This is a genomic window from Abyssibacter sp., assembly GCF_964229365.1.
GTDB lineage: Bacteria > Pseudomonadota > Gammaproteobacteria > Nevskiales > OUC007 > Abyssibacter.
On record NZ_CAXRDQ010000031.1, the window covers coordinates 57672 to 173014 of the forward strand.

The 115343-nt window shown below is 63.5% G+C and carries 95 protein-coding genes and 1 tRNA gene (2 of these 96 cut by a window edge); 41 read left to right on the forward strand and 55 right to left on the reverse strand.

The window, feature by feature from the left end:
* The 3 genes in view from ACE1EY_RS04675 to sucC are tightly spaced (at most 33 nt apart) and all read right to left on the reverse strand, a layout consistent with a single transcriptional unit that may run on beyond the window.
* Positions 1-52, reverse strand: the start of a protein-coding gene (locus tag ACE1EY_RS04675; RefSeq protein WP_291513928.1) for an NAD+ synthase. 1586 nt of this gene lie to the left of the window's left edge; 52 of the gene's 1638 nt are visible here — the first part of the coding sequence; it begins with the start codon at positions 50-52; its stop codon lies beyond the left edge, outside the window.
* Between the two features lie 33 nt (positions 53-85).
* The gene (gene sucD / locus ACE1EY_RS04680) at positions 86-955 is read right to left on the reverse strand and encodes a succinate--CoA ligase subunit alpha (protein WP_291513927.1); all 870 of its coding nucleotides are present in this window, start codon (positions 953-955) and stop codon (positions 86-88) included.
* Between the two features lie 25 nt (positions 956-980).
* On the reverse strand, positions 981-2141 hold the full coding sequence (gene sucC, locus ACE1EY_RS04685; RefSeq protein ID WP_291513926.1) for an ADP-forming succinate--CoA ligase subunit beta: 1161 nt from the start codon (positions 2139-2141) through the stop codon (positions 981-983).
* Positions 2142-2269: 128 nt separating this feature from the next.
* On the opposite strand from sucC, the gene ACE1EY_RS04690 reads away from it, so the two are divergent.
* The 4 genes from ACE1EY_RS04690 (at position 2270) to ACE1EY_RS04705 (ending at position 7122) form a co-directional block, all read left to right on the forward strand.
* The gene (locus tag ACE1EY_RS04690) at positions 2270-3886 is read left to right on the forward strand and encodes an ATP-binding protein (RefSeq protein WP_291513925.1); all 1617 of its coding nucleotides are present in this window, start codon (positions 2270-2272) and stop codon (positions 3884-3886) included.
* Positions 3883-5223: a sigma-54 dependent transcriptional regulator gene (locus ACE1EY_RS04695; RefSeq protein WP_291513924.1), complete on the forward strand. Its 1341-nt coding sequence runs from the start codon at positions 3883-3885 to the stop codon at positions 5221-5223. The genes ACE1EY_RS04690 and ACE1EY_RS04695 overlap by 4 nt, the downstream gene beginning before the upstream one ends.
* Positions 5224-5309: 86 nt before the next feature.
* Positions 5310-6881 (forward strand): HD domain-containing phosphohydrolase, encoded by a 1572-nt coding sequence (locus ACE1EY_RS04700; RefSeq protein ID WP_370299589.1) that lies wholly within the window; start codon positions 5310-5312, stop codon positions 6879-6881.
* A gap of 37 nt (positions 6882-6918) precedes the next feature.
* The gene (locus tag ACE1EY_RS04705) at positions 6919-7122 is read left to right on the forward strand and encodes a SlyX family protein (protein WP_291513922.1); all 204 of its coding nucleotides are present in this window, start codon (positions 6919-6921) and stop codon (positions 7120-7122) included.
* Positions 7123-7132: 10 nt separating this feature from the next.
* On the opposite strand, the gene ACE1EY_RS04710 is transcribed toward ACE1EY_RS04705, so the two are convergent.
* The 6 genes from ACE1EY_RS04710 to cysQ form a co-directional block, all read right to left on the reverse strand.
* A complete protein-coding gene (locus tag ACE1EY_RS04710; protein ID WP_291513921.1) occupies positions 7133-7477 on the reverse strand; it encodes a histidine triad nucleotide-binding protein in 345 nt (114 codons plus the stop codon).
* Between the two features lie 4 nt (positions 7478-7481).
* The gene (locus tag ACE1EY_RS04715) at positions 7482-8579 is read right to left on the reverse strand and encodes an SMP-30/gluconolactonase/LRE family protein (RefSeq protein WP_370299590.1); all 1098 of its coding nucleotides are present in this window, start codon (positions 8577-8579) and stop codon (positions 7482-7484) included.
* Between the two features lie 74 nt (positions 8580-8653).
* Positions 8654-9763, reverse strand: a complete 1110-nt coding sequence (locus ACE1EY_RS04720; protein ID WP_291513919.1) for a hypothetical protein — start codon at positions 9761-9763, stop codon at positions 8654-8656.
* Between the two features lie 15 nt (positions 9764-9778).
* On the reverse strand, positions 9779-10264 hold the full coding sequence (locus tag ACE1EY_RS04725) for a hypothetical protein (RefSeq protein ID WP_370299591.1): 486 nt from the start codon (positions 10262-10264) through the stop codon (positions 9779-9781).
* Positions 10265-10283: 19 nt separating this feature from the next.
* The gene (locus ACE1EY_RS04730) at positions 10284-10763 is read right to left on the reverse strand and encodes a hypothetical protein (protein WP_370299592.1); all 480 of its coding nucleotides are present in this window, start codon (positions 10761-10763) and stop codon (positions 10284-10286) included.
* Positions 10764-10810: 47 nt separating this feature from the next.
* Complete coding sequence (gene cysQ / locus ACE1EY_RS04735; RefSeq protein ID WP_291513916.1) at positions 10811-11608, reverse strand: 3'(2'),5'-bisphosphate nucleotidase CysQ; 798 nt, start codon at positions 11606-11608, stop codon at positions 10811-10813.
* 15 nt (positions 11609-11623) lie between these two features.
* On the opposite strand from cysQ, the gene yrfG reads away from it, so the two are divergent.
* The gene (yrfG, locus tag ACE1EY_RS04740; protein WP_291513915.1) at positions 11624-12301 is read left to right on the forward strand and encodes a GMP/IMP nucleotidase; all 678 of its coding nucleotides are present in this window, start codon (positions 11624-11626) and stop codon (positions 12299-12301) included.
* 31 nt (positions 12302-12332) lie between these two features.
* On the opposite strand, the gene ACE1EY_RS04745 is transcribed toward yrfG, so the two are convergent.
* The gene (locus tag ACE1EY_RS04745; protein WP_370299593.1) at positions 12333-13619 is read right to left on the reverse strand and encodes a DEAD/DEAH box helicase; all 1287 of its coding nucleotides are present in this window, start codon (positions 13617-13619) and stop codon (positions 12333-12335) included.
* A 291-nt stretch (positions 13620-13910) separates the two neighbouring features.
* Here ACE1EY_RS04745 and trxA point away from each other — a divergent pair, with 291 nt between their 5' ends.
* The 3 genes from trxA to ACE1EY_RS04760 all read left to right on the forward strand — a co-directional run bounded on the left by trxA (position 13911) and on the right by ACE1EY_RS04760 (position 17145).
* Positions 13911-14240: a thioredoxin TrxA gene (trxA, locus tag ACE1EY_RS04750; protein ID WP_291513913.1), complete on the forward strand. Its 330-nt coding sequence runs from the start codon at positions 13911-13913 to the stop codon at positions 14238-14240.
* 477 nt (positions 14241-14717) lie between these two features.
* A complete protein-coding gene (gene rho / locus ACE1EY_RS04755) occupies positions 14718-15977 on the forward strand; it encodes a transcription termination factor Rho (protein ID WP_291513953.1) in 1260 nt (419 codons plus the stop codon).
* 364 nt (positions 15978-16341) lie between these two features.
* Positions 16342-17145 carry an N-acetyltransferase gene (locus ACE1EY_RS04760; RefSeq protein WP_291513912.1) on the forward strand — a complete coding sequence of 268 codons (804 nt, stop codon included), beginning with the start codon at positions 16342-16344 and terminating at the stop codon, positions 17143-17145.
* Positions 17146-17197: 52 nt separating this feature from the next.
* Here the strand turns inward: ACE1EY_RS04760 and ACE1EY_RS04765 are convergent, their stop codons facing one another.
* From ACE1EY_RS04765 to ACE1EY_RS04775, 3 genes are all read right to left on the reverse strand, one after another.
* Positions 17198-17914: a hypothetical protein gene (locus ACE1EY_RS04765; protein ID WP_370299594.1), complete on the reverse strand. Its 717-nt coding sequence runs from the start codon at positions 17912-17914 to the stop codon at positions 17198-17200.
* A 93-nt stretch (positions 17915-18007) separates the two neighbouring features.
* Positions 18008-18463 carry a host attachment protein gene (locus ACE1EY_RS04770; RefSeq protein WP_291513910.1) on the reverse strand — a complete coding sequence of 152 codons (456 nt, stop codon included), beginning with the start codon at positions 18461-18463 and terminating at the stop codon, positions 18008-18010.
* 98 nt (positions 18464-18561) lie between these two features.
* Entirely contained in the window at positions 18562-19080 is a 519-nt protein-coding gene (locus tag ACE1EY_RS04775) for a DUF1499 domain-containing protein (RefSeq protein WP_291513909.1), read from the reverse strand.
* 108 nt (positions 19081-19188) lie between these two features.
* Between ACE1EY_RS04775 and ACE1EY_RS04780 the strand changes: the two genes are divergently transcribed.
* Positions 19189-21126 carry a choice-of-anchor I family protein gene (locus ACE1EY_RS04780; protein WP_291513908.1) on the forward strand — a complete coding sequence of 646 codons (1938 nt, stop codon included), beginning with the start codon at positions 19189-19191 and terminating at the stop codon, positions 21124-21126.
* Positions 21127-21199: 73 nt separating this feature from the next.
* On the opposite strand, the gene ACE1EY_RS04785 is transcribed toward ACE1EY_RS04780, so the two are convergent.
* From ACE1EY_RS04785 to ACE1EY_RS04800, 4 genes are all read right to left on the reverse strand, one after another.
* Positions 21200-22318, reverse strand: a complete 1119-nt coding sequence (locus ACE1EY_RS04785) for a hemolysin family protein (protein WP_291513907.1) — start codon at positions 22316-22318, stop codon at positions 21200-21202.
* A gap of 27 nt (positions 22319-22345) precedes the next feature.
* Positions 22346-22978, reverse strand: coding sequence for a DUF938 domain-containing protein (locus tag ACE1EY_RS04790; RefSeq protein WP_291513906.1), 633 nt, complete (start codon positions 22976-22978; stop codon positions 22346-22348).
* A 5-nt stretch (positions 22979-22983) separates the two neighbouring features.
* Positions 22984-23196: a dodecin gene (locus ACE1EY_RS04795; protein WP_291513905.1), complete on the reverse strand. Its 213-nt coding sequence runs from the start codon at positions 23194-23196 to the stop codon at positions 22984-22986.
* A gap of 160 nt (positions 23197-23356) precedes the next feature.
* Positions 23357-25177, reverse strand: coding sequence for an alkaline phosphatase (locus ACE1EY_RS04800; protein WP_370299595.1), 1821 nt, complete (start codon positions 25175-25177; stop codon positions 23357-23359).
* A gap of 172 nt (positions 25178-25349) precedes the next feature.
* On the opposite strand from ACE1EY_RS04800, the gene ACE1EY_RS04805 reads away from it, so the two are divergent.
* A complete protein-coding gene (locus ACE1EY_RS04805; protein WP_291513903.1) occupies positions 25350-26039 on the forward strand; it encodes a Bax inhibitor-1/YccA family protein in 690 nt (229 codons plus the stop codon).
* Positions 26040-26093: 54 nt separating this feature from the next.
* On the opposite strand, the gene ACE1EY_RS04810 is transcribed toward ACE1EY_RS04805, so the two are convergent.
* Entirely contained in the window at positions 26094-27455 is a 1362-nt protein-coding gene (locus ACE1EY_RS04810) for an MATE family efflux transporter (RefSeq protein WP_370299596.1), read from the reverse strand.
* 306 nt (positions 27456-27761) lie between these two features.
* On the opposite strand from ACE1EY_RS04810, the gene ACE1EY_RS04815 reads away from it, so the two are divergent.
* Positions 27762-29006: an iron-containing alcohol dehydrogenase gene (locus ACE1EY_RS04815; RefSeq protein WP_370299597.1), complete on the forward strand. Its 1245-nt coding sequence runs from the start codon at positions 27762-27764 to the stop codon at positions 29004-29006.
* Positions 29007-29131: 125 nt separating this feature from the next.
* Here ACE1EY_RS04815 and ACE1EY_RS04820 read toward each other — a convergent pair whose 3' ends face one another.
* Positions 29132-30178 (reverse strand): PHB depolymerase family esterase, encoded by a 1047-nt coding sequence (locus tag ACE1EY_RS04820; RefSeq protein WP_370299598.1) that lies wholly within the window; start codon positions 30176-30178, stop codon positions 29132-29134.
* A gap of 36 nt (positions 30179-30214) precedes the next feature.
* Between ACE1EY_RS04820 and ACE1EY_RS04825 the strand changes: the two genes are divergently transcribed.
* From ACE1EY_RS04825 to ACE1EY_RS04835, 3 genes are all read left to right on the forward strand, one after another.
* The gene (locus tag ACE1EY_RS04825) at positions 30215-31666 is read left to right on the forward strand and encodes an amidase (RefSeq protein ID WP_370299599.1); all 1452 of its coding nucleotides are present in this window, start codon (positions 30215-30217) and stop codon (positions 31664-31666) included.
* A 119-nt stretch (positions 31667-31785) separates the two neighbouring features.
* The gene (locus tag ACE1EY_RS04830) at positions 31786-33741 is read left to right on the forward strand and encodes an alpha/beta hydrolase family protein (protein ID WP_370299600.1); all 1956 of its coding nucleotides are present in this window, start codon (positions 31786-31788) and stop codon (positions 33739-33741) included.
* 162 nt (positions 33742-33903) lie between these two features.
* Positions 33904-35883, forward strand: coding sequence for an alpha/beta hydrolase family protein (locus ACE1EY_RS04835; RefSeq protein WP_370299601.1), 1980 nt, complete (start codon positions 33904-33906; stop codon positions 35881-35883).
* A 19-nt stretch (positions 35884-35902) separates the two neighbouring features.
* Here the strand turns inward: ACE1EY_RS04835 and ACE1EY_RS04840 are convergent, their stop codons facing one another.
* A complete protein-coding gene (locus tag ACE1EY_RS04840; protein WP_291513896.1) occupies positions 35903-37540 on the reverse strand; it encodes an alkaline phosphatase D family protein in 1638 nt (545 codons plus the stop codon).
* A gap of 114 nt (positions 37541-37654) precedes the next feature.
* Between ACE1EY_RS04840 and ACE1EY_RS04845 the strand changes: the two genes are divergently transcribed.
* The 8 genes from ACE1EY_RS04845 to ACE1EY_RS04880 all read left to right on the forward strand — a co-directional run bounded on the left by ACE1EY_RS04845 (position 37655) and on the right by ACE1EY_RS04880 (position 49368).
* The gene (locus ACE1EY_RS04845) at positions 37655-38692 is read left to right on the forward strand and encodes a mechanosensitive ion channel domain-containing protein (RefSeq protein WP_291513895.1); all 1038 of its coding nucleotides are present in this window, start codon (positions 37655-37657) and stop codon (positions 38690-38692) included.
* A 40-nt stretch (positions 38693-38732) separates the two neighbouring features.
* Positions 38733-40166 (forward strand): efflux transporter outer membrane subunit, encoded by a 1434-nt coding sequence (locus tag ACE1EY_RS04850; RefSeq protein ID WP_370299602.1) that lies wholly within the window; start codon positions 38733-38735, stop codon positions 40164-40166.
* Positions 40163-41347, forward strand: coding sequence for an efflux RND transporter periplasmic adaptor subunit (locus ACE1EY_RS04855; protein ID WP_370299603.1), 1185 nt, complete (start codon positions 40163-40165; stop codon positions 41345-41347). Before ACE1EY_RS04850 ends, ACE1EY_RS04855 begins: the two co-directional genes overlap by 4 nt.
* Entirely contained in the window at positions 41344-44550 is a 3207-nt protein-coding gene (locus tag ACE1EY_RS04860) for an efflux RND transporter permease subunit (RefSeq protein ID WP_291513892.1), read from the forward strand. The genes ACE1EY_RS04855 and ACE1EY_RS04860 overlap by 4 nt, the downstream gene beginning before the upstream one ends.
* Positions 44551-44662: 112 nt before the next feature.
* Positions 44663-45985, forward strand: coding sequence for an acyl-CoA dehydrogenase family protein (locus ACE1EY_RS04865; RefSeq protein WP_291513891.1), 1323 nt, complete (start codon positions 44663-44665; stop codon positions 45983-45985).
* A 20-nt stretch (positions 45986-46005) separates the two neighbouring features.
* Positions 46006-47211, forward strand: a complete 1206-nt coding sequence (locus tag ACE1EY_RS04870; protein WP_291513890.1) for an acyl-CoA dehydrogenase family protein — start codon at positions 46006-46008, stop codon at positions 47209-47211.
* 95 nt (positions 47212-47306) lie between these two features.
* Entirely contained in the window at positions 47307-48440 is a 1134-nt protein-coding gene (locus ACE1EY_RS04875) for a serine hydrolase domain-containing protein (RefSeq protein WP_291513889.1), read from the forward strand.
* A gap of 91 nt (positions 48441-48531) precedes the next feature.
* Positions 48532-49368, forward strand: coding sequence for an HDOD domain-containing protein (locus ACE1EY_RS04880; protein WP_291513888.1), 837 nt, complete (start codon positions 48532-48534; stop codon positions 49366-49368).
* Between the two features lie 16 nt (positions 49369-49384).
* On the opposite strand, the gene ACE1EY_RS04885 is transcribed toward ACE1EY_RS04880, so the two are convergent.
* The 6 genes from ACE1EY_RS04885 to ACE1EY_RS04910 all read right to left on the reverse strand — a co-directional run bounded on the left by ACE1EY_RS04885 (position 49385) and on the right by ACE1EY_RS04910 (position 53958).
* Positions 49385-49879, reverse strand: coding sequence for a DUF4396 domain-containing protein (locus ACE1EY_RS04885; RefSeq protein WP_291513887.1), 495 nt, complete (start codon positions 49877-49879; stop codon positions 49385-49387).
* A 6-nt stretch (positions 49880-49885) separates the two neighbouring features.
* Entirely contained in the window at positions 49886-50323 is a 438-nt protein-coding gene (locus ACE1EY_RS04890) for a MerR family transcriptional regulator (RefSeq protein ID WP_291513886.1), read from the reverse strand.
* Between the two features lie 34 nt (positions 50324-50357).
* Positions 50358-51548 (reverse strand): YbfB/YjiJ family MFS transporter, encoded by a 1191-nt coding sequence (locus ACE1EY_RS04895; protein WP_291513885.1) that lies wholly within the window; start codon positions 51546-51548, stop codon positions 50358-50360.
* 81 nt (positions 51549-51629) lie between these two features.
* Entirely contained in the window at positions 51630-52541 is a 912-nt protein-coding gene (locus ACE1EY_RS04900; RefSeq protein WP_291513884.1) for a flagellar motor protein MotB, read from the reverse strand.
* An 18-nt stretch (positions 52542-52559) separates the two neighbouring features.
* Complete coding sequence (locus ACE1EY_RS04905) at positions 52560-53351, reverse strand: MotA/TolQ/ExbB proton channel family protein (RefSeq protein WP_291513883.1); 792 nt, start codon at positions 53349-53351, stop codon at positions 52560-52562.
* A 103-nt stretch (positions 53352-53454) separates the two neighbouring features.
* On the reverse strand, positions 53455-53958 hold the full coding sequence (locus ACE1EY_RS04910; protein ID WP_291513882.1) for a GNAT family N-acetyltransferase: 504 nt from the start codon (positions 53956-53958) through the stop codon (positions 53455-53457).
* A 125-nt stretch (positions 53959-54083) separates the two neighbouring features.
* On the opposite strand from ACE1EY_RS04910, the gene ACE1EY_RS04915 reads away from it, so the two are divergent.
* The gene (locus ACE1EY_RS04915; protein WP_291513881.1) at positions 54084-55064 is read left to right on the forward strand and encodes a glutathione S-transferase family protein; all 981 of its coding nucleotides are present in this window, start codon (positions 54084-54086) and stop codon (positions 55062-55064) included.
* Positions 55065-55080: 16 nt separating this feature from the next.
* On the opposite strand, the gene ACE1EY_RS04920 is transcribed toward ACE1EY_RS04915, so the two are convergent.
* The 16 genes from ACE1EY_RS04920 to ACE1EY_RS04995 form a co-directional block, all read right to left on the reverse strand.
* A complete protein-coding gene (locus ACE1EY_RS04920; RefSeq protein WP_291513880.1) occupies positions 55081-55674 on the reverse strand; it encodes a GGDEF domain-containing protein in 594 nt (197 codons plus the stop codon).
* 63 nt (positions 55675-55737) lie between these two features.
* On the reverse strand, positions 55738-56775 hold the full coding sequence (locus ACE1EY_RS04925) for a GGDEF domain-containing protein (RefSeq protein ID WP_291513879.1): 1038 nt from the start codon (positions 56773-56775) through the stop codon (positions 55738-55740).
* A gap of 170 nt (positions 56776-56945) precedes the next feature.
* A complete protein-coding gene (locus tag ACE1EY_RS04930; protein WP_291513878.1) occupies positions 56946-58379 on the reverse strand; it encodes an MFS transporter in 1434 nt (477 codons plus the stop codon).
* 63 nt (positions 58380-58442) lie between these two features.
* Positions 58443-59780 (reverse strand): nucleotide 5'-monophosphate nucleosidase PpnN, encoded by a 1338-nt coding sequence (gene ppnN, locus ACE1EY_RS04935; RefSeq protein ID WP_291513877.1) that lies wholly within the window; start codon positions 59778-59780, stop codon positions 58443-58445.
* Between the two features lie 89 nt (positions 59781-59869).
* Positions 59870-60337: a zinc-binding dehydrogenase gene (locus tag ACE1EY_RS04940; RefSeq protein WP_370299630.1), complete on the reverse strand. Its 468-nt coding sequence runs from the start codon at positions 60335-60337 to the stop codon at positions 59870-59872.
* 12 nt (positions 60338-60349) lie between these two features.
* On the reverse strand, positions 60350-61000 hold the full coding sequence (locus ACE1EY_RS04945) for an alcohol dehydrogenase catalytic domain-containing protein (RefSeq protein ID WP_370299604.1): 651 nt from the start codon (positions 60998-61000) through the stop codon (positions 60350-60352).
* A complete protein-coding gene (locus ACE1EY_RS04950) occupies positions 60997-61422 on the reverse strand; it encodes a thioesterase family protein (RefSeq protein ID WP_291513875.1) in 426 nt (141 codons plus the stop codon). The genes ACE1EY_RS04945 and ACE1EY_RS04950 overlap by 4 nt, the downstream gene beginning before the upstream one ends.
* A gap of 18 nt (positions 61423-61440) precedes the next feature.
* Entirely contained in the window at positions 61441-62172 is a 732-nt protein-coding gene (locus ACE1EY_RS04955; protein WP_291513874.1) for a DNA-3-methyladenine glycosylase I, read from the reverse strand.
* Positions 62173-62176: 4 nt separating this feature from the next.
* The gene (locus ACE1EY_RS04960) at positions 62177-62557 is read right to left on the reverse strand and encodes a DUF1304 domain-containing protein (protein ID WP_291513873.1); all 381 of its coding nucleotides are present in this window, start codon (positions 62555-62557) and stop codon (positions 62177-62179) included.
* Between the two features lie 165 nt (positions 62558-62722).
* Positions 62723-66331, reverse strand: coding sequence for a choice-of-anchor Q domain-containing protein (locus ACE1EY_RS04965; protein WP_291513872.1), 3609 nt, complete (start codon positions 66329-66331; stop codon positions 62723-62725).
* A gap of 163 nt (positions 66332-66494) precedes the next feature.
* Positions 66495-66571: transfer RNA gene (locus ACE1EY_RS04970), tRNA-Thr, on the reverse strand.
* A 45-nt stretch (positions 66572-66616) separates the two neighbouring features.
* Complete coding sequence (locus ACE1EY_RS04975; protein WP_291513871.1) at positions 66617-67366, reverse strand: type III pantothenate kinase; 750 nt, start codon at positions 67364-67366, stop codon at positions 66617-66619.
* Positions 67363-68271 (reverse strand): biotin--[acetyl-CoA-carboxylase] ligase, encoded by a 909-nt coding sequence (locus ACE1EY_RS04980; protein WP_291513870.1) that lies wholly within the window; start codon positions 68269-68271, stop codon positions 67363-67365. Before ACE1EY_RS04980 ends, ACE1EY_RS04975 begins: the two co-directional genes overlap by 4 nt.
* Positions 68272-68285: 14 nt before the next feature.
* Positions 68286-68945 carry a glycerol-3-phosphate 1-O-acyltransferase PlsY gene (plsY, locus tag ACE1EY_RS04985; RefSeq protein ID WP_370299605.1) on the reverse strand — a complete coding sequence of 220 codons (660 nt, stop codon included), beginning with the start codon at positions 68943-68945 and terminating at the stop codon, positions 68286-68288.
* Positions 68942-70771, reverse strand: coding sequence for a M61 family metallopeptidase (locus tag ACE1EY_RS04990; protein WP_370299606.1), 1830 nt, complete (start codon positions 70769-70771; stop codon positions 68942-68944). The genes plsY and ACE1EY_RS04990 overlap by 4 nt, the downstream gene beginning before the upstream one ends.
* A gap of 32 nt (positions 70772-70803) precedes the next feature.
* Positions 70804-72129, reverse strand: a complete 1326-nt coding sequence (locus ACE1EY_RS04995; RefSeq protein WP_291513867.1) for a hypothetical protein — start codon at positions 72127-72129, stop codon at positions 70804-70806.
* On the opposite strand from ACE1EY_RS04995, the gene ACE1EY_RS05000 reads away from it, so the two are divergent.
* Together ACE1EY_RS05000 and ACE1EY_RS05005 are read left to right on the forward strand one after the other, a co-directional pair.
* A complete protein-coding gene (locus ACE1EY_RS05000; RefSeq protein ID WP_370299607.1) occupies positions 72110-72808 on the forward strand; it encodes a 4'-phosphopantetheinyl transferase in 699 nt (232 codons plus the stop codon). The two genes, ACE1EY_RS04995 and ACE1EY_RS05000, sit on opposite strands and share 20 nt — an antisense overlap.
* A 28-nt stretch (positions 72809-72836) precedes the next feature.
* Positions 72837-73751 carry a class I SAM-dependent methyltransferase gene (locus tag ACE1EY_RS05005; protein WP_370299608.1) on the forward strand — a complete coding sequence of 305 codons (915 nt, stop codon included), beginning with the start codon at positions 72837-72839 and terminating at the stop codon, positions 73749-73751.
* Here ACE1EY_RS05005 and ACE1EY_RS05010 read toward each other — a convergent pair.
* From ACE1EY_RS05010 to ACE1EY_RS05035, 6 genes are all read right to left on the reverse strand, one after another.
* Positions 73714-74562, reverse strand: a complete 849-nt coding sequence (locus ACE1EY_RS05010; protein WP_291513864.1) for a hypothetical protein — start codon at positions 74560-74562, stop codon at positions 73714-73716. The genes ACE1EY_RS05005 and ACE1EY_RS05010 overlap by 38 nt on opposite strands.
* Positions 74559-75353: a serine aminopeptidase domain-containing protein gene (locus tag ACE1EY_RS05015; protein WP_291513863.1), complete on the reverse strand. Its 795-nt coding sequence runs from the start codon at positions 75351-75353 to the stop codon at positions 74559-74561. Before ACE1EY_RS05015 ends, ACE1EY_RS05010 begins: the two co-directional genes overlap by 4 nt.
* On the reverse strand, positions 75353-83212 hold the full coding sequence (locus ACE1EY_RS05020) for a non-ribosomal peptide synthetase/type I polyketide synthase (protein WP_291513862.1): 7860 nt from the start codon (positions 83210-83212) through the stop codon (positions 75353-75355). The genes ACE1EY_RS05015 and ACE1EY_RS05020 overlap by 1 nt, the downstream gene beginning before the upstream one ends.
* On the reverse strand, positions 83209-86253 hold the full coding sequence (locus tag ACE1EY_RS05025) for an amino acid adenylation domain-containing protein (protein ID WP_373928045.1): 3045 nt from the start codon (positions 86251-86253) through the stop codon (positions 83209-83211). Before ACE1EY_RS05025 ends, ACE1EY_RS05020 begins: the two co-directional genes overlap by 4 nt.
* A gap of 67 nt (positions 86254-86320) precedes the next feature.
* Entirely contained in the window at positions 86321-87553 is a 1233-nt protein-coding gene (locus tag ACE1EY_RS05030; RefSeq protein ID WP_291513860.1) for a magnesium transporter, read from the reverse strand.
* A 105-nt stretch (positions 87554-87658) separates the two neighbouring features.
* Complete coding sequence (locus tag ACE1EY_RS05035; RefSeq protein ID WP_291513859.1) at positions 87659-89344, reverse strand: CehA/McbA family metallohydrolase; 1686 nt, start codon at positions 89342-89344, stop codon at positions 87659-87661.
* Positions 89345-89441: 97 nt separating this feature from the next.
* On the opposite strand from ACE1EY_RS05035, the gene ACE1EY_RS05040 reads away from it, so the two are divergent.
* The 7 genes from ACE1EY_RS05040 (at position 89442) to ACE1EY_RS05070 (ending at position 97474) form a co-directional block, all read left to right on the forward strand.
* A complete protein-coding gene (locus ACE1EY_RS05040) occupies positions 89442-89909 on the forward strand; it encodes a nuclear transport factor 2 family protein (protein WP_291513858.1) in 468 nt (155 codons plus the stop codon).
* A gap of 165 nt (positions 89910-90074) precedes the next feature.
* Positions 90075-91898: an ABC transporter substrate-binding protein gene (locus ACE1EY_RS05045; RefSeq protein WP_291513857.1), complete on the forward strand. Its 1824-nt coding sequence runs from the start codon at positions 90075-90077 to the stop codon at positions 91896-91898.
* A gap of 100 nt (positions 91899-91998) precedes the next feature.
* Positions 91999-92952, forward strand: a complete 954-nt coding sequence (locus ACE1EY_RS05050; RefSeq protein WP_291513856.1) for an ABC transporter permease — start codon at positions 91999-92001, stop codon at positions 92950-92952.
* A complete protein-coding gene (locus tag ACE1EY_RS05055; RefSeq protein WP_291513855.1) occupies positions 92949-93836 on the forward strand; it encodes an ABC transporter permease in 888 nt (295 codons plus the stop codon). Before ACE1EY_RS05050 ends, ACE1EY_RS05055 begins: the two co-directional genes overlap by 4 nt.
* Positions 93836-94819 carry an ABC transporter ATP-binding protein gene (locus tag ACE1EY_RS05060; RefSeq protein ID WP_291513854.1) on the forward strand — a complete coding sequence of 328 codons (984 nt, stop codon included), beginning with the start codon at positions 93836-93838 and terminating at the stop codon, positions 94817-94819. Before ACE1EY_RS05055 ends, ACE1EY_RS05060 begins: the two co-directional genes overlap by 1 nt.
* Entirely contained in the window at positions 94816-95808 is a 993-nt protein-coding gene (locus ACE1EY_RS05065; RefSeq protein ID WP_370299610.1) for an ABC transporter ATP-binding protein, read from the forward strand. The genes ACE1EY_RS05060 and ACE1EY_RS05065 overlap by 4 nt, the downstream gene beginning before the upstream one ends.
* Positions 95809-95869: 61 nt before the next feature.
* Positions 95870-97474, forward strand: coding sequence for a hypothetical protein (locus ACE1EY_RS05070; RefSeq protein WP_291513852.1), 1605 nt, complete (start codon positions 95870-95872; stop codon positions 97472-97474).
* On the opposite strand, the gene ACE1EY_RS05075 is transcribed toward ACE1EY_RS05070, so the two are convergent.
* Together ACE1EY_RS05075 and ACE1EY_RS05080 are read right to left on the reverse strand one after the other, a co-directional pair.
* Positions 97475-98500, reverse strand: coding sequence for an ABC transporter permease (locus tag ACE1EY_RS05075; RefSeq protein WP_291513851.1), 1026 nt, complete (start codon positions 98498-98500; stop codon positions 97475-97477).
* On the reverse strand, positions 98497-99387 hold the full coding sequence (locus ACE1EY_RS05080; protein WP_291513850.1) for an ABC transporter ATP-binding protein: 891 nt from the start codon (positions 99385-99387) through the stop codon (positions 98497-98499). The genes ACE1EY_RS05075 and ACE1EY_RS05080 overlap by 4 nt, the downstream gene beginning before the upstream one ends.
* Before the next feature lie 129 nt (positions 99388-99516).
* On the opposite strand from ACE1EY_RS05080, the gene ACE1EY_RS05085 reads away from it, so the two are divergent.
* The 6 genes from ACE1EY_RS05085 to ACE1EY_RS05110 all read left to right on the forward strand — a co-directional run bounded on the left by ACE1EY_RS05085 (position 99517) and on the right by ACE1EY_RS05110 (position 107889).
* On the forward strand, positions 99517-100983 hold the full coding sequence (locus ACE1EY_RS05085; RefSeq protein ID WP_291513849.1) for an OmpA family protein: 1467 nt from the start codon (positions 99517-99519) through the stop codon (positions 100981-100983).
* A gap of 260 nt (positions 100984-101243) precedes the next feature.
* Complete coding sequence (locus ACE1EY_RS05090; protein ID WP_291513848.1) at positions 101244-103220, forward strand: EAL domain-containing protein; 1977 nt, start codon at positions 101244-101246, stop codon at positions 103218-103220.
* Between the two features lie 260 nt (positions 103221-103480).
* Complete coding sequence (locus ACE1EY_RS05095) at positions 103481-105673, forward strand: Ig-like domain-containing protein (protein ID WP_291513847.1); 2193 nt, start codon at positions 103481-103483, stop codon at positions 105671-105673.
* 4 nt (positions 105674-105677) lie between these two features.
* Positions 105678-106379, forward strand: coding sequence for an SIMPL domain-containing protein (locus ACE1EY_RS05100; protein ID WP_291513846.1), 702 nt, complete (start codon positions 105678-105680; stop codon positions 106377-106379).
* On the forward strand, positions 106372-107076 hold the full coding sequence (locus ACE1EY_RS05105) for an HAD-IA family hydrolase (protein ID WP_291513845.1): 705 nt from the start codon (positions 106372-106374) through the stop codon (positions 107074-107076). Before ACE1EY_RS05100 ends, ACE1EY_RS05105 begins: the two co-directional genes overlap by 8 nt.
* Positions 107077-107889, forward strand: coding sequence for a glutaminyl-peptide cyclotransferase (locus ACE1EY_RS05110; RefSeq protein ID WP_291513844.1), 813 nt, complete (start codon positions 107077-107079; stop codon positions 107887-107889).
* Here the strand turns inward: ACE1EY_RS05110 and ACE1EY_RS05115 are convergent.
* Both ACE1EY_RS05115 and ACE1EY_RS05120 read right to left on the reverse strand, forming a co-directional pair.
* Positions 107886-109079, reverse strand: a complete 1194-nt coding sequence (locus ACE1EY_RS05115) for a PLP-dependent aspartate aminotransferase family protein (protein WP_291513843.1) — start codon at positions 109077-109079, stop codon at positions 107886-107888. The genes ACE1EY_RS05110 and ACE1EY_RS05115 overlap by 4 nt on opposite strands.
* Positions 109080-109101: 22 nt before the next feature.
* Positions 109102-110469 carry a pyridoxal-phosphate dependent enzyme gene (locus ACE1EY_RS05120; protein WP_370299611.1) on the reverse strand — a complete coding sequence of 456 codons (1368 nt, stop codon included), beginning with the start codon at positions 110467-110469 and terminating at the stop codon, positions 109102-109104.
* A gap of 131 nt (positions 110470-110600) precedes the next feature.
* On the opposite strand from ACE1EY_RS05120, the gene ACE1EY_RS05125 reads away from it, so the two are divergent.
* The gene (locus ACE1EY_RS05125; protein WP_291513841.1) at positions 110601-111266 is read left to right on the forward strand and encodes a rhomboid family intramembrane serine protease; all 666 of its coding nucleotides are present in this window, start codon (positions 110601-110603) and stop codon (positions 111264-111266) included.
* Positions 111267-111318: 52 nt separating this feature from the next.
* A complete protein-coding gene (locus tag ACE1EY_RS05130) occupies positions 111319-112608 on the forward strand; it encodes an MFS transporter (protein ID WP_370299612.1) in 1290 nt (429 codons plus the stop codon).
* A gap of 5 nt (positions 112609-112613) precedes the next feature.
* Here ACE1EY_RS05130 and ACE1EY_RS05135 read toward each other — a convergent pair whose 3' ends face one another.
* From ACE1EY_RS05135 to ACE1EY_RS05145, 3 genes are read right to left on the reverse strand one after another with little or no spacing between them, the layout of a single operon-like run.
* Positions 112614-113228, reverse strand: a complete 615-nt coding sequence (locus tag ACE1EY_RS05135; protein ID WP_291513839.1) for a class I SAM-dependent methyltransferase — start codon at positions 113226-113228, stop codon at positions 112614-112616.
* Positions 113229-113267: 39 nt separating this feature from the next.
* Complete coding sequence (locus ACE1EY_RS05140; protein WP_291513838.1) at positions 113268-113972, reverse strand: DUF3379 family protein; 705 nt, start codon at positions 113970-113972, stop codon at positions 113268-113270.
* Positions 113969-114472, reverse strand: coding sequence for a sigma-70 family RNA polymerase sigma factor (locus ACE1EY_RS05145; protein ID WP_291513837.1), 504 nt, complete (start codon positions 114470-114472; stop codon positions 113969-113971). Before ACE1EY_RS05145 ends, ACE1EY_RS05140 begins: the two co-directional genes overlap by 4 nt.
* Before the next feature lie 243 nt (positions 114473-114715).
* On the opposite strand from ACE1EY_RS05145, the gene ACE1EY_RS05150 reads away from it, so the two are divergent.
* Positions 114716-115343 carry the 5' portion of an acyl-CoA dehydrogenase family protein gene (locus tag ACE1EY_RS05150; protein ID WP_291513836.1) on the forward strand. 560 nt of this gene lie beyond the right edge of the window, so only the first 628 of its 1188 coding nucleotides appear in the window; it begins with the start codon at positions 114716-114718; its stop codon lies off the right edge, out of view.

Consider the following 115343-nt stretch of genomic DNA (forward strand, 5'->3'; position numbering starts at 1 on the left):
CGCCGACCCACAGATTGAGCTGGGCCATGCAGACCCGTAGCGAGCGTGCCATAAGCGCGTTGGGATCGGACTTGGCGCGGCGCGCCTAGCCCAGTGCCTTGGCAATCGCCTCGCCGAGATCCGCCGGCGAACTGACTGTGGTCACACCGGCGGCTTCCAATGCCGCGAACTTGTCCGCAGCGGTGCCCTTGCCGCCGGAAATGATCGCACCGGCGTGCCCCATGCGTTTGCCGGGAGGCGCCGTCACGCCGGCGATATACGCCACGACAGGCTTGGTGACATTCGCCTTGATGTACTCGGCGGCCTCTTCTTCCTTCGATCCACCGATCTCGCCAACCATGATGATGCCTTCGGTCTTCGGATCGTCCTGGAAGCGAGAAATGACGTCGATGAAGCCCATGCCATGGACGGGGTCGCCGCCAATGCCCACACAGGTGGACTGTCCGAGACCGTTGTTCGTGGTCTGGAAAACCGCCTCGTAGGTCAAGGTGCCAGAGCGCGACACAATGCCGATCTTGCCCGGCTTGTGAATATGGCCCGGCATGATGCCGATCTTGCATTCACCCGGCGTGATGACGCCAGGGCAATTCGGGCCGATCAGCACCGAATCGGTTTCGCCCAGCGCCGCCTTGACGCGCACCATGTCCAGCACCGGAATATGTTCGGTGATGCAGACGATCACCTTGATGCCCGCATCAATGGCTTCCAGCACGGCGTCAGCGGCAAACGGCGCCGGCACATAGATCATGCTGGCATCGGCGCCGGTTTCTGCAACGGCTTCCGCCACGGTATTGAACACGGGCCGGTCGAGATGACTTTCACCGCCGCGGCCCGGCGTGACACCACCAACCAGCTGAGTGCCGTAGGCAATGGCCTGTTCCGAATGGAAGGTGCCCTGGCGCCCGGTGAAGCCCTGGACGACGACCTTCGTGTCCTTGTTGATCAAGATACTCATGAGATGTCCTTTGTGGTCCGGGGGCTTACTTGGCGGCCTCGACGACCTTTTTGGCGGCGTCGGTCAGGTCCACAGCGGGAATGATGTCGAAATCGGATTCTTCGAGCAGTTTGCGGCCCTGCTCGACGTTCGTGCCTTCCAGTCGGGCGATAACCGGAATGGTCAGCCCAACCTGCTTGACGGCCTCGATAATCCCTTCGGCGATGAGATCGCAGCGCACGATGCCACCGAAGATATTCACCAGAATGGCCTTTACGTCGGAGCCCGACGTGATCAGCTTGAAGGCCTCGGTCACGCGCTCGGCGGTCGCACCACCACCGACATCCAGGAAGTTTGCCGGCTGACCGCCATGCAACTTGATGATATCCATGGTCGCCATCGCCAGGCCCGCGCCATTGACCATGCAACCGATGTCGCCTTCCAGCGTGACGTAGTTGAGGTCGTGCTTGGCGGCCGCCAACTCCTTCTCATCTTCTTGCGTCGGATCGGCCATCGCGGCGATGTCCTGATTACGATACAGGGCGTTGTCGTCGAAATTCAGCTTGGCATCCAGGGCGGCCAGACTGCCGTCTTCCTTGATGATCAGCGGGTTGATCTCGACCAGGCTGGCATCGCGCTCGTGGAACAGGCGGATAAAGCCATTGACGATCTTGCCGAACTGGCCGATCTGATCCTTGTTAAGCCCCAGGAAGAAGCCCAGACGCCGCGCCTGATAGCCGGAAAAGCCGGCGCCAGGAGGTACGCCCACGGCCAGGATTTTCTCCGGCGTGTTCTCCGCGACTTCCTCGATGTCCATGCCGCCTTCCGGCGAGGCCATGACCACGATGCGGTCGGTGCCGCGATCGACAAGTACCGACAGGTAAAGCTCGGTGACGATGGCCGAGGGTTCCTCGACCAGCACCAGGTTGATCGGCAGGCCTTTGGCGTCGGTCTGCTTGGTGACCAGCCGCTGACCGAGCATGCCGGCTGCGGCTGACTTCACCTCATCCAGCGTGTCGACCAGCTTCACGCCACCGACCTTGCCGCGGCCACCGGTGTGGACCTGCGCTTTGACGACCCAGCGCTCGCCGCCAAGTTTCTTCGCGGCTTCGACAGCCTCGTCGGGGGAACTGGCCACGTGGCCGGTCGGAACGGGGATGCCGTACTCGGCAAACAGGCCCTTGGCCTGATACTCATGCAGGTTCATTGCACACCGGACTCGGGAGTTGGGCTGCGGATTCTCGCCCATCGCCGTGCGGTGCGCAAAACGGCGCCGTATGCTTGGGTCAATCTGCAAGCAATCGGTTTCGTCGAAGTGCCCCGACAACGCGCAACATGAGCGGTCGTTTTCTCGCGCGCGAGATCGCCGATCACCCTACAGCCTCTGACTGGCGCGTCCTGCGGGCCTTGACGGCTTATCGCTGGATTGTCTCCGTCATTGCGCTGGCATTGATTTATCTGGACCTCGCCGGCCAGGCACTCGGCGTGATTCGGTCCGATGTCTTTCTGATCGTTGCCTTGGCCACCGCGCTGCATGCGATGGGCGCCACCGTCACGCTGGAAATGCGGCGGCCGGCTCTGGACGCGCAGACATTATTCCAATCCATCGCCGACATGACGGGTGTCGGCCTCTGGATGTGGGCAACCAACGGCGTCGCCAGCGGCCTTGGCGTGCTGCTGGTTTTCCCGATGATCGCCGCCAGCCTGCTGCTCAACCGCCGCATGGTGCTGCTGGTGGCCGCCGTAACCAGCATCGGCCTGCTGGCGCTGGAGTCGCTACGCACACTTAGCAGTCCGAATGCGCAAGCACTCACCGAAGCCGGCCTGCTCGGGCTGCTGATGTTCGCGATGGGGCTGGTCAGCCATGCCATGGCCGGTCGCGCACGACGCAGCGAGGCGTTGGCGCGCCAGGTCGGCGGAGACCTGGTGAGCCTGTCGCGGCTCAATGAAAGTATCGTCGCTCGCATCCGTGCCGGCGTCGTCGCGGTCACCGGCAACGGCACCGTGCAACTGGTGAATCCCGCGGCGCGCCGCCTGATCGAGCTCGACACTTCGATCCATGGTCAGCCGCTAGATGCCGTAACCCCCGCGCTGGGTGCGGCACTCGCTCGCTGGCGCGCCGACCCCAACATCCACATGGACCCGATCCCACTGCCCGGTGGCCGGGCGCTGTCGGCCCAGTTCGTCCGCCTGGGCTGGGGTGACTATGCGCCCGTGCTGATCATGCTCGAAGACGCCGATGCGCTGGCCCAGCAGGCGCAGCAGATCAAACTCGCGGCCCTGGGCCGCTTGTCGGCCTCCATCGCGCACGAGATCCGCAATCCGCTGGCGGCGATTAGCAACGCCGCTCAGCTTCTGGAGGAATCGCCAGAGCTGTCCGAGGATGACCGCGCGCTGAATGCGATCGTCCGCCGCAACAGTTCGCGCATCGAAAGCATCGTGCGCGATGTGCTGTCGCTATCTCGTCCGGCACCGGGGGCCCCGATTCCTATTCCATTGCATGCCGAGTGCAGCGCCCATTTCGAACAATTTCGCGAGTCTGGCCAGCACGAGCACTGTCAGCTGGACCTGCATCAAATCGACAAATCGGTGCATATCGTCGCCGACCCGGACCACCTGCGCCGGATTCTGACCAACCTGTGGGAAAACAGCTGCGAACATGCGGCATCGCGCCCGGTCCGGCTGCGTATCGCCGCCCGGTCCGATGGCGAGCAAGTGACCATCGAACTTAGCGACAACGGACCCGGCATCCCGACTGACGTCGTGGAGCATGTGTTCGAGCCGTTTTTCACCACCCGTTCCTCCGGCACCGGGCTGGGGCTTTATCTCGCCCGCGAACTGGCTCGCAACAACGGCGGCCACCTAGATCTGGTGTCAGCACGGCCTGGCGCTCGATTCCAGCTTCAGCTGCCGGCAGGAAACTCTGTCCATCATGAGACACTGACGGCATGAACAACCCGCGCGTCCTGGTCGTCGACGACGAAGTCGACATCCGCAAGCTCATCGAAATCACGCTGGCCCGAATGGGTGTGGACACCGACGCCGCAGAGAATGTCGGACAGGCGCGCGAACGGCTGGCCGAACGCCGTTTCGACCTGTGCCTCACGGACATGCGCATGCCTGATGGCACGGGCAAGGACCTGGTCCGTCACATCCAACAAGCCCACCCCGACGTCCCTGTTGCCGTCATCACCGCCTACGGCAATACGGAAGACGCCGTTGAGTGCATGAAACTCGGCGCCTTCGATTTCGTCAGCAAGCCCGTGGACATTCACGTGCTACGCAAGCTGGTCGAATCCGCACTGTCGGTGCAGCCGTCTGCGCTCCCGCCCCAGGCGGATGCGCACGAGACCGCGCTGATCGGCGAGACCGCGAGTATTCGGCAACTGCGCAAGACGATCCTGAAACTGGGCCGTAGCCAGGCGCCCGTGTACATCACCGGCGAATCGGGAACCGGCAAGGAACTCGTGGCGCGTCTCATCCACGAGCAGGGCGCCAGACGCAGCGGACCGTTCGTTCCGGTCAACTGCGGTGCCATCCCGGGCGAACTGATGGAATCAGAACTCTTCGGCCACCTGCGCGGCAGCTTTACCGGCGCCAACGAGACCAAGGAGGGGCTGTTCCAAGCGGCCGACGGTGGCACGCTATTCCTCGATGAGGTGGCGGACCTGCCGCTGCTCATGCAGGTCAAGTTGCTACGCGCGATCCAGGAACGCTCTATTCGCCCCGTCGGCGCCAAACGTGAGGTGCCGGTCGATGTCCGAATTGTCTCGGCCACCCACCACGATCTGGCCACACGGGTGCAGGAAGGCGAATTTCGCCAGGATCTGTTCTATCGCCTCAATGTCATTCAGGTTTCGGTGCCGCCGCTGCGCGACCGCGCAGATGACATCCCGCTTCTCGCCACGCAGCTATTGGCAACGATTGCCGAACGCTACGGCCTGCCCGCCGCGCCGCGGCTGACCACAAATGCTCTGTCGCACCTGTCCACACACGCGTTTCCTGGCAACGTGCGCGAACTGGATAACGTACTAGAGCGCGCAGTCGCCTTGGCCGATGGCGATGTCATCGATGTCGATGACCTGCAGCTCACCCCAGCACCACCGACGATGGCGCCAACATCCACCGACGATGCGGATGGTCTACGCGGCGAGTTGGAGGAACTGGAACGCCAACGGATTCTCGAAGCGCTGCAGGCCACCAGGTTCAACAAGACCAAGGCCGCCGAACGCCTGGGAATGAGTTTTCGTCAGCTGCGCTATCGCACGAAAAAGCTTGGCATTGATTGACGCCAGCGCCCGCTGCGCGTGTGCAAACGAGAAGCTACTATAAAAGCCATAGTAACTTCGGATGCAACCCAAGGCAGTAGGACCGGATGCCATCGGATCAATTCGAATTCGCAGCAGAAGAGACGCCGCTCATCCCGGCGTCGGACGGACATTCTGCGACTTGGAAAGTCCTGCTAGTCGATGACGATCCGGATATTCACAATGTCACCCGCTTGGCCCTGGCGGGGCTGGCGCACGCTGACCGCCCCTTGGAGCTGCACTCGGCCGAGAGCGCCGAGCAGGCCAGTGAGATGCTGCGACAGACGCTGTACGCCGTAGCCTTGATCGATGTGGTCATGGAAAGCGACGAAGCCGGCCTCGACCTCGTGCGCTACATCCGAGAAACCCTGAATGAGGGCCGGACACGCCTGATCATCCGCACCGGCCAAGCGGGGCTGGCGCCGGCCTGGGACACGGTGCGTGATTTCGACATCAACGGCTACGAGGAAAAGTCCTTCCAGACCGCAACCCGGCTGAAAACCGCCGTGCTCACGGCGCTGCGTTCGTTCGAGCAGATCTGCGCATTGGAAAAAGCCCAGCGGCGCATCGCCGCTCATACCGCAGGTCTGCGTGACATCCTCGACGCGCTGTCCGACATGGCGGGAGATAACGACCTGCCCGCCGCCGAACAGCGGATGCTCTCCGAATTATCGAGGCTGGTGACCGGCGGTCAGGCCTCGGTCTTGGTCCAAGGCGGATCAGCGGTCATCGTCGATCACGGGCGCGAGCCCGAACCGCTCAAGGTCATCGCCGCCAGCGGCGCCTTCGACCTCGCGAATCGAGTGGGTATTTCAGCGCTGCCGCCTTCCGCCACCGAGTTGATCACCCGCTGCCTGCGCGATGGTGCCGACAGCAGTCACGCAAATTATTACTGCACCTACTCGGAATCGGCCACGGGCAACCCTCGCGTGTTTCTCGTCCATGCGGATGCCGCGCAACACGAGCTGGACCGTGAACTCGTCCAACTGTTCTGCCGCAACGCCTCGCTGGCCAGGGACGCCATCGCGCTCAATGTCGATTTGGAGCGTAGCCAGGAGGACATCGTGCTATTGATCAGCGAAGCTGTGGAAGCACGGTCAATGGAAACCGGCCATCACGTGCAGCGGGTCGGCGCCTATTCGCAGGTAATCGCCCAGCGGCTTGGGGTATCGGAGGAGGACGCAAAGATTCTCAGGATGGCCTCACCGCTGCACGATCTCGGCAAGATCGCCATCGCCGACGCGATTCTGAAAAAACCTGGCAAGCTGACGGCGGAAGAGCGGACAGAGATGGAAAAACATCCGGAGATCGGCGCCGCGATACTCTCCGGCCAAGATCGCCCGGTGTTGCAAGCGGCCAAGATCATTTCACTGCAGCACCAGGAAAAATGGGACGGTACCGGCTATCCGTATGGACTGGCGGGGGACGACATCCATATCTTCGCGCAAATCACCGCAATCGCAGATGTGTTCGACGCCATCAGCTCGGAACGTTGCTATAAGGCCGCATGGCCGTTAGAGCGCTGCTTCGAGTTTCTGAAGGAGCAGCGTGGGCGGCATTTCGGCCCGGCGGTGGTCGATGCCTTCTTTGACTCGATGGATGACATCATCGCCATACGCGATGCCCTGCAAGACCACTGATTCCCTCACGCCACCACGACCAAGCCTCATCATCGCCATGACAGACGACCGCATCATGCATCTGGAAGCCTTGCTGGCCCACCAGGACGACGCGCTGCGGCAGCTCAGCGACGCGCTCTACGGCCAACAGCGCCAAATCCAGGCATTGGAACGAGAACTTGAGCGGCTGACGCAACGGCTCGAAGCCGCCGAGCACCCCGCCGGGGACCAACCCGGCCATGAGATCCCGCCGCACTACTGAGTCGCTCACCTCAGCCCGGTGGCCACTTCAGAGGACGTCCGGCAATGATGTGCAGATGCAGATGGAACACGCTTTGGCCCGCGTCCGCGCCGTTGTTGACGACGACCCGAAAGGCGTCACCGAACCCTTCGGCTGCGGCGATCTTGGGCGCGATAACCATCAGATGGCCGAGCAGGCCGACATCCTCCTCGCCGGCGTCGGCCAGACGCGGAATCGGCTTACGGGGCACCAACAGAATATGTGTCGGCGCTGCCGGGTTGATATCCCGGAACGCGGCGCATTGCGCATCCTCGTAGACCAGTTCACCAGGAATCTCGCCGGCCAGAATCTTCTCGAACAGGGTGGCTTGCGCCATGGATTCACCGTGTGGTTGAGGCGTCGGCGGAGAGTGCGGCATCGATGGGAAGCCTCGCAAGTGACGCGGCCTTGAGGCTACCGAGGTAGAGGTAGTCGCCGGCCCGCTCGGCCGAGGTCACCGGGCCGTAGGCCGAGTCATCGTGGTCCTGCAGATTCGCCACAATCCGGCCCTCGGTATCCAGACCGAGCACGAAACCGAGATGCGCCGGTTGCGGATGTAGCGATTCCGGCAAGCGGTAGATCATCTTGCGCAAATACGGCTTGTCCGCCGTCGCATCCAGTGCGGCGTCACGTGGGCCATACAGCGCGAGCCAGAACACGCCGCTTTGCTCGTCGTAACTGATGTTGTCGGGAAAGCCCGGCAAATTATCGATGAAGATGTCGCGCTCCCCGGCTTTCGGCCCCTTGAGCCATAGCCGCGATACCCGGTAGGCGCCGGTTTCGTTAATCAGCACGTACTGCTCGTCCGGCCCCAGTGCCACACCATTGGCAAAGTAGAGTCCTTGCAGCAACTCGTCGACCGCCCCATCCGGCGTGTACCGCAACAGCCGCCCGGTTCCGTCGTGTTCTAGAAAGTCGGCGAGCATGTGCTCCATGCCGTACTTCCACGACGCATCAGAAAAGTAGATCGTGCCATCGCGCGCCACATCGAGGTCATCGGCAAAACGAAAGGCCAGACCATTCGCCTGCGCAGCCAAAACCTCGAGCCGACCATCCCTGCTGATACGCAGCAAACCCCGGTAGGCGTCGGCGACGGCCAAAGCGCCATCCGGCAGCAACGCGATGCCCAACGGGCGCCCGCCCGTTTCCGCCAATGTCGTCACCTCGCCAGAGACACCGTCCACACGCACGACACGTCCATCGAGATAGCCCGTGTAAACGTCACCGTTCTCGGAGATGGCGACATCTTCCGGCCCAACACCCGCGCCGACGGCCAACCGCTCGACCGTGCTCAGTCGGCTGTTGAGCGCATAGTCCTGCTCCAAGGGCGGCGCGGGAGGCGCCTGCCACTTCACCGGATCGATTTCGACCGGATAGAACAACAAATAGCCGCCAATGATCGCGACAATCAGGAACAGCCAGGTACCGGCGCGTTTCATCCTTGAATCTCCTCACTCGTGTGCAGGCGTGGCCGTGAATTTCTGCCGATTCGTCGAGGCAACGCAGGGAGATCCTAACGCGGCCGGTCACCTGGCCACAGGTTCGATGGCCAATCCACACCGCGCAGCTTGCCGTTTTCCCGCCACGCCATCGCGGCGAGGTCGAAGGGACGAATCCAGGGAGCTCCGGCCTGCGCGTTCGCCGCACCGATATCCATCATGTCGCGCCAGATTCCGAAAAAGCTGCGCAGCCCCTCCAACAACGGCGTTCCCGGGTGGTAGACATGCGCCGGTTCGGAGCTGGCGCCGTTGACCTCGATCACCTGAAAGCCCTCTCCGCGAACCAGTGCATCAGCGCTTTGCGCTCGCACGTCGAAACGGCCGAAGTGAAAACCTGGGATCGCGTCGGCAAGCGCGCGAACGCGCGCGGTCAACGCCTCGCTATCCAAGGCCTTGGCATCGAGAAACAATGCACCCCGGCAGTGGCTCCCAACATCTGCCATGGGGATGGTTTCATCCGCACCGGGGACGCGATCCAGTGAATCGGAAAAACGTTCGAACAACAGCGGAGAGATCAGGCGGCCTCGCGCATCATCGAGTATCAACGCGCCGAGCGTTCTCCGCCCGTCACCCCGAAGCTTGGGGAACCGCTTTTCGGTGATGGACACCAAGCCCCCCGGCTCGCCCGGCCGGCGGACAAAAAACAACCCGTACTCCTGCCCCGGCGCGTAGGCCTGCACGATGGCCGGCAGGTGCATGCGGTTGAAGTAGTCACGAACCGCGCCCTCACTATGCGCGATCCGCACGCCACGGCCACGCTCGCCCCGGTTGGGCTTGATAACCAGCGGCCAGGGCCTGCCCAGGCGTTGAGCGAAGGCCAGTGCCCGAGCCGTGCGCTCGGCAGGCGCAAGATCAGCCTCGACCAGTTCAAACGGCGCGACAAAATCCGCGGCACGGGCGGCCAACGGCACCAGGGTTTCATCCTTGCCTTCGCCGATGAGGCCGCCGGCATGAGAAATCCCAGGATTCACTGCGGTGAAACGCGTTAGTTGCCCGGTCAGCAAGGTCCGGGCGCTGATGTAGGCGACAACCGGCACGTAGAAGAGCGGCCCCGGCCAGAATTCCCAACGCCGCCATCGCGCCCAGCGAATGGACCAGCGTGTTCGCCAGCCAACACCCTGCATGGTTGGACTCCGAGCTCAGGCGCTGGCGCGTTCGTGGCGCAACGTCGCCGGCGCCTTGCCGAAGCTGTCCGGCAGCTGCGACCCCAGCGCGGTCAGCGTGCTACGTATCAGCGCGAAGTGATGGACGGCATGTCCCTGCACGAACTGCAGTTCACGCGCCAACGACGACTGCGATACCGAGGAAGTCTCCCCGGCATCGGTGGCCAGACGCACGGGAAGCGGCCGATCGCCATCAGCTTCGATGTCACGCAACTCGTCCTGCAACTGAGAGATCACGCGGCGCGCCTTGGCGACCGACAACTCGGTTTCGCGGCAGCGTTCACGGGCGTCGTAGTCAACCTGACCGCAGGTTAGACCCGTGAGCAGGCAACGATAGTGGTCGACGATATGCCGAAGGTGCGGCCCTACCGCGCCATAGTGATGGGCGGACAAGAATCCGAGCAGTGCATCGGCCTCACGCAGGGTGGCGATGTTGTCGTTGATCAAGGCATTGATGGACACGCAATTATTCCTGTTCCCGTTACTCCAGCCCTTTCTTCGCCCAATCCGCCGCAGGTGGATTCGGGCCAGCGACATCGAGTCGCACGAGGCTGAGCGTAAATACCAAGCAAAATCCGATGGTGATGGGCAGACCCGGCGCCAAGGTCAGGAGAATCTCGGGGGTTCCGAGCCACCAATGCACGCCAACGATCAACCCGTAAATCATACCGAGCGCGCCGAACACCGCGCGTGCGCTACGCCACCAAACGGCTCCGGCGCCGGCATAGAGGCGATGCATCAATGTCGTGCCCGTCAGCGTCACCACAAAGCTCATCGCGCCCTGCGCGGCGCCGGAACGAAGCGCGATCTCAACTCCATGCGCTGAATTCGCAAACACACCCCAGCTGCCATAGAACAACGCGCCGAGGCAGGCCCCGGTGAGGCCGTCCATTAAGCGCAATGCCCAGCGGGCCAGCGACTGGCTGGCCGGTTTGGTCCGAACGGCAGTTGAAACGGTCATCGGTGCATCAGACCCGGCTGCGGCGGTGTTGTTCTCAGATGACCGATTCAAGGCAGTGTGTCCTGCCAGGCGAAGCACGGCGGCGCCGCGACGGAAAAATCCGGGTTCAGCAGCGACGGCGTCTGGTTGTAGCGCAGGCGCTGCCCCCCGGCGGCGAGCACCCTGCCACCGGCCTCGGCCACCACGCAGTGACCCGCCGCGGTGTCCCATTCTGAAGTCGGCCCGACGCGGGGATAGAACTCGCCCTCCCCTGCGGCGAGGCGACCGAACTTCAACGCGCTACCGACGCGCACTGCCTCGTGAGCAGGCAAGCCATTCAACAGTGCCGTCAACGCCTCCGTTGCATGCGAGCGCGTGACCAGCACACGCGGCGTCGCGACCTTGGCGGCTGCCAGCAACATGGGCGCGGGAGATCCGCGCCGGGTGGCCATCCAGGCGCCCTGTCCGCGGGCTGCGTAGTAGGTCTCGTCAAGGTCCGGCGCATGCACCACGCCCATGACCGGCTCACCATGCTCGATCAATGCAATGTTGACCGTGAACTCGCCGTTGCGCGCGATGAACTCGCGCGTTCCATCCAGCGGGTCGATCAGCCAGTACCGTGTCCAGGCTTGGCGTTGCGCCCAAGGCACTGCGGCGGCTTCCTCGGACAACCGAGGCACACCGGGCGTGAGCGCGATCAGCTCATCGAGAATGGATTGATGCGCGGCCAGATCCGCCGCGGTGACCGGGGATTCATCCGCCTTGTAGCGCACGGCGACCTCATCGCCGTAGTGCTTCATAATGCATTCACCAGCCCGACGCGCCACCGCAACCAGGGCCTGGAGAGTCACCGGATAGTCAGACATCACATCACTCGCCGCATGGACGCCATTATGCCGACCTCATCGCTGAACTGGGACGAGATCGACACGGTGATGCTGGACATGGACGGCACCATCCTCGATCTCGCTTACGACAACTGGTTCTGGCAGGAACACATCCCGCTGGAAGTCGCGCGATCACGGAACGTGGAACCCGACAGCATCCGTGGCGACCTGGAACGCCAGTTCGAAGCTGCCTTCGGCACCCTGAACTGGTATTGCCTGGAGCATTGGAGCCGCGAACTCGCACTCGATATCGTCGCCCATAAACGGGCTAGCCAGCATCGCGTCACACCGTTGCAAGGCGCAGTCGATGCCATCGAACAGCGCCGCCTGCAGGGGCAAGCCATCTGGCTGGTCACCAACGCCCATCCGCTAACGCTGGAGATCAAGCTGGAGCAGACCGGCATCGCGCCATTGTTCGATCACCTGCTCAGCTCACATGATTTCGATGCACCGAAGGAGCACCCGGACTTCTGGCAGCGATTGGGCGAGCGTGTGCCGCACGACCCAGCCCGCAGCCTGTTCGTCGATGACAGCCTGCGGGTGCGACACGCGGCACGTAGCGCCGGCTACCGCCATGTTTGGGGAATCGCCAAGCCGGATTCACGGCAACCAGCCGCCGCATTGAACGATGGCCCAGCGGCCGAATCGCTTGCCGCAATCCTGTTGAGCTGAACGCGGCGCGTTCAGGAACCGCCGAAATCGGCTAGCCGCCGCTGCGACCGCGACGCCGTCCGCCTCCGCCGCCGCCGCTCCGCCGACGACCGTCGTTGCGCGGCTTGCGCTCACGCGGTTTCGGCCGCACCAGTTCGGTGGCCATGTCATCCGGCCCCGGAATGGTCGTCTCGATCTTGAAGCCAACATAGCGTTCGATATCAGGCAACGAGTAGACGTATTCCTCGCAGCAGAAGCTGATGGCATCGCCTTCCGCGCCTGCGCGCGCCGTCCGGCCGATGCGATGCACGTAGTCCTCGGCATCCTGCGGCAGATCGTAGTTGATCACGTGCGTGACATCCGGAATGTGGAGTCCGCGCGCAGCCACATCCGTGGCGACCAGAATCGCCAGATCACCGCTCTGGAAGCGCTCCAACAGCTTCATGCGCTTGGGCTGAGGCACGTCGCCGGAAATGATCGCGGTAGAGAAACCATTGGCATTGAGCCAGTCGGCAACGCGTTCGCCGACCCGCTTGGTGTTGATGAACACCATGGTTCGGTGAGGGTCGTGCTGGCGTAGCCATCCGATCAGCAACGCGATCTTGTCGTCCTTGGACACATGCACCATGGTCTGGCGCACGCGGTCGGCGGTGACGGTTTCGGCCTCCACCCGCACGAGCTCCGGATCATTCATGTGCTCGTAGGCCAGTTCCAGCACACGGTGCGACAGCGTGGCGGAGAACAGCATGTTCAAGCGCTTCTGCGGTTCTGGCAGCTTGCGCAGCAGATAACGAATGTCCTTGAGGAAACCGAGGTCGAACATCCGGTCGGCCTCATCCAACACCACCGCCTCCGCCCGGTCGAGGGTGTAGGCCTTTTGCTTGAAGTAGTCGATCAGGCGGCCAGGCGTGCCGACCAGAATGTCGACACCGGCCCGCAATTCCTCGCGCTGCGACTCATAACCGGTTCCGCCGAACACGACCATCAGACTTAGATCCACCTGCTTGAGCAGCGTCGCGGCATCCTTTTCGATCTGGATGGCCAACTCGCGTGTCGGGGCCACAATCAAAGCCCGTGGGGCACACGTGAACCCTTCGCGAATGGGCTCCGGCTCGTGGGAGAGCAGACGATTGATCGTGGCCAGCAGGAAGGCGGCCGGCTTGCCGGTGCCCGTCTGGGCCTGTCCGGCGATATCCCGACCGGCGATGAGCTTGGGAAGCGTCTGCGCCTGAATGGGTGTGCAGTGGGTGAACCCGATTTCGGCGAGTGCGGCTTGCAACGGTTGTGCAAGAGGGAGGTCGGAGAACGGGGTCTCCGATAGATGTGCGGCGTCGGCCATGCGCAGGAGGAACCTGAAGAGTGCAAATGAGGGCGAGACAGAAGCGTCACCCGAAACGACTTGCAATGGTAGCAAAAGTGGGCTCCAATACGGTTCATCCCGTGCGCGCCATCACGCCAGCGCACAACGTTATTCAAATTCCCCACAAAACCTTGCGTTGCCGCCCTGCGAGCGCCATGTTCGCGGCGGGACGGATGACACCCTTCCGACGAGGGGTCGTCACTTCCACTTTTCAGGCACTGCTGACCTCCGGTCGCAGTCCCACCCATGTTTGCTAATTTAGGAGTTGTTATGAGCGAGAACATCGCTGTCGTGACAGACGCCAGCTTCGACACAGACGTGAAACAGGCACCCGTGCCCGTGCTTGTGGACTACTGGGCCGAATGGTGCGGACCCTGCAAGATGATCGCGCCGGTCCTCGAAGAAGTTGCCAATGACTACGCTGGCCGGCTGAAGGTCGCCAAGCTCAACGTCGACGAGAACCCAGGCACGCCGCCGAAGTTCGGCATTCGTGGCATTCCCACGTTGATGCTGTTCAAGGACGGCGAAGTGGCCGCCACCAAGGTCGGTGCATTGTCCAAGGCTCAGCTGTCTGATTTTCTTGATCAGCACCTGGCGTAAATCTCACATCGGGGCCGGCGCCGCCGGCCCCGCCATTTCCCGATTGATATTGATCCCTCGCACGGTAGAAACCCGGTGACCAAAGAAGAGACCGCCGTAGACGAAGTCGCAGAACGCCCGGAGAACAACACCGAGGCAGAGCGCAAGCCCCGCAAGAAGGTCAAGCTGGCTGTTGAACCCGCCGGCTCGCCGGATGCCCCCAGCGCCGAAAAGCCGGTCGAAAAGGCCAGCGAACCAAAACCAACGGCCAAAGGCCGGGGTGACAGCGCACCAGGCAACTCGGACGGCGAATCCGATGATGCCGGCAACCAGGACGATGACGGCGACGACGATGGCAACAGCCAGGGTGGTCGAAACCGAAACAATCGCGGGGGGCAGAACAACAACAGTAACAACCAGAGCGGCGGACGCCGCCGCCGTGGTCGTCGCAACCGAGACCAGCAGCCCGAACCGATTCCAGAGTTCGATGGCCCGCCACTGAACATCAGTGAGCTGAAGTCCAAAACCGCTTCCGAGGTGATCGAAGAAGCGGAAGCGATGGGGATCGAGAACGTCTCACGCACGAAGAAGCAGGATGTGATCTTCCAGATCATCCGCACCCGCGCGAAGATGGGTCAGCAGATCTTTGGCGACGGGGTGCTGGAAATCCTGTCCGATGGTTTCGGTTTCCTCCGCGCCCCTGAAGCGTCGTATCAGGCCGGGCCGGATGATATCTACGTTTCGCCCTCCCAGATTCGACGGTTCGGCCTGCGCACCGGTGACAGCATCACCGGCCAAATCCGCACACCCAAGGACAACGAGCGCTACTTCGCGCTGCTCAAGGTCGACACGATCAATGGCGAAACGCCGGAGCAGTCCAAGCGCAAGGTGCCATTCGAAAACCTGACGCCGCTGTTCCCCGAGAAACAGCTGGTCATGGAACTCGGAAACGGCAGCACCGAAGACATCACCGCCCGCATCATCGATATCGTCTCCCCGTTCGGCAGAGGTCAGCGTGGCCTGATCGTGTCACCGCCGAAGGCCGGCAAGACGATGTTGATGCAGAACGTGGCGCAAAGCATCGCCGCCAACTATCCCGACGCCTATCTGATCGTGCTGTTGATCGACGAACGTCCGGAAGAAGTGACCGACATGCAGCGCTCGGTGCGTGGTGAGGTGGTCTCCTCCACCTTCGACGAACCCGCGGTCCGGCACGTCCAGGTGGCCGAGATGGTCATCGAGAAAGCCAAGCGCCTCGTCGAGCACAAGATGGATGTGGTGATCCTGCTGGATTCCATCACCCGCCTGGCCCGCGCCTACAACACCGTAGCCCCCAGCTCCGGCAAGGTGCTCACCGGTGGCGTCGACGCCAACGCCCTGCAGAAGCCCAAGCGTTTCTTCGGCGCCGCTCGCAATGTCGAAGAAGGCGGCTCGCTGACCATCATCGCCACCGCGCTGGTCGAAACCGGCTCGAAGATGGACGACGTGATCTACGAGGAATTCAAGGGCACCGGCAACATGGAAATCCAGATGGAACGCCGCATCGCCGAAAAGCGCGTGTTCCCGGCCATCAACATCAACCGCTCCGGCACGCGTCGCGAAGAGTTGATGATGGATGCCGTCACGCTGCAAAAGGTCTGGGTGCTGCGCAAACTGCTGCACGCCATGGACGAAATCGCGGCCGTAGAACTGCTGATCGACCGAATGAAGCAGACCAAGACCAATGCGGAGTTCTTCGACTCCATGAAGCGGCAGTAACACAGCCGCCAGGTCCTGAAAAGGCCCCAATCGGGGCCTTTTTTGTTGCACCGCAATAGGGCTTCATTTCGTCGCAACAGAGTCTTGAGATGCTGCGGCGGTTCTCGCGCACCTCTCAGCCCTGATAACCGGCTGTATCGAGGTATCCGTCACAAATTGCATACCACGGACCGAAATATGATCATGCGGACCATAACGAGCTGGAACGTCACGGTCTCATGTCCGGTTTCGGCGCGTTTTTCCGTAAGGGGGAAGTAGTCATTCAATTCATCACAGCGACGCCATCACGCGTTGCCAAACCGTATTAGTCACTAACTGGTCCGCTGCTTGCGAGTTCCCACAGGGAACCGCGGAACGACTTGGAGTGACCGAAGGCGCTAGTCGCCATTTCGCTGCTCATGGAAGTGCAGCAATCACTTGTTGCTTTAGCAAGTTTGAAGAGACATTGGAAAGGCTCATGTCAATGAACATCAGAAACGCAACGCCCGCTGACGCCCCCACCATCGCCGAGATGGTTGATCTGGCCGGCGAGGGCATTCCCCGGTACTTGTGGCGTACGCGTGCCCGCCCCGGCGAAAGTGTTGTCGAGGCAGGGTTACGGCATACCTCCGCCATCGAGGGTGAATTCAGCTTCACACATGGGCGCGTCCACACGCACAACGGACAAGTCGTGGGTGTTTGCCAAGCATTTGATCTGGATAGCGTTCGAGATCGGGATGAGATCAACAATTGCTGCGGCGTGATCCGCGGCTTGGTCGAGCTTGAAGCAATGGCAACCGGCACCTGGTATGTCAACGCCCTGGCCACGGCCAAAAACGTACGCCGGCGTGGGGTTGCCCGCGCGCTGCTAGCGGATTCGGTCCGACGAGCCGAAGCATTGGGGTTGCGTCAGGTCAGCCTGATTGTCTCGTCCGACAACCGCCCCGCCAAAGCGATGTACGACAGTCTTGGGTTCCGCTTTGAAGCACAGCGCGTCGCCGAGCGCTTCCCGGAACAAGGCCATGGCGGCGAATGGATTCTGATGCTCGCAAACACTAGCGAGTTAGTAGACGTGTTGCCGGCGCAGTTCGCCCCATCACTGCCCGCTAGCGAGACGCCCGTACTGGCAGCAGCACAAGCGAAGCGTCGTGCGGCCGTGGGGCGAGAAGCTTTGGCCGTCGGAACCTAGCGCCCAACAGACCTCGCCGGGGGGCGCCTCTCCCCGAGTGATCCATCCCTGATCAGAACCCGAGGTCCTGCATCAGCCGTTTCGCCAGCGTTCGATGCTGTGAAGCGATCACGGGCTGCATGACCTCCAACTGCGCTTCGGACAGTTGCAGCACGCGCAACCAATCGGCGTCTTCGCGGACCGCGCCCTCGAACCCGAGCGCGTGGCCCAACTCATCGGCTGACGCGTCGAACATCGTGATCTGCAATGCGGAAAAGTTGACGCTGCGCAGACCGGATGGCGCCGAGTACTGGTAAACCCCGAAACCGGTCACGCTTTCTCCGGTGCCGAAGAACACATCACCCACTTCGCCCGCGGTCGCGATGACCAGTACATCAGCGCTCATACGAGAGGCCAGGCGACTCAAACGGTCTTGCTGTGACTCGGTCTGGGCTGCATTGAGGCGTTGGTAGGAGTCAATGAATCGGAGCTCCTGGCGCAGTCCGAGGCTGTTCTGAACCCGCACCTCGGAAAATCCGCGCGCCCGCAGAATCGCCGCCACTTCGTTGGCCACGATGTCGTGAAGCCCCCACCGATCCACCCGCATGGTGTCGCGGCCCAAGGCGGCCTCCTGCACGCCACGGCTTTGCAGATAAAGAATGGCGTCCACGGCACCGATGACGACTACCCGTTGCCCCGTTCCGGCCTCCGACAGCGATTTGTACGGAGTGGACGCACAGGCGCTCAAAAGCAGCGCGACAGCGGATACCAGTAGGAGACGGCGTGTCATTTTCGGGTCCAATCCCGCATCCGTGCGGAAGGGCAAGTGATCCGCATATCCTGCCCGATGCCACAGCGCCTGGGTAGCGCCGGCTTGCGCGGGCTAGTGAACGACGTCCATATCCAGCGCGCGCTCGATGGAGTCGGTGGGATGCGTGACGAGGTCCTTATTGATCGACCGGGTGACGCAACGTGATGTGGGTGTATCCATGCGCTCACGCAGGCGGCCGAGGAAACGGGGCGCCGAGACCAGCACCAGATCGTCTACACCCTGCCGCGTGCGGGCGTCCCGCAGCCAATCGGCCAGCTCGGCCGCGAAGCGATCGGCCTCGTGCTCATGCGCCTGACGACTGCCGTCCGTCTGATCCTCACCATGGCCGGCACTGGCATGCGTCGCGCCACGGCCACCGGTCACGAGTTCGCGATTCTTCATGCGAGACTCATCGTGCTGCAGCACCTCGACCGGCTCCAGCGGAAGACGGTTCGCGCGAAAGCGAAAAATCTTGGCCTGCGCGGCATCTGCCACGACAACCAGTCGGTGCTGAAAATCTTCGTGCATGCGGCGACTCCTTGCTCAAGTGAATCACCGGGTCGCTCGCGGGTACGCCAACGAACCCGGCCGTTCAGCATAGCGCGAAGCCTCGGTCGGATGACAAGTCAGTCATCCACCGCCGAACCCCGCAACGGACGAACGACGCCCTCGGATACCAGTTGCGCGCGCAGCCGCTCAACACGATCGCGGTTGACCTGGAAGTCGTAGTAGCCCAAGCGGGCCGTTGAGCGCAGGTCGATCAACCCCTGCTCAGGTCGGAAGACCAGTTCGACGTCGTCGGTATACACGCCCCAGGGGCTGACGACTTCTGCCCGCACATAGCGATCTTCGCGTTCCACGACCGCCGTCCGGTCCATCGCTTCCAAGGCCACGACCGCCTCGCTCCAAGCGAGCTCGGGCGACCCTACCAACACCAGCGGCGGCACCGAGTGGCGACTCACCGTGGCCTGTGAACTGACACAACGCGGCGCAGGCGGACAGGGCGCGAGCGCGTCGTCGCCCGCGAGCCCCACGCGATGCTCAGCCAGGGCCGCGCAGCCGGACAACCCACTGACCATCAGCACCAGAAAACCCCCAGCCACGTATTGCCTGCGTCGCGACATCGCGGACTTGCATCCAACCATCGGTGACTCCTTGTCAGTGTTGGAACGCCAACGCGGCGGGATGCCACGAAAACGTCAACTTCGCTGGCTAGCGTGTGCGGTTAGTCCAACGATAAGGGAGAGTTCGAAGTGGGCGTACAAAATGGATTTAAGTTTGTCGCGGTCGCAGCGCTTTGCGCCGGCATGGCCGCCTGTGAGGGTGACAATGGAGCAGCGGGGCCAGTCGGTCCGGCCGGGCCGACTGGTGGGCAGGGGCCAACAGGTCCCGCAGGCCCTGCCGGCCCGCAAGGACCAGCAGGACCTGGCGGTGACAGCGCTGCCGATTCTTCCATCACTCTGAACAAGATCGGAACGTTCCGAAACCCCGCGGCCGGGTTCGACGAGGCCGCCGCTGAGATCGTCGCTTTCGATGCTCCGACGGCCCAGTTGTACGTCGTCAACGCGCAGTCGGAGACCGTCGATATTGTCGACCTGTCGTCGCCGGCGAATCCGGTGCTGAGTTCGACATTGGATGTGTCGGCAGATGTGGCGGCCGCGCGTACGGACGTGGCGAGCGCAGATGCGCTGGGGCCGGCCAATAGCGTGTCCATCAACGCCGGGATCGTGGCCGTAGCCATTGAGGCGAACCCGAAGACGGACCTCGGTTACGTCGCGTTCTACCAGGCCTCTGACGGCAGCTTCCTGTCCGCCGTCCAGGTCGGTTCCCTCCCCGACATGGTGACCTTCTCGCCCAACGGAAATTTCGTCATCACCGCCAACGAAGGCGAGCCTAACGACGACTACACCGTTGATCCGGACGGCACGATCAGCGTCATCGACGTGAGCGGCGGCGTCGCCACCGTGCTGGACGCCGATGTCGCCACGCTGGACTTCTCGGGCTTTGCGGCCAGCGATCTGCGTGACATGGGTGTTCGCCTGTCCATGCCCTTCGGCGCCACGGTGGCGCAGGACATGGAACCCGAGTACATCGCCGTGTCGGCAGACTCCGCGACGGCCTGGGCCTCGCTGCAGGAAAACAGCGCGTTCGCCGAGATCGATCTCGCCACGGCGACGATCACCTCGGTCTGGGGCACGGGCACGAAAGACTTCAGCCTGCCCGGCAATGAGCTGGACGCCAGCAACAGCGATGACACCATCTACATCGCCAACTGGCCGGTGCAGGGCCTGCTGATGCCCGACACCATTGCCAGCTTCAGCCACGCCGGCAAAACCTATCTGCTAAGTGCCAACGAAGGCGACGGCCGCGAGTACATCAGCGAAGTGCCGGATGCCGCCAGTTGTACGCGGGGCCTGGCCGATTTCGACGATGGCGAGTGCCTGGTCTATCTGGACGAGATCCGCATCCGCGACATCGTTGATCCGGATGAAATCGGTGCAGAGATTGATTCTCCCGCCGTGGACCGCTACCCGAGCTCCGAGACGGATGGCGACGGTGACACGATTGCTGACCTGTTCGAGAACGCCAATCTCGGCCGCCTCAAGGTCATCGCCACCGAAGGTCTGGATGACCCCAGCTGCCTCAATGCCGGCGGCCAGCCTACCGCCGCCTGCGAGTACAACGCCCTGATCGCCTACGGTGGCCGCTCGTTCTCGATTTTCGACGCCGCGACACAGTCACGCGTATACGACAGCGGCAGCGACTTCGAAGTCATCACCGCACAGCGCCTCGGCTACGACGGCGGCTTTAACGCTAGCAACGACGACAACGAAGGCGACGACCGCAGCGACGACAAGGGGCCGGAACCGGAAGCCCTGACCGTAGGCACGCTGGAAGGCCGCACCTACGCCTTCATCGGCCTGGAGCGCGTTGGCGGCATCATGGTCTACGACATCTCCTCGCCGGAGAGCCCACGCTTCGTGCAGTACATCAACCCGCGTGACTTTTCCGAAGATCCCGAGAATCCCGACGACAGCTACAACCCGGCTGCCGGCGACCTCGGTCCCGAGGGCATGGTCTTCGTACCGGCGGCAGACAGCCCGAACGGCGAACCGCTACTGCTGGTTGGGAACGAAATCTCCGGCACGACGGCGATCTATCAGATCACCGTGTCGGAATTTGCACAGTAGATCGAAGTAGATCCAGGCGAGCTCGGCAAGAGTTTGCCTGCGAAGACCCGGCAGGGGCGCGTCAGCGCCCCTGTCATTTTTCGACCGGTGTTTCCTGCCCGGCAGGAAATTCGGCGGTCGGCTCTGCCGGAAGCTCCGGCAGCTGCATGCGCTTGGCGCGCTTCTTCCACATCTCGCGCGCTAATACCTGCATGTCCTGTGACTCGTCGCGCTCGTCGACGATCTCCAGGCCCAGCAATGTTTCGATCACGTCCTCGCTGGTAACAATGCCTGCCGTGCCACCAAACGCGTCCACCACCAGTGCGATGTGCTCGCGCTCGGTCAGAAACCGATCGAACAGGCTGGGAATCGGGTAGTCCTCCGGGATCACCGGCATCGACCGCTTGAAGCTGCCCAGCCGGCGTTCCGATTCGCCCGCCAGCAACGCCTCCAGAATGTCGTCCTTGAGCACATACCCGGTCATCTGGTCCGTGGAGCCATCGACGTAGCAGGGGATACGGGAAAACCGCAACGAATCCACGGAGGCGTGAAAGCCTTCCACGGTCATTTCCTCCGCCGCGGCGACAATCACCACCCGCGGCGTCATGACATCGCGGGCGGTGATATCACGGAATCGCAGCAGGTTCTTGATGATGCTGGACTCGGAGGCCAGCAAGGCCCCCTGCTCCTGAACGATATCGGTCATCGCCAGAAAATCGCTGCGCGAAAACACGCTCGTGTGCTCATCGCTCTTGAGCCGGCGCGTGATGATCTGACTAAGCCAGACCAACGGCGTCATGACGCCGCCGACAAACTGCAGCGAGCGCACGGTGAACGGCGCCAGCCGCCGCCAATGCGTCGCCCCGATGGTCTTGGGGATGATCTCGGAGAGCACCAGAATACCCAGCGTCATCCCACCCGGCACGATCAGCACGGTAATCAGCGGGCTGGCATCGGCCCAGAGCTTGGCCGCCTGATTGCCCACACCGATGGCACCGGCGGTGTGGGCAATGGTGTTGAGCGTGAGTATGGCCGCCAGCGGCTTGTCGATATTGTCTTTGAAGACCCTCAGCTGCCGGCCAATCGCAGTGCCCTTGTCTTCCTGCACGCGGCTATAAGCCGGCGTGACGCTGAGTAGCACGGCCTCCCACAGCGAACACAGAAACGAGAACACGATGGACACCAGAAAGAACAGAATCAGCAGGGACATCATGTAGGGGCACCGCGAAGTGGACGCGCGTTATTGATGGTGGGCATTTCCGTCGGCCGCTGCCATGGTCCAGACCAGGCAATGGTTGTTTGCCGGCATGGCGACATGCTCGAGCAACTGTAACCCCACCCGCTCCGCCAAATCGGCGACTTGTTCCAGATCACGCAAGCCCATCGCGGGATCTCGTGCCTGCAGGCTGGCATCAAATTGGGCGTCGGAGGGCGACACGAACTCGCCCCCGACCCGGAATGGTCCGTAGACGATCAGTCGACCGCCCTGGACGAGCAGGGCCGGCAGCGCAGCAAACACAGCGAGCACACCGCCCCAAGGCATGATGTGGAAACTGTTCGCCGTGTACACGGCATCGTACGTCTGCTGTGGCCACTCACCGGCCAGCGCGTCAAGCGGACGCGGAGACGGCAATCGATGCGGATCACCATCGGATAACCACTGATCGATCCCCGCCAGACGATCGGGCAGATCCGTGCACTGCCACCGAAGACGCGGTAGCGCCGCAGTGAAATGCAGGGCGTGTTGTCCGGTGCCGCTGGCGATCTCCAGCACCCGCTCATCGCCCTGCAGGTGCCGTTGCAGAACCTGCAGAATCGGCCCCTGATTGCGTTCGCAGGCCGGCGCGAACGGCCGTTCCGTCATCGCCGGCATGCGCATCAGTCCTTGAGCGTGAAGCCGAGTTTCATCTTCACTTGCCAGTGACCAACATCGCCATTGTCGATCCAGCCACGCAGTTCACTGACTTCAAACCACTTGAGCGCATCGACATTCTTGGATGCGCGCTTAATGCCCGTGCGCACCGCATCCTCAATGCCGTCATGCGAAGAACCGACGATTTCTATGATCTTGTAGGTGTGGTCACCTTCCATAGCGAACGTCCTGCTACAAATGGATGACCACCCTAACGCGTGATTCTCGCAGACCCAAGAACAGGGGCGGCGCCACGAAGGCGCCGTCTGCTTCCCATACCCTGCGGCGGAATCAACTGGGGACGTCCGGCCGCCGGCAGTAGATCCTGCCGACGTACGCCTACGAGGCCGGCGCCTTCGCGGGCCGCGATGCCAGGTAGTCTTCACCCGGATCGGTCTGATGCGCGGTGTTGGTGACATCGGTCAGATCCAGCTCGATGCCGTTGCTACCCGGCGTTGACGGCGTACGGTAGGCGCGCGCCAGGGTGCTTGGCGCCGGCCGGTCCGGCGAATCGACCACTGCGTCGGTACCAATGTGATACCACTCGCCGGTCGCGTAGTCGGGCGCCAAGTCCAAAAGAATCCAGCCCTTCTGATCGAGGTTGACCCACTGCAGATGCCGGTTGGAGGCGCGCAAAACATTGGGCAGGTCTCCGGGAATGGGCAACCCCGGAGAGGTCACCGATGGCCCGACGAACTCCACGGCGATGGGCGTGGGCGCCGGCAGCGCGTCCGGGTTGGGCGTTACATCGAAGGCCCAAGAAGTGTGGATGTCGCCGGTGATGACGACCACGTTGTCCACCGCCGAGGCATCGGGGTTGTCCGAACCATCCGGATTGTTGCCCTGCAGGACTTCGTAGAGGCGCTCCTGGCTGGTCGGGTACCCGTCCCAGGCGTCGGTATTGAGATACGTTGGCGGCACTGCCACGGCATTCGGCGTCACCCGCAACTGCGAGACGATGAGCTGGTTGCCCAGAATCTTCCATTTCGCCGTCGACGTGCGCAGTTGCTCGTGAAGCCAGGCTTCCTGATCGGGGCCGAGAATGTCGCGATGGGCCGTGGTATCGCCACAAAGGGGGTCGGCGCTCATGTAGTCGCGCACGGCTTCCCGTTGAAACGGTGCGCCTGCGTCGGATTCGTCATCACGCCCCCACAGGCGCGTGTCGATCATGATGATGTCGGCGAAATTGCCGGCCGAGTACTTGCGCCAGGTCTTGCCGAGCGCCGGCGCAAACAACTGCCCGGCGGCGACGACGTCGTCCGACACCGGGCGGATCGGCATCCACTCGAAGTAGGCCTGGATCCCGAAGCTCTTGCGCTCGTACCAGTTGCCCTCACCCCCTTCGTCGATCGCGCCTTCGCTGTGATTGTTGGCCGTACACTTGCGGGAGTTGTCGGTGGTCTCGTGATCGTCCCAGACGGTGATCCAGGTGAACTGGCGATGCAGTTCCGCCAGATCGGTTTCCGCCTTGTGCAAGGCATGCCGGCGGCGGTAGTCGTCCAGCGTCAGCATCTCGTTCGGCGGATCGACATCGCGAGTATCACCGTACTCGCCGTTGCCGTACTCGTAGATGTAGTCGCCCAGATGAATGATCAGGTCGATGTCGTTGCGATCGGCAATTTCCTTGTAAACGTGGAAGTAGCCATGCGGGTAGTTGGAGCACGACACGACGGCAATGCGTAGCCGGTTCTCGGTCTCCGCATCCCAGTCCGGCAGGGTTTGCGCGCGCCCGATCACCGAGTCGTGCCCCAGCGCGCTGAAGCGGTAGTAGTACGCGGTGTATGGCGACAGACCGATCGCGTCGACCTTGACGCAGTAATCGTTGGCTTCGCGCGCGATCGTGGTGCCGCCGGTCACCAGTTCGGTGAGCTCCGGGTCGCGATAGGCGGACCAGCTAACGGTGACATCGCCGGGAATGAAGTTGCCGTCCAGATCAGTCGGTGTCACCCGGGTCCACAGCAGAACGCTGCTGCTCGTCGGGTCGCCGCTGGCCAGGCCGTGCTTGAACGGGTCCTGGACCTCGACGCCCGGCAGGGTGACGCGGTTCGCCGGCGCCGATGACTGACCACAGCCGGCCACACCCAAAACGGTGCCCGCGGCACCCACTGCTGCCGTCGAACGCAAGAAATCTCGACGGTTGAAACCCCGATCAGATGGCATGACGCCCTCCCCATAGTCCAGCCGACTAGTATGCCGGCGCTTGTTGTCATTTCTGTGTCATGCTCTGCCGAGCGGTGCTGGCCCGCTTCCGGAACTTGCCTTTCCCGGCAAGTGTCTCCATAAAAGCGACGTCGGCGGTGCCGATACCATTTCCAATGAGGGACGTGTGCTGATGCATTCTTCTTATGACATTGCGGCCTCCAGGCCCCAATCTGCGCTGCAAACCAACAAGGTGCTGCGCAACACCTACATGCTGCTGTCGATGACGCTGCTGTTCAGCGCCGTGATGGCCGGTCTATCCATGGCTCTGAACGTACCCTACGGCGCCGCGTTGCTGTGCTCGCTGGGCGCGCTGGGCATCATCTGGTTCGTGATTCCGCGCACCGCAGAATCCTCCAACGGGCTGCTGGCCGTATTCGCCTTCACCGGTCTGCTCGGCTTCGGACTGGGCCCGATACTGAACATGTACCTGACCGGTTTCTCCAATGGCGGTCAGATCGTGATGATGGCGATGGGCCTGACCGGGTTCACCTTTGTCGGCCTGTCGGCCTACGCCGTGACCACGAAGAAGGACTTCAGCTTCATGGGCCACATGCTCATGGCCGGCATCATGGTGGCCTTCGTTGCCAGCATCGGCGTGCTGGTGGCCTCGCTGTTCGGTTTCTACTGGCAGCCGCTGGGCCTGGCGATCTCTGCCCTGTTCACCATCCTGATGTGCGGGCTGATCCTTTATCAGACCGGCGAGATCGTGAACGGCGGCGAGACCAACTACATCCTCGCGACGACCACCCTTTATCTGTCGATCTACAACCTGTTCACCAGCCTGCTGCACATTCTTGGCGTGAGCATGGGCGAGGATTAGTCCTCAAGCCCACGGAAACCCAACGGCCGCCTTCGGGCGGCCGTTGTCGTTTATTCAGCCCACTCGTTCGGAACCCACCACCCTGGCGCGCAGGCCTGGGTAGTAAAGCAGCAACGCCGCTGCGCGGAACACGACGTAGCAGACGAACGCGGCCCACAGGCCCGTGTTGCCGGCCGCTCGGCTCCACCAGATCGCGACTGCGAGAAACCCGGTCGCGGACAGGACTGACGCATTGCGCATCTGCGGCGTGGCGGTGACACCGATGAACACGCCATCCAGCTGAAACGCCGCGAACGAGAGAGCTACATAGGCGGCGGCCCAGGGGAGATAGGTGCCGGCCACGCTGCGGACGGGCGCGAGGTCCGTCAGGCCCGCGATGAGTGCATCGCCGCATAACCAGAGCACGGCCGCCAGCGCCACGGCGGTACCCAGCGCCCAAACCGTCGAGCGCCGCACCGCCAGATCGAAACGCTGTCGATCACGGCCTCCATAGGCGGCGCCGACCTGGGATTCCGCCGCGAATGCAAAACCATCGAGAAAGTAGGCACTGAAGGTCACGAACTGCAGCAGCACGTGATTCGCGGCCAGCACCTGATCACCGAACCGAGCACCTGCATTGGTGAACCAGGCGAAACAGACCAACATCAACAAGGTGCGAATCATGATGTCGCGATTCGCGCGCAAAGCGCCCGCCAGCGCGGCCGTCTGACGAATGCGCGCCCAGGGCCAAAAAGCCTCGGCATCAGCTTGGCTGGCTCGCAGCCTGCGCACGAGCAACCAGCCGCCGAGACCGAACGCCAGCCACTCGGAAATTGCCGTGCCGAGCGCGACACCTTCCACGCCCCAGTGCAGAACGCCGGCGAACAGCAAGTCGAGTAGGATGTTCAGGCCGTTCATGACCAGTTGGATCAACATCAACGTGCGGCTGAGCCCCTGGCCGATCAACGATCCGCAGATGACGAACAGGCCCAAGGCGGCCGGCATGCCCCAGATTCGAATCTGCAGATATGCCGCGGCACCGGACTCCACCGGGCCGCTGGCCTCGAAAATCGACATGACGATTCGAATCAGTGGCCATTGCAATGCAAGCACGATCATCGCCAGCAGCAGGCCCAGCACCAGATTGCGGGCAAGGCAGGCGCGCACCTCGGCGGAATCGTCGGCGCCGACAGCCTGGGCGGTGAAACCGGTGGTTCCCATCCGCAGGAAACCGAATCCCCAGTAGATCAAGCTGAAGATCAACGACCCCAGCGCAATGGCGCCCAGATCGGCCACCTGCCCGAGGTTGCCGATCACCGCGGTATCGATCAGGCCCAGCAAGGGTGCAGCAATGTTGGCGAGCACGATGGGCCACGCGATCGCGAACAGGCGACCGTAACTGGGGACCGCACCCGCGTTTGCAGCTTGAGCAGACATGAGAGACCAGGCCACCACGGCAATGCGAAGCCGCGCAGCCTACCGGCTCGCGTCTCAATCGTCTTGTCCGCCGCTCAGCCGAATCCGCGGCTGGCCGGTTTGCGCATCGACGCCGCCGATGAAGAGCACCGCCCCTGCGATCTGTTCGACGCGCACTAGCCAACAATCACCGGCATAATTGTTGGTTAGCGCGCCGCGGCTCACGCATCGCGGCGCGGGGCATGCGTGAGGGCTGGACCGGGCGGTCCGTCAGGCATGCGCGACGAACAACGACAAGACGCCTGGCCAGACTATAGAGAGACGACGATGTTGTTCAGCCTTCAAGTCCTGTTCTACCGCTTCTACATGTTCCTGTTGAAGACCTCGATTCGTGTGCTGCCGTTTCGCGAACCTCGGTTGTTCACCGGTGCGGATTCCGCCTTGGCCCTGTGTGATGCGCTGTCCACAGACGGCACCCGACGTCTGATGATCGTGACCGATGCAGTGCTGGTGAAGATCGGGCTCGTCGAACCCTTGCGTCAGCGCCTGGAAGCCGCCGGAATCACGGTGACCGTCTTCGATGGCGTGGAGCCGGATCCCAGCGTTGCGCTGATCGAGCAGGGCCTGCAGCAACTCAAGCGCGACCAGGCCGACGCGATCCTCGCCATCGGCGGCGGTTCCAGCATTGATGCCGCAAAGGTCATCGCTGCGCGCGCAACCAACAACAAGGCGATCCGCAAGATGGAGGGCCTGTTCCGGGTCTTCCGTCGCCCGCTGCCGCTGCACGTGATTCCGACCACCGCTGGCACGGGTTCCGAGGTCACCATCGCAGCGGTTGTGTCCGACCCCGAACGTCAGAAAAAGATGTCGATCATCGATCTGAAACTCGCGCCGGTAACGGCCTGCCTGGACGGCAAACTGATGGCCGGCCTACCTCCTGGCGTCACCGCGGCAACGGGCATGGATGCGCTCACCCACGCCGTCGAGGCCTATATTTCGCGGAATGCCATGAAGCGGACGGATGTCTACGCCGTCGAGGCGACCCGCCTGATCATGGAGCATCTGCCCCAGGTCATGGACAACGGCAATAACATCGAATCCCGCCAGCAGATGGCGTTGGCCTCGTACAAGGCCGGCATCGCCTTTACGCAGGCCGGCGTCGGTTACGTCCATGCGATTTCCCATAACTTTGGTGCGCGGTACCACACGCCGCATGGCCTGGGGAACGCCATCGTGCTACCGCATGTGCTGGAATTCTCCAAGACTGCCTGTGCGGATCGCCTGGCGGATCTCGCCCGCGTCAGCGGCCTGGACAGCGCCGGCGCCAGTGACATGGAACTGGCCGAACGCTTCATTCATCGCATTCGCGAAATGAACGCGCAGTTCGGCATTCCGACCGGTCTGGAGGCGCTGGAGGACAAGGACATCCCGGCTATCGCCAAGGCGGCCATGGCGGAAGCGCACCTCACCTACGCCGTGCCTCGCTACATGGATCGCCCCACCTGCGAAGCCTTCATCCGCACCATCAAGCTACCGCCACAGCCCTCCGAGGATGCTGCCCGCGCTGCCTGAACGTTTTATGACCATCGCGGACAAAGCCCGCCTGTGGCGGCGGCCGCCGCCACTGCTCCACATACTTATCCACAGATTCTGTGGAAAAGCGGAACCGCTCACGGCGGTGTTCTGCGGCAGGCGCTCTACTCGGTGCTCTGCCGCGGGTTGTCCCGAAGTAAGCTGAAGATTTCCTGGTTCGCGGAGAGCAGCATCGTGGTGCTGCCCTCGCAGATCGGCTGCGACGCGTACTGCGGCGAACCAAACCAGACGTGGCCAGCGGAATCGACGGTGTTGAGTTGAACCACGCGATCGGCCGCACAGCCCGCGAGCGTGCGGCGTTCCAGTTCACCGGTACCCGTCACAACATCGCTACTCGCATCGGCGCACTGGTTGGCGGCCCGCATCTGCGCGATTGTGTCGGACACCGGAGGGCGCTCATCGTTGATCACGCCCGCTCCCTCGCCGCCCTCGAACGGCGCGCAGGCATCTTGCAGGCCGTGAAAGTGGATGACGCTCACTGGTGGACTGGGCGCGCATGCGAACAGCGTCGTTGGCGGGTCGGTAGAGAGATCTTCATTGACCAGATAGGCCGCCGATGCCGCCACGTGGGTAATGCGGTCCGACAATTGGCAACCCAGCCGGTACGCCATCATGCCGCCGTTGGAGTGTCCCGCCGCTGCCACACGCGAGGCATCGATTGAGGCCCGCGACTCGACACGGTCGATGATCGCCCCGATCGCCCCGACGTGATCGACGTTATCGCGCTGCGCGGCGCCACAGCAGTAACCGGCATTCCATGTCAGCAGATCGTTATCGGTCGCATAGCCGTTCACTCGGATCACCGCGATCCCTTCGGCTTCGGCGTCGGCCTGAACCTGTGCCGATTGCTCGAAATCATCAGCGCTGCCGCCCCCGCCGTGCAGACTGACGATCAGCGGCACCGGGTTATTTGGCTCCGCCGCGGCCGGCACGAACACGGAAAACGTATGCGTCACGCCATTCAGCGTGATCGAATCCGCGCTCTGCCCCACCGGATACGGGCCGACACCGCCGCCGCTGGTTTCGTCACCGCATGCTCCGAGCAGCAGGGTCACCAGGATGACGCAATGGGCAAGAACACCACGGCACCGGCGGACAGCCGGCCGAGACATTCGATGCGGGTCAATGGCAAATGCGAGAATCTGGGTCATCGTATTCAAACAATCCATGTAGTGAAGGGAGACGACATGCAGCCGGCTGATTACTGCGACAGCAACCTGACAACCACTCTGACCGCACTGGAAGCCGGAACGCTCACCAGCGAAGCGCTGACACAGGCCCTGCTCGACCGAATCGCCGAGCGCAACCCGGCTATCAACGCAGTCGTCACGATGCAGGCCGAGTCCGCGCTGGCACGGGCGCGGCAGGCTGATCACGACCGCGCCGCCGGCCAAGTCTGGGGACCGCTCCATGGCATCCCCATGACCATCAAGGACGGATTCGAAGTCCTTGGCATGGTCACGGCTAGCGGCTCTCCCAGTCTGAAGCAGTATCAACCCAAAGAGAATGCCGTCGCTGTCCAGCGTCTGATAGATGCCGGCGCAATCATTGTGGGCAAGACCAACGTGCCGCTTTATTGCGGCGACTTCCAGTCTTACAACGCTGTTTACGGCACCACCAATAATCCCTGGGACACCAGCCGCTCACCGGGCGGCTCCAGCGGAGGGGCGGCAGCCGCGCTGGCGTCCGGCATGACGCTCGCCGAACTCGGGAGCGATATTGGCGGGTCGATTCGCAATCCAGCACATTTTTGCGGCGTCTACGGTCACAAGCCATCGCAGGGCATCGTACCGACCCGCGGCCACATCCCCGGCCCGCCCGGGACCAAGGGTCAGACCGACATGGTCGTCGCAGGCCCCATGGCACGCAGCGCGGCGGATCTGCGCCTGCTGCTGGACGTGCTGGCCGGCCCCGACGCGCTCGACGACGAAGGCTGGCAACTCGACCTGCCTGACTGCCGCTGGGAAGCGGACGAGTTTCGGGTGCTCTGCTGGTTCGATGATCCGACCTGCCCGATCGACACCGGCTACCGTACGCAGCTGCGCAACGCCGCCTCCGCACTTCGGGGCATGGGTGCAACAGTCACCGATACACCACCGGATGAGCTGCAGCTTAGCCAGTACTACCCGCTGTATATGCGGTTGCTTGCCGGCGTCATGGGCGGCGGCCTGCCGGCCAATCTGTTCAAACAGATGCAATGGGCTGCCCGGATAGGGAAGCTCACCGGCAAGACCCGCCCCGACACCGTGCCAGGCTACGCCGCTGCCGCCACACAAAGCCACCGGGAATGGTTACGCGACAACGAACTGCGACACCGATTGCGACACCAGTGGCAAACCCTGTTCGAGTCCTATGATGTCGTGTTGATGCCCGTCACTCCGACGGCCGCCATGCCTCATCAGCAAGCAGGCAACCTGTTCAAACGGCGCATACAAGTTGATGGCGTCTCCCGCCCCTATGCCGACAATATGGCGTGGGTCGCCCCCGCGACCTTGCTGCATCTGCCGGCCACCGTGGCGCCAATCGGCGTCGCCGATAACCTGCCTGTCGGCGTGCAGATTGTGGGACCGTATCTCCACGACAAGCGGACGATTCGAGCAGCGGAGTTACTGCAGCAGACCATCGACCAAGTCGCTTGACGTCGTGGGCAATTAGTCACACAACGAAGATTTCACGTTTTGGACGCTAGCCTATCCGTGCTTGAACACGCATCACGGACATGGTTCGCCGCCTGTCCAGCTACTTTGGATCGCCCTGAATGAAATCCCTTCTGCTGCTCTCTCTGTCCGCGTTGCTGTGGACCTCTCCCCTCCTCGCCGCCGATACAGCGCCCGTATCGATCGAGAACTTCGCGAAATTACCCGACGTTCGGGCCCTGGCCCTTTCCCCGACGGGTGAATACCTGGCCGCCAGCGTTCCGCGCGGAAACCGCACCGGGATCATCGTGCTGCGAATCGACAAGATGGACGTCGTCTCTGCTCGCGATTTCGGTCCCGATACGCATGTGCTGGGCCTGCAATGGGTGAGCGACACACGCCTCATGGGAGAGATTGGGGAAAACTTCGGTTCGCTGGAGCAACCATCGAGTGCCGGAGAATTGTTTGCCATTGATGCGGACGGAACGACGTTCACGTATTTGATCGGTTTCCGGACACGCCGTCGTGATCCGTTCCGCGGTGCGGCGGGGCTCCTGGACTCACTGATCCAAGACAAAGACTCAGCGGTCATCGTCACGCGCCCGTTTGACGTGTCCGATCGAACCTACCGACCCGGCTACGACAAACGCGCCTCGGCCGAAACCATCAACGTGGTGTCCGGTCGACGCGATAAAATCGTTGATGCTCCCGAGAAGGGGCCCGGCAGCTTTGTCACCGATTCCGACGGTTTCGTCCGCTTTTTCTCGGGCCTCGGCGATTCATCACTATCCGCCCAAACCTACCAGCGCTTGCCGGCTGAGCCGGGCCGCTGGAGCCCTGTCAGTCTGGCCGGGGTGGACAACATCGAGCCGATCTCCGCGACATCAGGCGCCGCCTTTGTGCGTGGCCAGGGCGAACACAGTACGACCTGCCTCTACGAAACCGACGCAGCTGTCTCCAACGCCAGCGTCCTCGCCTGTCGTGAAGATGTCGACCTGGGCTTCGTCGCCATGTCATCGGACGGCTCCCGCCCGATTCGCGCCTATTTTCAACCAGGACGGTTTGTCTCGGTCAACGTCGCGCCTGACTCATCCGAAGGCCGCTTGTTAGAGGCGTTGCAGAAACGCTTTGAACCGAATGTTCTGCTACCGCAGGGCTGGTCCAAGGATGGCAACCGGCTGCTCTTCACCGTTGCTGGCGACAAGGTTCCGGGAGAGGTCTTCCTGTTCGATCGCAAGGAAAAGCGGGCCCGCTTCTTGTTGTCGAGCCGTCGCTGGATCGATCACACGAAGATGGCCGAACGAAAGCCCATCGAATACGCGGCACGGGATGGCCTCACGATTCGCGGCTACCTGACGCTGCCGCCATCCTCAACCAAGCAGAAACGATTGCCGCTGGTGGTGTTGCCGCATGGGGGACCTATCGGGGTTCGCGACAGCTGGTTGTGGGAGCCCGACGCCCAATTGCTGGCAAGTCGCGGTTACGCCGTACTCCAGGTCAACTTCCGGGGGTCCGGCGGCTACGGCGGCGAATTCATCGAAGCCGGGAGGAAGCAGTGGGGCCAGGCGATGATCGACGACATCGTTGATGGCACTCGCTGGGCGATCGAACAAGGCTATGCCGATGCCAAACGCATGTGCATATACGGCGCCAGCTATGGTGGCTATGCCTCGCTGATGAGCGCCGTTCGTCAACCGGACCTCTTTCGGTGCGTGGTCGGTTATGTCGGCGTTTATGACCTGGAAACAATGGCCAAGAACACGGACATCACGCAGTCGAGCTACGGTCGCGAGTTTTTTGACGACTACATTGGCAAGAGCGCGGAGGAACTGCGCAGCCAGTCCCCCATGATGCGCCTGGCCGAGCTGAAGGCTCCAATGCTCATCGTCCACGGTGAAGAAGACAAACGAGCACCATTCTCCGAAGCCGAAGCTCTACGAGCCGCATTGGACCAGAAAAACCACCCGTACGAATGGATGACCCGCGAGAAGGAAGGACACGGGTTCTATGCGCTGGACAATCGCGTCGCCTTCTACGAGACCCTGCTCGCATTCCTGGGAAAACACATCGGTAATTGACGGTTCTTGAATCGGATGTCCGGATTGATTGACGTTTTACGTTTCTTATTCTGAAGCGTCCCACTTCACCGAGTCGGGCCGCTGCCAGCGTACTGTCTCGCCGCCACAGCGAAGCTGCTGCATTAGCGGGCCGGCACTCACAAACACGACTCCGATTGCACCATGAATAATTTCAAAGCTCGCTTCGCAGGCATCTCCCTTGGCACGGTCGCCCTGCTCTCCACATTGCCGATTCACGCCGCCGAGGTTCTCCCGACGGAATTCTTTTCGAAATTCTCAGAATTTCACAGTGTTCAGCTATCACCCAACGGCGAGCACATCGCGGTCACGATGCCTAGGGGCGATACGACCGGCATGGCAGTGCTCCGCACGGACACCCTGGAGTTGGTGACCGCTAGCCAGCTCGACAAGGACATGCACATCTTTGATGTCGAGTGGGTCGGAGACGACAAGCTCGTATCCGGAGTGGGATATCAGGAGTACCAGTCCGAGCAGCCGATCAATTACGGTGAAATCGTATCTTTCGGCGCCTCGGGCGGTGATTTGCGCTACCTGATGGGATACAAGGGTCGACCCGATACCAGCAAAATCCCTGGCACCGTCTACCTGGGCTGGAGCTACCTGAACAATGCGCTGGAGGATGATCCGAACAAGGTCTTGGTGTCGGCCTGCGCCTGGGCGTCGGGCGAACTCTGTCACTGGTCCTTGTACGAACTGGATACCGACAGTGGCCGCAGGAAACGCATTATTCGCGCACCGCAACTCGGGAGCGGATCGTTTGTCACCGACGCACAGGGTGGGATTCGCTACTTTGTCGGTGAAACGGAAAACCTCGTGGGCGTTCGCTTTTACACCTACGAGTCGAACGAACGAAGCTGGAGTCAGGTCGAGTTCAACGGAATTCAGGACGCATCCCCCGTGTCGTATGATCCGGACTCCAATCGGGTCTACCTGACCGCGGTCGGCGAAAACGGTCTACGCTGCCTTTACCGCACCACGTTCGCGTCTGATGAGGTAGATGAGGTCATCTGCCACGACACCGTGGATATCCATTCGCTCGACTTCAACGCAAAACGCACGCGCCCAATCCGGGCTCATTTCCAGAACGGGCGATTCGAATCTGTCAACCTCGCCCCGGACCTGGAAGAAGGCAGTCTCCTCGAGGCGATTGCGCAACGGTTCGATAACGCACTGGTGCGGGCCACGTCATGGTCGGACGATGGCAATCTGTTCATCCTCTACGTGTCCAGCGATCGGAATCCTGGCGCGTACTACCTGTTCAACCGAAGCGAGAAACAGGCGCGTTACTTGTTCTCCCGCCGCCAGTGGATCGATCCACAGCAAATGGCAGAACGCCGGCCGATCCAGTACGAGGCGCGTGATGGAACGCCGATTCACGGCTATCTGACGGTCCCGCCCGGCGCGGAACAGCCCTGGCCCCTGGTGGTTCTCCCGCATGGCGGACCATTCGGAATTCGCGATGGATGGCGCTGGGATCCCGATGCCCAATTCCTGGCCAGTCGCGGCTACGCGGTCCTGCAGGTGAACTTTCGAGGCTCCGGCGGTTACGGGCAATCGTTCCGTGACCTGGGCATCCGCAAGTGGGGCACGGAGATGATTAACGACATTACCGACGGCGCTCAGTGGGCGATCGAATCGGGCGTGACCCGCAAGGACAACCTCTGCATTTTCGGCGCCAGCTACGGAGGCTACTCATCGTTGATGAGTGCCGTACGCGAGCCAGACCTGTACCAGTGCGTGGTCGCATACGCTGGCATCTACGACCTTCGGACGCTCAACAGAAAGTCTGACACCGGGCAATTCAGCCGTGGTCGGAACTATATCGACGACTATGTGGGCGACTCTGACGATGAACTGCTGAAACACTCACCGATGACCTACATCGACGCGCTAAAAGCACCTGTGTTCATCGTGCATGGCATCAACGACGCCCGCACGCCCTACAAAGATGCAAAAACGCTACGTAAGGCATTGAAGAAAAGAGACATTCCGTACGAATGGTTTGTCCGTGACCGAGAAGGCCATGGGTTCCGCGACGTGACGAACCGGACGGACTTCTACAACGCACTCGCCGCATTTCTCGACAAGCACCTGGCGACCGGCGACTCAGCCACGAATTGACGCATCTGCGTCATGCGGCTCAGGCCTGCGTCACCCTGGGGTCTCCCGACGCCACCACAAAGGTGGCGTCGAGGGACTGTTCGTCGGTCAGGGCAGTCACCGTCGGAACCGTCCAGTACTCGACCTGCGTGCGGGTGCGGTCGACATCCACCACCAGATACCCGTTGCGCGTACCTTCGAAGTAGCGGCCGTGAATGTTGACCGCGAGCAATGCGCCACCCCCTCGGGTCAGCAGTATGTCCTCGAGGTCCCCGGTGCTGGTATCCGGCCCCAACGCCTGCGGGTCACCGGCGGAACTGATGGACGGCGCAACGAATTCGGCGGCGACCACCCCGCGGCCGGTTAACGGGTCGTAGACCAGCGGATTATTGGGGTCTCGCGTGACCTCGAAAACGATCGACGCATGCACGTCGCCGGTGAGCACGACGATGTTGTCCACGCCGCCCTGCTCGATCGCATCGAACAGGCGGTCACGGGCAGGCGCGTAGCCATCCCACTGGTCCGGATTGGCGAAGATGCTGGCACCCGCCGCTGCCGGCGCTCCGAGCAGTTTCAGCGGCGACATCACGACCTGGTTCCCCAGCAGCCGCCAGTGCGCGGCCGAACCTTGCAGGCCGTCGATCAGCCATTGCTCCTGCTCGGCTCCCAGCATCTGCCGGCCTGGATCAGCAAAGTCACCGCTCTGGGTGAAAAAGTCACCCAGGCCCAGGTTGCCAGGCAACACTTCGTCACGACCGATGCGCCGGGTATCGAGCATGAACAGGTCGATCAGATCCCCGAAGGCGAAGTTCCGATAGATGCGCTCCGGCGTGGCCGGGTCCGGGGACCGGATGGGCAGCCACTCCAGCGCCGCCTGCAAGGCATTCGCTTGGCGGACCTCGATCGGCCCATGAATCTGGGGATCATGGTCGTTGGGGTCGGCGCCGCCGCTCCAGGTGCCGTCCACCGTCTCGTGATCATCCCAGACCCAGATCATCGGATGCGCGGCATGCAGGGCCTGAAGTTCCGGTTCACGCCGATAGCTGGCGTAGCGGGCGCGGTAGTCATCCACGGTCACGACATCAATGGGTGGCACATGCGCGCGCACCGCGTCCCGGTCGGTCTCGTAGATGTAGTCCCCCAGATGCAGGAACAGGTCGATATCGTCGCGCTCGGCCAGACGCGCGTAGGCATTCCAGAGGCCACGCGAATAGTCACCGCAGGTCGCCACGCCCAGGCGCACGCGCTCGGGCGAACCAGCCGGCAGGGTCTTGCCACGGCCAACCGGTGACAGGGCGTCACCCACCGCGAACTGATACCAGTAGGCCTGACCGGGCTGCAGGCCATCGACGTCGACCTTGACGGTGAAATCCCGCTCGCCATCGGTCACCACGTCGCCGCCGGTCACGGGACGGGTTAGGCCTGCGTCCTCGTACACGGCCCAGGCCACGGTCACGAGGTCCGTTGCGGACTCTGTTGTCACGCGCGTCCACAGCATCAGGCGATCGGCGAGCGGATCACCCGATGCAACGCCGTGCAGAAAGCCTGACATCGTCGGTGGACCATCCCCCGGCTCGCCAGCCCGGGGGACATCAGACTGTCCGCAGCCCGGCAGCAGACTGGCGGCGGCGAGGGCGGCGCCAGCCTGCAGTACATCACGTCGATTCGGGGGTGCCATCGTTCCAGTCGTCCAGGTGTGATCATTCAAGGATAATGAGCTTGAATGAAACGCGGATGATGCCCAGCCATACTCGGCCTGCCACATCGTCCGTCGCTCAAAAAGGGGAACTCCTTGGCTTGGCTGACAGAACTGTTGGGCGGTTTCGTGCCGGCGCTGATCGTGATCGCGATGATTGTCGTGACGCTGACCTGCCTGCATTGGTGGTTGCTGGCCAGGCGTAAGGAACTAGGCAACGAGGCCAGGCTGCCCCGGCAGTTAATCCTCGCCGGTGTCACCCTGGTGGGGCTGCTGGTGTTGATTCTGGCGCTGCCCATCTCCGACACGTTGCGCGGTCAGGTGCTGAGCTTTCTCGGCGTGCTGCTCACCGGCGTGATCGGCCTGTCTTCAACGACCTTCGTAGCCAACGCCATGGCTGGCGTGATGCTGCGAGTTGTGGGCCAGTTTCGGCCAGGCGATTTCATCCGCCTGCAGGATCAGTTCGGGCGGGTGACCGAACGTGGCCTGTTTCATGTGGAGATTCAGACCGAGGACCGGGACCTCACCACCTTCCCCAACCTGCTGCTGATCACCCACCCGCTGACCGTCGTGCATCGGGCCGGCACCCTGGTGTCGGCACAGGTATCACTCGGCTATGACATTCACCGGGCCGATGTCGAGGCCGCATTATCCGAGGCTGCGGAACAAGTCGGACTGAAAGACCCGTTCGTCCAGGTCGTTTCGCTGCAGGACTTTTCCGTGCTGTACCGTCTTGCCGGTTCGCTGGAGGAGGTGAAGCACTTGCTCACCGTGCGTTCGAATCTTCGCAAGGCGATGATGGATGCGCTGCATGGACGCGGCTTCGAGATCGCTTCGCCAACCCTGATGCTGCAACGCCAGCTGCAGCCGGATGCCGCCATCATCCCGAACACGCGGCACCTGCTGGATGACAGCGGCGCGGCCTTGCCCGATGCCGATGCCCCGGAGGCCAAGGTGTTCGACAAGGCGGATGACGCCGAAGCGCTGGAACAGGCCCGTCAACGCCTGACCAGCCTGGATGCTGCAGCGGACAACCCGGAACGGGCCGCATTGGAACAGCAAATCGCCGACCTCGAAGCGCGCCTGAAGGCTCCCACCGAAGCGCCGGATCAGGCGGCCAACCCACCGGGTTAACACCCCCCAAACACGAAGACAAAGTGAGATACTAGGCGGTATGCCCAGATCTCGACATGCCCGCGGATTCGGCCGTTCCGCAGCGATACTGTTGTGCGCGTCCGCGTTACCCGCCTGCGTGCATCAGGTCGAACGCGGACCGACCGACAGCATCACGCTGCCGGCGCAGTGGACGACGCCGACCGACGCCGCTGAGACCTCCGGCGATCCGCGCTGGTGGATGCGATTCCAGCAGGCCGGTCTGAACGCGCTGATGGCCGACGCCCTGGTCCGCAACCGGCAACTGCAGGCGGCACTGGCGCGACTGGATCAGTCCACCGCCATACTCCGCCAGCAAACGGCCGCGCTTTATCCGTCGTTGGAACTCTCCGGGCGTGCCAGCCGCGGCAAGAACGTGATCTTCATCGGCGATCAGCGGGTGCAGACCATCAACAACCAGTACAGCCTGTCGGCGAGCGCGGCCTACGAGGTCGACCTATGGGGCCGGGTCCGCCACGGCCGCACGGCGGCCCGCCTGGATGCGCAGGCCGCGGCGCTGGATGCCACGGCTGCGGCACACAGCATCGCCGCACAGGTCACCGAAACCTGGTTGAGCCTGATCGAAACGGAAGCGCGATTGACCCTGACGCAGTCCCAGGCCGAGCTGAACACGCGCTACCTGGAGCTGACCCGCCTGCGCTTCGAATACGGATCGGGTTCCATCGTCGGCATTCGGCAGCAGGAGCAGCAAGTGGCCGGCGTACAAAGCCAGGCCCCGCTGCTGACGGCGCAGGCTGGCGTGCTGCGCAACCAGTTGGCGGTGTTGGCAGGGCATCCCCCCGGCAAGCTGCAGATCACGATTCCAGGCAGCCTGCCGCAACTCCCACCGCCACCCGCTGCCGGCCTGCCGGCCGATCTGCTGCTGCATCGCCCGGATGTGATGGCAGCCTATCGCCGGGTGTTGTCTGCAGATCACCGGGTGGGGATTGCCGTTGCGGACCGCTTGCCTGGCCTGCGCCTGACTGCCGACGGCGGCTATCAGTCGCAATCCACCGAATCATTGTTTGATGATCTGGTCTGGAGTGTGGCGGCCGGCATCGTCGGACCGATCTTCGACGCCGGGCGCCGCGCCGCCGAGGTGCGCCGCTCCGATGCCGTGCTACGCGAGGCGCTCGCACAATACGAGCAAAGCTTGCTGGAGGCGATGGCGGAGGTGGAAAACGCCTTGCTGCAGGAGCGTGCGCAACGTCGGCATGTCGACGCGCTGGAGCGCCGTGTCGCCGCAAGCCGCTCGCTGCTGGAGGCCTCGCGCGATCGGTACCAGAACGGCTTGTCGGACTATCTGCCCGTGCTCACCGCTCTGACCGCGCTGCAAGCTGACGAGCAGTCCTATCTGACGGCCAAGCGCCAATTGTTGTCCTACCGCGTCCAGCTGCATCGTGCTCTGGGCGGCGACTGGTCGGTTGTAGATACCGGCGACGGGGAATCTAGATGAAACCACGGACCAAGGTCTTAGCGTTCTTCGGCATCGTGATCCTGGGGGTCGTGATCCTGATGCTGTTGGTCAAGACCAAGCCGAAGCCGGCCCGCAGCGATGCCGGCCCGATGCAGCCGGTGGTCGAGGTCACACGACTCACTGCCGGCACCGTCCAGGTGCTGATCGATGCCACCGGCACCGTGCAGCCCGCCCGCGACGTGCAAATCACCTCGGAAGTCGGCGGGCGGGTTGAATCCGTCGCCGGCGACTTCATTCCCGGCGGTCGGGTCAAGGCTGGCGATCCATTGATCGAGCTGGAGCCCGAGCGCTTTGAGCTGGCCGTGGCGCAGGCGCGCGCCAATCTCGCACGGGTCCGCAGCGACCTGTCGCTGGAGGAAGGCCGCGTCCAGGTCGCTAAACGCGAGTGGGGCTTGTTTGATCAGGCCGACAGCGACGGTGCGCTGGCCCAGCGCGAGCCGCAGCTAGCCGCCGCGCGCGCCAATGTGCAATCGGCCGAAGCCCAGCTACGCGATGCCCAGCTCAATCTGGAGCGCAGCGCCATTACCGCGCCGTTTGACGGCGTCGTGCAGTCTGAATCCGTGGAGGCCGGGCAGGTCATCGGTTCCGGACAGCAACTCGGTCGCCTGTTGGGCGCCGATGTGTTCCACGTACTGGCCAGCGTGCCGGTGGGTCGGCTGCAATGGTTGCAGCTGCCCGGAGACGATGGCACGCCGGGTGCGCAGGCTGAGATTCGCCAGCCCAATACGTCCGGCACCCGCGAGGGCCGGGTGATCCGGGTGCTGGGCGAACTGGATCCCGAAGGGCGCATGGCCCTCTTGTTGATCGAAGTACCTGACCCGCTGAGCGGAGCGACGCCTTTGCTGGTCGGCGCCTTTGTCGATGTCAAACTGGTCGGCCGCGAGCTGCGCGACACCATCGCGGTGCCGCGCGCTGCGCTGGTCGAATCCAATGCCGTGTGGCGCGTGCGCGACGACAAGACGCTGGAACAGGCGTCGCTAACCATTACCTGGCGCGGCAACGATGCCGTGTACGTACGCAACGGCTCGGGCGGGCTGCATGACGGCGACCAGATTCTCACAACCCGCATTCCGCTAGCGGTCGAGGGCATGCATGTACGCATCGCCGGCGAAGATGCCTCGCCGCAACAAACGCCATCCGGCGAACCAGGCGGACCATGAACACGTCCTCAACGCCATCGCGCAAGCCGGAATGGCTGCGCGGACCACTGGCCTGGCTCGCCGCCAACCCAGTGGCTGCCAACCTGCTGATGCTGGTGTTGCTCATTGGCGGCTGGATCATCGGCAGCGGAGTCAAGCAGGAGGTCTTCCCGGAATTCGATGCCGATATTGTCACGATCGATATCGCCTATCCCGGCGCCAGCCCTGAAGAAGTCGAGCAAGGCGTCATTCTCGCCAGTGAGGACGCGGTGCGTGGCATCGACGGTGTGAAGACCGTCGAGTCCAGTAGTTATGAGGGCGCCGGTGTCGTCGTCGCCGAGGTCGTGAGCGGCTACGACCCCGACAAGGTGGCAACCGACATCAAGAATGCAGTGGACCGGGTCACGAGCTTTCCGGAAGACGCCGAACGTCCGATCACCAGCTTGGTGGCGATTAGAACCAAGGTCATCACGCTGGTCCTGCATGGCAACACCAACCACGCCACGCTGCGCGACCTGGCGGAGCGCGCGCGAACAGATCTGCTCAACCGTCCCGACATCACCGAAGTCAACCTGACCAACGCCCCGCCTCGGGAAATCTCCATCGAAATCCCGTCCAGCGCCCTGCATGCCTACGGGCTGTCGTTGCCGCAAGTCGCCGACCGTATCCAGGCCTATGCCGTGGAGCTGCCGGGGGGCGCCATTCGCACCGAAGGTGGCGAGGTGCTGGTGCGGATGGATGAACGTCGCAACTTCGCGCGCGAGTTCAGCGACATTCCGTTGCGGACCAACGCCGAAGGCACGGTGCTAACGCTCGGTGATATCGCCACGATCAGCGACGGCTTCTCCGACAACTCCTATCTGGAAACCCGATTCAACGACGATCCGGCGGTGATGCTGGAGATCTTCCGCGTCGGCGACCAGACGCCGATCAGCGTGTCCGAGGCCGTGCGCGCATACGCGGGCGAACTCAACGCTCAGCTTCCGGAGGGGCTGCGCGCCGACACCGTCTACGACGACTCGGAGTTCTACGAAGACCGCATCAACCTTCTGTTGCGCAACGGCTTTCTTGGCTTCGTGCTCGTCATCGTATTGCTCACCCTGTTCCTGGAACCACGGCTGGCGTTCTGGGTCACGCTGGGGATTCCGATTTCGTTCCTGGGCGCCATGCTGCTGATGCCAGCAATGGACGTCAGCTTCAACATGATCTCGCTGTTCGGTTTTATCGTGACGCTGGGAATCGTTGTCGATGACGCCATCATCGTCGGCGAAAACATCTACCACCAACGGGAACTCGGCCACGGCCGACTCAAAGCGGCGGTTCTCGGCGTACGCGGCGTCGGCGCGCCGGTCATCTTTGCCGTGCTGACAACCATCGTCGCGTTTTCACCGTTGCTGTTCGTCCCTGGTCCCGCCGGGAACTTTTTCCGCGTGCTGCCCGCCATTGTCATCTGCGTGCTGCTGATGTCGCTGGTCGAATCGCTGGCGATTCTGCCCAGCCACTTGGCGCATTCGCGACACCCCCGCACCGACGGCATCGAAGGATTTCTGGTCCGCGTTCAACACCGTGTAGCGGCCTGGATGGAGCGAATAATCGAGGAGCGTTACACGCCAGCGGTGCGCTGGGCGACCATGCACCGGACGATCTCGATCGCCACTGGAATCGCCGTCTTCGTCTCGACGATCGGCCTGGTGGCAGGTGGCCGAGTGAAGGCCGAGTTCTTCCCGAATATCGACGCCGATTTCATCTTCGCCAACGTGCAGGTGCCGTACGGCTCAAACATCGAGTTGACCCGCAGCACCCTGACGCAGACCGTCGCCGCGTTAAACGAAACGCTGGCCGAGTATCCGGACGACGCACGCATCGTCGATTCGGTGATCACCGTGCTCGGCGATCAGCCCAACCTGTCACAGGCTTACCGGCCGGGCGACGGGCTCGGATCGAGTCATCTGCTCAGTGTGCAGGCGACTCTGGCGCCGGCTAGCGAACGCGATGTGCAAACCCAGGCATTCGCCGACCACTGGCGCGAGAAAGTGCAGATGATTCCCGGCGTGGAACGCACCCAGTTCGTGAACACCACCGGACCCGGCGCCGGCGCGGACCTGACCGTGCAACTCAAGCACCACGACGTCGACACGCTCGAGTCCGCAGCCGATGCGCTGGCCGAAGAACTGCGCGGATTCGCCGGCATCTCCGACATCAACAACGGCTACTCGGGCGGCAAGGAACAACTGAACGTCACGCTCACGCCCGCAGGCAAAACGTTGGGCCTGACGTCCAGCGAGGTCGGCCGCCAGATCCGCGGTGCATTTTTCGGTGCCGAAGCCCTGCGGCAGCAGCGGGGCCGCGATGAGGTTCGGGTGATGGTGCGCCTGCCCACGCAGGAACGCGCGGAGGAGGCGACACTGGAGGACCTGTTGATCCGAACACCGAATGGCGGGTTGGCACCCCTGTCTGACGTCGCCAACGTGGAGCGCGGTCGAGCCTACACGACCATCCGGCGGGATCAGGGCCGACGCGTACTGAATGTCACCGCCGAGGTCGACGCCAATGTCACGCAGACCAACGCCGTCATTGCCGAACTCACGCGGACCGCGTTGCCCGACCTGCAGTCGCACTTCCACGGTCTGGAATACAGCTTTGAGGGCGCCAACCGCGATGAAGCCGAGTCGCAATCAGCGATCTTCACCGGTTTCCAACTCGCGCTGATCGGCATCTTCGTACTTCTGGCGATGGCGTTTCGCAGCTACCTGCAACCGCTGATTGTGATGTCGGCGATCCCCTTCGGGGTCGTCGGTGCCATTTGGGGCCATCTGCTGCTGGGCTACAAGCTGAGCTTCATCTCGCTGTTCGGCATCGTCGCGCTATCTGGCGTGGTAGTGAACGACTCGCTGGTGCTAATCGACGCGGCCAACAAGTATCGCGAGCAGGGCATGAGCAAGCGCGATGCCATCATCCGCGCCGGCCAGCGTCGATTCCGGCCAATCGTGCTGACCTCGCTGACGACCTTCCTGGGTCTGGCCCCGATGATTCTGGAAACCTCCGTGCAGGCCCGATTCATCATCCCGATGGCAATCAGCCTCGGCTTCGGCATTTTGTTCGCGACCATCATCATCCTGGTTCTCGTGCCTGCGGTTTATCTGGTCATCGAGGATTTTCGAGACTTCCTGGCTCGTCTGTTCGGCGGTGCCGAACACCCGGAAAGCGAGGACGAGCTCGCCTGACGCAGTGCAGCATTGGCTGGGCTGCCCGCGGCGCCAAGGCACGGCGGGCAAGGACACAAACGCGCGCGCCCGTTAGTGTCCCGGCCTCACGCATCGGCTGACAACGACACAGATGAGCATTGCAGATCAGAGCATGGCGCGCGGGTTGCGCGTGTTGAATCGCCTGGCCGGAGGCACCCTGCTTGACCGCCTGGGTGTCCGCAAGCAAAGCGAGCGGGCGATCTACCACGCCTCGCGCACCGGATTCGGCGTTGCCGCGGCGGCCGCCCGCAGCTTCAAAGGCAGCAAACCCAACGGGGCCAAGCGCCTGCCCAATGTCGGTGATCCGGGCCTGTTTGATCTGACCCCCAGCGAAGATCAAGCCATGCTGCAGGACGCCGCCCAGCGCTTTGCGGACGAAGCCCTGCGCCCGGCTGCGGCGGATGCCAACGAGGCCAGCACCGCCGACCAGGCATTGCTGGACATGGCGAACGAGTTGGGTATCGCCATACTCGGCATTCCTGAAGAACTGGGCGGTGCCGGCACCGAGCGCAGCACCGTGACCAACGTGCTGGTCGCCGAGGCGCTGGCGCATGGCGACATGGGTCTGGCCTTCGCCTGCCTCGCCCCCTCGGCCGTGAGCAACGCGCTGGTGCTTTGGGGCAATGCGGAGCAGCAGGGCACCTACCTGCCCGCCTTCACCGAGGAATCCTCCCCCGTCGCGGCCCTGGCCCTGGCCGAGCCCACGCCGTTGTTCGATCCGATGACGCCCGCCACGACCGCCACGCCGGTGGATGGTGGCTGGACACTCAGTGGCATCAAGTCCCTGGTGCCGAATGCCGCGAGCTGCGAGCTGCTAATCGTCGGCGCCATGATCGAAGGCGAGGGCCCGGCACTGTTCGTGGTCGAGTCCGATCCGGCCAGGATGAAGATCGCGGCCGACCCGGCGATGGGCTTGCGCGCCGCGGCCACCGGCCAGATCCGCTTCGATGAGGTCGTCGTGCCCGCCAGCGCGCGGCTGGGCGCCTCGGCTGAGGCAGCCACGGCGGCCTATCGCGAATGCGTCAGGTTGTCTCGCCTGGCCTGGTGCGCGATGGCGGCCGGCACCGGCAAGGCCGTGCTCGATTACGTCATTCCCTACGTGAATGACCGGCAGGCCTTTGGCGAACCGATCAGCCACCGCCAGTCGGTCGCCTTCATGGTCGCGAACATCGCCATCGAGTTGGAAAGCATGCGTCTGACGACGTTGCGCGCGGCCAGCCTCGCCGAACAGGGCAAGCCCTACGCCCGCGAGGCGGCCATTGCCCGCCGGCTGTGCGTGGACAAGGGCATGCAGATCGGCTCCGACGGCGTGCAACTGCTGGGCGGCCACGGCTTTACCAAGGAATACCCCGTCGAACGGTGGTACCGCGACCTGCGGGCCATCGGCGTCATGGAGGGCGGCCTGCTCGTCTGAGCGGCCGTTAGGAGCACATCATGATCAATCTCGAAGTCCCCAAGAAATTCACCGGCCTGGTCCGTCAGGCACATCAGGTGTCCAAGGAAGTGCTGCGCGCCAATTCGCGCAAGTACGACCTCGCCGAACATGCCTATCCCAAGGAACTGGACATGCTCGCGGCGCTGGTCGATGGCATGAACGATGGTGGCGGCCAAGGCGCCGGCGCGGCCGGGGTGCGGCGCGACAAGTCCGACGACACCAGCAACAAGAACGGCAGCAACCTGTCCACCGCCCTGGGCGTCATCGAAATGTGCTGGGGCGATGTCGGGCTGCTGCTATCGATGCCCCGCCAGGGCTTGGGCAACTCCGCTATCGCCTCGGTGGCCGACGACGAGCAGCTCGAGCGCTTCGGCGGACGCTGGGCCGCCATGGCGATCACCGAGCCCGGCTGCGGGTCGGACTCCGCCGCGATCCGCACGACAGCGGTCAAGGACGGCGATCACTACATTCTCAACGGCGAAAAGATCTATGTGACCGCCGGTGACCGCGCCGATCTGGTCGTGGTCTGGGCCACGCTGGACAAATCGGTCGGTCGCGCCGCGATCAAGTCCTTTGTTGTCGAAAAAGGCACACCCGGCTTCGAACTGGTGCGGCTGGAGAAAAAGCTGGGCATCAAGTCCTCGGACACCGCCGCGTTCGTGCTCAAGGACTGTCGGGTGCCGGCGGAAAACCTGCTGGGCGATGCGACCGTCAATGTGGAGAAGGGTTTTGCCGGGGTCATGCAGACCTTCGACAACACCCGCCCCCTGGTCGCCGCGATGGCCATCGGACTGGCGCGGGCGGCGATCGAGCAAACGCGCTCCCTGCTCGAAGAGGCCGGCGTTGAAATCGACTACGACCAGCTCGCGACCAAGCAAACCGCGGCCGCCGCCGAGTTCATCCGCATGGAGGCCGACTACGAAGCCGCGCGGCTGCTCATGATGGAAGCCGCTTGGATGGCGGACAATCGCAAGCCAAACTCCTTGCAGGCATCCATGGCCAAGGCCAAGGCAGGGCGCGCCTGCGTGGACATCACGCTCAAATGCGTGGAGCTGTGCGGCAACCTCGGCTACACCGAGAACAGCCTGCTGGAGAAATGGGCACGCGACAGCAAGATTCTGGACATCTTCGAAGGCACCCAGCAGATCCAGCAACTGATCGTCGCGCGACGCCTGCTCGGCAAGTCCTCGGCGGAACTCAAGTAGGCCGCTCGATACTGCCGCTACACTGGGGTCATCGTGCCTGCAGGAATGAACGCCATTCCTCAGTGCACGGTGCCTCATTCAAACGCCCGTCTCCCATGATCGCTGCCGTCACCCGCGCCGCCGTCTTCCTCATCGGAATCTGCCTCTGCACTATCTCGACGGCAGAGACGCTCATCGGCTTGTCGCAGTCTGTCGATCTCGCGGTCGACGCCCGCATCAATGCATACATGCAAGACAGCCAGATCCCTGGCGTCGCGCTGGCGGTGCTTGAACGCGGCGCCTTGCGCAAGGCCGCTACCTACGGGTTAGCCAACGTGGAACTCGGCGCCGCCGTCACGCGCCAATCTGTATTCGAGCTCGCGTCCGTGACCAAGCAATTCACCGGCGCGGCCGTGCTTCGTCTGGTGGGCGAGGATAGGATCGCGCTGGACGCACCGCTGACGCGCTACTTGGAGAACACGCCGGAGGCCTGGTCTGCCATCACGATTCGACAGTTGCTCGTCCATCGCGCTGGTCTGGCCCACCGCTTCGAGGAGAAGCACCACGACAGCTTTCTGATGGACTACTCCACCGAAAACATGCTCGCCTCCGCCATGCACACGCCCATGCAAAGCGAGTCAGGCACCGACTGGTCATACAGCGACCAGGGCTATTTTCTGCTTGGCCTGGTCATCGAAAAGGTCACGGGCCAGACCTACGCCCAATATCTGACCGATCAATTCTTCACACCGCTGGGCATGACGGCTACTCGGCGCCTTGAGCAGGCCGCGGTCATCCCCCGCCGGGTAGCGGGGTATACCTTGCAAGATGGCAGGTTGGAGAACGACCGCCGCGACTGGCAATTCGGTCAGATGGCGCATTTCGGCATCCTGTCGACCCTCGATGATCTGATCCGCTGGGATCAGGGGTTGGCGGACGGTACGGCGCTGCCCGAGATGGCCCTGCAGACATTCTTCGATCCCCTCTATCTGTTTCAGGAAGACCCAGCCACCGAGTCGCTGATCGGCTATGGATACGGCTGGTGGATCGAGCAGGCGAACGGTGTGCGTGTTGCCCACCACAGTGGTTACACGGGCACGGTGCTGCTCCGGGTGCTGGATCGCGGTCTGACGGTGATCATCCTCACCAATCTCGATCAGCCCTCTGGGCCGGGCACTATCAACATTGCCTGGGATGTTGCTCAACTCGTCGACCCAGACCTGGCACGTCCGCAATGGTCTGAGGACTAAGGGGACCATTCAATTCGATCGAGGCGGTACAGCCCCTCAAGCTACGGGGAGCACCGCCGATAAGGACAGGGCCACTCAGAGGTTTCACGCCATGTCCGCCGAACAACTGCTCACCCACGTCAACAAATTGCCTACGGTGCCCAAGGTCGTGCACGAACTCATGTCCTCCTTCCAGCAGGAAGACGTCGAGACCGCGCGCATCGCCGGGTTAATTGAAACCGATCCGGTGATCAGCGCCAAGGTGCTGCGTCTGGCGAACTCGGCTTATTTTCACCGTAGCCGCAGCATCGGCTGTATTGGCGATGCCGTCCTGCACCTGGGGTTTGAACGCGTTCGTAACCTGGTGGTGGGCTGTGGGCTTGTTGGTTCGATGCAAACGCCCCCCGGCATGGACAAGCCGACGTTCTGGCGCCACGCCATTTTTACCGCAGTCGCGTCACGCGAATTGGCGCGTCTGGGTCAGGCGAGTACTTCCGGCGAGGCCGTGGAACCCGAGATGGCGTTCGCAGCAGGCATCATCTATCCGGTGGGCGAGCTGCTGATGCGCTGGGCGCAACCACTGGACCTGTTCCAGCTCGACACCGGCGAGCCATTCTGCACCCCGGCTCGCGCGGCAGCTGAGCGGGAGGCGATGGGCTTTGATTTTGCGTCGACCAGCGCCCTATTGGCCGAACATTGGCAATTCCCCACGGAACTGGTCGACGGACTGCGCGCAGCCGGTGATCCCGACCATACCGAGCCGTTTTCCGCCCTGGGGGCGATCGTCGCCGTTGGGTCGGTGCTGGCAGCGGCGTCCGTGATCCGCATGGACCCACCGGTGAACGGCCACACGCTCGATCGCGTTGGTATTCGCATCGATCAGGTCTGGAACCTGCCGCCAATCAACGAACTCTCCAACGGTCTGGAAACCATGTTGCTGGAATCGTAAGCGGCTGCCTGAGAGATCAGTGGCAGGCCTTGAGATTCCGCGACAGCAGCCACCAGTTGACAGGCCAGGCCGCAAGAAAGCCGGCCGGCACGGCCACCGCGAGCCCGAACCAGAACGTCGGGTGAAAGACGCTCGGAGACGCCATGCCACCGGCAGCAAAATCGGCTGCGTTCATGGCGACCTCCATGACCGCAATCGATATGGCCTCACCAATCCAGATGGTCCGTAACGCCTGTCGCCAGGTCTGCCCCTGGCGCACCAGCGGCCACAGGCCGAGGGAAAATCCCGAGACATAGGCCAGAAACGTCGCCAGCGCGATGGTCCCCCAGGCCGGGAACCCCAGCGACACGCCGATCGCAAGCCCCGCAACTTCACCAATCACACAGCCACTCAGGCAATGCAACGTCGCGTGTATCGAGGTCCTGAGCGGCCCATGGCCTGCACCGGAATCGTGATGGGCGCCGGCGGCTGCGTGACCGCAGTGCGCGTTCTGTGAATGCGGTTGATTCATGACGTCTCAAACTCCGTCGGTATGATCGGTAGAGGCCGGTCTGGTCTGTATCGCGTCGATAATCGGACAACCATCAACAGCGCCATGGCCGTCGCAGTCGGCCACAGCGGTTGCCAATACCGCCCGCATGGCCAGCAGATCCTGAATCCGCGCCTCGATGTCCTGCAGATGTGCCTGAGCCAATGCACGCACGGCGCCCCGATCCCCGCCGGCCTGCAGCGCGAGCAGGTTACGAATCTCTGCCAGGGAGAACCCCAGTGTCTTGGCGCGCAGCACAAAACGCAGCCGGGCAACTGCGGCAGGCGAATACATCCGGTAGTTGGCTGCGGTGCGCTCGGCCGGCGGCAGGATCCCTTCGCGCTCGTAATAGCGAATGGTCTCGACCCCCACGCCGGCTGCTTGCGCGAGTTTTCCGATCGTCAGTGATGTATGGAGCGATGGCATGCGCGCAGTCTAAACCCCGTACCCAACTAGAGAGTCAAGCGTAGCGTCGGTGACTCCATTGGCCGATTAGCGCCAGTACCCAAGCCAGCACGGCCGCCACACCACCGGCGACGAACAACGGCACGTAAGCCTCGATGCGCCCATACCAGCTCGCCATTGCCGCTGCGCCACTGGCCTGACCGATGGCGAAGGCCAGTGTCGCCCCCGCCCACCAGCGGGCATGCGCGGCAGCACCGGCGATTTCGGCCAGTGCCGCCGATGTCATCGACACCGCACCCGGCACTAGGGCACCGATGACCAGGCTCGACACCGTGAGCAACGCCGGTTGCGAGCTGATGACCGGAATCGCCACTGCCAGGGCGGTCAGGGCATAGCAGGCCTGCAGCATGAAGGGGATGCCGGTGCGGCCCGCGATCTTCACGATCACGGTCGGGCCGACCAGGGAGCCAATACCCACCACCCACCATTGCAGCGCTGCAAAGCCCTGGCTCAGGTGGCGCTCACGCACGAGGAAATCCACCCAGAACACGCCATGCGGAACAATGCCGATCGCTTCGACGGCATACGCCACGATGATGAGCAGTGGCGCCAGCAACCAGCCGCGATGACGCCGAGCGCTGACGCCAACCTCGATGCTGTCGGGCGACGCGGGCCGCATCACCAGCCACGCCCGAATGCCCACGCCTGTCGCGGCCCCGGCAAGCACCGCCATCAACAACCAGGCGGTGGTCGGACCAATCCACGGCAGCAAGGTGGCGACACCGGCCGTCAGCAGCGTGCCCAGGCCAATGCCGGTGAACGTGACGCCGCTGACACGCGGCCGCTCCCGCGCGGTCACGGCGGTCAGGGCCGTACTCACGCCACGCACCATCAACCAGGCCCCGGCGATGCCGGCGACGAAGCGCCAAGCACTAATCCAGGTCACTCCCCAGGGCATCGCACAGGCAATGAAGCTCAGCACGGTCACGCCCATTGCGGAAACGACCAGCGGCCTGCGCGATGATCTCGGCGCCACCAGCGCAAGAATTGCGCCCAGGCAATAGCCCACCAGGTTCGCGGCGCCGGCATGCGCGGCCTCGGCCGGCGTCAGCCAGCCGGCCTCGATCATCTCCGGGATGAGCGGCGGATAAGCGAACCGGCCCAGGGCAATGCCCACCAGCGTTGCGCAAAGGCCCAGCGTCTGTGCGGCATAGCGTTGCCGTCGGCTTGTCGGGCGCAGCGTCATGAGCGTAACCGGGGGAACAGGGCGGCGGGATTGTCGCCGATTCGCGTACCCAATGCTTTGGCATCAAAGACATCGGACGCGTTAGCTGGCCGCTTCCTCGCGCGCGAGCTTGTCCCACAGCGTGCCCGAGCGCGGCACCTGTGGATGCTCCACCGCTGGGGCTTCGACGGACTCCGGTGATGCACCCGTCGGCGGAGCTCGTGCCGCATCATCCGTGCTCGCACCCGCTGTGGGCTCAGCGTCCTGACGGTAGGCGACGAGGATCTCGACACGGCGGTTGCGGGCGCGGTGTTCCACGCTGTCATTGGTCACCAGCGGGCGTGAGGCTCCATAACCGCTGACGACCAGCTGCGATTCGGCCACCGACCCAACCTGCAACACTTGCTCCGCCACCGACACGGCCCGCGCCGCCGACAAATCCCAGTTCGAGGAAAAGATGCCACCGCGCAACGGGACGTTGTCCGTGTGCCCCGCCACCGTCACCTGCTGCGATTCGCCATCAATCAGGCTCACGACGCGATGGATCAACTCGGTCGCACCGCTCACCAGCCGGGCGCTGCCCGATGGAAACGACACATGCTCGGGGAACCGCACCACGACCTGATCGCGATTGCGCTCCAGCATGACGCGGCCGGCGGCGATGTCCTCCCGCAGACCTTCCTTGAGCTTCTTGTACAGCGCATCGCCTGCCGTGGTCGACACCACCTTCTCGACGGTGCGAACCTGTTGCGTCGGCACGCTGTTATGTCCGGTACCGGAGATGATGCCGGCCTCCAGGCCCTGCTGCGCATCCTCGCGCTTGCTGATGTACTGCACGCCGCCAAAGGCGTCGCGCAGCGAACCGACCACCGATTCGAATTTGGCGACATCCATCTTCGCCTGGGCGAACAACAGCACGAAAAAGCACATCATCAGCGACATCATGTCGGCGAAGGTGGCCATCCATAGCGGCACGTCGGCGCCCTTCTTGTGCTGCTTTGGTCGGTCGAACATGAGGGGCAGCGCCGCGACTCAGGCCGCAGCCGGCTGGCCGGCGCCGTCGTCATTGGCGGCCTTGCTGCCCTTGCCTTCCGGCAGGCAGGCCTTCAGGCATTGCTCGAGCAGACGCGGACTCGTGCCCTCACGAATCCCGACCACGCTCTCCACAATCAGCGTGCGCGCGTCCATCTCTTGCTCCGCCCGCATCGCGAGCTTGTCGGCGATGGGCAGGAAGAACATGTTCGACAGCATCGCGCCATATAGCGTGGTCAGCAGCGCCACGGCCATCGCCGGCCCGATGCCGGAGGGATCATCCAGCGTCGCCATCATCTGCACCAGACCGACCAGCGTGCCGATCATGCCGAAAGCAGGTGCGGCGTCACCCATGGCACGAAACACCTTTTCACCCATCTCCGCGCGCTTGATTGATGTGGTGATTTCCTTGCCCAGCAAATCCTTGATGAAGTCGGCGTCGTGACCGTCAACGCACATCTGAATACCCTTGCCCAACAACGGGTCGGGCACCTCGGCGTCTTCCAGGGCCAGCATGCCTTTCTTGCGGGCGGTGTCGGCCATCACCTTGACGGTCTCGATCAGTTCATAGGGGTCAACGGCGCTGTACTTGAACGCCGTCTTGGTCGCGGTACCGAAGGCCCTGAAGCACTCGCCGATAGGAAAGCGGACCAATGTGCCGCAGAACGCGCCGCCGACCACAATGATGAGACCAGGGGGATTGATGAACGGGCCGATGCCCGTGCCCATCGCCATCGACCCCACGATGAGGACGAGTCCGACGATCAGACCGATGAGGGTCGCGAGATCCATGAGTGCCGCCTTGGGTGCCGTGTGTCCGAGCTGTCCGGGATGCTCCTGTCTATCGGCGGCATCCGGAGACTCTTGAACCGGCCGCGCTACAACGGCGACAGCGCTAGCGCGTCAGGTCAAGCTGCCAGTAGCCCACATCGATCCAGCGGTCGAACTTGTATCCCACCTGCGGGAAAACGCCCTGGCGCTCGAAACCGAGCCGCTCGTGAAAGGCCACGCTGGCCGGATGCGGCAAGGCAATCACGCCCATCACCATGCGCATGCCGCGCGCGCGCAACTGTTCGAACAAGTCCTGGTATAGCGTTGTGCCCAACCCTTGCCCACGCGCCGCTTCGCTCAGGTAAATCGCACTTTCGGCAACGAAGCGATAGGCCGCCCGCGCCCGCCAGAGGCCGGCATAAGCGTAGCCGAGTACACGGCCGTCACGCTCGATTACGCGCCAGGGCAGACCCTGCTCCTGCAGCCGGGTCAGGCGTTCTTCCATTTGGTCGGCGGAGACCGTTTGCTCCTCGAAGGTGACGACGGTATCGGTGATAAACGGGTTGTAGATCGCCGCAATGCTGGGCGCATCCCGCGATGTGGCGTCGCGAAGCTGGCATTCGGACATGTGGCGGCGGCTCCCTTCAGGCAGGCGTTCGGATTCGTGCTCAGTATGCCCGCCCTGTACAGCCCCGTGCGTCGGCCCGGCATCTCCGTTAGCGTCTGCTCTCCACATGCAGCAGGACGCAGCCCATGGGCTTACTCATCGACGGCGAATGGCATGACCGGTGGTACGACACCAACGAGCATGGCGGTCGATTCAAGCGGCAGGAACAGGCCTTTCGCCACTGGATCACGCCGGATGGCGCGCCGGGCCCCAGCGGCGACGGCGGTTTTCCGGCCGAAGCCGGGCGCTACCACCTCTATGTGTCCTACGCCTGCCCCTGGGCGCATCGCACACTGATCTTCCGAGCCCTGAAAGGACTGCAGTCCATGATCGATGTGTCCGTCGTGCACTGGCACATGGCGGAGCACGGCTGGACCTTTCAGCCTGGCGAAGGCGTCACCGGCGACAAACTCATGGGCCACGCGCTGCTACGGGATGTCTACCTCGCCGCCGAGCCCGGCATGACCGGCCGTGTCACCGTGCCGATTCTGTGGGATACGCAGCGAAAGACCATCGTCAGCAACGAGTCATCCGAAATCATTCGGATGTTCAACAGCGCCTTTGACGCAGCCGGAGCCAAGCCGGGCGATTACTATCCCGACCGGCTGAGGCCGGAGATCGATGCGCTGAACGAGCGGATTTACGACGCCGTGAACAACGGCGTCTACAAGGCCGGATTCGCCTCCACGCAGGCCGCCTACGACGAAGCCGTGGAGCCGCTATTCGATGCTCTGGACCGGCTGGACAAGACGCTTGGGAGCCGACGCTTTCTGACCGGCGCGGAACCGACCGAGGCCGACTGGCGCCTGTTTCCCACGTTGCTGCGCTTCGACACGGCCTACCACGGTCACTTCAAGTGCAATCGCCGCCGAGTCATCGACTACGCGAATCTGTGGCCGTACACACGCGATCTGTTCCAGTGGCCCGGCATTGGCGAGACCGTCAACCTGACGCATGTGGCGCGCCACTACTATGGCAGCCATCCGCAGGTGAACCCGACCGGCGTTGTGCCGATTGGGCCGGACCTGGATTTTGATGCGCCCCACGGGCGCGAAACGCTGGGCTGATTCGCCGCCAGCCGGGCTACCAGCCACCCCGCGCAAGGTCCGGATGGTCGCCCATGTCATAGACAACGGCACAGTCGCCGCCCTGCCCTCGCGCTTCATCCAACGCCTGGTCGGCCTGTGTCAGCAGGGTCTTGGAAAAATGATGGGGTGTCGGCACAAAGCAGGCGCCCCCCACGCAGACACGCACGCATTGCGTCGGCGCACCGGGCAGCGGGATCTTCGCCTGGCGGACGGCTTCGATCATGGTCCCGGCGACATGACGCGCGCCGTCCGGCGTCACGTCCGCCAGAATCGCGCTGAACTCGCCCGCCCGGATGTGGCCGGCGAAATCCGCCCGACGTCGCAAGGCGCGAGAGACCACATGACCGACAGCAAGCAGCGTACTGTCGATATCTTCACCGCGCTGTCTGCGCACCAACGAGAACCGGCTGATATTGATCAGCAGCAGGCAGATATTCAGCTGCTGCTTGGTGCAAAACGCCCATTGCTGCTCCAGACGAGCCAGCAACAAGTCACGGCCCGCCAAGCCGGTGCGCGGGTCGAATCCGGCTAGTTCCACGGCCGGGTCAACGGCCCGGCGCCACTGCTTGAGCTGGCTGAGATTCTGCATCGATTGCCTCGTAAGCGTGGAACACCACGCAGCGCAGAGCATGCGCGTACGCCTTTTTGATGTCTACGAAGCCGCTTGGTTCTGCGGCCGGCCCGGCTCCTCCCAGGCCGCGACCACGCGATTTCGACCGGCTTGTTTGGCTCGGTACAAGGCTTGGTCTGCTTGCTCCATGTAGAACTCGGCGTCGTTGCGCACCACGTCCTCGAAGCTCGATGCCGTGGACACGCCCACCGAAATGGTCACCGGGCTGCCGCCGAACGCCGGATGCGGAATCTCCATATCCTGCACCGCGCGCCGGAATTCGTTCATCAGGATCAGCGCGGCGTCGCCGGGGGTATTCGGAAGAATGACCCCGAACTCCTCGCCCCCGTAACGGCAGACCAGATCGCCCGCGCGCCGGGTTCTTGCCGTCAACCCCGCTCCAATGCGGCGGAGAACCTGGTCACCTTCGGCATGGCCCGCGGTGTCGTTGAAGGGCTTGAACTGGTCGACATCAATGATGGCGTAGCTCAGCGGCAGATGATTGCGATTGGCGCGCCGCCATTCCGTCTGGATCTGACGATCAAAATGACGACGATTGAAGCAGCCGGTCAGCGGATCACGAATCGAATCGCTACGCAGCGCCAGCATGTCTTCGATGACACGGACGCCGTCATGGATCACCCGCTGCTGAACGCTGGGAAATGTGCGAATTCGATCATGCGCAACCGTGAGCAGACCGATGGTGTTTTCCTGATAGCCGGAAAAGACCGGGTACACGGCAAGGGAACAGAGTGATGTGTGATCCATGGACAAGGCGTCGTTCTGCTCGTCCCTTGGCTCGTGCACATCGCGAACCCGCGCCGGCTTTCCCGACTTGATCACCGACCATTCCAGCGAATCGTAGCGCTGCAACACATCCGGTTCACAGCCATGTGCGGCAACCGGAACCAGGAAATCGCCAACCACCATGGATAGCCATGCCCATTTGCAGGCAGTGCCTCCTGCCACAAGACCGAGCACACGCTTGAGGCTGTGGTCCACTTCATCAATGTTGATGCCGTGAACATCATTCACCTCGCGCCGAATGTGCTCGTGCACGGATTCAATCATGTTGGTCATGGAATTGGGCTCATCTGTACTTTCACGGCCGGGTGTTCGCTCTGATTCTGATGATCAGTCCCCATTTGATGACCCTGCAGCGCCGTGTCGCGTGTCTATTCCTTGACACCGCGCAGCATACACCAGTCGCCCAGATTCCGCGGTATTTGCGGCCCACAGATTGAGCGTCATCACCGGTCTCCGACCCCAGCCAACTTCTGGCGCATCGCCTCGTGATCGGCACGCCTCAGCGGATAGCACATCAGGCAGGCCACCGACGCCACGAACAGCACCAGGATCAACACGCCGACCGCCGCGCCTAACGCTTGGCCTTGCGCCGGGTCGACCTGAACCAACGATATCGCCTCCGCGGGGGCGTTCGCCGCCACGTTGCGCGGAAAGCCGACGACATCGAGCACGATCCCCGCGAGCAAGGTGCCCAGACCCGAAGTGGCCTTGATCACGAAGGCGATCACCGCCGCGAACAAGCCTTCGTGACGCTCGCCTGTTTCAGCCTCGGTGGCGTCGGTCACGTCCGCGATCATCGACGCCGTGAGGATGCTGACCGAAATCAACGCGACAAAGAGCAAGCCTGTGTGCAGGAATAGCAGGATCGCCAAGTCCTTTGACCCCGGGTCCGGCATCCAGCCCGCCAACGCCGCGAAGATCGGCGCTGGCCCGAACAGGAGCGCGAACAGCGACAACCACACGGCCGCCTGCTTTTTGTCGGATTCGCGGCTGATCACTGGCGCCAATCCGAACGCTGCGAACAACCCGAGGTAGAGACTTAGACTCAGCACCCCGATCTGCTCCGCGCTCAGGCCCCAGAAATAGGTGTTCACGTAAAAGCTGGTGGCGTTGATGTAGCCCCAGCCAGCAGCGGAAAACAGTGCACCGGCAAACAACACGCGGAACGGCCGGCTGCCAAACACCGTGCGCAGATCATGGCGCAGCTGCCGCGGATGCAGCGGCCGGTGAATCATGCGTTCCCGCAACTGCGGAATCAGGCGCCGTGTACCCCAGGCGCATAACACGATGGCCAGTGTCGCCAGCACCGCACTCAGCAGCCCGTAACTGCGATAGGCCTCGGCGACTAGGCGGCCATCGGCGCCACCGGGTTGTGCCGCGAACAGCACGAAGTATCCGTACGTCGCGATACCAAGGCCGGCAAGCCACCCGAAAAAGAATCGATAGGCGACCAGTTCGGTGCGCTCGTCGTAATGCGAGCTGATCTCGGGCAGCATCGCGTTACTCGGCACCGAATAAGCGGTCAGGCACAGGCGCACCAGCACCGAAAAACCGACAAGCCAGGCGAACAACACGGGCTGATCCAGATCGATCGGTGGCGAGAACAGCGCCCACAACGCCAACCCGAACGGCAGGGCGCTGGCCAGCATGAAGGGATGGCGACGGCCCCAGCGAGTCCGAACGGTGTCAGACCAGGCACCCACCAGCGGGTCAGACACGGCATCGAATAACAACGCGATCAGGATGGCCAGCCCCGCGAGGGTGCCGGAGAGCCCTAATACCTGGTTGTAGTAGAACAACAGGAAGATGCTGAAGGCCGTGTCCTTCACCCCTTCCGCGACCGAGCCGATGCCGTAGAAAAAGCGGATCGATCCCACGACACGAGACTCTGCAGGCCTGGCGGCCCTGGGCTGAGCAGTCATGCCCTTAGCGCAGCCGACTCATCGCACGATGCGATAGCAGGGCACGTACTCCGAACCGGGCAGTCGCATCCGTCGTTGTTCGACAAAGCTGCGCAGCAAGGCATCCAGTTCTCCGGCGATGGCAGGTTCGCCTGCCAGTTCGAAGGGACCATGCTCGGCCACGGCCTGAATACCAGCCGGTTTGACGTTGCCTGCAACAATGCCGGAGAACGCCCGACGCAGGTTGGCCGCCAGATCGCTGCTGGGCTGATCCCGATGCAGGCTAAGCGCCGCCATGGCCTCGTGCGTGGGGTGGAACGGCGTCTGGAACTGGCCGTCAATGCGCAACTTCCAGTTAAAGCCAAAAGCATCACGGGTTTTCTCACGCCAATCGAAGACCTGGGTCGCGCCCTCGGCAACGCCGCGAGCGACAGCGACGGGATCATCAATAATGATGCGATAAAGCCGTTGGGCGGGCTGGCCCAGCGTCGAGCCGATGAATTCATGCATCTGCTGGAAGTAAGCACGCGCGCTCGGCGGGCCGGTAAAGATCACCGGAAACGGCATGGCGTCATTCTGTGGGTCGAGCAGAATGCCCAGCAGGTGCAGGATTTCCTCCGCCGTCCCGACGCCACCGGGAAACACGATCATCGCATGGCCCAGCCGCACAAATGCCTCCAGCCGCTTTTCGATATCCGGCAGCACGACCAGTTCGTTGACGATGGGATTGGGCGGCTCGGCGGCGATGATGCCCGGCTCGGTCACACCCAGAAAACGCCCCTCGCGCAACCGCTGCTTGGCGTGTCCGACAGCCGCACCCTTCATCGGCCCCTTCATGGCACCGGGGCCGCAGCCGGTGCAAACGTCTATTCCCCGCAAGCCCAGCGCGTGGCCGACTTCCTTGGTGTAGTCGTACTCTTCACGCGCAATCGCGTGTCCACCCCAGCACACGGCAAGCGGTGCGCGCTCCCCGGCATGAATCACTCCGGCATTACGCAGCAACTCGAACACGCCATCGGTGATGGATGCCGGTGAGTCAAGTTGCGGAATGCCGGAGGCGGCGACCAGATCGCGCAGCACGCTGAACAGGTGCTCGCGGATCCCTTCGATGATCTCGCCGTCGACAAAAGCCTGATCCGGCGCGTTGATCAACTGCAGTCGGATGCCCCGCGGCTCCTCGCGGATGCGGACATCGAAGGAGGCATAGCGACTCATCACTGCAGCGGCGTCATCCAGCTCACTGCCGATATTCAGCACCGCCAGCGCGCAGGCACGGAACTGCTCGTGCAGGCCACCCGCCTCCGTCGAGGACAACGCCGCCACCTCGCGGCGCGACAGCAAGCGCAACCGCCCGCGCGGCCCTATATCTGCATCCATCTCGTCCAGCCTTGTGGGGTGCGACTCAAACGCCGCCCCTTATTGTTGTCAGGCGACATGAAACCATGCGCCGTGGTGGTGCCGCGAGCTCAGTCGAACACCACGACCTGGCGAACGGCTTCGCCGCGATCCAGCACGTCAAAGGCCTCGTTGATGTCTTCGAGCTTCAGCGTGTGCGACAGCAAGCGATCCACCGGCAGCAACCCGGCCTGATACATCGCGATAAAGCGCGGAATATCGCGGGCGGGTATCGCGGAACCCATGTAGCTACCGCGCAGCACACGCTCATCGACGGTCAGGCTCACGGCCTGGATATCCAGGCGCGCGTTCGGATGCGGCAGTCCGACCGTGACCGTGGTACCGGCGCGGCCGGTCGCGGCGTAGGCCGTCTCCAACACCTTCGCGCTGCCGACGGATTCCACCACGGTCCGGGCGCCACCGTTGGTGATCGCCCTGACTTGTTCCAGTGCATCTGCATCAGCCGCGTTGACGGTGTGCGTGGCGCCCAACTCCCGAGCCAGCGCCAGCTTGTCGTCGGACAGATCGATAGCCACCAGGGGGTTGGCGCCCTACGCCCGCGCGCCGATCAATGCCGCCAGGCCCACGCCACCTAGGCCATAAACCGCACAGCTCGTGCCCGGCGCCACCTTGGCCGTGTTCACGACCGCGCCCACACCGGTCATCACCGCGCAGCCAAACAGCGCGGCGATCTTGAAATCCAGTTCGGGGTCGATGACCACGCAGGATTTGGCCGATACCGTCGTGTAGTCCGCAAACGCCGAAACACCAAGATGATGATTCAGCTCACCCGCCTGATCATGAAACGGCTTGGCGCCGCTGAGCAGCGAGCCGCCGGTGTTGGCGACCGCGCCGGGCGCGCACATGGCCGGCCGGCCCTCGGCGCACGCCGGACATTCACCACAGACCGGCACGAACGAAAAGACAACGTGATCGCCCACCTGCAGTAGGCCGGCGTCGGCGCCGACTTCGACGACCTCACCCGCCGCCTCGTGGCCCAGCACCATCGGCATCACGCGGGGACGTGATCCGTTGATCACCGACAAATCGGAATGACAAAGGCCGGCCGCCTTGATCCGCACGGTGACCTCGCCGGCACCCGGCGGAGCCAGCGCGACCTCGCGGATCTCCAGCGGCTTGCTGGTTGCGTACGGTGCAGGGGCTCCCATTTCACGCAGAATCGCGGCGCGTGTCGTTCTCATGTCGTCGTCTCCAGTTGTTGTAAGGCCTGGCGCAGGACATCGGGAATCGGAACAGGCCGGCGACTGACCCGGTCCACGAACACGTGGACGAAATGCCCTTCGGCCGCAGGCTCGGCGCTGGTCTCACCGAACAGTCCGATCCCGTAGCGCACGCTGCTGTTGCCCAGCCGGTCCACCCGCAGGCAGGCGGCCACCATTTCAGGGAAGGCCAGCGAGCGATGAAACTTGCAGCCGGTCTCGATCGCCAGACCGATGACCGGCCCGTCGTGAATATCCAGACCACCGTGGCGAATCAGGTAGTCGTTGATGACGGTGTCGAAATAGCTGTAGTACTCGACGTTGTTGACATGGCCGTAGACGTCGTTGTCTTTCCAGCGCGTAGGTATGTTCAGTTGGTGGGGGTAATCATCAACGGTCGACATGTGAGTCCTTGGTCAGGCTTATTCCGGGTCCAGCAAAAACGGGGGCGGCGGTTCATCGCTGCGCATCCAGTTGTCACCGACGGACAGGGCGCAAATGCGACTCACATGGGCCAGCGGCCGGCCGGATTCAGCGGCCCAGGCGTTGAATACCGTCTGACATGCGGCGAGCTCTGCGCGGGTGGTTGGTTGCTTGCTCACGACGTTATTGGCCACGAGCAGCGCCACCACGTCGCCGGTGAGCTGGAAGCTGTCCTTGCCGGCCATACGCAGGAAGATGCAGGCGCTCATGCCACCCAGGCGTGCACCGCGGCGGGCCAGCTCACGCCAGAGATCCACAATCTGCTCCGCCGGCCAGGCGGCAATCCAGTGCGCGAAGCTGTCGTGGGTCTGGGCCACGTCCAGCACGAAGCGAGCATTGCGCGGCACCGAGGCGATCTTCTGCCGATTGCGAACAATGCGGGCATCGGCGGCCAGCGCTTCCAGGCCAGGGCCATCTAGCGCGGCGCAGTGCTCAGGATCAAACGCCCGGAACGCGGTTTCGAAACCCGGCCATTTCTGCTCGATGACCCGCCACGCGAACCCGGCCTGAAACACACGCTTGGTCATCAGGCTCAGATAGCGGTCATCGCCCAATGCGGCCAGTGCCTCCGTGCTCGCCACCGCAGGCAACAAGGTTTCGATGGCCGCCTCACCACCCTTGCGGCGGCAGGCGCGCTCGAAGATCCGCGCAAACGACTCGGTCTTGCTCACCCGTTCACGCAATCGACAGCAAAACAACGGCCGCCAGGGGCGGAACGCCCTGCAGCAGAGCGGCGCGGCGCATCCGCGCATCGCTGATACCCAGCACCACGGCGGCACCGACCATCACCGCGCAGATCACGAGCATGATGGGCCGACCGGTCGCCGGATATCCCAGCGCGGTCACGATGATGCCGTGGATCAAACCGACCGCCAGAAACAGATTGTAGAACCCCTGATTCAGCGCCCAGGGGCGGATGGCTTCAGCGGCATCTGGCGAGGCGACCTGAAATCGCTTCTGGATGTCCCGGCGCGAAAACAGCACCGATTCGAATAGAAAAAAAACGATGTGTAGCAGCGCCGCGAGCCCGGCCGGGATCAACGCAATGGTTTGCATGTCGTCTCCTTGTCCCCCTGGGTTCGGCCGCAACCACTGGGGCTGTGTACCGCAGCGTCCACAACAGGGCCGCATTATGCGGGAGCCGCCCGACGCGCGCGACGCCAGGCACAAAAAAGCCCCCGACACCGAAGTGCCGGGGGCCTGGGGTTCCCCAGTCGTGCTCTAGTCGATGATGGTGATCACCGGACCGGACGTCGGCAGACCAGATGGCTGAATCACCAGACCGGAATCCGCACCGGCCGCGTCGACCGCCGTCAGCGTGAACTGGTAGGTAGTGCTGGTCGCGCCCGGACCCTGCGGTCCTTGTGGCCCGACTGGCCCAACCGGACCCTGCGGCCCGACAGGCCCCTGCGGACCCGCCGGCCCCGGAATGCCCTGGGCTCCGCGGGCACCATTGGCACCGTTGTCACCCTCACAGCCAGCCAGCGCGACGGCCGCGACGATAGCCGCAGCCACCAGAGGCAGGCGACGACGCGGGATGCTTCCAACACCCATCAGGCCCAGCAGCATCAGGCTGCCGCCAGCAAACATCGGAGCCGCAAGCCAGGCGATGCTGGTGCTGAAGTCCACCGCGACGACGTAAGCCTCGCTGGACCCTGCGGCCACCGAGCGCGACGGCGTGAAGGTCACAACAAAGGTCCCTGCGACGCCATCGATGTTGACGGTTGCAGGCACGGTGGCCTCGCCGGCATCCACGGCACCATTGCCGTTGGCATCGATGTAGACATCAGCGCCGGTGATGTCACCGTCGAAATCACCGCTGCCGCTCAAGGTTCCAGAGAACCCGGCCACATCAACCGCTTCACCCGAGCTGTTGTTAACCGTCAGGCCGATGGCGGCGACATCCTGCTCGCCGGCACCAAAGCTCACGCCACCACCGTTGCCGGTGTTGCCGTTGGCCACGATTGCGACGGGCGGGTTGTCGGTCGTCTCATAGGCACCGATATCGCAGGTTGCCGTGCCATCCGCATCGCCATCGAACGGACGGGCAAAGCCCATACCCCGCTGATCAACGTTGTTGATGGCCATACCGGCACAGGTGCTGTTCAGACCACCGTCGACGGCAGGGCCGCTGGTCAATGCGACCGTCATCGTCGGGCCGCCATTCATCTGCAGGCCGTCCATCGACAAACCTGCGGCAACGCCAGTGACATTCGCCGGCCCGTTGACCGTGGCACCGGTGGCATCGGCCACCAGGTTGTAGCCGTTGCCATCCACAGCACCGGATACATCCGCAGCCGTGGCGGCCATGTTGTCGCCGATCAGCGTGTTGGTGGCGTTGAAGCTGGCCGTGGCGTCTTCCAGGAAGACCCCGCCGCCGGCCGTGGTCGCCATGTTCGACGCGATGGTCGCATTGACGGCGTTAACGATGGCGCCTGGCTTGAGCAGCAGACCGCCGCCCACCTCATTACGGGTACCCGACCCATCCTGTTCCGCCGTGCCGTTGCCGAAGACCGTGCTGTTCCACAGATTCAGCGTGGAACCGGCGAACACCCACAAACCGCCGCCTTCGTTATTGGCGAGGTTGTTCCAGACGGTCGAACGATCCACGGTCACGGTGCTGGCACCGCCGGTGATATGCAGCGCACCGCCGTTACCCGGATTGTTGCCGGCCATGTTGCTGGCCATGGTCGACTCGGTAATGGTGACCGTGGTCGCGGACGTCGAGGACACATCCTCCAGCGCCCCACCCGCGCGGCTGGCACCGTTGTTGGTCAGCGTCGAACCGGTGATGGTCAGCGTGCCGTTGAAGTTCAGCACCCCGCCACCGGAACCCGATGCGCCGGACGCGACGTTGTTGGTGATGGTCGCATTGGCCACCGTCATCACACCGCCGTTGTTGAACAGTGCACCACCGCCATTGTCGGCTGCGTCACCCTGGGCGTCGTTGGCGTCCAGCGTCGTGCCGTCCACTGCCAGGATGCTGGGAGCGCCGAAGTTCCAGAGACCTGCACCTTCGGCGGCGGCGACGTTGTTGCTCACCGTGCCGCCCACAACCGAAACAAACCCGCCGAACGTGCCACCACCGTCACCGGTGATGTGCAGACCACCACCGTTACCCGGTGCCGCGACCGCAGCCAGCGAGCCCAGCGTCACACCGGCGCTGTTGCCGTCCAGCGCGACCTCGGTCAGCAGGACCGTCGGCACACCGTTGGTCGTGTCATTGGCGGTCGAGCGATCCTCGATACCACCGCCTGCACGATTCGCCACGTTGCCGGTGATCGAACCACCGGTCATCGACACGGTGCCTTCATTGTTGAAGATGCCGCCACCGGAGCCGGAGGCACCCAGCGCGCTGTTGCCGCTGATGACCGTGCCCCCGGTGATGACGATGTCGCCACCCTGGTTGAACAGCGCACCACCGCCATCGTCACCGGCGTCGCCGTTCGCGGCATTGGCCGTGAACGTGCCGCCGTCGATGGACATCAGGCCAGACCCGTTCCACAGACCGCCGCCCTCGCGTGCCGCCGTGTTGCCGGACACCGTGCCACCGGCGACATTGATCGTGCCCGGACCGGACACGTGCAGCGCACCACCGTTACCAGGGTTTGCGACCGTGCCTGTTCCCACGCCGGCACCGTTTCCGGACAGCGTGACATTGCTCAGCGTGACTGTCGTAGCCGCCTCGCGGGCGTTGTCTTCGATACCGCCACCGGCACGATTCGACAGGTTGTTGCGAATCGTCGAATCGCTAACCGTGAGCGTGCCGCCGTTGTTCAGAATGCCGCCACCGGTTGCGCTGACACCCAGCGCCGTGTTGCCGTCAATCACGGCATTGGACACGATCATCGTGCCGCCCTGATTGAACAGCGCACCGCCGCCGTCTTCGCCGATCAGGTCACCATTGCCATCATCGGTACCGGGGCCATTGGCCACGTTGCCGGTAAAGCTGGCGCCGTTGATCGTCATCGTACCGGCGTTGTTCCACAGAGCGCCGCCTTCCTGGCCGGCGATGTTGTTCGCGAAAGTCCCGCCCTCGACGGTCGAGTTCACCGCACCGCTGATATGAAGAAAGCCCCCATTGCCCGGACTGGTACCGACTTCGTTGCCGAAGGCTTCGACATTCGTCAGGGTGGTCGCCGGACCGGCTGCGATCTCGATACCGCCACCGGCGCGGTTCGCCGTGTTGCCGCTGAAGCGGCTGCCCGACACGCTCAGCGTGCCGCTGGAGATGATCGCGCCACCGCTACCGGAGGCGCCCGTCGCCGCATTGCGAAGAAAACTGCCACCGGCCACGGTCAGCGTGCCGGCATTATCGATGGCGCCACCGTTCGTGGCGGCGGCACCTGTGCCGACGTTGTCCCGCACCGTCACGCCGTTAAGCGCCACCGTGGAACCCGAAGCAATGCTCAGAGCACCGCCGCTCACCGCCGTGCCGTTGGCCAGCACGAGGTCGGACAGCGTCACCGGCTCACCGGCTGCGTCGATGGAGAAAATCTGGAATGCGGACTCGCCGCTAATCGTCACATCACCGGCAAGCGCCAGGTCATCGCTGATCGACGGCAGGCTTGCGGTCAACGCGATGGTGCCCCCACTCAGTGCACTGGCGAAACTGATGGAATCACCGGTCGCTTCACCGGCAGGTGCATCACCGACCGCTGCATTCGTCGATGCGGCCATCACCGCCTCGCGCAGACTCAGCTGCCCGTCAGCCGCGCTGACATCGGCGAGCGTGTCCACTACGTAAGTCGTCGCAAAAGCTGGCGCAGCCAGCCCGCCCAACACAAAAAGCGCCGCTCCACGAGCCGCGCGCGTATCGTTTTTAGTCATCTCAACTCCCTGAGTCGAATCAGATCCGGTTCAATCCCGTTCGGGATTGCCAAGGAGTTCGGATGCAAACCACGAGTGGATGCACTCAGCAGAGCCGAGATGATGAATTTTTTGTGACGGCGGCCGCAGGCCGGTCACATGTGCAGTCACGCGGAACTTCGGATGGTGCCGGAGGAGGGACTTGACCCCCCAACCTACCGCTTACAAGGCGGTTGCTCTACCAAATTGAGCTACACCGGCATCTGGAGACCGCAGCGGCATACGTCACGCCGCGGGGGCGGTAGTTTACCCAAAGTCATCCTGCACGTCCGCCGCATCTGCCAGTCGGGCGACGCCTTCCAATACGTAGTGCGGATGCAGAGTCCAGTCGGGCGGGAGATGCGGCTGTAACAAGGGGGCCTCGCCGCCGGTCAGCACACAAAGCGGCTGTACCCAGCCCAGCTGCCGCCGCACCCGCTCAATCGCTCCGAGCAGTGCATGAACGGCTCCGACCGTCACTGCGGGGTTGGTGTCATCGCCGACGATCGGCAGCGGTGCCGTGGTCACGACATCCGCCTGGAACTGTGTGCGCTGGTTCAGCGATGCCCGTGCCAAGGCGACACCCGGCAAGATCAGGCCACCGAGGTGGCTGCCATCGGCAGTGACGGCGTCAATGGTGCAGGCCGTGCCGGCATCAACGATTAAGGCGTTGCGTCCGGTGGCGGCCGCCGCGAGGACGACCATCCAGCGATCCACACCCAGCCGGCTGGGGTCGGCGTAGGCACAGCGCACGCCCAGCGATTCGGCCTGGCTGCGCACGAATCGCGGAGCGGGCCAGCCACGACTGGCGCACCAGGCCTGGACAGCTGCGTTGGCGGCTTCGCCGGCCACGCTGCTAATCCAGATGGCCAACGGCATTGCGGCAGGTGCCAGCTGATCCAGCACGCGACCGACCGACGCGAGGTCACAGTCCGCGGCTTGCGGCTGGGCCAGGTACCCGGCTGTCCACTGCGCCGACTTGCAGCGCGTGTTGCCTAGATCCAGTAGCCATTTCATGACCGTCGCACGCTCACTTCGCCTGACACCAGGGCTTCAAGCCCGTCGCTGAATTCGCATTGCAATTGCCCCTGAAGATTCACGCCACGCGCGATTGCCTCACGGCGCTGCCCGCCCTGCTCCACCACCACCGCGCGGTCGTCCAGCGCATCCAGTGCCTGGAACCGGGGAAGAAACGGCGCGAAGCCTTCGGTCTGAAATCGGCGCAAATCGACATCCAGCTGGCTCATCAGATCCGCTGCAAGTTCCGTGCGCGACGGGGCCGGCCCAAGTGCAGCCAGGCTGGTCCAGGGTTGGCCGAGGTCCACCGCCCCCGCCATGGCGACATTACAGCCGATGCCGATGATGGTGCGCACGGGCCCTGCGAGTTCGCCGCTGGCCTCGATCAGGATTCCGGCGAGCTTGGCGTCATTCACGATGAGGTCATTGGGCCATTTGATGCGGACATCCAGCCGGCCCAGCACTGCCGCCAGAGACACGGCGACGACCAGGCTGAGCGGGCCGAGCTGGGACGACGCGCCGTCGAACTGCCAGTCGAACGATGCGTACAGATTCACGCCCGGCGGCGAGAACCACTGCCGGCCGCGGCTGCCGCGGCCCTGCGTCTGCTGCTCGGCGAGCACCAGTGCGGGCCCCGCGTAATCGCGCTCGGCCAGCCAGGCATTGGTGCCGGTTACGCGGTCGAGAACCGTGACGCTCCACCCGGTGGGCGCCCGTTGCCTGAGCGCATCGACATCCAGGCGATCCCAGCCGCCTGGTAGGCGATAGCCACGCCCGGTTTCGGCGTCGATGGGCCAGCCCGCATCACGCAATTTCTGCACGCGCTTGTGAATCGCGGCGCGGCTGATCTGAGCCGACTCTGCCAGCGATTCGCCGGAATGCCAGGCGCCGTCGGCAAGCCCCATGAGAATGCCGTCGCTCAGTGCCGGGTTCCCAGCATGCGCCGCCAGATCATCACGCGCTCGAAACGGCTTTCCGAGCCTTGCAGCATGCGCAGAATATTGGATCGATGCGTCCATACCACCAACGCGAACATCGCCAGGGCGAAGGCGCCGAGCGGTGACAGCAGGCCGGTTGCCGCGATGCAGGCCACGTAGAACACGATGATCAGGGCCGCGACCAGGGTCGACAAACCGGCGTAGCCCGTCAGCGTCAGCACGAGTGCGAAGCTCAGCAAGGCCCAAGGCACAGCCGCGGGTATCGCGACCAGGCACACACCCAGCAGGGTCGCAGCGCCCTTGCCGCCAGCGAAGCTGAAGAACACCGGCGCGATATGACCGACCGTGACCGCGACTCCGCAGGCCAGCGCGATCCACCGCTCAGGCAGCACCGTTGATTCGAGAATCGGCCAGGGTAACCAGGGGATCACGGCGACCGCGAGCGCACCCTTGAGCGCGTCAATTGCGAGCACCGTTACACCGAAAGCCTTGCCATGTGTGCGCAGCGCGTTGGTCGCGCCCGCGTTGCCGCTGCCCGAACTGCGCAGATCGCTCGCCCCGGTCAAGCGCCCGAGCACCAACCCGCCCATCACCGAACCCAGCAGATAGGCGAGGATCAGCTTGACCGCGAGCTCGATCATCCCGCCTCGCTAACCTGCGCCACACTGGCGCCCAACCAAGCCAGGCGGCGATGGGCGACGGCTTCGTCGGCCCCGGTATCCATGCGCAGCGTCCAGGTGTTGTCCTGCGGCGGTGCCAGCGACAGTTGGCGATGCAGCAACCGGTCACCCCGAATGGCATGCACATCGACCGTCTCGCCTGGTGCCCGGCGTTGTTCCAGGGCTCGGATCACCCCGGGTGTCGCTTCCTCGAAATCCAGGGCGACGAGACGATCCCCAGCCGCGAGGCCAGCCTGCTGTGCAGGCGAATCATCGACCACGGTCGTCAGCCGGGGCTGGCGCTGACCTTTGACCGAAAGCCCCGTCCAGCAGCGTGGCCCAGTGGAATCTGAACCCGGCCGCCCGCCGGTGTCTTCCGGACCGGTCGCCGGGCGCACCGACGCGGTAACGCCAAAATCTGCGAGCAGCTCCGGCAGCGGCACCTCGCCGGCTGTGCGGATCATCGCATCGAAGAAATCGGTTAGGTCCAGGCCCGAAACCTCGCCGGCGATTTGCTCGATCGCAGCATCGGGAATCGGTTTCATCGCCCGTCCATACCGCGCCCACAACGTGCGCATCACGTCGTCCAGCGAACAGGCACCATCCGTCTCGCGGCGCAGCGTCAGATCGAGCGCACAGGCGACCAGCGCACCCTTGTTGTAGTAGCTGACGATGGCGTTCGGCGCGCTGGCGTCCTGCTGATAAAACTTGGTCCATGCCAGACGGCTGGACTCGGCCAAGGACTGGCGGTAGCGCCCAGGATTGCGCTCCAGGCGCGTCATCTGCTTTGCCAGCAGGTCGAGATAGCGCGGAGCATCAATCACGCCCGCACGCAGCAGCCCCAGATCATCGTAGTAGCTGGTAATGCCTTCGTAGGCCCACAAATCGTCAAAATAGGCCGGCGCTGTGAGCGACGAGTTGGCAACCGCAGCCGGCATCAGCCGGCGCACGTTCCACAGGTGGAAATACTCGTGACTGACCAGCCCGAGAAAATTCACGTAGTCGTCGCTGCGACCTGAGCCGCCGGGTGCCGGCATGGCGCGCCGCGGGGATGCCAGCGCGCTGGAGTAGCGATGTTCCAGGCCGCCGTAGCCGTCGGCGGTCACATTGTTCAGGAACAGGTAGCGGTCGCAGGGCAATTCGCCGAACAACGCGACCTGGGCATCACAGATGCGCGCAACGTCCGCAGCCAGTGCATCGGCATCGAAGCGCCCGGCGCCGGTCATCGCGAAGGCGTGAGGACGCCCGCCGGCGACGAACTCGACAATCTCGAACTCGCCCATCTCGACCGGGTGGTCGATCAGATCGTCGTAGTGCTCACAGCCGTAGCGGCCGAAGCCCCAGGGCTCGGCCTCCACAGGCCGCATCGATGTCGCCACCCGCCAGCGTCCGGTGACGGCGTTCGCGTCCGGCGCCATCAGATCGACGGTGCAGGGCACATGCTCCTGCCCGGCGACCCGCAGGCACAGCGACGTGGCATTGAAGAACCCGCGCTCGGAATCCAGATAGGCCGTGCGCACCGAGGTGTCGAAGGCATGCACCTCCATCAACACCGTGAGCGGCCCGGTCGCAGGCGCTGCCCGCCAGCAATCCTTGTCGACCTGATCGACCTGCACGGGCTCGCCACCTGATTCGGCGACCAGCGTCAGCACGTTGCGGGCGAAATCCCGGACCAGGTAACTGCCGGGAATCCAAGCCGGCAGCGTCAGCCACTGCCCGGCTGGGTCCGGGTGCTGGATCGTCAGCGCAACGTGGAAGCGGTGGGCGGCCGGTTCAGCCGGCTCGATGCGATAGTGCAGTGGAGTCAATGGATGCGGATTGGTCGAAATGCCCGCGTAGTCTAGGGAACCTCTGGTTGAATCGCACGAGCGCCACCACTGGTGGATGCAGCCGACTCACGTTTGAACCGCGACCAGCCATGCAGCCACAGAATCAAACCCATGGTCACCTCGCCGGCCGCCTGGGCCCACACCGCCCCCGTGACACCTACACCGCTGGTCATCGCGATGACCAGCGGAAGCGTGATGCACAAGCCCAGCACGGTGTAGCCAAACAGCGAGCGGTACTGTGCGCCGGCGGATAGCGCATGGGTTGCAGCACTTCGAAACGAGAGCGCACCGAAGTACACGGCCCAGGCGATGGTGAGCCCCTCAAGCCCCGCGTATTCCTCGCCGAGTACCCAAGCCTCCAGCCAGTCGTATACAGCAAGCAAAACCAGCATATAAATGCCGATGAGCAATGCCAGCAACACGCTGGCCACCGCCGCCACTTTCTCGACTTGAGCAAAGTCATGCGCGGCAATCCAGCGGCTCGCCCGCGGCAAGAAGATGTTGCCCCAGGCCACCGAGCACAGACCAATGGGCATCAACAGCAAACGGGATGCACCGACATCCGCTGTCGCCAGCACACCCATCAGTACGGCGACCACATAAATGACCGCGTAATTGGACAGCCACCAAAGCACGACACTCGGAATGGCCCAGCGCCCCAGTGCCCAGGCCTTGCGAAACACATCCCTACCACGACCGTGCTGGCCGAACGGCCGAAGTCCGGTCTGCTGCAATCCGAAACCGCCGGCAGCGAGCCCAGCTGTGGCGATACAGCCAAACACCCACTCGACGTCCAGTCGCTCTAGCGCCACGCCAGCGGCCAAGCCCAGTAAAACGAGGCCGACATAGAGCGTATCCAGTGCCAAAACGCGCTTCGGTAGCAACAGGAGAAATGCGTAGTCCCTCGCGTAACCTCGCGCCGTGTGCCCGAGGACGGCCAGTGCGAAGGGCCAGGCGGTAGATGCCGGTAATGCTTCAGCCCCCACCCGCCAGGATGTGGCCAGAATTCCGGTGAATGCCAGGAAAGCGACCAGGATCGACAGGCCGAGCTGCAATCGAAATAGCTGTGCGCAGATCGCGCGCATGCGCCGCGCCCGGTGCTGGGGAGCCAACGCAACCATCGGCGCGTTAATTGCGGCATCCTGCAAACTCTGGGCGAGTAACAACAGAGTGAACAGCTGAACGTAGATTCCGTAATCCAGCTTCTCGCCCAGCCGGATGATGGCGAGCCCGATCAGCAGGTTCAGCGCACTGAGCATTGCCTGATCAATAATCGCGATCACTGCACCCGAAAACAGGTCGCGCGACGCTATCGCTATGACAAGCCGCTTAATCACGCTGTGGGATTCTCCTGAGACCGGCCCGATTTCGGCGTCGGGACTGCAGGTCATCGATGATCATCTGCCGTTGGGTAGCATCCTGGCCGTGGGGCCGGACCAGCCGGAAGACCTGGCACCGCACCAAGCGATTTCACTGTCGAGTTTCCCCGCCCGGGACATGCGCCATCCGGGCCGCCGGGGACAGTATTACATGGGCCGTCACCTCGCCCGGCAAGCGCTGAAGGCCCTGGACCTACCCAGCGACGGACTGACCAGCAATGCGGACGGGAGCTGTCAATGGCCCCCGGCAACGGTCGGGAGCATTTCTCATACTCGCGGCCTCGCCGCCGCCTGGGTCGCTCCCAACGACGCCTATCCAGGTCTGGGAATCGATGTTGAACGCCAACGCGACCTCAGCGCGGCCGCGCAGAGATATGTGCTGACACCGCAGGAGGCGGAGTCGCAGGACATATCCGCCGTCATGCGATTTTCGGCAAAGGAAGCCATCTACAAGTGCCTGGCCCCCAGAGGGGTCGCGCCGCTACGATTCCACGATGTGTCAATCTTCACGGACGGGTGCCAACTCCGATTCGAGCCCAGCACACAATGCAGCTGGGTCCGCCACCTGAACGACCTGCAGGGGTTTTACTATTGGACCGAAAATCATGTCCTGACAATGGTGTGGTCGCACCATTGAGTCGAACACACGCTATCTGGAGCTCGCCATGACCGCGCAAGTGCCGCCCGAGGGCGAGTCGTCGGAAAACGATGTCAGCCTGCAATGGCCTGGGGCCTTACCGAGAAACAAGGTGAAGCGTCTCGCCAAGGTTTGGCTCGGACGCTTGGTCAGCAGGCTGGCCCCTGGCAAGGCCGAGCGCGTCCGACAAGGCGCCATGGACATGTCACCCACGCTGGCGCAGCGCCTGATGCTCGCTGCCTGGGTGCACCGATGTGAAACCAATCATGACCTGGGCGCCCTGGCCCCGCTCCATCGATGGCTTTGGGCCAGCCAGGGCGCAGCCCACCACCATGAAGAGATGGCGCGACGCTTCGAGCGCTGGTGGGCCGACGGACATCATCAGATCCTGGACGCGATTGCCGACCAGTACGACCCTGGCGTATTCACTGAACTCTGTGAGATTGGCTGCGGAACTGGCCAGGCGATCCGCAAATTCGCGGACCGGTTCCCCGCCCTCCGGCAACTGACGGGTCTGGACCTGAGTCCGCAACAGATCGAGTCCAATCAGGCGACCGCCTTCCCGGACCGCATCCACTTCGTCTGCGCCGATGCTCTGGACTGGCTTCCGAAACATGCGCGCCCAGGCACGATCTACCTGACCATCGACGGCGTTTATGAATACCTTTCCAAGGCCGAACTCGAGCGGCTGTTCGCGGCTCTCGCCCAGCATTCTCCAGCCATGGTGGCGCTAGTCGAACCGATTCCTGCCGATTTTGACTTTGCTCGGGAACGCGAATCCCGTCCGTACAATGACGAACGCTCGCTCGGTCACCACTATCCGTCGATCTTGGAAGAGGCCGGCTTCGAGATCACGTGGAAAACCGAGGTGGTTGACGAGCTTCGATGGTGTTTGCTGACCGCAGTCACGAAGCCGGACGGAACTCGTTCGTCAGCCAGCTAGCAACTCGCGCAGTCAGTTTCCGGCGGTCGACAGACCGCGAAAACGTGTGATCGGCCTCCGGGAAGAAGGCCTCCGTCAGCCGCTGCCCAAAATCAACATCGGAAAATGCGGCCGCGAACTGCCTTTCGTAGTTGTAGTAATTCGAGGTCTGGCCGGAAAACAGGTAAAGCAGCCGCACATCACGTGACATCATTGCTCGCAGCTCCGCAGCAAGTGCACGCTTGGCGGGCATGGTGAAGAAGTCGACATCTCCCGTCACCGGGTCCCCATCCTCGACCGATGCCTTGCGTGGCAGCTTGCGTCGGATCACGTTGACCCAACGGCGACGATCGAACAATCGTTCAACCGTGTATTGCAGCCAGTACCGTCCGGTGCGATACCCATATCCGTCGAGCTGACAAACACCAACGATACGTTGATCCCGCGCGGCCACCCGGTGCGCGTCATGTGCCCCGCTACAAAGACCCAGCAAAACCACACCGGCCTGCGGGCGCTCCCGCGACAACCAATCCAGCGCAAAATCCACGTCACCGCCTTGATCCGACGGCAGCGACCCAGCTCGCCCGCCTCCCGTCACTGGAGACGGATGACTTTCCCCGAGGCCAAAATAATCGAATCGGAGCACCGGGAAACCCGCTGCGGCGATGGCTCTTGCGATTCCGACGTATAGCCGCGTCGGGCCAACCTTTTGATCAATCCCGGCCGGCAAGATGATCACGCCAGGCAACGCCAGATCAGCGGCTTTCTCCGGGCAGTGGTAAATGCCCGACAGTGCCCCGGCCGGCCCGAATCGAACAGCTCGCTCCGTCATGCCAGAACCAGATCAACCAGCTTCGGGAGACTGGGACGCACGATCAGCCGCCGCCCCATGTCCGAGATCGAAGCCCAACGACTCTCGGGCTTCAACTCGTCGACGGTCGGCTGCAGGCGAGCCATGGCGTCGAGCCAAGCCTCCGGCAGTTCGGACGGATCAGACACGCCCAGCGAGCAGCGAACGTCCATCGCGGCCAACGTACTCACATCAAGTCGAGATGATTTGATCGCCTTCACCAGGTGGTCAGCAAAATGAAAGCCCAGGAACTCATCGGTATCGCGTTCCGCGTACTGCCTGGTTCGCGAACGAAAGCGATTGCTCCGACGCGTCGATTCTGCGTGCAAGGTCTGTTGCACGTCGAACCATTGGCTGCCGTCAACGACCGGGTCCCACAGAGTCACAGCATCCAGGCCGACCGGCTGATCTGCCAGTGCGTTGACCGCGATCAACGCCCCGATACGATGACCGACTACGCGAATCTGGTTCATCGCGGTTTCCGACTGCAGCCAAGCGCAGGCTGTACGGACATCCTGCAAGCAACGCATCCAGTCGGCTTCGCTCTGGCGCCCTGCGGACTCTCCCGTGGCGAAATAATCGAAGCGCAACACATGGGTGTTTCGCGCGGTCAGCGCCTCAGCGCATTGCCACAGCGAGCGGTAGCTGCGCATATATTCCGCGCCCAGAGAGCCGCAGATCAGCACAGCGTGCTCCAGCCCCGTCGCGGCCTCTCGCGGTGGATGATATGTCCCGTAGAGCGACTGCTCCGGACCAAAAAAGAACGATCGCATCACCGCTTGCTTCGGAACCTGCTCAACCAGGAGCGTGACTCGGGCCCGGCATCATCCGGCGGCGTTTCGACTTCGCCGCTCCCCACCGCAATCCGCGTAGCGATGGCCCCCAGCGGCTCAACCATCATTGACCGGATGGGGATATCGACGCCCGTTTGCTCCTGAATCGCAGCGACGGCGCGCAGCGCCAGCAGTGAATGGCCCCCGACATCAAGGAAGCTGTCGTTCGCGTCCACGTCGATCATTTCGTCCAGCTCCTGGCGCCAGACCGCGAGCACCAAGGACATCGCATCGTCGTGGTCGGCTGTGTCGGAGGCGATCGCAGCAGCTGGGGGGGCTTCAAACGGACTAGGCAGCCCGCCACGGTCGGTCTTGCCACTCGGCGTCTGCGGTAATTTGTCGAGCAACACGAACTGCTGCGGAACCATATGCACAGGCAAGGCGTGGGCGACGAACTTGCGAAGCTCTGCGGCGGTGGTCGATACGCCGGGCTGCGCGATCCACCAGGCGCAGAGGCGTTGATCCTCCGGTGCTGCCTCGCGGACATCGACCACGCATTGCAGCACGCCCGGATGCTCGCCCAGCCGTGATTCGATTTCGCCCAGCTCGATGCGAAAACCGCGCAGCTTGATCTGGTTGTCTACGCGACCGTCGAAGACGATATCGCCAGCTTCCGTCCACCGCCCCAGATCGCCCGTGTAATAGATCCGGCCCTGACCCGTGAACGGGTTGGGCACGAAGCGCTCGGCCGTGAGTTCTTCCCGCCCGAGATAGCCTGCGGCCACGCCGGCGCCACCGATCACGATCTCACCCTGAACGCCGGGCGGCACCGGTTGTCCGGCCTTGTCGAGGATGTACACCTCCCAGCCGCGGATGGCGCGCCCGATCGTGGCCGGACGATCCGGATGCCGCTCGGCCATGGTGCTGTAGGTCGTGCATTCGCTGGGCCCGTAGAGGTCCAGTACCCGCCGCAGCTGCGACTGGTCCAGCGCGCGCGCCACCAGCGCATTGCTCAGTGGCTCACCGGCCAAACAAAGCGTGCGCGCCGTATCCGGCAGCCGCGCGTGACGCAAGAATTCGCTAACCACGCTGGGCACCGAGTTGATCAGGCTCACCGGTGCAGGCGTCGGCTCCCGCAGTGCGAGCAGGTTGTCGACCAACACCGAGGTGCCGCCGACGACCAGCGGCAGAAAGAGTTCGAAAACCGACAGATCGAAACAAACCGATGTGGAGGCCAGCACCCCCACGCAGTCGTCGGCGGAGAAGCTGTCAGAGGCCCATTGGATTAACGCCGCCGTATTGGCCTGCGTCACCATCACGCCCTTGGGCGCACCGGTTGAGCCGGAGGTGTAGATCACATGCGAAATGCGCTCTGGTGACGACGGCACCTCGGCCAGCGCGTGCTCGGCTTTCAACAGTTCGGCCAACGCGACGCCGCGATCCCCAAAGCCATCAGCGTCAGCCGCAATCACGCGGCGTGCATCGCTATCCCGCCAGATGTACTCCAGGCGCTCCGACGGGTAATTCGGGTCCAGCGGCACATAGGCGGCGCCAGCGCGCCAGATGCCCAGCAGCACAGCCACCAGATTCGCCGAACGCGGCAGGCAGACTCCCACCCGGTCTCCCGGTACGACGTTTTGCGCCTGGAGTCCTGCGGCGACACGGCCAGACAGCGCCCAAAGCTCGTCATACGTGGTCAGACCATCGCCATGCGCCACGGCGGTGGCGTTCGGCGTGGTCGCCACCTGGGCCTGGATGCGATCCAGCACCAGGGGAGCCGCGTTGGCGGGCTGTGGCTGTTCGCTCGCCGCACCCGACCGCTGTGCGGTGAGCGCATACCGGGAGACCGGATCGTCCGGCGATTCCACCGCATGCGAAATCAGCGCCTCGAAAGCACGCGCCCAGGATCGGATCGTGCCGGCGTCGAACAGGCTGGTATTGAAGTCGCAATCCAGTGTCAGCCCGTCGCCAGACTGGGTGAAGTTGAAGAACAGATCGAAGTTGACGAACGCCTTTGGCGCTTCGTGCAGGGTCGATTCCAGGCCGTCGAACTGCACGCCGGAGCCGGCCGGGTCGACGTTGAACAACACCTCGATCAGCGGCACGCGGCCTGACTCCCGATGCAGCGGCAGCCCCTGGATGATCTTGCCAAAGGTGCAGTCGGCATGGGCGTAGGCGCCACGCACGCGCTCGCCCACGGACTGGATCAGCCCCGAAAATGGCATGCTCCCGGCCATCTGAGTGCGGATCGGCAGCATCTGTACGCAATGCCCGAACAACGCGTTCTCACCTTCCAGCGCCTGGGCCGCGACGGGAATGCCGACCACGATGTCATCACCGCCGGACAACCGCGCGAGCAGCGCATGGAAGCCGGCCAGATAGACGGTATAGGCCGTCGTCTTGTGGTCGGCGGCCAGACGCCGCACGCGTTTCACCAACTCCTGTCCGAACTGCACGGTCACCGTGGCCCCGTCGAACCGGCGTTCTGCCGGCCGCGGGCGATCCGTCGGCAGGGTCAACACCGCCGGCGGCGGGCTCAACACGCCATGCCAGTAGGCACGGGCCTGCTCCGATTCAATCTGGCGGCCCGCGATGCGCCGAGCGTATCGGGAGAACGGTACGGCCGGCTCCAGATCAGGCGTTTGTCCGCGGTGCAGGGCCGAATACGCCTGACCCAACTCTTCGAGGAAGTTCACCGCAGACCAGCCGTCGCAGGCAATGTGATGCACCACGAAGACCAGCCAGTGATGGCGCGGCGCGAATCGCAGCACCTGCACATCCATCAGCGGCCCGGTTTCGGGGTCCATCTGTCGGGCCGCGGCGCGCTGCGCCTGGGCGATGGCGGTAGCTTCGTCGGCGACGTCCTGAACCGCCAGGCGCAATGGCTCCACTGCGACGCGCTGCTGGCGTTCGCCGCGGGCATCGGTGCGCAGATGCAGCGCTTCATGCCGGGCGTAGACATGGTCGAAGCCGGCCTGCAGCGCGTCGAGATCCAGCGCGCCCTCCAGATTCAGGTAGAAGGCCTGGTTGAAGGCCGCGCCTGAATCGGCGTCCATCGCCTGACCGACCCAGACCTCGCGCTGTGCTTCGGTGAGTTCAATCGATTCACCGACGGCCAGCGCATCAACCACCTCGCCTGCCGAGCTTGCAGGCGCTTCGACGCTCCCGGGGGAGGACGCTCCGCCCGGCACCAGAAAGCCAGCGTCGATCAACGCCTCGGTGCCCTCGCGCAACACCGCCTGCACCCGCGCGATGTCGTCATCGCTGTGACGGATGGAAAAGAAGCAGTTCTGGGCCTGTTCCCGGATGTACACGCCGTTGCAGAGCATCCAGTAGAAGAGCAGGTTGATGAAGGGCTGGTCCTGCGGAAAGTCGAATCGGAACCAGGAGCTGCAATGCCGAATACGAAGCGGCACGTCGCGGCCTTCCCAATAGGCGTTCATCGCCAGCGCAAAGGCTTCGGTCCGGGCGTTCAGGTCGCGTTGCAAGGCGCCATCATCATCGATCAGGTAATCGAGCACGGCGTCGGCTGCCGCCATCGCGAACGGATGCCGGACAAAGGTTCCGGCAAAGAACGTGACTGGCGATTCGGGCAGTGAATCGTCGCCGAACTGCCAGCCGCCACCGTCGATGCAATCCAGGTAGCGCGCGTCGCCGGCCAAGGCCCCGATCGGCATGCCGCCACCGAGAATCTTGCCGTAGGTGCTCATGTCGGGCTGGATACCCCAGCACTCGGAGATACCGCCCAGCGCAACGCGGAATCCGGTAATGACCTCGTCGAGAATCAGTGCAGTGCCGCTCGCGCGGGTGATCTCGCGCAGCTCGCGAACGAACTCGGTGGGCTGCAGGCTCGGATAGCGCGATTGCACCGGCTCGACGAGCACCGCCGCCAGTTCGTGGGCGTGCTCGCGAATGATGTCCAGCGAGGCCTGCGTGCCGTAATCCAGGATCATGGCGTTGTCGACGGCATCCTGCGCGATACCGGGCGCAGCCGGGCGCGAGCTCAGCGCGCCCTTGACGATGTTGGCGCGGCCCAGCACCTCGTCGAAGGTGCCGTGATAATCGCCACTGAAGTACACGACCTTGCTGCGATTGGTCGCCGTGCGGGCACAGCGCAAGGCTGCCATCACCGCTTCGGAACCGGTGTTGCAGAATGTTGCCCGCTCATGACCGACGGTCTTGCAAAGCTTTTCGGCCACCTGCGCCGACAGCGGTGTCTGCGGACCGACCTCCCAGCCGGCATCCAGTTGCCGCGCCAGTGCGGGTTTGACCGCCGGATGGCTGTGGCCCATGAAGCCGACGCCAAAACCCAAGGTGCAGTCGATGTACTCGTTGCCGTCAACGTCGATGAACTTCGACCCATCCGACCGTTCGCAGACGATCTGGTAGACCATTTCCTTCCAGCTCAGCCGGAAGCCCGCCACGGCGCGGGGATCGGCCAGATGCGCGCGGCTGGCCTGGGCCATCTGCTTGGACTTGGCCGTTCGGGCATTGAAGCGGGCGGTCAGGTCGGCAAGAAACGTCTCTTGCTTGGGCGTAAGCCCCCCATCGCGCGTGCGCTCGACCGTGCGATAAGGGCCGAAACGGCCCGCGCTACCAGCACCGAGGTTCTTGCCCTGGGCACCGTCGTCCAGCTGCGCATGCACCACCGGGCCACCCGACGCAGCCGGCCGGGCAGACGCTCCGGGCATCGGGCCCGATCCGCCCTGCCCCGTGACCAGCGCCAGCTGCTCACGCATGAGCTCTAGCTGGCCGCGGATCACCGCCTCCAGCGGCGAACCGGAGGCAACCGCTGCGGCGCCGCCCGCTGTCGGGGCCAGGGTCGGGGCGACCGTCGTGGGCGCAGCCGGGGCGGGCAGCGCATCGGCCGGCAGCAGGCCATCCAGATGAGCCGCGAGCTTGTCGATGGAATCGATCTCTTCCAGCAGCTGACGAAAACGCAGGTTGACGCCAAAGTCCTCCGAGATCGCGGCTGCGGCCTGGGTCAACAACAGCGAATCCATGCCCAGTTCCAGGAACGAGGTCGATGGGTCCTCGATGTCGATGCCCGACAGCTCCAGAAAATGCCCGTGGAGTGCGTCGGTGATTCGCGTGATCCGGTTGTCTACGGGCATGGGCGCATCCTGGATGGTCGGCATGGAACGGGGAGGCTCCGACGGCATGGGCGTCGCGGCAACGGCGGCAACAGCCGCACCGCGCACCGGCGGTTCAATCCAGTGCCGGCTGCGTTGATAGGGGTAGGTGGGCAGCGCGAGCTTGCGCCGGCCCGAACCGAAGAAGGCCGGCCAGTCGGGATGCACTCCTGCCGCCCAGAGCTTGCCGACCGCCGCGATCATGCCGGCATCGGCCGCCTCATCGCTGGACGCATGCGGCAGACTGGGCACGCAGCGCGGCGGGCGACCATCGATGCGGTGCTGGCGTGCCGATGCCGTCAGGTTCTGACTCGGCCCGCACTCAAGGAACACCCGCTCGGCCCCATCCAGCAGTTGACCAAGCGCCGGCGAGAACAGGACCGGCTGACGGATCTGGTTGGCCCAGTACTGCGGATCGCCTAACTGCTCCGCCGACGCTGGCTGACCGGTGACCGTGGAAATAATCGGAATCGTCGGTGGCTTGAACACGACATCGCGCATGGCGTCGGCAAAGGGGGCGACCACCGCATCCATCATCGGCGAATGGAAGGCATGCGAGGTATGCAGCCGGATCGTCTCCTCGCCGGCCGCATCCAGGGTCTGCGCAAGTTGGTCGATGGCCTCGGTGGGGCCGGACAGAATGCAGAGATTTGGTGCATTGACCGCGGCGACGGCGACATCGCTCGGCAGGCGACCCTCGATGCGCTCGCGGGCCTGGCGCACCGCCAGCATCGATCCACTGGGCTGATCACCCATTAGCCGCGCCCGGTCTGCCAGCACTCGGCAGCTATCCTGCTCACCCATCACACCGGCCAGACAGGCGGCCACGACCTCACCCAGGCTGTGGCCCACCATCGCCTGCGCTTGCACGCCCCAGTGCTGCCACAACCGCGCCGTGGCCATTTGCAGAACGAATAACGCCGGCTGGGCCAACGCGGTTTGCGTCAGGCGGTCGCCTGCCGTTGCATCGTCGCCGAACAGCAAACCGGCCAAATCCAGGCCCAGCGGTTCACGCAGCCAGCCACAGAGGCGGTCAGCCGTCTCGCGAAACACCGGTTCGCCGTGATAGAGCGCGCGGCCCATGCCAGGGTGCTGCGCGCCCTGCCCCGAGAACATGAACACGCAGTCCGGGCGCTCCATTGCCTCGGCCCCGGCGCGGTCACTGGCCTGCCGCAACGCAGTGATTGCCTCGGCGTGGGTGCGTGCGACCACCGACGTGCGCAGGCGCATCTGCCGCCGCCCGACTGCCAGGGTCCAGGCGACATCGGCCAGGTCGGCATCCGGTCGGGACTCCAGCCAGTCGGCCAGATCGCGGCAGCGTTGCGCCAGAGCTTGCGGGGCATGCGCCGAGAGCATGAGCAGCTGGATATCGCGCGCGGGCGGGGCGGAGGCCGCGGCCTCCGGCGCCTGCTCGATCACGGCATGGGCGTTGGTGCCCCCCACCCCGAATGACGACAGTCCGGCAAGCCGGGGGCCATCGACCGGCGGCCAGGGCATGTCTTCGCCGACGACACGAAACGGTGTCGACGCAAAGTCGATCCTTGGGTTCGGCGCGTTGTAATGCAGCGTGCGCGGAATGGTGCCGGCCTGCAGCGCCTTGACGACCTTGACCAGCCCCGCAGCACCCGCAGCCGCATCGAGATGGCCGATGTTGGGTTTGACCGAACCGAGCAGACAGCCACCGGTCCGGTCGGTCTTGCGACGGAACGCGCGGGTCAGACCATCAACCTCGATGGGGTCCCCCAGCGGCGTACCGGTGCCGTGGGCCTCGATGTACTGGATGTCGTCGGGATGCACATCGGCCACGGCCTGCGCCATGGCGATCACGTCGGCCTGGCCTTCGGCGCTGGGCGCGCCGAAGCTGGCCTTGTCGCTGCCATCGTTGTTAATGGCGGTGCCACGCACAACGGCCAGGATGGCGTCCCCATCGGCCTCGGCGTCCTCCAGACGCTTGAGCACGAACACGGCCAGACCGCTGGAGAACACCGTCCCGTTGGCGTCGGCATCAAAGGCCCGCAGCACGCCGTCATCCGACAGCATGCCGCCCTCCTGCGCCAGATAGCCGCGTTCCTGCGGCAAAGCGATGGACACCGCCCCGGCCAGCGCCACATCACATTCGAAGGCGAGCAGGCTTTGTACACCCATGTGAACCGCGACTAGGCCGGTCGAACAGGCCGTCTGCACGTTCAGGGCCGGGCCGCGCAGGTTCAGCTTGTAGGCAACGCGAGTGGCCAGATAATCCTTGTCGTTGGCGAAGTAGGTGGATAGCGCATCCACCGCGCGCAGCTTGACCAGGTCCTCGGCGTAGGCGCGATCGCGGACGAGGTTGTTGAGCAGGTACTGCGCCATGTAGCCGCCGCCCGCGAACACGCCAATCGGCGCCTCGCTGCGCTCCGGATCAATACCGGCCTGCTCCAGGGCATCCCAGGCGGATTCGAGAAACAGGCGCTGCTGCGGATCAATGAGCGCGGCATCTCGTGGGGAATAGCCAAAGACCTCGGCGTCGAACTGCTCGATTCCGTCGACAACGCCCCGTGCTGCGACGAAATTGGGCCGCTCGAGCAGAGCATCCAGGTCGGGTTCGGTCGCGCGTAACTGATCTGCGGTGAACCGCGTGATGCTGTCGCGGCCAGCCAAGAGGTTGTCCCAGAACGCGTCTGCGGAATCCGCACCGGGAAAACGACCGGCCATACCCACAATCGCGATGCGCTGAGCCTGATCACTCATGGTCTACGTCGTCTCCCCTGAAATGCTGCCCGCCGGCGCGAGGCGCGGTCGTCTGTGGTCTGCGCTTGCGCAGCCGACGATGCCGGCTGCTGGCGGATATGGTCGGCGAGTCGCGAGATGGTCGGCAAGCGGAACACATCGGCGACGCTCACCGATCCGCCTTCGCGGCGTGCCAACGCGTCCAGCGGCGCCAGCATTTCCATGACACGCAGGGAATCACCACCAAGGTCAAAAAAGCTGTCCTGTGCGGCGAACTGGTCATGCCCCAGCGCGTCCCGCCAGATCGCGCCGATCTCGGCCTCCAGACCGCTCAGGCTCGCGCCCGGCAGTGCTTGCGCGGTGGCCGGCGGCGGCAGCGCCTTCCGATCCACCTTGCCATTGGGCGTCAGCGGGAATGCTTCCAGGGGAATCACCGTCGCGGGCACCATCTGCGGCGGCAGGTGTTCGGCGACCCAGTCGCGCAACCGGTCCGCGGGAGCCTGTCCACTCACCACATAGGCCACCAGCATCGGCAGGCCCGCCTGTTCACGCACGACCACCACCGCCTGTTCCACCTGCGGATGCGCCACCAGACAGGCTTCGATCTCGCCGGGCTCGACCCGGTAGCCGCGAATCTTGATCTGGAAATCCAGACGTCCGAAACATTGCAGCCGGCCGTCGTCACGCCAGCAAGCCAGATCACCGGTGCGATAAACGCGCTCCCCCTGCAAATCGACAAACCGCTCGGCCGTGCGCTCGGGCTGATCGAAGTAACCATTGGTGACCCCTGCGCCACCAATGCAGAGTTCGCCGATCACCCCGGGCGGCAGCGGCCGATTCGCCGCGTCGACCACGTGACAGCGCGTATTGGCAATGGGTGCGCCGATGCTGATCTGCTCTGCGGCCACCTCATCGCAGGTCGACCACACCGTGGTCTCTGTGGGGCCGTACATGTTCCAGAGCGACAGCGCGGGATGCAGGGCGCGCAACCGGCCGGCCAGATCGGCATCCAGGGCCTCTCCGCCGACGAGTGCCCGGAAGGCTCCGGACGGTCGCCACGCCGCGACCAGCAGCAGACGATAGGTCGTCGGCGTGGCCTGCAGAACGTTGACGTCAGACTGGTCGATCAACGCAGCCAGCCGATGACCATCCAGCACATCATCCTCGTTCGCGAGCACAACGGTGGCCCCGGTCACGAGCGGCAGGAATAGCTCCAGCACGGCAATGTCAAAGGACATGGTGGTCACGGCAAGCAGGCGATCCCCGGCCGCTAGGCCCGGACGTTGCTGCATGCTGGCCAGAAAATTCAGCACATTGCGCTGGGTGACTTCGATCCCTTTCGGTCGCCCAGTCGATCCCGAGGTGAAGATCACGTAGGCCGCAGCGTCCGCCGACGTTTGAACCGCCGCTTCGTTCGCAGGCACCCCGTCCATGCGATCCAGCAAAACGCGGGGAGCATCGAAGCTGGGAAGCAGCGAAGCCACGGCCGATTCGGTGACGATGGCGGCCACCGCGCCGTCTTCCCACATCTGCAACAGCCGGTCGCTCGGGTACCGTGGATCACAGGGCACATAAGCCGCGCCGATGCGCCAGATCGCCAGCAAGCCGACCACCATGGATTCACTGCGCCGGGTTGCGAGCGCGATTCGCTGGTCGCCGCCCAGACCGGCCGCCTGCAACGCGCTGGCCGCATCGTTAACCGCCGCGTCCAGCGCCCGATAACTCAGACTCGTCTCCCCGCAGCGTATGGCGATTTGCTCGGGCACTTGCTCGGCCGTGGCGCGAAACCAGGCATCAACACCGGGCCAGTGCGGTACAGCCGCCACCGTGTTGTTCGCGGCGGCTAGCGACGCGGTGTCCTCGGGGGTCCACCAGGCCAGATCAGCAACGGGCTGCTCCGGTCGCTGGGCAATGTCGTCGAGCAGCCGCTCGTAGCGGTTCAGCAGGCGCTCGGCAGTGGCCGCATTGAACTGCGGCTGCTCGACCAGCGCCGTCAGCACCAGACGCTGACCGGGCTCGACCAGGATGTGGAGCGGGAATCCGATATCGCTTCGAAAACCCGGCTCGGTCACGGGCAACCCGGACCAGCGCGAGGAAGTCACTTCCAGCACGCTGGTGAACATGGCGTCGTGAGACAGCCCCGCCGCTCGCCAAACGCCGGCGAGACCGATATGACGCTCAGCGACATCCTCGGCCAGGGCGGGCCCCACCTGCTCGACCAATGAGGTAAACGGTGCGTCGTCATCCACCGTGACACGAAAGGGCAGCAAATCGGACAACATGCCGATCCCATGCACGCCGGTTCGGTGCTCGGGCGCGCGACCGACATGACCGAACACCACATCGCCCGTGCCGCCGTGACGGCAAAGCATCACCGCCCAGGCCGCGTGCAACACCGCGTCCAACTCAGCGCCCCAGCGCGCGGTCAACGCCGAGCGGGTCGCCTCAGACAGGACCCGCTGCTGGCGCAACACCCCATTGGCCGCGCCCGGTTCCGACCACGGCAATCGTGGCGCCGCCTCCAGCTGCTGCAGACGCCTCGCCCAGTATTCGGCCTCCGTGCCCTTGGGCTCGGCGAACGGAGCCTCTGCCCAGTCAGCCGGCGTGTTCAAACCCTGCTCGGCAAGCTCCCATACCCGCCTGAGCACGGTGGCCATGCTGTCGGGGTCGAGGAGAATTTGATGGCAGGTCCACACCAACAGGTAACGGTCTTCATGCTGAACAGCGCAGAGATCCAGGCGCATGCACGGTCCGGCCGCGATATCCAGCGGCTGGCAGCGTAGCTCTTCAGCCCAGCGCTCGATCGCCTGCTCGGCCAGCGCGTCGTGTTCGAACCATGGCAAGCCAGCGTCGTTCAGCGCCTGGCGCTGCGGTGTCGGAACCCAGTCGTAGCGCGAGCGCAGCAACGCGGTGTCGGCCCAGACGCGCGCCCAGCCGGTGCGCACCGCTGATACCGCAGCCGCGGGCACAGCCATCACCACCTGCTGCTGATCGATACCCAACCGATTGGGCGCCGCCGCGCGTGACAGTAAACCGAGCTGGGTGGGGCTTAGGCTAGGCAATGGACGGTGAACAAGGACTGAACAGCGATGAGATACTACCTTGCGACTAGCAACCGCATCCGGACCGTCACAGCACCAGCAATGAGGCCAGGCCCAGGAACAGGCCGAGACTCACGACATCCGTGGCGGTGGTCAGAAAAATGCTCGATGCCGTGGCCGGATCGGCGCCCAATTTTTTCAGCGTTAACGGGACGGCCACTCCGACGACACCGCTCAGCAGGCAGCTACCGATCATAGCCAGCACCACGACCACGGCCAACATCCAGGCGCCGGGGGTGTCGGTGACCGTGGCGTAAATCCACATCCCGACAGCGGCCGAGAACCCGGTGAGACAACCGTTGACCAGCCCTAGAATCGACTCCTTGCGCAGCAGCCCGGCGACGGCGCTTCGGGGCACGTCGTCCAGCGCCAGACCGCGCAATGTCACGGCCATCGCCTGGCAACCGGTGTTGCCAGCCTGACCGGCCAGCACGGGCAAAAATGCGGCCAGAATCACGATGCGCTCCAGCGTGCCCTCGAACAACCCGACCACGGCGGCCGCCGCAAAGGCGGTGACGAGGTTCACCTGCAACCAGGGGTGGCGCATCTTGAGCGATCGCGCCCAAGGCGTGCTGACCTGCTCGTCCTGATCCACCCCGACCATGAGGCCGGACTGGGCGGTGAGTTCGAAGCTGTGATCTTCGAATAGGGCGTGGCCGGGCACCACGCCGAGAAAATGTCCGTCCTCCTGGCAGACCGGATAAACCGGGTAGTGGCGATGCACCATCGCGCGCATCGCGGCCTCGACGCTGGTTTCCGGCGTCAAAAAGAACGGCTCCGGCAGCATGACGTCGGAAACGGCCGCCTGGCTATCGGCCAACAGCAAATCGCGCATCGTCACCACGCCGACGAGGCGCTGATCCTCGACCACGTAAACGTAGGTCACCAGAGCAGTCCGGCTGGCATCGCGCACGCGCTCGGTCACATCAACGACACGGGCATCCGGGGCAACCACCAAGGGCGCGGGTTCGGTCAGCGCACCAACCGTATGCCGATCCGAGGTCACCAGCGCTGGCGGGGCATCGCCAACGGTGGCCGGCAGCAAGGCCGACAGCGCCGCGCGCTCCGCCGGCGCCATGGTCGCGAGAATGCGTGATCGCGATGCCTGTGGCAGTTGTGCCAGCGCCGCGGCCGCCGTGGTGGCATCCACCTTTTGCAGCAAGCGCGCTGCATCCTGGGGGGCACGGTGGCGAACGGTCTTCACCAGTCGCACTGCGACCGTGGAGGCAGCATCAAGTGGGGAATCGGTATCTGTTGGCATCGGTCGACCCAGGTGGACAGGCCCGGGCACGGCAAGCTTCCCGTGCAGGCTGGCACAGCATAGGGTGCCGCCCAGATTTCGCCAACGGGCGCCTGCCTGCTTCTGTCAGAGGCCTGGCGCAGTCAGAAACACCGGGTTGCCGATCACCGTGATCACCCCGGGGCTGGCAACCTGCAGGCGTACTGCCGTGCCGAGCGGCCCGGAGCTGTCCGAGCGGCTGACATCCCAGGTATCGACCTGCGGATCGCTGGTGATCGGCATGACGCGAGCGATGACGCCATCCCGATAATAGGTCAGCGTCTGGCCGCTGCCGCCGATGACGGTGGTCGTGATCGTCGCGGTGTCGGCCGCGACCGAGTCTCCATAGATGCCCGACTGTCCATCCGCGGTGGCGATTTGCAGGGTCACGTCTGGCGAACCGGCTGCGCCCAGGGTTTTCACGTAGGCGTGACCGGCACGGATCGCCGAGGCCAGCGCCGGGCGCGAAAGCGCCTGCGCATAAACCACCGTGGCCGAGCTGCCATACCCCTTGCGTTCGCGGTCTTCCGGGGCATCGACACCCTTGGAATCCGAGCCTGATACCGCCGTGGGGAATGCGCCCTGCGCAATCACGTCGTCCCACAGTTGCAGCGCCGACAGCGTGAACGGGTTCTGGATTTCCAGCGGAATCGGCAGCCCCACCTCGCTGCCCGAAACCTTTGCCGGACCGTTTTGCACCTCGATCGTATCGACCAGCGACCAGTCGATATCTTCTTCGAGTTGGAACGCACAGCCCCGGCAGAAATTCTCGAACAAGGCGCCTTCGAAAGTGGTTGGGTGGTTGACGCCAAACAACGCCCCGGCCTCCACGCTCGCCTGCTGCACGGCCCCCAGGGTCACGTCCTCGAATCCGTGGCGATACTCGATCACATCCGGCGTCTCGCCGAAGCTGTTGGCATGCCCAAAGTAGGTGATGATTTCTCGGCCTGGCCAGATCAGTAGATCCGGATTCGCCCGCTGCACCGGCCCCAGTTGCGCCCAGTGCTGACCGGTGACGTACTCGGTGACCATCAGAAAATCGAGATCGGCGGCCCGTGCCTGCTCGATGAAACCGCCCCAATCCGGTGCATTCGGGTTCGAGTGGTATCCGTGCATGTGAAAGTCGCCGTGATACCAGCCCGGGGAGGCGTCGGCGACATGCGTTGGATCAACCGGATCGGCGGCGGGCGATTCGCCAACCACATCGGCAAGACACTCGATCTGCACCGTCCAGCTCGCGCCGGATGGCCCGACGGCGGCGATGCCGAGTTCCACCGACCAGACACCGGGCTCGATCGTCCCTGGCCGGTAGCCGCGATCGGCGGAAGCTGCGGTGATGAACACCGGCCCGCGATCCTGGTCCAGCCGCCCCTGCCGGCTGCCGGACCAGCCCCGGAAACCTTCGGGATTGCGGTAGCCGTGGTGGTCCCACACGCCCAGGTCCAGGGTCGTCGCCGTCAGCGGCGTGCTGGGCAAGGCGCCGTTGTCGCTCCAGCCGTAAGCCACCTCGATCCGCCCGGTGCCCGCGGCGACAAAGAACGGCAAGATCTCGTAGGTCTTGGCGTCGGCGGACGTCACCTCGCCGATCATCTCGATTACGGGCTCGCCGGGCGCGCACTGCGCGACGCCATCCGGCGGCTCGACCGGCGTGCCGCCCCTGCTCTCATCCGGCGCCTGACTCGTTCCGCAGGCCGACACCATCGCGAGCAACCAGCCAATCAAAGCCCAACGAATGGGCCAGGTGGGCGACGGCGATGAGAGAGGGAAACGCATGAATCGACGACCGGTAATCAATTGCTGAAAAAGCGGAGTCTACAAGCCCGCAATCCCGGCTACAGTAGCGGCCTCGTCTGACATCAGGGTGACAATCGTGCGGTGCAATGGGATCTGGATCGGGCTGACCTGGCTTGCCGCACTGGCCGGCTGCGCAACCACGCCGCCCGGCCTGCCGCCGACCAACATCGACGAGCTGCTCGCAGTCGACCGTGATTTTTCCGAGACGTCGCGCCAGCACGGCTTCGCCGGCGCGCTGGACGCCTACCTCGTGGCGGATGCCGTGCGCCTGCCCCAAGACGCACCGCCGGTGTTCGGCCGACCCAACATTGTCGCCGCCATGCAGGCGTCGTCGAAACAGTTCACCGTGACCTGGGAACCTGAATCGGGTCAGGTGGCCGACTCGGGCGATCTGGGCTGGACCTGGGGCCGCTACCTCGCGGTCAAGCGCTCCAACGGCGAACCGGTATCGCGCGGCAAGTACCTCAATGTCTGGGAGCGCCAGCCCGACGGTTCGTGGCGCGTGAAGATCGATGCCGGCAGCCAGACCCCCATGCCGCAGTGACCCCCATGCGCTCCGTCGCGCATGACCGCGTTGGCATGCATTTGGTATGGTGAAAGCATTCGCGGGCGCCCGGCGGCCGCACTCCCTGTTTAGCAGACCTCGCGCCTGATCCACGCCGACAGAAGCGTATGAATAGGCCAGCGAGCCTCTCCGGAGAACGAATCCATGCTCAACCGTAACCCGCGAACACTTGGCGCGGTCGCCGCCTCTATTGCCATTGCCCTGCTAGCCGGATGCGGCGGTGGTGGACAGCCGCAAACCAACGCGGACGGCACCCCATTGAAGGTCTACCGGCATTCGATGGATGGTGCTCCGGTCAATCTCGACCCCGTGCAATCCGCGGTGGTCTATTCCAACTTTGTCGTACTCAACGCCTACGACACGCTCTACAGCTACAAGTACCTGGCGCGTCCCTACGAGCTGAAACCGAATCTGGCCAAGGGGATGCCGGAAGTGTCCGAGGACGGTCTGACCTACACCATCCACCTGAAAGAAGGCTCCGGTTTCATTGATGACCCCGCGTTTCCCGACGGCAAGGGGCGCGAAGTCGTCGCGCAGGATTTCGTCTATTCCATCAAACGCCATTTCGACCCCAAGAACCGCTCGCAGGGGGCCTGGCTCTGGCAAGGCCGCATCGTCGGTCTGGACCAGTGGAAAGACGATGGCGCGGACTACAGCCAGGACGTCGAAGGGCTGAAGGCGTTGGATGATCACAGCATCCAGATCAAGCTGGTCAAACCCTATCCGCAGCTGACTTACACCCTGGCGATGGGCTTCTCGGGCATCGTCGCGCAGGAAGCCGTCGAAAAATATGGTCGCGAACTGTCGATCCACCCGGTCGGCTCCGGCCCTTACAAGGTCGAGCGTTTCTCCACAGCGAAAGCGGTGCTGGTTCCCAATCCCAACTTCCGGCAGGAACCGGTGGATCTGGCCGCCGAGGGCTTCGATCCCGCCGTGCATGGCGACTACGGGCTGGATGCCATTGATGGCAAGGCGCCACCTTTCGTCGATCGCCTGGAAATCGATTTCATCACCGAAACCGCTTCGCGTTGGGCGTCGTTCACGTCTGACAAGGAAGTGCAGTTCACCTCGGTGCCGGTGGAGCAGATCGATTCGGTGCTGGGCTCCAAGCAGCCCGTCACCGTCAGCGATGCCTGGGCCAAGCGCTACCACTGGAAGAGCGGTGTTGAAGCCGGTTTCATCTACACCTACTTCAACATGGACAAGCCGTACTTCGGCTACAACGACGACCCCGCCATCGAGGCCAAGAACAAGGCGCTGCGTTGCGCCATGCGCGATGCTTTCTCGTGGGCCGAACGCAACGAGCGGTTCTACTCGGGGATTGGCACGGTGTTTCCGGGGATTATCGCGCCGGTGGTGCCGGAGTTTGATCCATCGCTGTCTGAGGCCTCGGTGACCCAGCACATGGAAAAAGCCAAACAGCAGCTACGCGACGCTGGCTGGACACCGGAAACCCTGCCGGAACTGACCTACGGCTATTCATCCGCCGTGTTCTACCGCCAGGTGTTCGAGCAGTTTCGCGGCTTCATGAACCAGCTCGGCTTCCCGCTGGCGAAGATCCAGGGCCGCACCTTCGCGACCTTCGGCGATTTCAACAAGGCCATCAAGACCAGTCAGCTCGATATCGGCGGGCTCGGCTGGGGGCTGGACTACCCCGATGCCGAAAACACCCTGCAACTGTTCTACGGCCCGAACCGCACACCGGGCTCGAACAACCCGAACTACGCGAACCCTGAATTCGACGCGCTGTTTGAACAGGCATCAACGATGCAGCCTGGCCCGGAGCGCACCGAGTTGTATCGCAAGATGAACGAAATGGTCATCGATGACTGTGTCGCCATCACCGGGATGTCTCGCAACAAGGTCTATCTCTGGCACAAGAATGTGGTCGGGGTGCCGGACCGCGAGATTCTCGGCGGATTCTGGTTGAAGTACGTGGATGTAAAGACCGGAGGCAGTGAGGAGTAAGGCCGAGGTCTCAGGCGCGCGCCCTATGATCGAGGGTCAGGCTGCCACTCGGAGGAGTGACCTCTCCTCATCCCTACCCCCTTACCGTTAACCAACGTCCATGGATACCCTTCAATACGCCTTGCGCAAGCTGGTCACCGGCATTCCGCTGGTGCTCGGCGTCACCTTCATCAGCTTCGTGCTGATGGTCTACTTCGGCCCGGACAAGACCTACGAACTGATTGGCAAGAACGCCACGCCCGAGCAAATCGCCGAGATTCGCTCGCAGCTGGGCTACGACGAGCCGTTCTTCGTTCGTTATGCCGACTACCTGCGGCAGCTGGTCACGCTGGAATTCGGCTACTCCGATTCCACCGGTGAACGAGTCTCGCGAATCCTGACCCGAACCATCCCGGTGTCGCTGGCACTGACGCTGCCAGGATTCGTGCTCGGAAACGTTCTGGCGGTAGTGCTGGCGCTCGTCGCCGGCTTTTACCGCGGCGGCCTGATCGACCGCGCCATCATGGCGGGCGCCGTGGTCGGCATGTCGATCAGTTTCCTGATCATCATCATCGGCTTCCAGGTGCTGCTGTCGTCCAGCTATGGCATCAATTATTTCCCGGTTCGCGGCTGGGAGGTCTACAGCCTTGCCGACTACCTCTACTACGTGACGGTGCCGACACTGGCGATTGTGTTCGTGTCGCTGGGCTATAACACCCGTTTCTACCGGGCGGTGATCGTCGAGGAAATGAATCGCGACCACGTCCGCACGGCGCGCGCCTTCGGCACGCCCCCGATCAAACTGCTGTTTCGTAATGTGCTGCGTAACGCGGCGATTCCGATCATCACGCGCATCATGTTCTCGATACCGCTGGTGGTGATTTCCGGCAGCCTGCTAATCGAAAGCTATTTCGGCATTCCCGGCGTCGGCAAGGTGACGTATGACGCCATCACCACGGGTGACCAGCCGATCCTCAAGGCGGTCGTCGGCGCGACGGCCGTGCTCTTTGTTCTGACCTTGATCGCCACCGATGTGATGTACAAGGTGATTGATCCGCGAGTATCCCTGAAGTGACCACGACAACGGCAGAGACAGCGCCCGCGCCGCGCAAGCAGGGCGAATCCCTATGGAGCAAGGCCGCCCGCAAGCTCCTGCGTGACCGCTGGGGCATGACCTCGCTGGTCATCGTGCTGGTCTATCTCGGCATTGCGCTGGGCGTCTGGGCCGGGCTATGGGGCCAGGACTGGAACACGCTAACCCCGACGATCAATGCCGAAGCCTCTGCGGAGCACTGGTTCGGCACCAACCGCAACGGACAGGACATCTTCGAGCGGTCGATCTTCTCGACCAAGACCGCATTCGAGATCGGCCTGGTCGTGGCGGTGTTGTCGACCGTTCTCGGCGCGATCATGGGGGCTATTTCCGGATTCTTCGCTGGGCGCTGGCCGGACGAGATCATCCTGTGGCTCAAGGGCGTGCTGGATTCGATCCCGTTCTACCTGTTCGTGGCGGCGGTGGCCTTCGCGCTACAGGGTTATGCCTTTTCGATGCACGTGGCCATGGTGGCAACATTCTGGACCACGACCGCACGCCTGGTCCGGGCCGAGGTGATCCGGCTCAAGGGTTTCGAGTTCGTTGAAGCGGCCCATGCGCTGGGCGTTCCGGAATGGCAGATCATTTCGCGCCATATCATCCCGAACACCACACATATTCTGCTCGTGCAGGCGACGATCACCTTCGTCTCGGCGATCAAGAGTGAGGTGATCCTGTCGTTCCTGGGTCTGGGCGTGAAGAACGGCGTGTCCTGGGGCCTGATGATTTCGGAATCCACGAATGAAGTCACCACCGGGTTCTTCAACAATTTCCTCGCCGCCTCCGTCTTTCTGTTTGTGCTGGTGATGGCCTTCAACATGTTCTCCGACGCGTTGCAGGACGCGTTCGACCCGAAGAAAACCTGATGCCTTTGCTAGAAGTCGACAATCTACAGGTCGAATTTTCGACCGAACGCGGCGTGGCTCGCGCCATTGATGGCGTGTCCTTCAACGTCAATGAAGGCGAGACATTGGGCATCGTGGGCGAATCGGGTTGCGGCAAATCCGTGACCTCGCTGTCGGTGATGGGTTTGATCCCGCGACCGCCGGGCCGAATCGTCGGCGGCGAGATTCGCTTCGCCGGCCAGGACCTCACGCAGCTCTCCGACAAGGCGTATCGAAAGCTGCGCGGCCGCGACATGTCGATGATCTTCCAGGAACCGATGACGGCCCTGAATCCGGTGTTCACCATCGGCAACCAGATCAGTGATGTGCTGCGCCGCCACAAGGGGCTGTCACGCAAGCAGGCCCGCACCCGCGGCATCGAAATGCTGGCCGAGGTCGGCATCCCCGCCCCGGACAAGCGCATCGACGAATACCCGCACCAGCTCTCCGGCGGCATGCGCCAGCGCGTCATGATTGCCATGGCGCTGTCCTGCGACCCCAAACTGCTGATCGCCGACGAGCCGACCACCGCGCTGGATGTCACCATTCAGGCGCAGGTCCTGGAGCTCATCAAGAATCTGGCCGCCGATCATGGCACTGCGGTCATCCTGATCACCCACGATCTCGGCGTGGTCGCCGAGACCTGCGATCGCGCTGCCGTCATGTACTGCGGACGGATCATCGAACAGGGACCGGTGGATGCGCTGTTCGAGCAACCTCGCCACCCCTATACAGCCGGCCTGCTGGCGTCCGTGCCGCGGATTCGCCCCGATCGCCTGCCGCGTTTGCCGACGATTCCCGGCATCGTGCCCGACCTGCTGGACCTGCCGGACGGCTGCCGCTTTCGGGACCGCTGCGGGCAGGCGCTGGAACGCTGCGGGCAGTTCGATCCCGATCTGTCGGCCGAAGGCGATGCCCGCACCGAGGCGGCCTGCTTCAACCCCAACCCGGTCACCCAGACATGAGCGCGCCCTTGCTACGCGTCCGCAATCTGACCAAGCATTTCCCAGTCAAGGGCGGTCTGCTGCGACGCACCGTCGCCCAGGTGAAGGCCGTGGATGGCGTGTCCTTCGACATCGCCCGTGGCCAGACCCTGGGCCTGGTCGGCGAATCCGGCTGCGGCAAGTCGACGTTGGGCCGTGCAATCCTGCGCCTGCACGAACCCACCGCTGGCGAAGTGCACCTGGAAGACACCGACGTGATCGCCGCCGGCCGCTCCGAGCTCAAGCGCCTGCGCCGGAACATGCAGATCATCTTCCAGGACCCCTACGCCTCGCTATCGCCCCGTCGAACGGTATTCGAGACCCTGCGCGAGCCGCTGGATGTGCATGGCATCGGCACCAAGACCGAACGCCGGAAGAAGGTCGAGGAGCTGCTCGAAGTCGTGGGTCTGCGGCGGGCGGTGCTGCATCGCTACCCGCACGAATTCTCGGGCGGCCAGCGCCAGCGCGTCGGCATTGCCCGCGCCTTGGCGCTGAATCCGAAGTTCATCGTCGCCGACGAGGCCGTATCCGCGCTGGATGTCTCGGTGCAGTCCCAGGTGCTGAACCTGATCGACGATCTGCAATCGGAGTTCGGGATCAGCTTCCTGTTCATCTCCCATGATCTGGCCGTGGTACAGCACATCAGCCATCAGGTCGGCGTGATGTATCTGGGGCAACTCGTTGAGACCGCCGGCGCCGCCGACCTGTACGCCGATCCCAAGCACCCCTACACCCAGGCATTGATGTCAGCCATCCCGGTGCCGGACCCGGCATCCGGTTCCGAGCGCATCGTGCTGTCGGGTGATGTGCCGTCCCCGATGAACCCGCCATCCGGCTGTCCATTTCACACCCGCTGCCCCGCGGCGATGCCGCAATGCGCGTCCATCGAACCGAAAATGCAGAACCTTGGCAGCGAGGACAAACCGCATTGGGTGTCGTGCCATCTGTACGGCGACCCCGCAACTGACTAATTCATCAAATCGCCATCTGTGATCCCTAGGCTGAGGCTGGGGATTCACTCGGGACCACGGAATGGCCAGCACCGGCGACTCGGAAGCGATCACGCTTCTGTGGCAACTCAAGCGCGCATGCGATGCGTCGTCAGACAAGAGCTTGCCGTACATACATTTCAGCGCGCTGCTGGGCAACCAGAATTATCGCGACAGCACGCTGACGGCCGCCTCGAACTCAACCGACCAGGCAGTCGCGGAACTTGCCCAGCGCGTATTGACGCTGGCGCCGACCGGTAGCTTGCTAAGGCAGGTCGACACCGGCATGAAGCATGTCGAGTTCGACCAGACCACCGAATTCGAAGCCAGCGTTCACCGCGCGAAGACACATCGCTCGCGCCGCGCAATCCTGGCCGGCATCGGGATCCTCGCCGGCATCGCCATACTGGTCACACTGTTCATCACCCGGCTGGACAACGGCCCCAGCGTCGACCATATCGACGGCAATATCGAGGTCAGCACGACCTGGAAGGCGGGCAAGCGCATTGTGCTGAACCAGGTCGTGTTCATCGAGCCGGGCGTCAAGCTGACCATCGAACCGGGCGTGACCGTGCTCGGCCAACCGGGGTCTGCCCTGCTGGTCGCCAATGGCGCGGAGTTTCACGCCCGGGGTCGGCCCGATGCACCGATCGTCTTCACCAGCGCGCAGCCCATTGGGTCGCGCCAGGCGGGCGACTGGGGCGGTTTGGTCCTGCTGGGCGATGCACCCACCAATATCGGCCTGGGCCGCATCGAGGGCGTGCCGGAGACCGAACCACTGGGCAGTTACGGCGGCAAGAACACCGAAGGCTCCTGTGGCGTGATGGAATACGTCCGCGTGGAGTTCGCTGGCTTCGAAATCTCGGCGAACAACGAGCTCAACGGCCTGACGCTGGCGGGCTGCGGCGAGGGCACGATCGTGCGCCATGTGCAGGTGCACAGCCCGCTGGATGATGGCATCGAGATGTTCGGCGGCACGGCGAACCTACGCAATCTGCTGATCACCCGGCCCGGCGATGACGCCTTCGACTGGGACCTGGGCTGGACCGGCAATGTGCAGTCGCTGGTGGTGCAAATGGGCCGCGATGTGGGCGACAACGCCTTCGAGGGTGACAACAACGGCCCCGACCCGGATGCCCAGCCCCGTTCCGCGCCAACGTTCATGAACGTCACCCTGGTCGCCGACCCGAACGCCTCGCGCGCGCAGCGTGCGATGACCTTGCGCGAAGGCACGGCAGGCATCTTCCGAAACCTGATCATCGCCGGGTTCAAGGACGAAGCCATCTCGATTCGCGACCGCTCGCAGGAACTCGTCGAATCGGGCGCCCTGTCGCTCAGTCACACGCTGTTCGTCACGGATCGCAGCAGTCGGCGGTTTGATCGCGAAGACCCGGCCGCCTTCGACCTGGCCAGCTGGTTGCAGCAATCGGACCACCAGAATCAGTTCGTCGTCGACCCGGCCTATTTGTCCGGCGCACTGGACCCGATCGCCCCGCGGTTTGCCCCGGATGTCGGCCCCGCCCTGGCCGCTGTCGCATCGATCCCAAGGGGGGAGTTCTGGAATGGAGGAGCGCGCCATCGTGGTGCGCTGCGCCCCGGGTCGGCAGAAAGCTGGATGAGTGGCTGGACGGCATTTCCGCCGAACTGATCAGACGTCGCGCCAGCGAAAACTCCAGGCACCGAAGCAGAGAAAACCGACCCCGATCAGCAGCAGAATGACCAGATGGTCGGCCACCTGCATCAGGCTGGCACCATCCAGCATGACGGCACGTGCGGCATCCAGAAGATGCGTAAGCGGCAGGCACTGGGCCGCCCACACCACGGCCGCCGGCGCGCCCTCGATCGAAAACCACACGCCGGACACCATCATCATCGGCCAGGTCACCAGGTTGAGCAGGCCATTGGCCAGCTCCTCGCTGGTCGTCCGCGCGGCGACAGCCACACCCATGGCGATCATCGCGACCGCACCGGCCAGCGCCACGGCCAACAGTGTCAGGTGACTGCCGAGCACCGGAAAGCCGATCAGCCATTCAGTGGCAGCAAACACGGCGCAGGTGACGACCATGATCACCAGCAGGCGTGAGCATATCTGCGCGATGAGGAACTCCGCAGGGCTGATCGGGGTTGCGCTCAACCGCTTGAGGTAACCGGCCTTGCGGTATCTGACAATGACGTAACCCACGCCGAACAGGCAGGAGAACATCATGTTCATGCCGAGAATGCCCGGCACCAGCCAATCCACGTAACGGGTCTGCTCTCCGGTGACCACGGCCCGCTCCAGCGCCACACCTGGTAGCCCGGCGATCATTCGCTCTAGCGAATAGCCCTTGGGAGACGTGGAATTAATCCAGTAGCGGCGCTGCTCGAAATCGACCAGCAAGTCCAGCCGATGGCGCTCCACCAGCCGCACGGCGCGGTCGTGATCGAACTCCGGCACGAACTGGGTGAAACGCAGATTCATCAGCGGCTCGGCGTCGCCGGTTGGCAGCTCTGCCGACTCGGCGGCCATCATCACGCCCACCTTGTAGAGCGGTTGGTTGTCGCCGGAGAAGATGGTCGCCAGACCCAGCACGAGCAGTAGCGGCAAGAGGATGTTCCAGCCCAGGGCGGAACGATCGCGAATGAACTCGATGTTCCGCGCCTTGGTGATGGCAAGAATGCGACGAAGCCTCATGCCCGTAGCGCCTCACCGGTCAGTTCGATGAACAGGTCTTCCAGCGTGTGCTCCCGAATCTGCAAGTGCTGCAGGCCCACACCCTGAACCCGCAACGCATCCAGCGCAGCTTCCAGATCGTCCACCACCTGCTCCGCTCGATCCTGATGCACACGCCAGTTCCCCAGATCGATGGAGGCTCGCTGCAGATCCGCGAGCGGCAGGCTCAGCACGGCGCCGGCGAAATGGCGGCGCAGCAACTCGCGCGGCGTGCCGTCGGCGATAATCTGTCCATGATCCATGATCGCGATGCGGTCACAGAGCCGGTAGGCCTCTTCCATGTAATGCGTGGTCAGCACCACCGTGCGGCCGTCGGCCTTGATCGATTCCACCAGCGACCAGAAGTTGCGCCGTGCCTGCGGATCGAGCCCGGTGGTCGGCTCATCCAGAAAGATGACGGCCGGGTCATGGACCAGCGCGATACCCAGCAGCAGCCGCTGGCGTTGCCCGCCGGAGAGCTTTCGGGCATCGCGCCCCGCCAGCTCGCCCAGCGCACACCGCTCCATGATCTCGGCAATCGGCCTGGCCCGCGGATAAAGGCGGGCGAACAACTCCAGATGTTCGCGAACCGTCAGGAAGTCCTGCAGTGCGGTGTGCTGAAATTGAATGCCGGCCTCGCGCCGGAACCGGTCACCCAGTGGCTCACCCAAGTACAAAATCGTGCCTGACGATGGTCGAAGAATCCCTTCCAGAAGTTCGATGGTGGTGGTCTTGCCCGCACCGTTCGGACCCAGCAAACCGAAACATTCGCCGACACGGATGTTCAGACTCAGACCTCGTACGGCCTCGACGGCACCAAAGTGCTTGCGCAGATCACTGACCGACAAGGCCACCCGTTCGTTATTCATCGTTTTGGTGCCATCGACGGAAGACAATGCATAGAGAAGGATGGCGGGACATTTGCTGTGGCTTTCCCTAGACTACGATCTGCGGCTGGTCTGCAAATGGATTGCATTCACCCGAGGGAGTTCTTCCGGATGATTACTCGTTTATGCCGATACGTCGGCACCTGCGCCCTGGCTGCTTCGTTGGCCGCCCCTTTCAGTGCCAACGCGCAGGAGTATGACATCGGTTTCGATGATCGATACTTCCTGTCCGGCAGTGCTGGATTCCTGGTCACCGACAGCGAAGACCAGGACAACGGCCCCGCCGGCATGGTGACCTTCGGCAAGTTCATCGGCCATCGCATGGCCGTTGAAGGTTTCGTCAGCGGCGGCTCGGTCGATGTCTCGAACATCAACTCCGAGTACGAACGCATCGTCGGTGGCGGCAACTTCATGCTGCTGCTCAACGATAGCCGCCGGGCACGTTTCTACGGTTTGCTCGGCGCCGGCCTGCACAACGTCAACTTTCTGGATGAAGAAGTCAGCGGGCTGTCGTACAACGGCGGACTCGGGGCCCTGTTCCGGCTGAACAATAACCTCGATCTGCGCGTGGAAGGCCAGTACCTGGTCGATCACATCGATGAAGAAGGCGTGCTCGTCGAGGACGATTTCTACAACTATCAGGCCACGATCGGCCTGATGTATCGCATCGGCACCTGGCCGCCCCCGCCCCCTGACGCCGACGGCGACGGTGTGGCGGACCGTTTCGATGCCTGCCCGAACACGCCGCCAGGCGTGCTGGTGGACGAAAAGGGCTGTGCCGTCGATTCGGACGGCGATGGTGTGCCGGACTTCCGTGACAAGTGCCCCGGCACACCGCGCGGCGTGCCCGTGGATGAAGATGGCTGCCCGCTGGATGCCGACGGCGACGGCGTCCCGGATTTCCGTGACAAGTGCCCTGGCACACCTCCGGGCGTTCCGGTTGACCGCAATGGCTGTCCGCTGGACTCGGACGGCGACGGCGTCCCGGATTCGCAGGACAAGTGCCCGAACACGCCCCAGGGTGTGCCGGTCGATCGCTACGGCTGCCCGTTCGACACCGACGGCGATGGCGTACCTGACTACAAGGACAACTGCCCCAATACCGCGCCAGGCGTGGCGGTCGACGAGCGCGGCTGTTCCCTGGATCTGGACGGCGACGGCGTGTTGAATCGCGACGACCTGTGCCCGAACACGCTGCCGGGACTGGAAGTCGACAAGACGGGCTGCCCGATCAAGAACCAGGAACTGGTGCTTGAGGGCGTGCACTTCGAGTTCAACAAGACAGTGTTGCGGCCAGATGCACGCACGATCCTGGATCGGGTCGCCAAGTCGCTGGCCGATCAGGCCGACATCAAGGCCGAGATCGCCGGACACACCGACTCGGTCGGCCCCGCCGCGTACAACCAGAAGCTCTCCGAGGAGCGTGCTGCCTCGGTCCGTAGCTACCTGGTCAGCAAGGGCGTGAACCCGGACAGCCTGATCTCCAGAGGCTACGGCGAGACCCAGCCGGTGGCGAACAACGCCACCGAAGATGGTCAGGCCCGGAACCGACGGGTGGAGCTGCGCCTGGCTGAATAAGCCTTACGCTCTGATAGGTGAGTCAAACGCCCGGTTGGTCTTCCAACCGGGCGTTTTTTTGTGCACCATCTGAGTGAAGGAAGCAGCCATCAACTCGTTAGTGTGGTCCAGTACCGACCCGCCTTGTGTACCTGGCAACGCGCTCTCCTAAAGATCACAGCCCGCCGGGGCGGAGTGGCAGGACAATCACTGTTTCGAATCTTTCTGACGGGGCTTCCGTCCTGGACCTCCAGACTCCCGACGCGGGGTCTGCGAAGATCTTGCTGCTGGGCACCGATCCGGACGTCGGCCAGCTCATCGAACGCGAACTTCGAAACCGCGGTCTCGCCGCGCACGTGGTCCAGGCACGCCTGGACGACGACCTCGTCTCCAGCATCAAGGCTGAGCGGCCGCTGATCTTCGCCATCGATCCCGCACTGGAAATCGACACTCCGGCCTGGTGCCGCACGGCCTGCGCCGCAGACCCGCAACTCACCACGCTGCTTGTCGACGGCGAGGGCACCGGTGGCTCAGTGCAATCGCTGCGTGAACACGACGCGCGAGACTGGTTGCGCCCGGACGACCCCGAGCAAATGACATTCGTCATCGCGCGGGAAATCGCGTTTTCCCGAACACGTCGCTCGCTGGACGAGCGAGAGCGAACGACACGCCTGCTGGAAGCGCAGCAGAAAGCGCTGCTTCGCGACATGGGCGTTGCGATCGCGCTTGTTCAAGACGGCATCGTCATCGAGGCGAATGAACCCTTCGCAAAGCTCGTCGACGACGACCAGCCTCAGCATCTGCCACTGCTCGACTTCATCGAACCTGACCAACAGAGCAGCGTACGCGACGAGCTGGCGAACCTGATCAACGAGCAAAAAACCGCCGTCGACCTGGATTTGCAGTTCGCGACCGCTGCCGGATCCACCCGCCCCCTGCGCGTCGCATTGCGCCGCATCAGCAGAGACGGCGTACCCAGCATCGAGCTGGTCGGCGCACCGCGGCGGGAATCCCGCGAGGAATCTGCGGGTGTCCGTGCGCGGCTTACCGAGGCCGTCGAGCAGGCGCGGCAGGATGGCTCCACTGACACGTTCGGCCTGCTCGACCTGCGCCTGTTGGAACTCGACGATCTGGAAGCCCAGCTTGGCTTCATCGGCTTCGAACAGCTGGTCGATTCGGTCGAGAGTTTTCTCGCCTCCCTGCTCGACCGCGACGAACGGTTATTCCAGGTCGCGCCAGGCCGTCTGCTCGTACTACTTCGACGGGCGGATCCGAAACGCATCCGGACTAGCTGTCAGGGGTGGCTGGACAAGCTTGGCGACGCCGTTTTCCGGACCGAGCATCATCAGCTTCACATTCGTATGGCCGGTGTCGTCTACGCCAATGAGCTGGGTGAAGATGCCGAAACCTGCGTCCGCCGGATTGCGGGCTACCTGAAAGATCACACATTGACGCCCGGCGTCGTGTCGTTGCTGGAATCAGACGATGCCGATCTCAAGCGCAAGAAATCCGAAGACGAGTGGAAAAAGAAGATCCGCTATGGCTTGAAGCACGGCGGTTTCTCCCTGAGCTACATGCCGGTGTTGAAGCTGGACGATGCCGATGAGCAGCAGTACGACGCCCTGCTCCGGCTAACGGCCAAAGACGGCACCGAATACCAGGCCAGGGATTTCATTCAGGTTGCAGAGCAAGCCGGGCTGATCGCCGATCTCGACCGCGCAGTCGTGGATATTGCCATCGAACTGCTCATGGACCGTCAGCGAGAGCAGGCCCCGCCGATGCGTTTATTCGTCAAGCTGTCTGAGCAGACGGTGGCGCAGCACGACGGGTTTCTGCGCTGGCTGCGCGTACGTCTTGTCGGCAAACCTGCGGCGTATCGCCAGCTCGTGTTCAATTTGCAGGAATCCTTTCTGCAAAACCGTCTGGAGCAAGCCATCGCACTCTGCGAGGGCATCCGCCATTTCGGCGCCGGGCTCAGCATCGACTATTTTGGCACCGACGATCGGTCGATCACCCTGCTGGAGGAGCTCTACCCAGATTTCGTCAAGCTCCACGCGTCGTTCACCAAAGCGGCCTCACAGCCAGGTTCCACCCAGAACCAGATGCAATCGCTGATTGCGAAAGCACAGGACGAAGGCGTCGCCGTCATCGCCCAGCGTGTCGAAGATGCCGAATCGATGGCGCTGCTATGGCAGATGGGCGTGGGCTATGTCCAGGGTTTCCACATCAAGGGACCTAGCCCGACGGACCTGGAGTAGTCCGCAAGATTCAGCCGCTTCGGTCGCTTGCGACGAACCGTTGGTCGACACATCGAAAGTTAGCGTGAACAGGAGTGGCACGATGACGTTCAAGCATGTAGCGCTGTTGCCGCTGAGTGGCAGGAATAGTCGTTGACCGCTTGAAATTGCGGTATTTTCTGACGTGGAATCCACCGTGAATTTCCTGTAAACATGATAGTCTTCGCTGAATGACGATTCCCAAGTCTTCGTCAGGGCTTGGGCAACCGGAGAGATTTCCAATGACGTCAGTTTCTCGCTCGTTCCTCGTTCTCTTGGTCGCAGGTACATTCGCCGCTTGCAGCGGTGAAGTACGCAGCCCTGATTTCACGCCGCAGCTGGATCGCATCGTGGTAAATCCGTCGCCGATCGAGATCGCCGAGGATACGACCCGACAATTGACCGCGACCGGCTTTTACACCACTCCGCCCTCGCAGGGTGAGACGTTCTCGCAGTTAGACATCACCGGCGAGGTGAGCTGGACGAGTGCAGACCCTAGCGTCGTGTCTGTCACTTCGACCGGCTTGGTGGGTGGCGAAGCGGTGACCACGTCGGCGATCGACGTCACCGCGGCAATGGATGGCAAGTCCAGCGTGGCACGTGTCACCGTGCTCGCAGGCGTTATCAATTCGTTGACCGTTTACAACAACGGCAACTGCAGTGGCATCACCGGCCGTGCAGACATCGCCCAGGATTCCGGATCCAATCTGAGCGCCGAGGCCACGTTTGCAGATCCGAACACCGGCAACGTCATCCCCTCGCTGACGCAGTGCTATCAGAATGAGGTGTCCTGGGTTAGCGAAGACCCGTCGAAAGTGTGCGTTGAAACCGCCGGTTCGCCGACCTTATGCCCGGGCCTGGCCGACACTGAACGTGACCCGATCCCGGGCCGCATCTGGGGCGTCGATTTTGACGACCAGGGCGTGGATGTCACCGCAACGTTCATGCAGAACAGCGGGGAATCCGCCTCCGACTCGATCCCTGTCTTCGTTACGGACGCCACGCTGGAAAGCATCTATCTGTGTCCGGACGTGAACAACGCGACACAGTGCCTCCCCGGCGTGAACACCCCGCGGGGCACCACGGTTGCTTATCGGGTCTACGGCCTGTTCTCGGACGGCGAATGCCGCGACGTGACCGGTTTGGCCGGCGAACCGCCATCCAGCCTGCGCAACGACCCGACCCTCGATGTCGCCCCGGCGAACGCAACCGCATTGCTGGCGGTCGGCGGCTACAAACAGACTACCGGCATCCCCATTACGGTGGCGCCGGCTACAGCCGACCCGACCACCGAGGCAGGGGCACCGATTTCATTCGGAGGCATGGACTCCGTTCCGGCCGCGTTCTGCCAGTCACCCGGCACGTTCACGCCGGACCCAGGCGCCGAGGCGACGGTCACGCTTGAGGCAACCGTTCCCGAATTGGCAGGCGTGGATGCCATCACGACCGTCGCGATTCTTCCAACGGATGTCACGGCCGTCTACGTCTGCCCCGAAAACCGCCTGAGTGAAGGCAGCTGCGTTCCGTGCCCCAACACACCGGACGGTGGCGACCCGAACGCCTGTTATGTCGGTCCCACCGATACTCCGACGTTTGTCGGCAACGGCCTGAACCGTGATTTTCTCGCCTTTGCCATTCTCTCCGACGAGACGACGGTGGATTTCACGGACAACGCCCAGCTGACTTGGCTGGTCGAAGCCGAGGAAGCCGATCTGATTCCGACCACCTCCGATCTCGCCACGATCGAAAATGGCGATGACTTGAACCAGGACGGAGATACGACGGAAGGACGGTTGTCCGTTAGCGACGGTGCCCAGGAAGCCTGCGAACTGGCTGGCGTTGCGCCATGCGACGTGATCGTCGGCGCCGAGTATCTGATCCCGGGCACGACAACCGTTCTGGGTGACGCGTTAACGGCCACGATTACCGGCGTCCAGCCGACCAACATCGTCGTCACGTCAGACCCTGAGAATGGTTGTATTTCGTCCGGACTGGGGGCCATATCGATCCCGCTATTGCTCGAAGTCACGACAGCGCAGCTGACGGCCGCCGTCGACATCACGCTGCTGGACGGGAACGATGCACCGATCCCCGGTGAGGAATTCGTTGATACCAACTTCCCGGGTGTGATCTGGGAAGACGCGATCGAAGGCACCTGGGACAACACGGCCAACATGTGCGTGGAGGGTGGCGCCGGATTCGGGTCACCGGTCACGGTCACCAACACCGGCCTGGTTGAGCCTCAACCCTTGGTCACCGGTCAGGCCTGTGTCGCCGGCAGTATTCGTGATGACGAAGGCGTGATCATCGACCCGCCAGGCGACGACACCGACCCGCTGTTTGACGGTGGCACGATCACGGTGGACACGCTGTCACTGCTGGGTATCACCTGCCTTATCTCAGGCGGTTTCGACTCGGCCGAACCGGGCGAATAATCCGATGGACCGCATGGTCGCCGGCGGCCTCGTGGCCGCCGGCATGACTGTCTCGGCTTGCCTCATTGGCGCCAGCCTGTCCGATATCCGCAGTGCCGACCGCTTCGTGGAGGTCAAGGGCCTAGCCGAACGCGAGGTTCCAGCCAACCTGGCGATTTGGCCGCTGGTGTTTTCGGCAACCGGCAACGAGTTGCCCGACGTCCAGCAGACACTTGAGGCCGACGCGCAGCGCATTCTGGCGTTTCTGCAAGCGCAGGGCTTTCCCGCCGACAACATCACCCGGTCCGCCCCGCGCATCACCGACAAGCTATCGCAGCAATATGGCAGCGACGGATACCGCGGCAACCGCTACACCGCCGAGGCGACGGTGCTGCTCCGCACCGATCAGGTCGACAAGGTTCGCAAGGCACAGCAAGCGGCTGGAGAATTGGTGAGCGAGGGCGTGGTACTCATGCACCAATGGGGTGCTCAAACCCAGTTCCTGTTCACCGAACTGAACGAGATCAAGCCCGACATGATCGCCCAGGCCACGCGCAATGGGCGCGATGCCGCAGCCCGCTTCGCCGAAGATTCCGGAACCGCCGTCGGCACGCTAAGACGCGCACGCCAGGGCCTGTTCACGATCACCGATCGCGATCCGCACTCGCCCGAGGTCAAGACCATTCGCGTTGTGTCGACGCTTGAATACTTCCTGATTGATGACTGAAGCCAGCCTGGATGCCGCGAGCATCCGCGCAATCAGCTTCGATTTCGACGATACGCTCTGGCCCATTGCGCCGGTCATGCAGCGCGCCGAGCTGGCATTACGAAGTTGGTTCTCGCAGCATGCTCCGGCGGTGCTCGACCGCTATGACGAGGCTGGCGTGCATGCGTTGCGGCAACGCGTTGGGCAAGCGAATCCCGAGCTGTTACACGACATGACGGCCCTGCGGCTGAAAACCATCCGGGTATTGCTGGATTCCGTCGGCGCCCCCGTGCATCGAGCGGAAGAAGCCTTTTCCGTCTTCTTCAAAGCCCGGAACGATATCGCTTGTTATGACGACGTGCGGCTCGGTTTGCAGCGTTTGGCCTCACGCTTCCGACTGGTCGGACTCACCAACGGAAACGGGCAACCCGGACCGGCGACCGGCCTGCATCTGCTGGAACACACGGTGTATGCCCGCGACGTTGGCTTCGCCAAACCAGACCCCCGGATTTTTGCGCATACGGCCGACCATCTCCGGTTGGAACCGAAGCAGATTCTGCATGTTGGCGACCACCCGCATGCCGATGTCGTCGGCGCTCGAACCGCAGGATTCCAGGCGGTCTGGCTCAGCCGGGCGGATGCCACCTGGCCAACAACCGATCGGCAGCCGCCGACCGTGCGTTGCCTGCTCGAATTGGCTGATCGTCTTGGCGCGTGAATGATCAGACTCGGGACATGGTTGGGCATGGCGCTCGCCCTGCTGGTCGGCGCGCCCACCGCAGGAGCGGCCGAATCGCCCCCCGTTAGCCGGCCTGCGGTTCTCGCCAGTTTTCCGCATGCTCAAGACGCCTTTACACAGGGTCTGGTTTTTCTCGGCGAACAGTTGCTGGAAAGCACCGGCCAGCGCGGCGCCTCGGAACTGCGCTGGGTCGACCTGGCCACCGGCCGGGTCGAGCGCGCCATTGCGCTACCGCCCCGCTGGTTCGGCGAAGGCCTCGCCATTGATGGCCAGCACCGGTTCATTCAGCTGACCTGGCAGGCAGGTCAGGCCATTGTCTGGTCGCGCCATGGGCGAAAGCTGGGCCAGTGGACCTATGACGGCGAGGGCTGGGGCCTGACCTACGACGGCGAACACCTCATTCGCAGCGACGGCTCCGCCAGACTTCACTGGCACAGCACAACGGATTTCCGACCTGTTCATGACCTCGAGGTCACGGATGGCGACCGGCCAGTCCGAAACCTCAACGAACTCGAGTGGGTGAACGGCTACGTGTTGGCCAACGTCTGGCAAACACGCAGGGTTGCCGTGATCGAACCCGCCACCGGTCGCGTCGTGGAATGGCTGGATCTGAGCGAGTTGGACCCACACACCACGCGGCGCGCCGAAAACACGTTGAACGGCATTGCGTGGCTGGACGACAGCCAGCGACTGTTCGTCACCGGCAAACGCTGGGGCAGGCTTTACGAGATCGAGCCGCCCCAACGGCTGCTGCGCGGTGGCGCGACGCCAGCGCCGCAGGCGGCTGATTAGTTCGCGAGACGCGCTGCGTCCAGCGCCCCGGACAGATCGGCTCGCAGATCCTCGACATCCTCGATCCCGACCGAGAGACGGATCAGTCCATCACCAATCCCCAGCGCCTGTCGCTGGTCCGCCGGGACGCTGGCATGCGTCATGATGCCCGGGTGTTCGATCAGGCTTTCCACCCCACCGAGCGATTCGGCGAGTTGAAACAATTCAGTGGCTTGTAGAAACGCGCGGGCAGCCGCAAGCCCGCCGTCAATCTCCATCGCAATCATCCCGCCAAACGCGGACATCTGTCGTAAGGCCAACGTTTGTTGCGGATGAGCTGGCAGCCCTGGGTAGTGCACTGTCCTCACGCCGGCCTGTAAATCCAGCCAGCCGGCCAGTTCAGATGCGTTCTCGCAATGCCGTTGCATGCGCAGGGGCAAGGTCTTGATCCCTCGCAGCACCAGATAACTGTCAAACGGCCCGGCGACCGAGCCAACGGCGTTCTGTACGAAACGCAGTCGCTCTTCCAGCTCGGGATCGTCGCCCACCACGACCACGCCGGACACCACATCCGAATGACCCGCCAGATACTTGGTGGCCGAGTGCAGCACGAGGTCGAACCCCAGCGTCAGCGGACGCTGCAACACCGGCGTCGCAAAGGTATTGTCGGCACAGCACATCACGCCGGCCTGCCGGGCGATCGCCGCGATCGCCTCCAGATCGGCGAGACGAAGCAGAGGATTCGTCGGCGTCTCGACCCAGATCAACCGGGTATTGTCGCGAAGGGCGTCACGGACGCGCTGCGGGTCGCGCATGTCGACATGGCTCACCTGCAGGCCTGCGGCCGGCCCGCGCACCGCGTTGAGCAGGCGATAGCTGCCTCCGTAGAGGTCGTCCGATGCGATCACATGACTGCCGGCTGGCAACAGATCAAGCACCGATGCCATTGCCGCCAATCCCGAGGCAAACCCGAAGGCTGCCCGCCCTTCTTCCAGGCTTGCGACGGCACGCTCATAGGCGTAACGCGTCGGATTATGCGACCGAGAATACTCAAAGCCCTGGTGCTCGCCCGGGCCGGACTGCACATACGTCGACGCCAGAGAGATCGGCGGTATCACGGCGCCGGTCACCGGGTCGACCTGCTGTCCGCCGTGAATCGCCCGTGTGGCCATCGCCATGCTCCGGGTTGCCGTTGCTTGCTTGCTGGTCATGTTTGTTCCTTACCAGAGATTGCTATTGCACCCGATGGCGCAGGTAGTTGAGCACATCAATTTTGGTAATCAACCCGACAAAGCGGCCTGCATCCTCGACAATCGCCACCCGTCCCTGGTCGAACAACGGCAGCAGCTCGTCCACGCTGGCGTTGACGTCAACGGTCTGCAACTGCGTCACCATCGCCGTTTGCACTGCCGTGTGGAAATGCGCGGCGTCAGCATGGACCGCCAGCAGCAGATCGGATTCGTCAATAATGCCGACAAGCCGGTCGCCATCCATGACCGGCAGCTGCGACACATCATCCAGCTTCATTCGCCGGTAGGCCTGAATGAGCGAATCCTCGGGCCGGACGGTGACGGCAGAGCCATCGGCATAACGACGCGCGATCAGGTCCAGCAGTGTGCCTGTCTCCGGCTGCCCTAGCAGGCCCTGATCGAACATCCAGAAATCGTTGTACATCTTCGACAGATATTTATTGCCGCTGTCGCAGACGAAGGTGACCACCCGTTGTGGGCGGGTTTGCTCGCGGCAGTACCTCAGCGCGCCCGCCAGCAAGGTTCCGGTGGACGAGCCACCCAGAATGCCGCAGGTTCTGAGCAATGCGCGGCCGGTTTGAAGGCTTTCCGCATCCGAGATGCTGTAAGCGTGGACCACGGCGCTCAAATCGCAGACCGGTGGGATGAAATCTTCCCCGATCCCTTCGATGACCCAGCTTCCGGCCTCGCCATACCGTCCCGTCTTTACGTAGTCGACGAGCACCGAACCCACCGGATCGGCAAGCACCATTTGCGTCGACGGATTCACTCGCTGAAAGAATCGCGTAAGCCCGGTGATGGTGCCTCCCGAACCGACGCCACAAACCACGGCATCCACGTCACCGTCCATCTGATCCCAGATCTCCGGCCCGGTGGTGGTCTCGTGCGCCAAGGGGTTTGCCGGGTTACCAAACTGGTTTACGTAGAAACTGTTCGGAATTTCGGCCGCCAGGCGCTCGGCCATATCCTGGTAATACTCGGGATGACCCTTGCCGACATCCGACCGGGTGATACGCACTTCGGCGCCCAGAGCCTGGAGGTGAAAGATCTTCTCCTGCGCCATCTTGTCCGGCACGATCAGGAGCAATCGGTAACCTTTCTGCGCCGCGACCAGTGCCAGACCCAGCCCTGTGTTGCCCGCGGTGGCCTCGATCAGCGTGCCGCCTGGCTTAATGTCGCCGTTGCGCTCCGCCGCATCGACCAGCGACAAGCCGATGCGATCCTTGATCGATCCGGTGGGGTTCTGGTTCTCCAGCTTGACAAACAAGCGGCAGGGTCCGGTCTCGAAACCCTGCAATTCCAGCATCGGTGTGCGGCCAATCTGCTCCAGAACAGAGCGTGGAATGCTCATGCTGCCTCCTCGAATTGTTGCGGTGCCCGCTCGTATCGGATCTGTCGCCGAATCCCGCATGCGAGGGCCCCGTCATGTGTCATCTACACTAACACTGACATCCAAGCCCGCCCCGACAGGACCGAACTGCGATGATCCCCATCCGGGATGACAACCCCGCGCGCCGCACACCATGGCTGACCTGGCTGCTCATCGGCAGCTGCGTCGGCGTATTCCTGTGGGAGTGGTCGCTGGGGGCCGCCGCGCAGCAGGCCATCTTCGGCTATGGCCTGATCCCGGCGCGGTTGCTGCAAGGCGCGATGCTTCCGCCAGAAATCGGCACCGTTCCCGCCCTGCTGACGGTGTTCACCTCCATGTTCCTGCATGGCGGCTGGATGCACCTGATCGGCAACATGCTGTACCTCTGGATCTTCTCGGACAATGTGGAAGACGCGATGGGCCACGGTCGGTTCATCGTGTTCTATCTGCTCTGCGGCATCGGTGCGGCGATGGCACAGGCGCTGCCGGATCCCTCCTCGGCGATCCCCATGGTGGGCGCCAGCGGTGCGATATCGGGGGTACTGGCTGCCTACCTCATGCTCTATCCCCGGGCCCGGGTCACCGTCGTGATCCCGCTTGGCTTCTATCTGCATGTCACGCGGCTGCCGGCCGCTGCCGTGCTCGGGCTCTGGTTTTTGCTGCAGCTTCTATCGGAAATGATGAGCGGAGCGGGCGCTGGCGTCGCGTTCCGCGCCCACATCGGCGGGTTTGTCGCTGGCCTGTTGCTGGTGTTTGCCTTTGTTCCCAAGCGGCGCTGACGCCGTGCCTCATGGCACACTCTCGCGCCGAAACGCCTGAGGACACCTGGCATTGCAGCGCGATCGATCCGTTTACGAAATTCTGCTTGGAGAGGAAGACGCCCGCGTGTGCAAGGACGTTCCTGAATCGGCCTGTCGGCATTTGCCACGAAATTTCCTGATCCACGTATTCGCCCTCGCGGCGACCAAAACGGGGGATCATCTCGGCAGCGCCAAGCTCGTGCTGGTATGGGTACTCGCGGCTGTCGGTGCGCCGGCATTCATGGCCGGGCTAACCGTTCCCATCCGCGAATCACTGGCGCTGATTCCACAGCTGTTCGTGGCCGCGTGGATTCGCAGTCACGCCATACGCAAATGGTTCTGGGTGCTCGGCAGCGCCTTGCAGGGCAGCTGCATGGTCGCCATGGGTCTGGTCGCATTGCATGGCGAAGGCGCGAATGCGGGCTGGATGCTGCTCGGCCTGCTGGTCTTGTTCAGCCTGGCGCGGGGTATTTGTTCCGTCGCCATCAAGGATGTGCAGGGCAAGACGGTGTCGCGGCGCACACGAGGCAAGGCATCCGGTTATGCCTCGTCAATCGGTGGCGGCGCAGCCCTGGCCATTGGCGCCACCGGCCTGCTGTCCGGCGGCGAGAGCATTGGCTATCTGGCTTCGCTGCTATTCGGTGCCGGCCTGTTGTGGCTGGGCGCCGCGGCGGCGTACGGCTTCGTCCGAGAGGCCCCCGGCCAGAACAGTGGTGGCGGCAACGCGGCCGTGGAGGCGGTCCGCCAGCTTGCGCTGATGCGGACCGACGCGCAGTTCCGTCTGTTTGTGATGACCCGGGCAATCTTCCTGTCCACCGCGTTCGCCGCGCCGTTCATGGTGCTGTCCGCCCGTCAGGTCGGCGGCAGCGAATTCAGCGCCCTCGGCGGGCTGTTGGTCGCGGTCGGCGCGGCCAACCTGCTGGGTGGCACGGTCTGGGGGCGCCAATCCGACGTCTCCAGCCGACGCGTGCTGATTCGGGCCGGATGGATCGCTGCAGCGGCCTGTGGCGGGTTGTTTGCGGTCGTCCAGCTACACTGGACATCTTCGCTGATCTACGCCGGGCTGTACTTTGTGCTTTCGCTGGCGCATAGCGGCGTGCGCCTGGGCCGAAGCACATACCTGATCGATATGGCGACGCAGGAAACACGGGCGGCGTATACCGCCGTCAGCAACACGCTCATCGGCGTACTGTTGCTGGCCGGTGGCTCGCTAAGCCTGCTGGAGCCCTGGCTTGGACCCGATGGCATGGTGCTGCTGTTCGGTTGTGGCGCCGTATTAGCCGCCCTGGCGGCGCAGCGACTGCCCGAGATCGAGGACTAAACCGCTCACGCCGCGGCCTGCGCCGAGCCCCAATAGTTGTAGGTGAGCACGCGAGGACCCGGCAGATACATCTGCTCCAGACTCTCCACGCGAAATCCTGCGTCATCGAGCAGGTCCGGAATATTGCGATCCAGGCGACAGCCTCCTGCAATCGGTGACCAAAGCTTGTTCAGCCGTGCCTGCCACGTGGCGACACCGGGATCTGGCGCCCGGCCGTGTTCGCAGAACAGCAAACGACCGTCGGGCTTGAGCACGCGACGCATCTCGCTCAAGGCACCCGCAGCGTCCGGAATCGTGCAAAGTGTGTAGGTACAGACGACGGTATCGAAACTGGCGCCGGGCATGGGAATCGACTCGGCGGACAATGGGATCAACTCCGCACTAAGCCCTGTCGCCCGCAAACGCTTTTGCGCTAGCCGATGCATGGACACCCCGGGATCCAGCCCCTGGAGGCTATCGATCTGCCCCGGCACGTAGTGCGGGAGATTCAGGCCGGTCCCGATGCCGATTTCCAGCACTCGCCCGCGGGCCAGCGGCACGATTTTTTGGCGCTGGAGCCGGACCGGACGAATCCCGCAGGCGAAATCCAGCAGGTACGGCAAGATCCAGCGTTCGTACATCGCAAGCTCCGATGATGACGGGCCGCCAGCTTACGCCGCTCAGGCCGAGCCGGACCACTGGACCGAGGCCGCCAACGACTGCGCCAACTGTTCGATGGCATCCGTGGTGCCGCGGCCGAGCACCGCGATCGTGGAGTGATCGCCGGACAGGATCTCGCCATGCCAACCGCCCAGATCGACCAGGGCCTGCTGAGCCGCCACGCCGGGCAGCACGTACACAACGAAGCGTTCACCAGCATGTTCGATAACAGCATGCAGCGCCGCCTTGCCATCCAGCACGCAGTAGCCGGCCCGGGTGATGCCATCCGGGATCGCCCGAATCCGCCCCCCCAGTCGCTGGATCACCCGCTCGAAATCCTGTGATGCGTCGGGATCGGCCGAGAGTTCATGCGCTGCGTCGTACTCACTGTGAGCGACCATCGACGCGGCCCAGTCAATGCCGCCTGGCCCCTGCGCGCTCGGGAAACCGATCACAAGCGCAGCGACGAGCACCGATGCGGCCAGCGCCAGGCCACCCATCACCGGCACCCACGCACGCGAGCGCTGGGGACCGCTCAGCTTGAGCCGGTCACCGAGGCCGGGAGGCGTGCCAATCGACCATGCATCGGCCACTCGCATATCCAGCGTGCGCACCTGAGCCGCAAACCGGCCGCAGCGTTCACACTGCGACACGTGGTTCGCCACGTCTCCGGGCAGCCGGGCCGGATCGGTGAGCAATGCGCGGCGCGCTTCAAAACAATTCATGCCTGCACCTCCCGTTTGGTGGCATCGACATCCTGCTGCAACAGTCGCTGCCGGGCGCGGTAAACACGGTTGCCCACCGCGGCTGGCGTGGTATCCATGATCTCGGCGATTTCCTTCAGGCTGTAGCCGTAACCGGCCTGAAGCAGCAGGGCTTCGCGGTCCACGACGGGCAGGCTGGCCAGCCGGGTCCGAATCTCATCTGCAGTGGCGACATCATCCGTCGCGACTGCTGGCAGGTACTCCATTTCGTCCACATCGACCGTCGTGGGTTGGTAACGCTCGAACCGCCGGAGGTTCTCGCGACGCACCGTGGTGATGAGCCAGGAGCGCGCCGCTTTCACATCCTGCAACTTGTCGAAAGACTTCCAGGCTCGCAGCAGGGTTTCCTGCACCAGGTCCTCGGCAACGTGCGGATCGCGACAAAGCCAGTACGCGTAGCGGTAGAGATCCTGTGCGTAAGCGTCGACCAGCACGGAAAACTCGCGGCGGGAGCGACTCATCCCGTTTTCCCGCCAACGGATTCCGAACAACACGGCCATCGATTGATCATTGCGCCCTTCCCGCCTGCCTGCGTCGATGTCTTTATAGACCGCCGTCCAGATGTGATTTTCCCATGACGGCGCTCATTGGGTAATCATAATTACTGGTAATTTGAGATTCATCGTTGCATGCATGACAAAACTTACCCAGAATCTCAAAAAATATTGCATTGGTCGGCAACAACCTTTGAGGAGAAAACAGTAATGATTATTACCCATGAGCATAAAGAATTGCATCGGACGGTTAGCAAGTTCGTGCAGGACGAAATCAACCCGCATGTGGACGAGTGGGAAGCAGCCGGCATCTGGCCCGCACATGAGGTGCTCAAGCGTATGGGCGACCTCGGGCTGCTCGGAATCAACAAGCCGGCCGAATACGGGGGCATGGGCCTGGACTACTCCTACGAGCTCATATTCGCGATGGCCCTGGGACAATGTCACTGCGGCTCGCTGCCCATGGCCATCGGCGTGCAGACCGACATGGCCACACCCGCGCTGGCCCGATTCGGCTCGGACGAGCTACGCCAGCAATATCTGGCGCCCGCCATTGCCGGCGATCAGGTCGTCTCGATCGCGGTGTCCGAAGCCGGGGCCGGCTCAGACGTCGCCAGCATCAAGACCACGGCGACCAAAGACGGCGGTGACTATGTGATCAATGGCTCGAAAATGTGGATCACCAACGGCACGCAGTCCGACTGGGCCTGCATGCTGGTCAATACCGGTGAAGGCAAGCCGCACAAGAACAAGTCGCTGGTCGTGGTCCCACTGGACGCCAAGGGCGTGGACCGCCAGACCAAGCTGGACAAGTTGGGCATGCGGGCCTCGGACACGG

Coding starts and splice junctions, on each gene's coding strand:
- ACE1EY_RS04855 (WP_370299603.1), top strand. CDS start 40,163: ATGAAACCACGGACCAAGGTCTTAGCGTTCTTCGGCATCGTGATCCTG.
- ACE1EY_RS05005 (WP_370299608.1), top strand. CDS start 72,837: ATGACCGCGCAAGTGCCGCCCGAGGGCGAGTCGTCGGAAAACGATGTC.
- ACE1EY_RS04960 (WP_291513873.1), bottom strand. CDS start 62,557: ATGCAAACCATTGCGTTGATCCCGGCCGGGCTCGCGGCGCTGCTACAC.
- ACE1EY_RS04700 (WP_370299589.1), top strand. CDS start 5,310: ATGCCATCGGATCAATTCGAATTCGCAGCAGAAGAGACGCCGCTCATC.
- ACE1EY_RS05045 (WP_291513857.1), top strand. CDS start 90,075: ATGCTCAACCGTAACCCGCGAACACTTGGCGCGGTCGCCGCCTCTATT.
- ACE1EY_RS04705 (WP_291513922.1), top strand. CDS start 6,919: ATGACAGACGACCGCATCATGCATCTGGAAGCCTTGCTGGCCCACCAG.
- ACE1EY_RS04880 (WP_291513888.1), top strand. CDS start 48,532: ATGTCCGCCGAACAACTGCTCACCCACGTCAACAAATTGCCTACGGTG.
- ACE1EY_RS04775 (WP_291513909.1), bottom strand. CDS start 19,080: ATGGTTGGATGCAAGTCCGCGATGTCGCGACGCAGGCAATACGTGGCT.
- ACE1EY_RS04975 (WP_291513871.1), bottom strand. CDS start 67,366: ATGAAATGGCTACTGGATCTAGGCAACACGCGCTGCAAGTCGGCGCAG.
- cysQ (WP_291513916.1), bottom strand. CDS start 11,608: ATGTCTGACTATCCGGTGACTCTCCAGGCCCTGGTTGCGGTGGCGCGT.
- ACE1EY_RS04820 (WP_370299598.1), bottom strand. CDS start 30,178: ATGACCCAGATTCTCGCATTTGCCATTGACCCGCATCGAATGTCTCGG.
- ACE1EY_RS05050 (WP_291513856.1), top strand. CDS start 91,999: ATGGATACCCTTCAATACGCCTTGCGCAAGCTGGTCACCGGCATTCCG.
- ACE1EY_RS04910 (WP_291513882.1), bottom strand. CDS start 53,958: ATGTCCGAATGCCAGCTTCGCGACGCCACATCGCGGGATGCGCCCAGC.
- ACE1EY_RS05085 (WP_291513849.1), top strand. CDS start 99,517: ATGATTACTCGTTTATGCCGATACGTCGGCACCTGCGCCCTGGCTGCT.
- ACE1EY_RS04795 (WP_291513905.1), bottom strand. CDS start 23,196: ATGGAAGGTGACCACACCTACAAGATCATAGAAATCGTCGGTTCTTCG.
- ppnN (WP_291513877.1), bottom strand. CDS start 59,780: ATGGATGCAGATATAGGGCCGCGCGGGCGGTTGCGCTTGCTGTCGCGC.
- ACE1EY_RS04860 (WP_291513892.1), top strand. CDS start 41,344: ATGAACACGTCCTCAACGCCATCGCGCAAGCCGGAATGGCTGCGCGGA.
- ACE1EY_RS04715 (WP_370299590.1), bottom strand. CDS start 8,579: ATGAAACGCGCCGGTACCTGGCTGTTCCTGATTGTCGCGATCATTGGC.
- ACE1EY_RS05060 (WP_291513854.1), top strand. CDS start 93,836: ATGCCTTTGCTAGAAGTCGACAATCTACAGGTCGAATTTTCGACCGAA.
- ACE1EY_RS04770 (WP_291513910.1), bottom strand. CDS start 18,463: ATGCACGAAGATTTTCAGCACCGACTGGTTGTCGTGGCAGATGCCGCG.
- yrfG (WP_291513915.1), top strand. CDS start 11,624: ATGGACGCCATTATGCCGACCTCATCGCTGAACTGGGACGAGATCGAC.
- ACE1EY_RS04900 (WP_291513884.1), bottom strand. CDS start 52,541: ATGTTCGACCGACCAAAGCAGCACAAGAAGGGCGCCGACGTGCCGCTA.
- ACE1EY_RS05125 (WP_291513841.1), top strand. CDS start 110,601: ATGATCCCCATCCGGGATGACAACCCCGCGCGCCGCACACCATGGCTG.
- sucD (WP_291513927.1), bottom strand. CDS start 955: ATGAGTATCTTGATCAACAAGGACACGAAGGTCGTCGTCCAGGGCTTC.
- ACE1EY_RS04695 (WP_291513924.1), top strand. CDS start 3,883: ATGAACAACCCGCGCGTCCTGGTCGTCGACGACGAAGTCGACATCCGC.
- ACE1EY_RS04890 (WP_291513886.1), bottom strand. CDS start 50,323: ATGCCATCGCTCCATACATCACTGACGATCGGAAAACTCGCGCAAGCA.
- ACE1EY_RS04835 (WP_370299601.1), top strand. CDS start 33,904: ATGAATAATTTCAAAGCTCGCTTCGCAGGCATCTCCCTTGGCACGGTC.
- ACE1EY_RS04785 (WP_291513907.1), bottom strand. CDS start 22,318: ATGATGTCCCTGCTGATTCTGTTCTTTCTGGTGTCCATCGTGTTCTCG.
- ACE1EY_RS05010 (WP_291513864.1), bottom strand. CDS start 74,562: ATGACGGAGCGAGCTGTTCGATTCGGGCCGGCCGGGGCACTGTCGGGC.
- ACE1EY_RS04905 (WP_291513883.1), bottom strand. CDS start 53,351: ATGGATCTCGCGACCCTCATCGGTCTGATCGTCGGACTCGTCCTCATC.
- ACE1EY_RS05000 (WP_370299607.1), top strand. CDS start 72,110: ATGACAAGCCGCTTAATCACGCTGTGGGATTCTCCTGAGACCGGCCCG.
- ACE1EY_RS04690 (WP_291513925.1), top strand. CDS start 2,270: ATGAGCGGTCGTTTTCTCGCGCGCGAGATCGCCGATCACCCTACAGCC.
- ACE1EY_RS04840 (WP_291513896.1), bottom strand. CDS start 37,540: ATGGCACCCCCGAATCGACGTGATGTACTGCAGGCTGGCGCCGCCCTC.
- ACE1EY_RS05020 (WP_291513862.1), bottom strand. CDS start 83,212: ATGAGTGATCAGGCTCAGCGCATCGCGATTGTGGGTATGGCCGGTCGT.
- ACE1EY_RS04850 (WP_370299602.1), top strand. CDS start 38,733: ATGCCCAGATCTCGACATGCCCGCGGATTCGGCCGTTCCGCAGCGATA.
- ACE1EY_RS04895 (WP_291513885.1), bottom strand. CDS start 51,548: ATGACGCTGCGCCCGACAAGCCGACGGCAACGCTATGCCGCACAGACG.
- ACE1EY_RS05145 (WP_291513837.1), bottom strand. CDS start 114,472: ATGAGTCGCTCCCGCCGCGAGTTTTCCGTGCTGGTCGACGCTTACGCA.
- ACE1EY_RS05120 (WP_370299611.1), bottom strand. CDS start 110,469: ATGAGCATTCCACGCTCTGTTCTGGAGCAGATTGGCCGCACACCGATG.
- ACE1EY_RS05015 (WP_291513863.1), bottom strand. CDS start 75,353: ATGCGATCGTTCTTTTTTGGTCCGGAGCAGTCGCTCTACGGGACATAT.
- ACE1EY_RS05110 (WP_291513844.1), top strand. CDS start 107,077: ATGATCAGACTCGGGACATGGTTGGGCATGGCGCTCGCCCTGCTGGTC.
- ACE1EY_RS04815 (WP_370299597.1), top strand. CDS start 27,762: ATGTTGTTCAGCCTTCAAGTCCTGTTCTACCGCTTCTACATGTTCCTG.
- ACE1EY_RS05135 (WP_291513839.1), bottom strand. CDS start 113,228: ATGTACGAACGCTGGATCTTGCCGTACCTGCTGGATTTCGCCTGCGGG.
- ACE1EY_RS04745 (WP_370299593.1), bottom strand. CDS start 13,619: ATGGCCGACGCCGCACATCTATCGGAGACCCCGTTCTCCGACCTCCCT.
- ACE1EY_RS04730 (WP_370299592.1), bottom strand. CDS start 10,763: ATGACCGTTTCAACTGCCGTTCGGACCAAACCGGCCAGCCAGTCGCTG.
- ACE1EY_RS04790 (WP_291513906.1), bottom strand. CDS start 22,978: ATGCCGGCGATGACGGAACGGCCGTTCGCGCCGGCCTGCGAACGCAAT.
- ACE1EY_RS04885 (WP_291513887.1), bottom strand. CDS start 49,879: ATGAATCAACCGCATTCACAGAACGCGCACTGCGGTCACGCAGCCGCC.
- ACE1EY_RS05140 (WP_291513838.1), bottom strand. CDS start 113,972: ATGAATTGTTTTGAAGCGCGCCGCGCATTGCTCACCGATCCGGCCCGG.
- ACE1EY_RS04925 (WP_291513879.1), bottom strand. CDS start 56,775: ATGACCAACATGATTGAATCCGTGCACGAGCACATTCGGCGCGAGGTG.
- ACE1EY_RS05065 (WP_370299610.1), top strand. CDS start 94,816: ATGAGCGCGCCCTTGCTACGCGTCCGCAATCTGACCAAGCATTTCCCA.
- ACE1EY_RS05070 (WP_291513852.1), top strand. CDS start 95,870: ATGGCCAGCACCGGCGACTCGGAAGCGATCACGCTTCTGTGGCAACTC.
- ACE1EY_RS05105 (WP_291513845.1), top strand. CDS start 106,372: ATGACTGAAGCCAGCCTGGATGCCGCGAGCATCCGCGCAATCAGCTTC.
- ACE1EY_RS04810 (WP_370299596.1), bottom strand. CDS start 27,455: ATGTCTGCTCAAGCTGCAAACGCGGGTGCGGTCCCCAGTTACGGTCGC.
- ACE1EY_RS04765 (WP_370299594.1), bottom strand. CDS start 17,914: ATGACACGCCGTCTCCTACTGGTATCCGCTGTCGCGCTGCTTTTGAGC.
- ACE1EY_RS04865 (WP_291513891.1), top strand. CDS start 44,663: ATGAGCATTGCAGATCAGAGCATGGCGCGCGGGTTGCGCGTGTTGAAT.
- ACE1EY_RS04870 (WP_291513890.1), top strand. CDS start 46,006: ATGATCAATCTCGAAGTCCCCAAGAAATTCACCGGCCTGGTCCGTCAG.
- ACE1EY_RS04825 (WP_370299599.1), top strand. CDS start 30,215: ATGCAGCCGGCTGATTACTGCGACAGCAACCTGACAACCACTCTGACC.
- ACE1EY_RS05100 (WP_291513846.1), top strand. CDS start 105,678: ATGGACCGCATGGTCGCCGGCGGCCTCGTGGCCGCCGGCATGACTGTC.
- ACE1EY_RS05030 (WP_291513860.1), bottom strand. CDS start 87,553: ATGCCAACAGATACCGATTCCCCACTTGATGCTGCCTCCACGGTCGCA.
- plsY (WP_370299605.1), bottom strand. CDS start 68,945: ATGATCGAGCTCGCGGTCAAGCTGATCCTCGCCTATCTGCTGGGTTCG.
- ACE1EY_RS04945 (WP_370299604.1), bottom strand. CDS start 61,000: ATGAGAACGACACGCGCCGCGATTCTGCGTGAAATGGGAGCCCCTGCA.
- ACE1EY_RS04915 (WP_291513881.1), top strand. CDS start 54,084: ATGGGCTTACTCATCGACGGCGAATGGCATGACCGGTGGTACGACACC.
- ACE1EY_RS04720 (WP_291513919.1), bottom strand. CDS start 9,763: ATGCAGGGTGTTGGCTGGCGAACACGCTGGTCCATTCGCTGGGCGCGA.
- ACE1EY_RS04875 (WP_291513889.1), top strand. CDS start 47,307: ATGATCGCTGCCGTCACCCGCGCCGCCGTCTTCCTCATCGGAATCTGC.
- sucC (WP_291513926.1), bottom strand. CDS start 2,141: ATGAACCTGCATGAGTATCAGGCCAAGGGCCTGTTTGCCGAGTACGGC.
- ACE1EY_RS04710 (WP_291513921.1), bottom strand. CDS start 7,477: ATGGCGCAAGCCACCCTGTTCGAGAAGATTCTGGCCGGCGAGATTCCT.
- ACE1EY_RS05115 (WP_291513843.1), bottom strand. CDS start 109,079: ATGACCAGCAAGCAAGCAACGGCAACCCGGAGCATGGCGATGGCCACA.
- ACE1EY_RS05095 (WP_291513847.1), top strand. CDS start 103,481: ATGACGTCAGTTTCTCGCTCGTTCCTCGTTCTCTTGGTCGCAGGTACA.
- ACE1EY_RS04920 (WP_291513880.1), bottom strand. CDS start 55,674: ATGCAGAATCTCAGCCAGCTCAAGCAGTGGCGCCGGGCCGTTGACCCG.
- ACE1EY_RS04965 (WP_291513872.1), bottom strand. CDS start 66,331: ATGACTAAAAACGATACGCGCGCGGCTCGTGGAGCGGCGCTTTTTGTG.
- ACE1EY_RS04800 (WP_370299595.1), bottom strand. CDS start 25,177: ATGCCATCTGATCGGGGTTTCAACCGTCGAGATTTCTTGCGTTCGACG.
- trxA (WP_291513913.1), top strand. CDS start 13,911: ATGAGCGAGAACATCGCTGTCGTGACAGACGCCAGCTTCGACACAGAC.
- ACE1EY_RS05035 (WP_291513859.1), bottom strand. CDS start 89,344: ATGCGTTTCCCTCTCTCATCGCCGTCGCCCACCTGGCCCATTCGTTGG.
- ACE1EY_RS04830 (WP_370299600.1), top strand. CDS start 31,786: ATGAAATCCCTTCTGCTGCTCTCTCTGTCCGCGTTGCTGTGGACCTCT.
- ACE1EY_RS04805 (WP_291513903.1), top strand. CDS start 25,350: ATGCATTCTTCTTATGACATTGCGGCCTCCAGGCCCCAATCTGCGCTG.
- ACE1EY_RS04950 (WP_291513875.1), bottom strand. CDS start 61,422: ATGTCGACCGTTGATGATTACCCCCACCAACTGAACATACCTACGCGC.
- ACE1EY_RS05075 (WP_291513851.1), bottom strand. CDS start 98,500: ATGAGGCTTCGTCGCATTCTTGCCATCACCAAGGCGCGGAACATCGAG.
- ACE1EY_RS05080 (WP_291513850.1), bottom strand. CDS start 99,387: ATGAATAACGAACGGGTGGCCTTGTCGGTCAGTGATCTGCGCAAGCAC.
- ACE1EY_RS04980 (WP_291513870.1), bottom strand. CDS start 68,271: ATGGGGCTTGCCGACGGCGCCTGGCATTCCGGCGAATCGCTGGCAGAG.